General features: G+C 53.0%; 101 protein-coding genes (2 of these 101 cut by a window edge). 47 read left to right on the forward strand and 54 right to left on the reverse strand.

The window, feature by feature from the left end; all coding sequences use genetic code 11:
• A protein-coding gene (locus AACY82_RS11745) for a glycosyl hydrolase 115 family protein (RefSeq protein ID WP_339617012.1) crosses the window boundary here: on the reverse strand, nucleotides 1-1,696 show its 5' portion. Its footprint begins 1,181 nt before the window's first position; 1,696 of the gene's 2,877 nt are visible here — the first part of the coding sequence; its start codon is at nucleotides 1,694-1,696; its stop codon lies off the left edge, out of view.
• 399 nt (nucleotides 1,697-2,095) lie between these two features.
• On the reverse strand, nucleotides 2,096-2,824 hold the full coding sequence (locus AACY82_RS11750; protein ID WP_339617013.1) for an NUDIX domain-containing protein: 729 nt from the start codon (nucleotides 2,822-2,824) through the stop codon (nucleotides 2,096-2,098).
• A 270-nt stretch (nucleotides 2,825-3,094) separates the two neighbouring features.
• Between AACY82_RS11750 and AACY82_RS11755 the strand changes: the two genes are divergently transcribed.
• The 8 genes from AACY82_RS11755 (at nucleotide 3,095) to AACY82_RS11790 (ending at nucleotide 18,257) form a co-directional block, all read left to right on the forward strand.
• Entirely contained in the window at nucleotides 3,095-4,582 is a 1,488-nt protein-coding gene (locus AACY82_RS11755; protein WP_339617014.1) for an FGGY family carbohydrate kinase, read from the forward strand.
• A 6-nt stretch (nucleotides 4,583-4,588) separates the two neighbouring features.
• Nucleotides 4,589-5,515 carry an aldose epimerase gene (locus tag AACY82_RS11760; RefSeq protein WP_339617015.1) on the forward strand — a complete coding sequence of 309 codons (927 nt, stop codon included), beginning with the start codon at nucleotides 4,589-4,591 and terminating at the stop codon, nucleotides 5,513-5,515.
• Nucleotides 5,516-5,598: 83 nt separating this feature from the next.
• The gene (gene xylA, locus AACY82_RS11765; protein ID WP_339617016.1) at nucleotides 5,599-6,930 is read left to right on the forward strand and encodes a xylose isomerase; all 1,332 of its coding nucleotides are present in this window, start codon (nucleotides 5,599-5,601) and stop codon (nucleotides 6,928-6,930) included.
• Nucleotides 6,931-7,096: 166 nt separating this feature from the next.
• Nucleotides 7,097-9,553: a glycoside hydrolase family 3 N-terminal domain-containing protein gene (locus AACY82_RS11770; protein ID WP_339617017.1), complete on the forward strand. Its 2,457-nt coding sequence runs from the start codon at nucleotides 7,097-7,099 to the stop codon at nucleotides 9,551-9,553.
• A gap of 682 nt (nucleotides 9,554-10,235) precedes the next feature.
• Nucleotides 10,236-13,574, forward strand: a complete 3,339-nt coding sequence (locus AACY82_RS11775; protein ID WP_339617018.1) for a TonB-dependent receptor — start codon at nucleotides 10,236-10,238, stop codon at nucleotides 13,572-13,574.
• A 133-nt stretch (nucleotides 13,575-13,707) separates the two neighbouring features.
• Nucleotides 13,708-15,258, forward strand: coding sequence for a tryptophan halogenase family protein (locus AACY82_RS11780; protein WP_339617019.1), 1,551 nt, complete (start codon nucleotides 13,708-13,710; stop codon nucleotides 15,256-15,258).
• Nucleotides 15,258-16,703 carry a tryptophan 7-halogenase gene (locus AACY82_RS11785; RefSeq protein WP_339617020.1) on the forward strand — a complete coding sequence of 482 codons (1,446 nt, stop codon included), beginning with the start codon at nucleotides 15,258-15,260 and terminating at the stop codon, nucleotides 16,701-16,703. Before AACY82_RS11780 ends, AACY82_RS11785 begins: the two co-directional genes overlap by 1 nt.
• 45 nt (nucleotides 16,704-16,748) lie before the next feature.
• Nucleotides 16,749-18,257 carry a tryptophan halogenase family protein gene (locus AACY82_RS11790; protein ID WP_339617021.1) on the forward strand — a complete coding sequence of 503 codons (1,509 nt, stop codon included), beginning with the start codon at nucleotides 16,749-16,751 and terminating at the stop codon, nucleotides 18,255-18,257.
• On the opposite strand, the gene AACY82_RS11795 is transcribed toward AACY82_RS11790, so the two are convergent.
• Entirely contained in the window at nucleotides 18,244-20,379 is a 2,136-nt protein-coding gene (locus AACY82_RS11795; protein ID WP_339617022.1) for a response regulator, read from the reverse strand. The genes AACY82_RS11790 and AACY82_RS11795 overlap by 14 nt on opposite strands.
• A 267-nt stretch (nucleotides 20,380-20,646) precedes the next feature.
• A complete protein-coding gene (gene argH, locus AACY82_RS11800) occupies nucleotides 20,647-22,035 on the reverse strand; it encodes an argininosuccinate lyase (protein ID WP_339617023.1) in 1,389 nt (462 codons plus the stop codon).
• Nucleotides 22,036-22,214: 179 nt separating this feature from the next.
• Between argH and AACY82_RS11805 the strand changes: the two genes are divergently transcribed.
• The 7 genes from AACY82_RS11805 (at nucleotide 22,215) to AACY82_RS11835 (ending at nucleotide 28,918) form a co-directional block, all read left to right on the forward strand.
• Nucleotides 22,215-23,303 carry a sensor histidine kinase gene (locus AACY82_RS11805; protein ID WP_339617024.1) on the forward strand — a complete coding sequence of 363 codons (1,089 nt, stop codon included), beginning with the start codon at nucleotides 22,215-22,217 and terminating at the stop codon, nucleotides 23,301-23,303.
• A 13-nt stretch (nucleotides 23,304-23,316) separates the two neighbouring features.
• Nucleotides 23,317-24,042, forward strand: coding sequence for a LytTR family DNA-binding domain-containing protein (locus AACY82_RS11810; RefSeq protein ID WP_339617025.1), 726 nt, complete (start codon nucleotides 23,317-23,319; stop codon nucleotides 24,040-24,042).
• A gap of 130 nt (nucleotides 24,043-24,172) precedes the next feature.
• Nucleotides 24,173-25,117: a hydroxymethylbilane synthase gene (gene hemC / locus AACY82_RS11815; protein WP_339617026.1), complete on the forward strand. Its 945-nt coding sequence runs from the start codon at nucleotides 24,173-24,175 to the stop codon at nucleotides 25,115-25,117.
• Between the two features lie 10 nt (nucleotides 25,118-25,127).
• Nucleotides 25,128-25,919 carry a uroporphyrinogen-III synthase gene (locus tag AACY82_RS11820; RefSeq protein ID WP_339617027.1) on the forward strand — a complete coding sequence of 264 codons (792 nt, stop codon included), beginning with the start codon at nucleotides 25,128-25,130 and terminating at the stop codon, nucleotides 25,917-25,919.
• Nucleotides 25,920-26,020: 101 nt separating this feature from the next.
• Nucleotides 26,021-27,265 carry a uroporphyrinogen-III C-methyltransferase gene (locus AACY82_RS11825; protein ID WP_339617028.1) on the forward strand — a complete coding sequence of 415 codons (1,245 nt, stop codon included), beginning with the start codon at nucleotides 26,021-26,023 and terminating at the stop codon, nucleotides 27,263-27,265.
• A complete protein-coding gene (locus tag AACY82_RS11830) occupies nucleotides 27,262-28,554 on the forward strand; it encodes a heme biosynthesis HemY N-terminal domain-containing protein (RefSeq protein ID WP_339617029.1) in 1,293 nt (430 codons plus the stop codon). Before AACY82_RS11825 ends, AACY82_RS11830 begins: the two co-directional genes overlap by 4 nt.
• Before the next feature lie 4 nt (nucleotides 28,555-28,558).
• Nucleotides 28,559-28,918 (forward strand): cupin domain-containing protein, encoded by a 360-nt coding sequence (locus tag AACY82_RS11835; protein WP_339617030.1) that lies wholly within the window; start codon nucleotides 28,559-28,561, stop codon nucleotides 28,916-28,918.
• 82 nt (nucleotides 28,919-29,000) lie between these two features.
• On the opposite strand, the gene AACY82_RS11840 is transcribed toward AACY82_RS11835, so the two are convergent.
• Entirely contained in the window at nucleotides 29,001-29,594 is a 594-nt protein-coding gene (locus AACY82_RS11840; RefSeq protein ID WP_339617031.1) for a CPBP family intramembrane glutamic endopeptidase, read from the reverse strand.
• A 70-nt stretch (nucleotides 29,595-29,664) separates the two neighbouring features.
• Nucleotides 29,665-30,105 carry a hypothetical protein gene (locus tag AACY82_RS11845; protein ID WP_339617032.1) on the reverse strand — a complete coding sequence of 147 codons (441 nt, stop codon included), beginning with the start codon at nucleotides 30,103-30,105 and terminating at the stop codon, nucleotides 29,665-29,667.
• A gap of 40 nt (nucleotides 30,106-30,145) precedes the next feature.
• Here AACY82_RS11845 and AACY82_RS11850 point away from each other — a divergent pair, with 40 nt between their 5' ends.
• Together AACY82_RS11850 and AACY82_RS11855 are read left to right on the forward strand one after the other, a co-directional pair.
• Nucleotides 30,146-32,203 carry a PQQ-dependent sugar dehydrogenase gene (locus AACY82_RS11850; protein WP_339617033.1) on the forward strand — a complete coding sequence of 686 codons (2,058 nt, stop codon included), beginning with the start codon at nucleotides 30,146-30,148 and terminating at the stop codon, nucleotides 32,201-32,203.
• A 573-nt stretch (nucleotides 32,204-32,776) separates the two neighbouring features.
• The gene (locus AACY82_RS11855; RefSeq protein WP_339617133.1) at nucleotides 32,777-34,534 is read left to right on the forward strand and encodes a glycosyl hydrolase; all 1,758 of its coding nucleotides are present in this window, start codon (nucleotides 32,777-32,779) and stop codon (nucleotides 34,532-34,534) included.
• 76 nt (nucleotides 34,535-34,610) lie between these two features.
• Here the strand turns inward: AACY82_RS11855 and AACY82_RS11860 are convergent, their stop codons facing one another.
• From AACY82_RS11860 to AACY82_RS11880, 5 genes are all read right to left on the reverse strand, one after another.
• On the reverse strand, nucleotides 34,611-35,039 hold the full coding sequence (locus tag AACY82_RS11860; RefSeq protein ID WP_339617034.1) for a GFA family protein: 429 nt from the start codon (nucleotides 35,037-35,039) through the stop codon (nucleotides 34,611-34,613).
• 125 nt (nucleotides 35,040-35,164) lie between these two features.
• Nucleotides 35,165-36,001 carry a DUF1080 domain-containing protein gene (locus AACY82_RS11865; protein ID WP_339617035.1) on the reverse strand — a complete coding sequence of 279 codons (837 nt, stop codon included), beginning with the start codon at nucleotides 35,999-36,001 and terminating at the stop codon, nucleotides 35,165-35,167.
• A gap of 219 nt (nucleotides 36,002-36,220) precedes the next feature.
• On the reverse strand, nucleotides 36,221-36,847 hold the full coding sequence (locus tag AACY82_RS11870) for a DJ-1/PfpI family protein (RefSeq protein WP_339617036.1): 627 nt from the start codon (nucleotides 36,845-36,847) through the stop codon (nucleotides 36,221-36,223).
• 43 nt (nucleotides 36,848-36,890) lie between these two features.
• The gene (locus AACY82_RS11875; protein WP_339617037.1) at nucleotides 36,891-37,421 is read right to left on the reverse strand and encodes a GNAT family protein; all 531 of its coding nucleotides are present in this window, start codon (nucleotides 37,419-37,421) and stop codon (nucleotides 36,891-36,893) included.
• Between the two features lie 31 nt (nucleotides 37,422-37,452).
• Nucleotides 37,453-37,845, reverse strand: coding sequence for an SRPBCC family protein (locus tag AACY82_RS11880; protein WP_339617038.1), 393 nt, complete (start codon nucleotides 37,843-37,845; stop codon nucleotides 37,453-37,455).
• 246 nt (nucleotides 37,846-38,091) lie between these two features.
• Here AACY82_RS11880 and AACY82_RS11885 point away from each other — a divergent pair, with 246 nt between their 5' ends.
• Entirely contained in the window at nucleotides 38,092-38,481 is a 390-nt protein-coding gene (locus AACY82_RS11885; protein WP_339617039.1) for a septal ring lytic transglycosylase RlpA family protein, read from the forward strand.
• Nucleotides 38,482-38,663: 182 nt separating this feature from the next.
• Here AACY82_RS11885 and AACY82_RS11890 read toward each other — a convergent pair whose 3' ends face one another.
• The 7 genes from AACY82_RS11890 to pelA form a co-directional block, all read right to left on the reverse strand.
• A complete protein-coding gene (locus AACY82_RS11890) occupies nucleotides 38,664-39,431 on the reverse strand; it encodes a ThuA domain-containing protein (protein WP_339617040.1) in 768 nt (255 codons plus the stop codon).
• Between the two features lie 222 nt (nucleotides 39,432-39,653).
• Nucleotides 39,654-41,120: a 4-hydroxy-3-polyprenylbenzoate decarboxylase gene (gene ubiD, locus AACY82_RS11895; RefSeq protein ID WP_339617041.1), complete on the reverse strand. Its 1,467-nt coding sequence runs from the start codon at nucleotides 41,118-41,120 to the stop codon at nucleotides 39,654-39,656.
• A gap of 104 nt (nucleotides 41,121-41,224) precedes the next feature.
• Nucleotides 41,225-42,484, reverse strand: a complete 1,260-nt coding sequence (gene rho, locus AACY82_RS11900; protein WP_041522152.1) for a transcription termination factor Rho — start codon at nucleotides 42,482-42,484, stop codon at nucleotides 41,225-41,227.
• A 394-nt stretch (nucleotides 42,485-42,878) separates the two neighbouring features.
• Nucleotides 42,879-43,208, reverse strand: a complete 330-nt coding sequence (gene trxA, locus AACY82_RS11905; RefSeq protein WP_339617042.1) for a thioredoxin TrxA — start codon at nucleotides 43,206-43,208, stop codon at nucleotides 42,879-42,881.
• 221 nt (nucleotides 43,209-43,429) lie between these two features.
• Nucleotides 43,430-45,838: a response regulator gene (locus AACY82_RS11910; RefSeq protein ID WP_339617043.1), complete on the reverse strand. Its 2,409-nt coding sequence runs from the start codon at nucleotides 45,836-45,838 to the stop codon at nucleotides 43,430-43,432.
• A gap of 85 nt (nucleotides 45,839-45,923) precedes the next feature.
• Nucleotides 45,924-47,090, reverse strand: a complete 1,167-nt coding sequence (hemW, locus tag AACY82_RS11915; protein WP_339617044.1) for a radical SAM family heme chaperone HemW — start codon at nucleotides 47,088-47,090, stop codon at nucleotides 45,924-45,926.
• A 90-nt stretch (nucleotides 47,091-47,180) separates the two neighbouring features.
• Nucleotides 47,181-48,341: a pectate lyase gene (gene pelA / locus AACY82_RS11920; RefSeq protein WP_339617045.1), complete on the reverse strand. Its 1,161-nt coding sequence runs from the start codon at nucleotides 48,339-48,341 to the stop codon at nucleotides 47,181-47,183.
• Nucleotides 48,342-48,419: 78 nt separating this feature from the next.
• On the opposite strand from pelA, the gene AACY82_RS11925 reads away from it, so the two are divergent.
• From AACY82_RS11925 to AACY82_RS11935, 3 genes are all read left to right on the forward strand, one after another.
• Complete coding sequence (locus AACY82_RS11925) at nucleotides 48,420-48,884, forward strand: nuclear transport factor 2 family protein (protein ID WP_339617046.1); 465 nt, start codon at nucleotides 48,420-48,422, stop codon at nucleotides 48,882-48,884.
• Nucleotides 48,885-48,954: 70 nt separating this feature from the next.
• A complete protein-coding gene (locus AACY82_RS11930; protein ID WP_339617047.1) occupies nucleotides 48,955-49,359 on the forward strand; it encodes a helix-turn-helix domain-containing protein in 405 nt (134 codons plus the stop codon).
• 76 nt (nucleotides 49,360-49,435) lie between these two features.
• Nucleotides 49,436-50,104 carry an NAD(P)H-dependent oxidoreductase gene (locus tag AACY82_RS11935; RefSeq protein ID WP_339617048.1) on the forward strand — a complete coding sequence of 223 codons (669 nt, stop codon included), beginning with the start codon at nucleotides 49,436-49,438 and terminating at the stop codon, nucleotides 50,102-50,104.
• A 52-nt stretch (nucleotides 50,105-50,156) separates the two neighbouring features.
• Here the strand turns inward: AACY82_RS11935 and rdgB are convergent, their stop codons facing one another.
• The 8 genes from rdgB to AACY82_RS11975 form a co-directional block, all read right to left on the reverse strand.
• Nucleotides 50,157-50,771, reverse strand: a complete 615-nt coding sequence (rdgB, locus tag AACY82_RS11940) for an RdgB/HAM1 family non-canonical purine NTP pyrophosphatase (protein ID WP_339617049.1) — start codon at nucleotides 50,769-50,771, stop codon at nucleotides 50,157-50,159.
• 2 nt (nucleotides 50,772-50,773) lie between these two features.
• Entirely contained in the window at nucleotides 50,774-51,283 is a 510-nt protein-coding gene (locus AACY82_RS11945; RefSeq protein ID WP_339617050.1) for a DUF4426 domain-containing protein, read from the reverse strand.
• 20 nt (nucleotides 51,284-51,303) lie between these two features.
• On the reverse strand, nucleotides 51,304-51,891 hold the full coding sequence (metW, locus tag AACY82_RS11950) for a methionine biosynthesis protein MetW (RefSeq protein WP_339617051.1): 588 nt from the start codon (nucleotides 51,889-51,891) through the stop codon (nucleotides 51,304-51,306).
• A 2-nt stretch (nucleotides 51,892-51,893) separates the two neighbouring features.
• A complete protein-coding gene (locus tag AACY82_RS11955; RefSeq protein WP_339617052.1) occupies nucleotides 51,894-53,039 on the reverse strand; it encodes a homoserine O-acetyltransferase in 1,146 nt (381 codons plus the stop codon).
• A 77-nt stretch (nucleotides 53,040-53,116) separates the two neighbouring features.
• On the reverse strand, nucleotides 53,117-55,105 hold the full coding sequence (locus tag AACY82_RS11960; protein WP_339617053.1) for a dynamin family protein: 1,989 nt from the start codon (nucleotides 55,103-55,105) through the stop codon (nucleotides 53,117-53,119).
• 157 nt (nucleotides 55,106-55,262) lie between these two features.
• On the reverse strand, nucleotides 55,263-55,853 hold the full coding sequence (locus AACY82_RS11965; RefSeq protein ID WP_339617054.1) for a YggT family protein: 591 nt from the start codon (nucleotides 55,851-55,853) through the stop codon (nucleotides 55,263-55,265).
• Nucleotides 55,854-55,949: 96 nt separating this feature from the next.
• On the reverse strand, nucleotides 55,950-56,771 hold the full coding sequence (gene proC / locus AACY82_RS11970; RefSeq protein ID WP_339617055.1) for a pyrroline-5-carboxylate reductase: 822 nt from the start codon (nucleotides 56,769-56,771) through the stop codon (nucleotides 55,950-55,952).
• 16 nt (nucleotides 56,772-56,787) lie between these two features.
• A complete protein-coding gene (locus tag AACY82_RS11975; protein WP_339617056.1) occupies nucleotides 56,788-57,471 on the reverse strand; it encodes a YggS family pyridoxal phosphate-dependent enzyme in 684 nt (227 codons plus the stop codon).
• A 109-nt stretch (nucleotides 57,472-57,580) separates the two neighbouring features.
• Here AACY82_RS11975 and AACY82_RS11980 point away from each other — a divergent pair, with 109 nt between their 5' ends.
• The gene (locus tag AACY82_RS11980; RefSeq protein ID WP_339617057.1) at nucleotides 57,581-58,615 is read left to right on the forward strand and encodes a type IV pilus twitching motility protein PilT; all 1,035 of its coding nucleotides are present in this window, start codon (nucleotides 57,581-57,583) and stop codon (nucleotides 58,613-58,615) included.
• An 82-nt stretch (nucleotides 58,616-58,697) separates the two neighbouring features.
• The gene (locus AACY82_RS11985; protein WP_339617058.1) at nucleotides 58,698-59,843 is read left to right on the forward strand and encodes a PilT/PilU family type 4a pilus ATPase; all 1,146 of its coding nucleotides are present in this window, start codon (nucleotides 58,698-58,700) and stop codon (nucleotides 59,841-59,843) included.
• A gap of 69 nt (nucleotides 59,844-59,912) precedes the next feature.
• On the opposite strand, the gene ruvX is transcribed toward AACY82_RS11985, so the two are convergent.
• From ruvX to gshB, 4 genes are all read right to left on the reverse strand, one after another.
• The gene (gene ruvX, locus AACY82_RS11990) at nucleotides 59,913-60,359 is read right to left on the reverse strand and encodes a Holliday junction resolvase RuvX (protein WP_339617059.1); all 447 of its coding nucleotides are present in this window, start codon (nucleotides 60,357-60,359) and stop codon (nucleotides 59,913-59,915) included.
• Nucleotides 60,352-60,948: a YqgE/AlgH family protein gene (locus AACY82_RS11995; RefSeq protein WP_339617060.1), complete on the reverse strand. Its 597-nt coding sequence runs from the start codon at nucleotides 60,946-60,948 to the stop codon at nucleotides 60,352-60,354. Before AACY82_RS11995 ends, ruvX begins: the two co-directional genes overlap by 8 nt.
• 61 nt (nucleotides 60,949-61,009) lie before the next feature.
• Nucleotides 61,010-61,915, reverse strand: a complete 906-nt coding sequence (locus tag AACY82_RS12000; protein WP_339617061.1) for an energy transducer TonB — start codon at nucleotides 61,913-61,915, stop codon at nucleotides 61,010-61,012.
• A 2-nt stretch (nucleotides 61,916-61,917) separates the two neighbouring features.
• The gene (gene gshB, locus AACY82_RS12005; RefSeq protein ID WP_339617062.1) at nucleotides 61,918-62,880 is read right to left on the reverse strand and encodes a glutathione synthase; all 963 of its coding nucleotides are present in this window, start codon (nucleotides 62,878-62,880) and stop codon (nucleotides 61,918-61,920) included.
• A gap of 317 nt (nucleotides 62,881-63,197) precedes the next feature.
• Here gshB and pilG point away from each other — a divergent pair, with 317 nt between their 5' ends.
• The 9 genes from pilG to AACY82_RS12050 all read left to right on the forward strand — a co-directional run bounded on the left by pilG (nucleotide 63,198) and on the right by AACY82_RS12050 (nucleotide 76,462).
• A complete protein-coding gene (gene pilG / locus AACY82_RS12010) occupies nucleotides 63,198-63,593 on the forward strand; it encodes a twitching motility response regulator PilG (protein WP_339617064.1) in 396 nt (131 codons plus the stop codon).
• A gap of 58 nt (nucleotides 63,594-63,651) precedes the next feature.
• Entirely contained in the window at nucleotides 63,652-64,014 is a 363-nt protein-coding gene (pilH, locus tag AACY82_RS12015; protein WP_339617065.1) for a twitching motility response regulator PilH, read from the forward strand.
• 83 nt (nucleotides 64,015-64,097) lie between these two features.
• Complete coding sequence (locus AACY82_RS12020; protein ID WP_339617066.1) at nucleotides 64,098-64,643, forward strand: chemotaxis protein CheW; 546 nt, start codon at nucleotides 64,098-64,100, stop codon at nucleotides 64,641-64,643.
• Nucleotides 64,644-64,808: 165 nt separating this feature from the next.
• Nucleotides 64,809-67,040, forward strand: a complete 2,232-nt coding sequence (locus AACY82_RS12025) for a methyl-accepting chemotaxis protein (RefSeq protein ID WP_339617067.1) — start codon at nucleotides 64,809-64,811, stop codon at nucleotides 67,038-67,040.
• A gap of 36 nt (nucleotides 67,041-67,076) precedes the next feature.
• Nucleotides 67,077-67,940, forward strand: a complete 864-nt coding sequence (locus tag AACY82_RS12030) for a CheR family methyltransferase (RefSeq protein ID WP_339617068.1) — start codon at nucleotides 67,077-67,079, stop codon at nucleotides 67,938-67,940.
• A 12-nt stretch (nucleotides 67,941-67,952) separates the two neighbouring features.
• Nucleotides 67,953-74,279 carry an Hpt domain-containing protein gene (locus AACY82_RS12035; RefSeq protein WP_339617069.1) on the forward strand — a complete coding sequence of 2,109 codons (6,327 nt, stop codon included), beginning with the start codon at nucleotides 67,953-67,955 and terminating at the stop codon, nucleotides 74,277-74,279.
• A gap of 4 nt (nucleotides 74,280-74,283) precedes the next feature.
• Nucleotides 74,284-75,267 (forward strand): chemotaxis protein CheB, encoded by a 984-nt coding sequence (locus AACY82_RS12040; RefSeq protein ID WP_339617070.1) that lies wholly within the window; start codon nucleotides 74,284-74,286, stop codon nucleotides 75,265-75,267.
• Nucleotides 75,264-75,749, forward strand: a complete 486-nt coding sequence (locus tag AACY82_RS12045) for a chemotaxis protein CheW (RefSeq protein WP_339617071.1) — start codon at nucleotides 75,264-75,266, stop codon at nucleotides 75,747-75,749. Before AACY82_RS12040 ends, AACY82_RS12045 begins: the two co-directional genes overlap by 4 nt.
• Before the next feature lie 104 nt (nucleotides 75,750-75,853).
• The gene (locus AACY82_RS12050; protein ID WP_339617072.1) at nucleotides 75,854-76,462 is read left to right on the forward strand and encodes a GNAT family protein; all 609 of its coding nucleotides are present in this window, start codon (nucleotides 75,854-75,856) and stop codon (nucleotides 76,460-76,462) included.
• Here the strand turns inward: AACY82_RS12050 and AACY82_RS12055 are convergent.
• Nucleotides 76,422-77,153, reverse strand: coding sequence for a 16S rRNA (uracil(1498)-N(3))-methyltransferase (locus AACY82_RS12055; protein WP_339617073.1), 732 nt, complete (start codon nucleotides 77,151-77,153; stop codon nucleotides 76,422-76,424). The two genes, AACY82_RS12050 and AACY82_RS12055, sit on opposite strands and share 41 nt — an antisense overlap.
• Before the next feature lie 128 nt (nucleotides 77,154-77,281).
• Here AACY82_RS12055 and AACY82_RS12060 point away from each other — a divergent pair, with 128 nt between their 5' ends.
• Entirely contained in the window at nucleotides 77,282-77,824 is a 543-nt protein-coding gene (locus tag AACY82_RS12060) for a glutathione peroxidase (protein ID WP_339617074.1), read from the forward strand.
• Nucleotides 77,825-77,840: 16 nt separating this feature from the next.
• Here AACY82_RS12060 and AACY82_RS12065 read toward each other — a convergent pair whose 3' ends face one another.
• Genes AACY82_RS12065 through sugE form a run of 5 tightly spaced genes read right to left on the reverse strand, consistent with a single transcriptional unit; the run spans nucleotide 77,841 to nucleotide 79,634 of the window.
• Complete coding sequence (locus AACY82_RS12065) at nucleotides 77,841-78,026, reverse strand: CPXCG motif-containing cysteine-rich protein (RefSeq protein ID WP_339617075.1); 186 nt, start codon at nucleotides 78,024-78,026, stop codon at nucleotides 77,841-77,843.
• A gap of 18 nt (nucleotides 78,027-78,044) precedes the next feature.
• Nucleotides 78,045-78,587 (reverse strand): outer membrane beta-barrel protein, encoded by a 543-nt coding sequence (locus AACY82_RS12070; protein ID WP_339617076.1) that lies wholly within the window; start codon nucleotides 78,585-78,587, stop codon nucleotides 78,045-78,047.
• Nucleotides 78,588-78,625: 38 nt separating this feature from the next.
• The gene (locus AACY82_RS12075; RefSeq protein ID WP_339617077.1) at nucleotides 78,626-78,934 is read right to left on the reverse strand and encodes a hypothetical protein; all 309 of its coding nucleotides are present in this window, start codon (nucleotides 78,932-78,934) and stop codon (nucleotides 78,626-78,628) included.
• 11 nt (nucleotides 78,935-78,945) lie between these two features.
• On the reverse strand, nucleotides 78,946-79,314 hold the full coding sequence (locus tag AACY82_RS12080) for a PH domain-containing protein (protein ID WP_339617078.1): 369 nt from the start codon (nucleotides 79,312-79,314) through the stop codon (nucleotides 78,946-78,948).
• 8 nt (nucleotides 79,315-79,322) lie between these two features.
• Entirely contained in the window at nucleotides 79,323-79,634 is a 312-nt protein-coding gene (sugE, locus tag AACY82_RS12085; RefSeq protein WP_339617079.1) for a quaternary ammonium compound efflux SMR transporter SugE, read from the reverse strand.
• Between the two features lie 189 nt (nucleotides 79,635-79,823).
• Between sugE and AACY82_RS12090 the strand changes: the two genes are divergently transcribed.
• Nucleotides 79,824-81,374: a cation:proton antiporter gene (locus AACY82_RS12090; RefSeq protein ID WP_339617080.1), complete on the forward strand. Its 1,551-nt coding sequence runs from the start codon at nucleotides 79,824-79,826 to the stop codon at nucleotides 81,372-81,374.
• A gap of 58 nt (nucleotides 81,375-81,432) precedes the next feature.
• Here the strand turns inward: AACY82_RS12090 and AACY82_RS12095 are convergent, their stop codons facing one another.
• The 8 genes from AACY82_RS12095 to ftsY all read right to left on the reverse strand — a co-directional run bounded on the left by AACY82_RS12095 (nucleotide 81,433) and on the right by ftsY (nucleotide 88,631).
• A complete protein-coding gene (locus AACY82_RS12095; RefSeq protein WP_339617081.1) occupies nucleotides 81,433-82,308 on the reverse strand; it encodes a hypothetical protein in 876 nt (291 codons plus the stop codon).
• A 329-nt stretch (nucleotides 82,309-82,637) separates the two neighbouring features.
• A complete protein-coding gene (locus tag AACY82_RS12100) occupies nucleotides 82,638-83,486 on the reverse strand; it encodes a type II CAAX endopeptidase family protein (protein ID WP_339617082.1) in 849 nt (282 codons plus the stop codon).
• 29 nt (nucleotides 83,487-83,515) lie between these two features.
• Nucleotides 83,516-84,223, reverse strand: a complete 708-nt coding sequence (gene trmB / locus AACY82_RS12105) for a tRNA (guanosine(46)-N7)-methyltransferase TrmB (protein WP_339617083.1) — start codon at nucleotides 84,221-84,223, stop codon at nucleotides 83,516-83,518.
• Nucleotides 84,220-84,621 carry a DUF423 domain-containing protein gene (locus AACY82_RS12110; protein ID WP_339617084.1) on the reverse strand — a complete coding sequence of 134 codons (402 nt, stop codon included), beginning with the start codon at nucleotides 84,619-84,621 and terminating at the stop codon, nucleotides 84,220-84,222. Before AACY82_RS12110 ends, trmB begins: the two co-directional genes overlap by 4 nt.
• 99 nt (nucleotides 84,622-84,720) lie before the next feature.
• Nucleotides 84,721-85,581: an RNA polymerase sigma factor RpoH gene (gene rpoH, locus AACY82_RS12115; RefSeq protein WP_339617085.1), complete on the reverse strand. Its 861-nt coding sequence runs from the start codon at nucleotides 85,579-85,581 to the stop codon at nucleotides 84,721-84,723.
• 196 nt (nucleotides 85,582-85,777) lie between these two features.
• Complete coding sequence (gene ftsX / locus AACY82_RS12120; RefSeq protein WP_339617086.1) at nucleotides 85,778-86,791, reverse strand: permease-like cell division protein FtsX; 1,014 nt, start codon at nucleotides 86,789-86,791, stop codon at nucleotides 85,778-85,780.
• Nucleotides 86,788-87,456 carry a cell division ATP-binding protein FtsE gene (ftsE, locus tag AACY82_RS12125; RefSeq protein ID WP_339617087.1) on the reverse strand — a complete coding sequence of 223 codons (669 nt, stop codon included), beginning with the start codon at nucleotides 87,454-87,456 and terminating at the stop codon, nucleotides 86,788-86,790. The genes ftsX and ftsE overlap by 4 nt, the downstream gene beginning before the upstream one ends.
• Complete coding sequence (gene ftsY / locus AACY82_RS12130) at nucleotides 87,453-88,631, reverse strand: signal recognition particle-docking protein FtsY (RefSeq protein ID WP_339617088.1); 1,179 nt, start codon at nucleotides 88,629-88,631, stop codon at nucleotides 87,453-87,455. Before ftsY ends, ftsE begins: the two co-directional genes overlap by 4 nt.
• A gap of 75 nt (nucleotides 88,632-88,706) precedes the next feature.
• On the opposite strand from ftsY, the gene rsmD reads away from it, so the two are divergent.
• On the forward strand, nucleotides 88,707-89,315 hold the full coding sequence (gene rsmD, locus AACY82_RS12135; RefSeq protein ID WP_339617089.1) for a 16S rRNA (guanine(966)-N(2))-methyltransferase RsmD: 609 nt from the start codon (nucleotides 88,707-88,709) through the stop codon (nucleotides 89,313-89,315).
• Between the two features lie 51 nt (nucleotides 89,316-89,366).
• Nucleotides 89,367-89,849: a pantetheine-phosphate adenylyltransferase gene (gene coaD, locus AACY82_RS12140; RefSeq protein ID WP_339617090.1), complete on the forward strand. Its 483-nt coding sequence runs from the start codon at nucleotides 89,367-89,369 to the stop codon at nucleotides 89,847-89,849.
• Here the strand turns inward: coaD and AACY82_RS12145 are convergent.
• Entirely contained in the window at nucleotides 89,824-90,765 is a 942-nt protein-coding gene (locus AACY82_RS12145; protein WP_339617091.1) for a hypothetical protein, read from the reverse strand. The genes coaD and AACY82_RS12145 overlap by 26 nt on opposite strands.
• Before the next feature lie 181 nt (nucleotides 90,766-90,946).
• Here AACY82_RS12145 and AACY82_RS12150 point away from each other — a divergent pair, with 181 nt between their 5' ends.
• Nucleotides 90,947-92,122, forward strand: a complete 1,176-nt coding sequence (locus AACY82_RS12150; protein ID WP_339617092.1) for an AGE family epimerase/isomerase — start codon at nucleotides 90,947-90,949, stop codon at nucleotides 92,120-92,122.
• Nucleotides 92,123-92,171: 49 nt separating this feature from the next.
• On the opposite strand, the gene AACY82_RS12155 is transcribed toward AACY82_RS12150, so the two are convergent.
• Nucleotides 92,172-93,170 (reverse strand): LacI family DNA-binding transcriptional regulator, encoded by a 999-nt coding sequence (locus tag AACY82_RS12155; RefSeq protein ID WP_339617093.1) that lies wholly within the window; start codon nucleotides 93,168-93,170, stop codon nucleotides 92,172-92,174.
• A gap of 328 nt (nucleotides 93,171-93,498) precedes the next feature.
• Between AACY82_RS12155 and AACY82_RS12160 the strand changes: the two genes are divergently transcribed.
• The 5 genes from AACY82_RS12160 (at nucleotide 93,499) to AACY82_RS12180 (ending at nucleotide 100,750) form a co-directional block, all read left to right on the forward strand.
• On the forward strand, nucleotides 93,499-95,376 hold the full coding sequence (locus tag AACY82_RS12160; protein WP_339617094.1) for a sodium:solute symporter family protein: 1,878 nt from the start codon (nucleotides 93,499-93,501) through the stop codon (nucleotides 95,374-95,376).
• 128 nt (nucleotides 95,377-95,504) lie between these two features.
• On the forward strand, nucleotides 95,505-96,686 hold the full coding sequence (mgp130, locus tag AACY82_RS12165; RefSeq protein ID WP_339617095.1) for a 4-O-beta-d-mannosyl-d-glucose phosphorylase Mgp130: 1,182 nt from the start codon (nucleotides 95,505-95,507) through the stop codon (nucleotides 96,684-96,686).
• A complete protein-coding gene (locus tag AACY82_RS12170; RefSeq protein ID WP_339617096.1) occupies nucleotides 96,683-97,933 on the forward strand; it encodes an AGE family epimerase/isomerase in 1,251 nt (416 codons plus the stop codon). The genes mgp130 and AACY82_RS12170 overlap by 4 nt, the downstream gene beginning before the upstream one ends.
• A gap of 130 nt (nucleotides 97,934-98,063) precedes the next feature.
• Complete coding sequence (locus tag AACY82_RS12175) at nucleotides 98,064-99,389, forward strand: mannanase (RefSeq protein WP_339617097.1); 1,326 nt, start codon at nucleotides 98,064-98,066, stop codon at nucleotides 99,387-99,389.
• A 125-nt stretch (nucleotides 99,390-99,514) separates the two neighbouring features.
• Nucleotides 99,515-100,750 (forward strand): glycoside hydrolase family 27 protein, encoded by a 1,236-nt coding sequence (locus AACY82_RS12180; protein WP_339617098.1) that lies wholly within the window; start codon nucleotides 99,515-99,517, stop codon nucleotides 100,748-100,750.
• Between the two features lie 86 nt (nucleotides 100,751-100,836).
• On the opposite strand, the gene AACY82_RS12185 is transcribed toward AACY82_RS12180, so the two are convergent.
• From AACY82_RS12185 to AACY82_RS12195, 3 genes are all read right to left on the reverse strand, one after another.
• Nucleotides 100,837-102,339, reverse strand: a complete 1,503-nt coding sequence (locus AACY82_RS12185; RefSeq protein WP_339617099.1) for a hypothetical protein — start codon at nucleotides 102,337-102,339, stop codon at nucleotides 100,837-100,839.
• A gap of 459 nt (nucleotides 102,340-102,798) precedes the next feature.
• A complete protein-coding gene (locus AACY82_RS12190; RefSeq protein WP_339617134.1) occupies nucleotides 102,799-104,520 on the reverse strand; it encodes a bifunctional protein-serine/threonine kinase/phosphatase in 1,722 nt (573 codons plus the stop codon).
• A 107-nt stretch (nucleotides 104,521-104,627) separates the two neighbouring features.
• Entirely contained in the window at nucleotides 104,628-106,103 is a 1,476-nt protein-coding gene (locus AACY82_RS12195; RefSeq protein WP_339617100.1) for an MFS transporter, read from the reverse strand.
• A gap of 332 nt (nucleotides 106,104-106,435) precedes the next feature.
• Here AACY82_RS12195 and AACY82_RS12200 point away from each other — a divergent pair, with 332 nt between their 5' ends.
• The 4 genes from AACY82_RS12200 to AACY82_RS12215 all read left to right on the forward strand — a co-directional run bounded on the left by AACY82_RS12200 (nucleotide 106,436) and on the right by AACY82_RS12215 (nucleotide 111,678).
• On the forward strand, nucleotides 106,436-108,166 hold the full coding sequence (locus AACY82_RS12200; RefSeq protein WP_339617101.1) for a DUF1631 family protein: 1,731 nt from the start codon (nucleotides 106,436-106,438) through the stop codon (nucleotides 108,164-108,166).
• 32 nt (nucleotides 108,167-108,198) lie between these two features.
• Nucleotides 108,199-108,549 (forward strand): PilZ domain-containing protein, encoded by a 351-nt coding sequence (locus AACY82_RS12205; RefSeq protein WP_339617102.1) that lies wholly within the window; start codon nucleotides 108,199-108,201, stop codon nucleotides 108,547-108,549.
• A gap of 227 nt (nucleotides 108,550-108,776) precedes the next feature.
• Nucleotides 108,777-110,372: an MFS transporter gene (locus AACY82_RS12210; RefSeq protein ID WP_339617103.1), complete on the forward strand. Its 1,596-nt coding sequence runs from the start codon at nucleotides 108,777-108,779 to the stop codon at nucleotides 110,370-110,372.
• A 160-nt stretch (nucleotides 110,373-110,532) separates the two neighbouring features.
• Nucleotides 110,533-111,678 (forward strand): transporter substrate-binding domain-containing protein, encoded by a 1,146-nt coding sequence (locus AACY82_RS12215; RefSeq protein WP_339617104.1) that lies wholly within the window; start codon nucleotides 110,533-110,535, stop codon nucleotides 111,676-111,678.
• Between the two features lie 287 nt (nucleotides 111,679-111,965).
• Here AACY82_RS12215 and AACY82_RS12220 read toward each other — a convergent pair whose 3' ends face one another.
• The 4 genes from AACY82_RS12220 to AACY82_RS12235 form a co-directional block, all read right to left on the reverse strand.
• Nucleotides 111,966-112,493 (reverse strand): hypothetical protein, encoded by a 528-nt coding sequence (locus AACY82_RS12220; RefSeq protein ID WP_339617105.1) that lies wholly within the window; start codon nucleotides 112,491-112,493, stop codon nucleotides 111,966-111,968.
• A 265-nt stretch (nucleotides 112,494-112,758) separates the two neighbouring features.
• Nucleotides 112,759-113,244 carry a VOC family protein gene (locus tag AACY82_RS12225; protein ID WP_339617106.1) on the reverse strand — a complete coding sequence of 162 codons (486 nt, stop codon included), beginning with the start codon at nucleotides 113,242-113,244 and terminating at the stop codon, nucleotides 112,759-112,761.
• 59 nt (nucleotides 113,245-113,303) lie between these two features.
• A complete protein-coding gene (locus tag AACY82_RS12230; RefSeq protein WP_339617107.1) occupies nucleotides 113,304-113,657 on the reverse strand; it encodes a DUF1428 domain-containing protein in 354 nt (117 codons plus the stop codon).
• 262 nt (nucleotides 113,658-113,919) lie between these two features.
• A complete protein-coding gene (locus AACY82_RS12235) occupies nucleotides 113,920-114,159 on the reverse strand; it encodes a hypothetical protein (RefSeq protein ID WP_339617108.1) in 240 nt (79 codons plus the stop codon).
• 32 nt (nucleotides 114,160-114,191) lie between these two features.
• Between AACY82_RS12235 and AACY82_RS12240 the strand changes: the two genes are divergently transcribed.
• Nucleotides 114,192-114,338 (forward strand): hypothetical protein, encoded by a 147-nt coding sequence (locus AACY82_RS12240; protein ID WP_339617109.1) that lies wholly within the window; start codon nucleotides 114,192-114,194, stop codon nucleotides 114,336-114,338.
• A 29-nt stretch (nucleotides 114,339-114,367) separates the two neighbouring features.
• Here the strand turns inward: AACY82_RS12240 and AACY82_RS12245 are convergent, their stop codons facing one another.
• A protein-coding gene (locus AACY82_RS12245; RefSeq protein WP_339617110.1) for a serine hydrolase crosses the window boundary here: on the reverse strand, nucleotides 114,368-115,343 show its 3' portion. 890 nt of this gene lie beyond the right edge of the window; the window shows 976 of its 1,866 coding nt (coding positions 891-1,866); the start codon falls outside the window, past its right edge; its stop codon occupies nucleotides 114,368-114,370.

Below are 115,343 nucleotides of genomic sequence, written 5' to 3' on the forward strand. Positions count from 1 at the left end.
CGCGAGGAATATCGTCATAAATAGCCTCGGCTTTTTCGACGAGCTCGGTTAGCTCGGCACTGACTCGATCGGCCTCGTTGTAGTTAAGCTGGCTGTAGGTGTCGGGCGACATTAGCTCGGGTTTGCGGCGACCATTGTGGTGGCTGTAGCCCGTTACTAATTGTGCAATATCGGCCGCGTGTTCGGCGCCAAACTCGCGCTCCGCCCATAGCTGGCCAAACTCGGTAAGTCGCTCTTTAGGCCAATCTGATGGGTCCCACGCTAAGCGCAAAAAATACTCCATGGGGAATTCTTGCGGCTTTAAATCGCCCACATTAACAATCCAAATACGATCGGCTTGAAATGCATCCGCTAGATTCATTTGCTCCCAGATCTTGGCGATGGGGGTAACGTTCATCCAGCGGTAAGAGCGCGGCCCACCGACATAATCAAAGTGATAATAAACCCCGGCGCCACCGCTGCGCTCGCGCTCGGCAGGGGTGGGCAGGCGCCGAATATTGCCCCAGTTGTCGTCGGCCCAGAGCAAGGTGACATCGTCTGGTACGCGCATGCCATTTTCGTAGTAACCCTGTACCTCTTTGTACAGCGCCCACAGCTGCGGCACGTCGGTGATATCGCGATCGGAAAACACGTCCCTTAGAATTTTGCGCTGATCGCTAACGATTGTTTCGAGCAGCTCAATGTTTTGATCTTCGCTCATGGGGGTGTCTTCTTGGCCGCGCATGCCCATGGTAAAAATACTATCGTAGGGTTTGTTGCGCTCGGCGCCATCGCGCCAAAACTTGGCCAAGTTGTCGGGGTTGGTGGCGTAATCCCAATCGCCTTGGCCGTAGCGGTTCCACTCTTTGTCGGCGCGCATCATTGGCTCGTGGTGTGAGGTGCCCATAACAATGCCGTGCTCGTGGGCGCGTACCATATTTAACGGGTCGTCGTCATTAAACGCGTTGTTCCACATGGCCGGCCACATATAGTTGGCTTTTAAGCGCATGAGTAATTCAAAAACGTGCTCGTAAAATTCGTGATTGTAGTTGCCAAATTTTTCGGTCACCCAGCCCGTTAGCGCCGGTGCTTCGTCGTTTAAAAAGATACCGCGATACTTAACCTTAGGGGCATCGGTTATGCGGGTGTCGGCTTTAATGGTGAGATCGCTCGATTTTTTAACGGGAACATCGGCCCACCAATACCAGGGCGAGACGCCAATGTGTTCGCTAATGTTGTACAGGCCATAGGCGACACCGCGACGGTCGCTGCCGGCGACAACTAGTGCTTGTTCGACCCCGGCCAGTGGGTTTTGTACGACTTGAATTAAGTAACCTTCCCAGCGGTTGGCAATCTCGCTGACGTCAATTTTTTTCTGCGTAATTAACCGATCAATCAATTCGTTGCGGCCAATCTCGCCGGCGATGACCGCTTGTTTACCTAGTTTAGTGAGGTCGCTGGTGACGCTTGGGCTCTTGCCTGTCACACGTTTTATATCGTCTTTTAAATCATCCAGCGCTAACACAATGGCGCTATCGGCCGTGTTAGCGTGGTATAGGGTGGCGGTTTTGCGGCCGTCCACCAAGCGTAAATCGGTGGGCTCGGGGGTGTCGGTTAAATAGCTTGGTTCGCCTAGTGCTAGGGCGCTTTGGGTCGTAAAAATTAGCGCCGTGAGGGCGACCAGCTGAAGAATTTTTGTCGCTTTGTTTGATGGCATTGCAAATAGCTCTAATGTTTATGCTGGGCTCGCGTTAGCCGTGCCTGTTGTCGTCCGGCTGGCGTATACCCGCACGCTGCGACCTTGGCAAGGTGGCTTTGCCCCACAAGCTGTTTATCGAGAGAGCTTGTGCAGGCCGTTGGCGCGGTTGTATTTAGCGTTTTGGTTTGGGCGTTGCTTCGAGACCAGCTTTATTTTTTCAGTTTGTTGTCCGTCGTGCCAAGCTTGGGCGGTGCCTGACACGAAAATTGGGGTATTTTATGTGAACGCATCTTATGGTCACTAAAACCATAAGATAGACAGAAAAAGTGAAAAGCTCAAGGGGGAAAGAAAAATAAAATCATAACCGGTGCCAGGGCGGGGCGGGCAAGAGTGCGCCCCGCACGTTAGTTTGGCGGGTTATATCTCGAACGAAAAGCCTTTTTCGGTGAGCGCTTGGTAGGCCTGCTCATCAAAACGGTAGAGTTTGGCGGCTCGGTGAGCGACGCCTTGTTGTTTTTCGTCGCAGCTGGCAAGCAGGTTCATCTTCATTATTTTGCGACGAAAATTGGGCTTGTCGAGCTTGGTGCCTAAAATACCTTCGTACAGCTCTTGCAGTTGCAATAGGGTAAATTTCTCGGGCAGCAGGTTAAAACCAATGGGGCGACAGCGCACCTGCTGTTGCAAAAACTTAATGCCGTACTGCAGTATTTCTGCATGATCGTAGATCAGCTCGGGTAGCTCGTGGACGCTAAACCAACTTGCGTCTGCAGCATTGTCACCAGCGACTAAACTATAGTCTTCAGCGCTTACTAAAGCGTAGTAGGCGATGGTAACCACGCGTTCGCTGGGAAACCGGTCGACTCGACCAAAGGTTTTGAGCTGCTCTAAATACAGATTTTGCACCCCGGTAAGTTCGCTGAGGTGGCGTGTGGCGGCGTCGCGCAGGTTCTCATCGTAGCGAATCCAGCCGCCGGGCAGCCCCCAGCGGCCTTTGCTGATACCGTCGCGGTGCTTAATAAGCATGATATCCAGCGTGCCGTGGTCGAGTCCAAAGATGAGGTTGTCGATCGACAGCGCCTTGATAACGTTATCAGGCGTAAGTGCGGGCTCGACGTGATTGGTGTAAGGATGGTCGGTATCTGGCACTGTTTTATCCGGCTGGGGTGGTTGAGTAAATGTAAGTCAATAAACAAAATGATATTTTTCTATATGATATCATTTTTATATTCAAATATAACGTGCTTTTTAGCTGGCTGCAGATCAGCAGCCAGCTAATCTGGACGAAATTGGGGTAAAATTCAAGCAAAAACCTTGTGGTCAAAAGGACAATAAGGCATACTGCCCCAAATTTACGTGTTCTGACCGCTTCAGTAGGGTAGGTCAGCAATCAAGCATTAAGACAATAAGTGGAATGCCATGTTATTTCTCGGTCTCGATATCGGTAGTTCGTCTACCAAATTAGCAGTTATTGATGGTGCGTCAGGCCGCACTCTGGCGGCAGTCTCTTATCCAGACACAGAGTTGGACATCAGTAGCCCTCAAGCTGGCTTTGCCGAGCAAGATCCAGACACTTGGTGGGAGTGCGTTAAGCAAGGGCTGGCAAAAATTGCCGCCACCACCAGTGTCGATCTGAAGCAAATTGACGCGGTGGGCATTTCTTATCAGATGCACGGTTTGGTGTTGGTGGATGACCAACAGCAAGTGCTGCGTCCTTCTATTATTTGGTGTGACAGCCGGGCGGTGCCCTACGGTCAAGCAGCGCTAGAGGCGCTGGGCGACGATTATTGTTTTGATCACCTGCTCAACTCACCGGGTAACTTTACCGCGGCTAAATTGCGTTGGGTGCAAGAAAATGAACCAGAGTTGTTTGCCCGGGTGCACAAAGCAATGTTGCCGGGGGACTTTATCGCCATGCGGTTGTCGGGTGAGATAACCACAACACCTTCGGGTTTGTCAGAGGGTACTTTTTGGGATTACCTCGATCGTGCGCCGGCCAAGCGGCTGCTGGAGCACTGGGGTATGCCAGAGGCGTTACTGCCTACCGTAATGCCCAATATCGGCGAGCAAAGTAGTGTTAGCGATGCTGTTGCGGCTGAACTCGGTTTAAAAAGCGGAGTCAAGATCAGCTATCGCGCGGGCGATCAGCCCAACAACGCTTTTAGTTTAAATGTATTGCAGGCCGGTGAAGTGGCCGCTACGGCAGGTACCTCAGGGGTGATTTACGGTGTTACCGATAATAACGCGGCCGACCGTCAATCGCGGGTGAATACCTTTGTTCACGTCACCGACACAGAGGCCGAGCGCCGCAACGGTGTTTTGGTGTGCGTTAATGGTACTGGGCGTTTGTATAGCTGGTTGCGACAAATGCTCGCCACCGGTGGCGAGGTAAGCTACCCGTTACTGAATGACTTGGCCGCGAAGGTTGCTGTGGGCAGTGAGGGCTTAGTGTTCCATCCGTTTGGCAATGGCGCAGAGCGTATTTATCAAAATCAAAACCTCGGTGCGCATATTCGCAATATCGACTTTAACCGTCACGGCTTGGGGCACATGGTTCGGGCGGCGCAAGAGGGCATCGTTTTTGCCCTTAACCAAGGTTTTGATGTGTTAAAAAGTTTGGGCGGTAGTTGTGAGGTGATTAAAGTCGCCAAAGGCAATATGTTTTTAAGTGATGTGTTTGCTCAGACTTTTGCCAATACCACGCAGGCGGCGATCGAAGTCTATGACACAGATGGCGCCGCCGGCGCGGCGCGCGGCGCGGCATTGGGCAGTGGCTATTATGCCAGCGCCAGCGAGGCCTTTGCCGGTTTGGATTGCATCGATGTTATTACCCCGAACAGCGCCCAGGCCGGTGAATACCAAGCGGCTTATCAAGCCTGGCAGGAACAGCTGCCTCGTTTGGATTAATCGGCTATGACAGGGACTAAAGCAATTCAATTGCGGGCCGGGCAATCCAGCTTAACGCTCTACCCAGCATTGGGTGGCATGATCAATGCGCTGGAGTTTGCGACGCCGCAAGGAGTGCGCAATGTGGTTGACGGTGTCGCACCCGGCGAGTTGCCGCATAACCCAGGTTATCGCAGTGCGGTGCTGTTTCCGTTCCCAAACCGGTTGCGAGATGGACGCTATCAATTTGCCGGCAAGCGCTATCAATTTGCCGTGAACGAGGCGGCCACGCAAACCGCTTTACATGGATTTTTACATCGCACAGAAGCGCGTGTTGTCGAGCAAGAGCAAACCGCTGAGGCACATAGTATTACCTTGAGCTACGCTTGCAAGGCCGAGCCGGGTTACCCCTTTGCCGTCGATGTTGAGCTGAGCTATACCTTGCGTGCGGACGGTGCCCTAGACGTCGAGCTAACAGTCACCAACCGTGATGCTGAGCCCATTCCGCTGGGTACGGGCTGGCACCCTTACTACACGTTGGGCTGTGACTTGGCCGAGTGTCACTTGCAGACACCTGACATGCAGCGCTGCGCAATCGACGATCGTATGCTGCCTACCGGTGATTATGTCGCCGATCAACGTTTTAGTGCACCGACGTTACTGGGTGATACGGCGCTGGATAATTGTTTTGCCTTAGACGGTAGTGTTGAAGGTGAGCAGTGTGTTCGGTTTTTTAATAAAAGTGCAGGTTTTGGGTTGGCTTTATGGCAGCGAACCGGCGTGCACGGCATGAATTTTCTGCAGTTATACACGCCACCTGAGCGGCAATCGTTAGCGGTTGAGCCCATGAGTTGCGGTATCGATGCATTGAATACTGGTGAAGGGCTGCAAGTGCTTGAGCCCGGCCAGCAATATCAGGGCGCATTTGGTGTGCGTCTAATTAAGAGTGTCTAGAGGTTTTCTAGAGCCATAAGACGATTTAATAGACTAAGTAGCACCCGCGGGAAAGCTGCTAATTTTAGCAAAGGTGATGTGATATGAGTGTACTCATTGGTGATAAAGAATACTTTAAAGGCGTTGGCAAAATTGCCTACGAAGGTCCTGAATCGGATAACCCTTTAGCGTTTAAATGGTACGACGAAAACCGCGTGGTGGCCGGTAAGGCGTTAAAAGAGCATATGCGCTTTGCCACCTGCTACTGGCACACTTTTTGTGGCGCAGGTCACGATCCGTTTGGCCCCGGTCCGCTGCAATTTCCTTGGAACGAAGGCAAGGATGCAGAAACTCGCGCTCGTATGAAGCTTGATGCTGCGTTCGAATTTTTCACTAAGATTGGTACGCCTTTTTACTGCTTTCACGATGTCGATGTGATTGAAGAAGGTGGCAGCCGCGCTGAAACACAGCAGCGTTTGCAGCAGTGGACCGGCTGGGCCAAAGAGAAGCAAGACGCCTCTGGCATGAAACTGTTGTGGGGCACCTCCAACTTGTTTACGAATCCACGTTATATGAATGGCGCGTCTACTAACCCAGATTTTAACGTGGTTGCTTTTGCCGGTGCGCAGTTAAAAGATGCTATCGATGCGACCATCGCCCTGGGTGGTGAAAACTATGTGTTCTGGGGTGGCCGCGAAGGCTACATGAGCTTGCTCAACTCGGACATTGGTCGTGAGCAAGAGCACATGGCACGCTTCTTAACCATGGCTCGCGATTACGGTCGTGCCAATGGCTTTAAAGGTAACTTCCTGATCGAGCCAAAACCAATGGAGCCGTCTAAACACCAATACGATTTTGACAGCGAAACCGTTATCGGCTTTTTGCGTCATCACGGATTGGACAAAGACTTTAAACTGAATATCGAAACTAACCACGCGACGTTGGCGAGCCACACCATGGATCACGAGATGCAAGTGGCGGCGAACGCCGGCATGCTGGGCTCGATTGATGCCAACCGTGGCGATTACCAAAACCAGTGGGACACTGATCAGTTCCCTTACAACATTAATGAAACAGTCGAGATGATGCTGGTGTTGTTGCGCGCCGGCGGTTGGGCCGGTGGTGGTGTTAACTTCGATGCGAAGCGTCGTCGTAACTCGACTGATTTGGTTGATACTTTCCACGGTCATATTGGCGGGATGGACGTATTTGCTCGCTCGTTAATTATTGCCGATGACCTGCTGAAAAACTCTAAGCTGGAAGCCATGCGCAAAGAGCGTTACGCCACTTTTGATGGCGGTGACGGTGCTAAATTTGAAGCGGGTGATCTGAGCCTGGAAGCGCTAGCCGCTATCGGTAACGCCAATGGCGAGCCCGCGCAAACCAGTGGTCAGCAAGAGCTGTACGAAAACATTATTAACCGTTTTGTTCGTTAATGATTGCTTAAAGGTCATTTAGGTGCCCTTTGTCTAAAATGGGTTTGGTGTTCTCGGTGCGAGAGCAGCGAGCCCATTTTTTTATACAGATATTAAGGCTCCCTGCTGTTTATGCCCATGATGAGCAGTGTTGTGCTAGTTTTATAATAATATGGAGAGACGCAATATGATGATTCGCCGTGCGCAAATTTTATCGATGATGACCCTAATTGGGGCGAGTTTAATCGGCGCAGCGTCGGCTTCTGCTGCCGATGATCTCGCGTATAAAGATTCGAGCTTGTCCGTTGACGCTCGGGTCAAAGATTTATTGGGGCGCATGACCCTTGAGGAAAAGGTTGCTCAGTTGCAGGCGGTTTGGGCCGCCCGTCAAGATTTAGAGACGACCGATGGAGCATTTACTGACGCCAAAGCCAGCGCTATTTTGGGGCTTGGGGTTGGGCAAATTGCTCGTCCGGCGGAAAATAAAGAGCAAATCACTACCAATAAGACGCCTGAGCAAACCGTTGCGTTTGTGAATGATGCTCAGCGCTGGTTGCTTGAAAATACCCGCTTAGGTATCCCCGCCATTTTTCATGAAGAGGCGTTACACGGTCACGCCGCGCGCGATGCCACCAGCTTTCCCCAGGCGATAGGTTTAGCTAGTACCTGGAACCCTGCATTAATTGAACAGATGTACACCGTGACCGCCGCCGAAGTGCGTCGCCGTGGCGGGCAGCAAGCGTTAACCCCTATTTTGGATGTGGCGCGCGATCCGCGCTGGGGCCGCATTGAAGAAACCATGGGCGAAGACCCTTACTTGATTGCCGAAATGGGTGTTGCGGCTGTGCGTGGCTTTCAGGGCGAGGGCGATGTGATTGGCAAAGATCGGGTGATCGCCACACTAAAGCACTTGGCCGGTCACGGTGAGCCCTCCGGCGGTATGAATATCGCACCGACCCCCGTGGGTGAGCGTACCTTGCGCGAAATATTTTTGTTTCCGTTTGAGGCAGCGGTAAAACTTGCCGGTGCACGTAGTGTTATGGCCTCTTACAATGAGATTGACGGTGTGCCGTCGCATGCCAATGGTAAATTGCTGAACGATATTCTTCGTGGTGAGTGGGGCTTTGATGGTGTGTTGGTTAGTGACTATTACGCCATTACCGAGCTGATGACGAGGCATCAGATTGTCGCCACCAAGGCAGAGGCCGCCGTGGCCGCATTGCAAGCGGGCGTGGATATGGAGCTGCCCGACGGTGATACTTACCCCGCGCTGGTGGATTTAGTCGAGCAGGGCAAAGTGGATGAGTCGTTAATCGATACTGCTGTTGCTCGCGTGTTGCATGAAAAATTTATGCTCGGCTTGTTTGAAACGCCTTACGTTGATACTAACGGTGTTGCTGAGTTTATTGGCAATGACGAGCATAAAGCATTGGCGCAAACCGTTGCTGAGCAGGCCATTGTCTTGCTAAAAAATGATGGTGAACTATTGCCGATTGATGCAGCGCAATTGCAATCGGTTGCGGTGATCGGCCCACACGCCGATGAGGGAATGTTGGGGGGCTATAGCGATGTCCCGCGTCATACGGTGAGTATTCTCGAAGGTGTTGAGCGCTATCTCGAGGGCAAGGCTGAGGTGACGTTCGCCCGTGGTACTCGTCTTACTATTGACGCAGGTAAGGCCGGTGTTGATTCGGCCGCTGCCAATACTCGCTCCAAAGAGCGCTGGAATAGCGACGACATCGTATTAGCAACGGCCAAGGATAAGCGCGGCTTGATGGATGAGGCCGTTAAACTTGCCGCAGGCAGTGATTTGGCGTTGGTCGTGGTCGGGGGCAATGAGCAGACCTCTCGCGAAGGATGGGCGGAAAGCCATTTAGGGGATCGCACCGATTTACAGTTGTTGGGGGATCAGCGCGAGTTAGTAGAGAAGGTATTGGCTACCGGCACTCCTACGGTCGTTCTTTTGCAAAACGGGCGGCCCCTGGCGATACCGGTATTGGCCGAAAAAGCTCCCGCGATTATGGAACTGTGGTATTTAGGGCAAGAGGCCGGCCACGCTGTGGCGCGAACCGTATTTGGCGATGTGAATCCGAGCGGAAAACTGCCGGTCACGATTGCTCGCTCGGTAGGACAGCTTCCGGTGTATTACAACCATAAAAAAACCGCCAAACGAGGCTATGCCTTTAGCGACTCGTCGCCCCTGTACCCCTTTGGGCACGGCTTAAGCTATACCGACTTTGAATACGGCGATATTGCGGTTAAAGGCAGTCCCGTTAAAGCCGGTGGCAGTGTTACCCTCAGCGTTAAAGTGAGCAACACCGGTAAACGTGCCGGTACAGAGGTTGTTCAGCTGTATCTGCACGATAAAATCGCCACACTTACGCGCCCGGTGCAAGAGCTGAAAGGCTTTGCACGCGTAGAGCTTAAGCCGGGCGAGAGTCGTACGGTGAGCTTCCAAGTTGCGGCCAATCAGCTGGGTTTTTATGACCAAGAGCTGCAGTACATTTTAGAGCCCGGCGTTTTTGAGGTGATGATAGGTAGCTCGTCAGCCGATATCCGCGCCCGCAGTGAGTTTGCGGTTGCAGGACAAACAACGGTGATTGGCGAGCAAAAAGCTTACCTCACAAATGTTGTGGTAAATTAATGCGATAACCCACCCTATGCTCTCGCGTGGGTGGGTGCCTCCTTGCCCTGTGTTGTTCTAGTTCTGTAAAGCGTGAACCCCTTCAGCTGTTTAAGCTCGCAAATGTTAACGTTAACTATCTCTTCTGGGTGTTTTTTGTATAAAGCTACGTTTTTTTGTTCGGTTTTTGTCTTTCCTGTGTGTTAGCGATAACACAGCCTGCCTATCTTGGTGTTTTTTTGAGTTGGGGGTGGCTGTGTGTCTTGGGCCTGTTGTGCCGTTCCTGTGTGTGGTTTGTCTCGCGGTCGCCATTAGCGGTAGCGCTACTGTTTTTGTTGTTGTCGTTCGAGCGCTGGGTGTTATCAAAAATTGTGTTTTTCAGCCCTAACCCTTTGCTGGTGTGGAGTTTACAAAGTAATTAATTGTTAATGGTCATCTTGACTATTAAGAGATCCTGTCGTATAAATAGACTTAGCTCAAACCTAAAATTTGCAATAAAGCCGAAAATAATGCGTTAAATATGATTTTTTTGGGGTTTGACTATTAAGATTTAAACGAGCATTATTTAACGGTAATGGCCACGCTTAAGGTGTGACAGCGCTAACATGCCGTGCCCAGGCGCTAGCTGTCGTGCTGATATCAGCCTTGCTGGTCATGCCACATATAAAGCTCATGTATTAATAACTATAAAAGAGATCATGCTATGACTATTCGTACCCGTACCCCCGGTATGAAACCCGGGATTGTAACCCTCGCATCCTCCCTGCTCGTGCTAACCAGTGTTGTTGCTTCAGCCCAAGATAACGCTGCCGGAAACACGGAAATGCTAGAAGAGATCGTGGTGCAGGGCGCTCGTCAAAACCTACAAAATGCACAAGATATTAAGCGCGATGCAGATACCTTTGTCGATGCGATATCGGCAGAGGACATCGGCTCATTGCCCGATCGCAGTGTGCTTGAGGCCATGCAGCGTTTGCCCGGTGTATCCATTGAGCGCTTTGCCGGTCCCGATGACCCAGATCACTTCAGTGTGGAAGGCTCTGGTGCCATTATTCGCGGTATGACCGCGACTCGAAGTGAATTTAATGGTCGCGACTCTTTCACTGCAAACTCTGGTCGGGGCTTAAGTTTTCAGGATGTGTCGCCAGAGTTGATGGGCGGCGTGGATATCTACAAAAACCAAACGGCCGATATGATTGAAGGCGGTATTGGTGGCACAGTGAGCCTGCGCACTCGCAAACCGTTTGATTCTGACGGTCGAGTGATGTCACTGGGTGGTGATATCTCCTACGGTGATATGGCGGAGAAATCCAGTCCAACCGTATCGGGCCTGTACAGTGATCGCTGGGATACAGACGCCGGTGAATTTGGCTTCCTGGTGAACTTTGCTTACTCAAAGCTTTATGGCGAGTCTCACGGCATTCAGAGTGATGCTTACGTGCTATATGATGCCTCGGTTTTGCCGGGTGCAGAAGAGTTTGTGGGTGACGGTACGGGTACCGTCTTTATGCCCAATGGCTCAAATATCCTGATGAAAGAAGATGACCGCGAGCGGCAAGGCTATGCGGCTGCTTTTCAGTGGGCAAGCCCCGATGACACGATGGAAGCGACCGTCCAATTTATGCGCTCTGATGCGTCTTTGGCTTGGACCGAGACGGCCATGAAGTATCAAGGGGGATATTACGATCCAGATGCTGAAACCGATAAGCGTTTTACTCGTCCCGTGGCCGGTACCGAATTTAGCTTCGATGACGAAGGCTTGTTTGAATCTGGTTTTATGGGGGACTCAGAAGGGTGGCGCGCTGCTGACGACAATGCTGATCGTATTCCCCGTGCTTGGAATGACGGTGTCGGTGCAGATCAGGGGATTGCGTTATTTGGCCACAAATACCAATCTGAGCGTCGTTTTAAAGAAACCAATACCGTGGTTGACGACTTTGCGGTGAACTTTAAGTGGACGCCTACCGACCGCTTTGAGTTAGAAACTGACTTGCAGTATGTGCAAGCCGAGACGGTAGATAATGATCTGGTTGTGCATTTAGGTATTCACGCGCTGCAAGATTACGACACGACTGGCTCTACCCCGCACTTAACATTGGTTGATCCCTGGAACGGTGTACGTGATGCCGATCGGGAAAACGGCGGTGGTATTTATGATACTGGCTATCCGGGTTTCTCTAACGATGAGGCTGGCGATAGCAATTACTTCCAAGACCCAAACTCTTACTGGTGGCGTTCGGCGATGGATCACTACGAGCGCTCTGAGGGCGACTCTGTTGCGGGTCGCATTGATGGTACATATCACTTTGATGGTGACGCTGGTATGCTGCGCTCGGTTAAGGCTGGCGTCCGCTATGCTGAGCGCCAACAAACTGTGCGCAATACCGATTGGAACTGGGGTAGCGTAGGCCCTGAGTTTTCTGGTGGTAACCCAGCCTTGTTCTTGCCCAACGTTGATGAGCAATCTGAGGATTATGAGGTTGTCGATTGGAGTGACTTCCACGGTGGTGGTGTCGTTGACATTCCGGGCGGTGGGTTGATTCATCCAACGGAAGATTTTGTTAAAGACCTGCTCTATTTGCGTCGAGACATTGTTAAAAATGGCGCTGGTGATTGGGTTCCCTATCCTGATCGGACAGATGTCCAGTTAGATAATGAGTATGGGCTTTTTAGTCCAGGTCAGATATTCGATACGACCGAGACCAATCATGCGGCGTACGTACGGTTAGACTTCGGTTCGGATGAGCATGCGATTCGCTTTAGCGGTAACGTCGGCTTACGGTATGTGAAGTTTGAGCGTGAAGCGATAGGTTCTGTGACATTCCCTGATTTGGTGCCAGAAGATGCGGCTCCGTCGGATATAGGTTTGCCTTTAACTAGCGACTCGGTAGAAGCTTATTTGCAAGGGCAGGTTGATAATGGCGAGTATGCCACTATCAAAGAAGCCGCCGATGCTGAAGAAAATAATTGGGCGGGCGACCGCTTTAATTACTTGTCAGATGAGGAGCGAAGCTTTGGTAACAACGCTGAAAGCCTTCTCAGGGCAGTATCAGACTACGATACCTTTTTGCCTAGCTTTAACTTAAAGGTTGAGTTGACTGATGATTTAATCATGCGCTTTGCCGCCGCTCAGGCCATAGCATTACCAGATATGGGGGAAGTGAAAAACCAGGCAGACTTGGGCACATTGTCTGTTGAGGTGGACCAGCCTCAGGTTGACCCGGACAACCCGCCACCTGATACTGAGTACTCAGGCATTGAAGGTGCCTATGTCAGTGGTTGGACCGGCGATGGGGGTAACCCGTACCTAGATCCAATGGAGTCAACTCAATATGATTTGTCGCTGGAGTGGTACTTCTCTCCTGTTGGCTCGTTGACAGCTACGTTGTTCCATAAAGATTTAGATAACTTCTTTATTTATGGGGCGTTCCCGCAGACTTACACCAATCCGACCACGGGTGTGACTGAAACCGCCGATGTGACCGGAACCCGTAATGGCGGTGAAGGTACAATGGACGGTGTTGAGTTGGCATATCAGCAGTTCTTTGACATGCTGCCAGAGCCGTTTGATGGGTTTGGTGTTCAAGCTAACTACACCTACATTGATGCCAGTGGGGTGCCAAATAACGAAGTTCCGGCCGACGATGCTGATTATGTTGGTGGCGATGGCGATACCGGGGCGCGGGTTAGTTTGGACAGCGTGCCGCTACAAGGTCAGTCAGAGCACACTGCTAACTTGGTGCTAATGTATGAAAAGTACGACTGGAGTGCTCGCGTTGCTTATAACTGGCGCTCTAAGTACTTGTTAACCACACGGGATGTGATTAGTACTTACCCGCTTTGGAATGATGATGCAGGCTATATGGATGCATCTGTGTTCTATAATGTGACAGATAACGTCCAGGTGGGGATGCAGTTTAGTAATATTCTGGATACGCAAACCGAAACTCTCATGATTTTAGATGATGAAGGGACGGAGGCTGGTCGGACTTGGTTTAAGCAAGACCGTAGGGCTGCGTTTGTGGTACGAGCAAACTTTTAAGCCACAGCTAAAGCTGTGAAAAATGCGCACTTTCGAGTGCGCATTTTTTTTGCCCGTATGATAAGTTGAGGCTAGGCGTGATTAATGCCCCGAATGGTAAATAGCACTGAGATATTAAAATATAAGAGGCCTCATGCAGTACGAGAATAAACGAGATGTTCTTATAGTGGGGGGCGGGACGGCTGGTTGGATGACGGCCGCCGCGCTGTCACGGTTTCTTGATCCAGAGCATTTCCGTATTAGGCTGGTCGAATCTGACGCGATTGGCACGGTCGGTGTGGGCGAGGCTACGATTCCTCACATTCGACAATTTAACGACATGCTCGGCATTGATGAGAACGAGTTTATGCGGGCGACTAATGCCACTTATAAGCTTGGTATCCAGTTTCACGGTTGGGGCGATAAAGACTCGTCATATGTTCACCCGTTTGGTTTATGTGGACACGATATAAATGGCGTAGACTTTCATCACTATTGGCTCAGGCTTCATGCGGAGGGAAAAGCTCGATCGTTTGGTGACTACTCCTTTGCTGTGCAGGCCGCCCTTGCGGGTAAATTTGATTACCCTGTATCTACGTCCGACGGGCCTCGTGGTGAATACGGTTATGCCTTTCATCTTGATGCAACGCTATACGCAAAATTTTTACGAGATTATGCACTTGCCCGCGACGTTCAGCGAATCGAAGGTAAGGTTGTCGATACCGAACTCAATACTAGCTCAGGCTCTATCGCGGCAATAAAGCTGGACAGCGGCGAGCGATTGATGGCTGAGATTTTTGTCGACTGTTCCGGGTTTCGGTCGTTGTTACTTGGACAAACATTAAACGTCAGCTATGAGTCCTGGCGTCATTGGCTGCCGTGCGATCGCGCCGTTGCGGTGGCCTGTGAAAAAGTATCCGCTCCCCATCCTTACACCCAAGCGTTTGCCCACGAGTGCGGTTGGCGTTGGCGTATCCCGCTGACAACTCGTACCGGCAATGGCTTAGTCTATCAATCACAGGGCATGTCCGATGATGAGGCTGCCAGTCGCCTACTGGCTGAGTTGGATGGGCCCGCGCTAGGTGACCCGCGTGTTATCAGGTTTGAGACAGGTAAGCGCGATCAGTGCTGGGCGCACAACTGTATCGCGATTGGGTTGTCGTCTGGTTTTCTAGAGCCGTTAGAGTCTACCAGTATCTATTTAATCCAGGTGGCTATTCAGAAGCTACTGGAGTTTTTCCCCGGTCATGAGGGTGTCGGTGTCGAGAGAGAGGTTTATAACAGTCAAATGAATCTCGAATATGACCGGGTGCGCGACTTTTTAATCCTTCACTACTGGCTTAACCGCCGCGCTGATAATGCCTTTTGGCGGGCGTGTTCGGCCATGGAGTTGCCAGAATCTTTGACCGAAAAAGTGAACCTTTTTCGAACATGCGGGCATGTAGAGCAGTACCGCCAAGGATTATTTATGCCCGCCAGTTGGCTGGCCGTGTATCTCGGCCAGGGTTTGATCCCCGAACGTTACGATTCGCGAGTCAATGTGCCTGCATTGGCTGATGTTGAACGCTATCTAGAGCGTGTCCATAAAGGCTGTGTTGCCGAGTTACGACATTTGCCATCCCATGCCGAGGCGCTCACTAAAATAAAAATGGGTGCGGCGGCTTACCCTCCTTCGTCGTTAAGCTTGTATGGGACGAAACTGTAATGTCAGAACAACCTCTTAAGCATATTGCGATAGTGGGCCAAGGTGTCGAGTTATGGTTTTCGACGGTATTTTTAACGGCTGCGCTTAAGCCCTTTAATGTGGCGGTAACGTGCATTGAACTTGGTGGCTGCGCTAACGTTAATACTGCGCCTCTGGAAGCACTTAGCCCGCAAGTTTTGCGCTTGCTCAAGTTGATGCAAATCGGTGAGCTGGATCTTATCAGACAATGCCGGGGAGGTTACTCGCTAGGGCTTGATTGTCGCAGTGTTCATAACCGCTTTTTTGTTCCTCACGGTGAGTTGGGGCTGGAGCCTAACGACAGTGTTTTGGTAGGGGCAGCGTATTCGAATTATGCAAAGCGAGGTATTCATAATCTCGACGCATTGAGTGTGGCGGCTACCGCTGCGCAGCAGGGCAAGTTTGCGGTGGTGGGCACGGATCGGCCAGACTTACAAGCGCTGTTGCGGTATGGAGTTCATCTAGAGACAGATAGGCTCGTTAATTTTTTAAAGCATCAACTAACACGGCTGGGGGCAACACATGTATCCGCCGTTAATGAGCCCCCCGTTATCTCACTAAACCGTGGTCAAATAGCGTCGCTTTTGTGTTCGTCTGGCAAGAAGATTTGCGCTGATTTTTGGATCGACTTGAGTGCCAATGGCGTGTTACAAGAAGCGAGCAAAAATGTCGCAATGCACTCGTTGTTGTCAGGCTGCTCAGCGGTTCAGGTTGCGCAGTCTTGGCGAGAGGCACCACCAAATTCAGCCGCTCGCCAGCTAAGCACGGCTGAAAATGTTCTGCACGATACCCTTAACAGTGCCCGAATAGAGCAAAGCAGTTTGTACAGCGATAGTGAGAAAGCGTTAGCTGATCTCTGTGCTAGTAAACCTCTTGCGCGCTTTGATTGGCAGTTTTCTAAGAAATCTTATTGCGCTTTAGCATCAATATGGGATGAAAACTGTTTGCGCTTGGGCGAGCGAGCGCTACAAATACCAGGTCCAGCGTTTTCACGTTTAAGCTTAATAATGGCGGCGTTGGTACAGTTTGTTGATCAGCTGCCTGATGCTGGAGTGAAGCCGGCTCTTATTCAGTCGTATAATCGGAATATGTCTGCCTATATAAATGAAGCATTTAGCTTTAACGCCACTATGTTTACATTGGTGAACAAAAGCTACAGAGCTGCCGGTGATGTACCGTCTCAAAGTGAGGTTTTTTCACGTACTGGACGGTTGTTGCCCGCTGCGACAGATGCGGTAGAGCCTCAGCAGTGGAAAAGTTTATTGTATGGCTTAATGGGCGCACCAGCGCTAACGGATATAACCTTAGACCGTATTGCCTCTGGTGATGTGAATAAGGCGTTAAATGAGCTTGAGAAAAAAATTCACGGTATTGCTTCTAGTATGCCGAACTATGCCGACTTTTTGGTGAGATTATTGGGTCGTTAAGAGTAACGGCCGTGATTTTGATATTTTGTTCCAGAGGTAACGTTAATGTCCAATGCATCCTTAGAGAAAATAATCATCGTTGGCGGCGGCACGGCTGGTTGGATGGCTGCGGCGTCAATGGCCAAGTTGCTTCGTCCCGGTACATGCGAAATTCTACTGGTAGAATCGGAGGATATAGGAACTGTAGGTGTGGGTGAGGCAACTATTCCGCAAATTTTACTGTTTAACAAGCTTCTTGACATTGATGAAGACGATTTTATTAAAAAAACACAAGGAACCTTTAAGTTAGGTATCGAGTTTGTCGATTGGGGTGCATTGAATAGCTCGTATTTTCATGCCTTTGGCAGTGTTGGTAAAGATATGAGTGGCGTACAGTTTTATCACTATTGGTTGAAAATGCGCGCTCAAGGAAAAGCCGCCGGGATAGACGATTATACCTTGTCGTCGCAAGCGTGCTTGCAGAAAAAATTTATGAGATCGATCGAAGCGGGGAATTCACCACTGTCGAACGTGGCCTATGCTTATCATTTTGATGCGGGTCTATATGCTGCTTATTTACGCGAGTACGCACAATCTCGTGGCGTTACCCGGGTGGAGGGGAAAGTTGTCGATACTCATCTTCGACAGAACGGGTTTATTCACTCGGTTCAGTTAGAGAGTGGCGCGGTTTATGACGCGGACTTTTTTATCGATTGCTCGGGATTTCGTGGCTTGTTAATCGAACAGGCGCTTAACACTGGTTACGATGACTGGTCTCACTGGCTGCCTTGCGATCGCGCTGTGGCAGTGGGCTGTGAAAGTGTTGCGGAGCCTTGGCCTTATACTCGCTCTACTGCGCAAAAAGCGGGTTGGCAGTGGCGTATACCACTTCAACATCGAACCGGTAACGGTTATGTCTACGCCAGTAAGTTTATCAGTGACGATGAGGCGCGTCAGACTTTGCTCGATAATCTGGATGGCGCCCCCGTTGGTGAGCCAAAATTACTCAAATTTGTGACCGGTAAGCGCAAGAAATTTTGGAATAAAAACTGTTTAGCTCTCGGTTTGGCCAGTGGCTTTATGGAGCCTTTAGAGTCTACCAGTATTCATTTGGTTCAGGCAGGGCTGGCCAAGTTTATGAGCTTTTTTCCCAATAAAAATTGCGATGAATCGGATGTGGATGAGTATAACCGTCAGACAACGTTTGATTATGAGCGAATTCGTGATTTTCTAATCCTGCACTATTGTGTTACGGATCGAGATGATTCGGAGTTTTGGAACTATTGCCGAAACATGACCATACCAGACTCGTTAACGCAAAAAATTGATCAGTTTAAGGCTAATGGGCGTGTGTTTCGCCATAATGGTGAAATGTTTAATGACCTGAGTTGGTTTGAAGTAATGTACGGTCAGGGGATTACACCGAAAGGTTACCATGCATTGGTGGATAATATGCCGGAAGAAGAGTTACATAAGCGTTTGGAAGGGATTAAATCAGTGATACGGCGCTCTGTTGATCATATGCCAACCCATCAGGAGTTTATCAACCAGCACTGTCGTGCTAAGCCGATGTGATCAGGCTCGCGCTTAAAGTTTGATATAACTGCACAGGTTTAATAGGTTTACTGATGTAATCATCCATCCCGGCCGCCAAACAGCGGTCGCGGTCTTCGTGCATGGCCTGAGCGGTTAAGGCGATGATGGGGACATTATGAAAACGCTCATCGGCACGAATAAGAGTGGTGGCTTCGATGCCGTTCATTAGCGGCATCTCGATGTCCATTAGTATCGCGTCAAAGTGTTCGCCGCTGTGTAGTTTGTCCAGCGCCTCTTGGCCGTTATTGGCCGTTGTGGTTTGTACGCCTTTTTTGCGCAGCATGCCGATGGCGACTTGTTGATTTACGATATTGTCTTCGACCAATAAGATATGCCGCCCTTGCAGTTGCTCGAATGCTTCGGGTTCGGTTTTTTGATTAGGCTGTAAACATTCTGGTAGCGCTTTACAAATGGCGTCAAACAGACGTGACTCACTGACGGGTTTGCTCAAAAAATCATCGATAAGTCGCGCGTCTTTCTGGTTTGCACTGTGTGGCTGGGAGAAAATCTCGTCGCGACTTAATGATGATACTAAAAATATTCGTGGTTTTTTATTTAAGTCACAGGCGGTTTTAATGTCGCGAGCAGCGGCTAGGCCGTTTTTAATAGGCATTTTATAATCGATTAAGACCAAATCATAAGGTCGATTATCTTGTTCTGCACGATGAATTTTCTCGCACGCTACGTGGGCATCGCTGGCGGTGTCGACATGGTCGACGAGCTTGCCCGCTGACTGGCTGAGAATATCTAGCGCGAGTTGGTTGTCATCCACCACTAATAAACGCAATGCGCGGCAGTTGTATTCGCTGTCGTTAATGCGCCTTGCGCCGATATGACTTTTTTCAAAATCGGCGGTAAATGAAAATGTAGTGACTTTGTCGGGCAAGCTGGTTAGCTCTAGTGAGCCATTCATTAACTTAACCAGCAGTTTACAAATTTGCAGACCGAAGCCACTTTTCTCGCCGATGGTGCGGTGCGGTGGTCGCTGTAAATCCCGGCGCAATCGATCGAGGGTGGAGGGTGATATGCCACGGCCGTAATCGGTAATGGCAATCCGCAGGCGTATGGTGTCCCCATCACTGTGGACCAGCTCGGCTTTAATTAAAATCTCACGGCTGTAGGAGTATTGCAGGGCATTGCTGACCAAGTGGCTGATAATGTGATTAAGGCGGGTGGCGTCACCACGCATAAAAAGAGGCACGTCGTCATCAATTGCGAAGTTGATATCAACCGGTTTGGTGTCGGTATCTTGATTAAGGCCGCGACTTTCAAACTGATGGGATAAACGCTCAAACACTCGCTCTAAATCGAAATGGCTGTGCTCTAAAGTAATGTTGCCGGTTTCGAGTTTGGCGTAATCGAATACTTGATTGACGGTTTGCAGCAGAGCATCGGCGGCGATTCCCATACTGTGGAGGTAGCCGCGTTGCACTTCGTCGAGCGGGGTGTCTTGCAATAGATGTCCAAGCCCGATGATGGCATTCATCGGCGTGCGGATCTCGTGGCTCATACTGGCTAAAAACTGGCTTTTGGTTTTGCTGGCCTGCTCGGCTTCGGCTTTGGCACTCACCAGCTCAGCATTGGTGTTTACTTCGTTGCTGATGTCGCTGATTGTCCCGACGCAGCGGGTGGCATAGCCGTTTTCGTCTGGCTCAACCAAGACGCAGCGGCTGTCGACCCAGACGGTCTGGCCCAGCGCATTTAACATGCGGTGCTCTAGGCGCAAGCTGCTTCGGCGGTTGGCAATGGCAGAGCGCAGCTCGGTGAGCACGGCATCGCGATCCTCTGGGTGCAGCAGTTGCTGTTCAACGGTGGCAAAGTCGGCAAAGTTTGGTGGTTTAGTATGGCCTAAGAGCAGCCAGTAGCCGTGGCTGAAATAGCAGGTGCCGCTGTTGATGTTCCAGTCCCACAAGCCATCGCGAGAGGCGGCTAAAGCGTAGCGAAAACGCCGGTCGCGCTCTGCCAGCTCGTTGGGCGATTGGACGGAATCGGGCGTTACCGCAGGCGAGGTTTGCGTCATAGCGCGCTGCTCGCTAAGCGTTTGCTCGAGTTCGCGAATACGTGCTTTTAGCGCGTTAATATCGTCGCCTTCACTGGCCAAGCTTAGCTACCTCGTCAGGTGGGTCGAGTTGCCACGATTGAGCTCACCGGGCGCGCAATCGTGACGTCGAGTTTATTTTTAATGCACAGGCAAAGCCGACTCTCCGCCGGTGCAGATTATTCCTTAGCATAGATGAATTGGGTGCCGAGTCCAGTGCTTTTGCGCAAAAAACGTGCATTAAATGATGTTTTGGTCGGTTTGAAAGGCTAACGGCAGGTACGAGGGGCGAGGTCGGCCTAGGATAGGCCGACCTCTTGGGGTACTTGCTTAGAGCTGCTTGCGGGCCTGGGCAATAGCGGCTCTTACCTGTGCCGGGGCGGTGCCGCCAATGTGATCGCGGGCGGCGACGGAGCCCTCTAGGGTTAGCACCTCAAATACGTCGTCGCCGATGGTATCGGAGAACTGTTGCAGCTCGTCTAAGCTCATCTCTGATAGGTCTTTGCTGGTTTCTATGCCGTAGGCGACGGACTTACCTACCACCTCGTGAGCATCGCGAAACGGCATGCCTTTGCGCACCAAGTAGTCGGCCAAATCGGTGGCGGTCGAGAAGCCGCGGCGCGCGGCTTCGTACATGCTGTCTTTGCGCGAGCGAATGGCCGGCACCATGTCGGCAAAGGCGCGCAGGCAGTCTTTAACGGTGTCCACGGCATCAAACAGCGGTTCTTTGTCTTCTTGGTTGTCCTTGTTGTAGGCCAACGGTTGCGACTTCATCAGGGTGAGCAAGGCGACTAAATGGCCGTTGACCCGGCCGGTTTTACCGCGTACCAGCTCGGGTACGTCGGGATTTTTCTTTTGCGGCATAATCGATGAGCCGGTGCAAAAGCGATCGGGCATATCGATAAAGTTAAACTGCGCGCTGGTCCAGAGCACTAACTCCTCGCTGGCGCGGGATAAATGCGTCAGCAAAATACTGGCAAACGCGCAAAATTCGATGGCAAAGTCGCGGTCGGAGACCGAGTCCAGCGAGTTGGCGGTGGGTTTATCAAAGCCCAGCAGCTCGGCTGTTAAGACGCGGTCGATGGGGTAAGTGGTACCCGCCAGCGCGGCGGCGCCGAGGGGCGACTGGTTTAAGCGTGCGCGGCAATCGGCCAACCGGCTGGCATCGCGCACCAGCATTTCGTACCAAGCCAACAGATGGTGGCCAAAAGTTACGGGCTGTGCGGTTTGCAGGTGGGTAAAGCCCGGCATGATGGTGTCGGCTTCGCGCTCGGCCAGCTCTAAAATGCCGCTTTGCAGACGTTTGAGTTCGCTGGCAATCAAGTCAATCTGGTCGCGAACATACAAGCGAATGTCAGTGGCGACCTGGTCGTTGCGCGAGCGGCCAGTGTGCAGTTTCTTACCGGTAATGCCGATTTTTTGCGTCAGTGCCGCCTCAATGTTCATATGTACATCTTCAAGCTTAACTGACCACTCAAAGTTACCGGCGCTAATATCGGCGCGAATTTCCTCGAGCCCCTCAATGATTTGCGTTTTTTCGTCGGCGGTGAGTACGCCGACCTTCTCGAGCATGGTAGCGTGGGCGATAGAACCGTTAATGTCCTGCTGGTAGAGGCGCCAGTCAAAGCCGACCGAGGCGGTAAAACGCTCGACAAAGGCATCGGTGGGTTCGGTAAAACGGCCGCCCCAGGATTGGTTGGTCTGTTCGTTATCGCTCATAGTCTGTCTCGCGGTTAAATTTGGTATTTTGCGCCAGCCGGACCGGCGGCGCGATGGCGCGCCCGACGGGCCTGTCTGTGCTGAGGTACACTAAGGCAAAATAACACTGGCGCTGCATCTTAGTGGCGGCATTATAGCCTATGGAAAAATTGGCAGTAAGGTGGCAGTAGGGGATTGCTATGGGGAAACCGGCGAGACAAGCGCACACAGAGCTTAACCAGGACGATTTAAAGCTGCTACCTAACCTGTGCAGTATAGAAGCACTGTTTATGCTGGTGGTGGCGGCCGAGCTGTTGGCGGTGCTACTTAGTGTGGCCAGCCAAGGGTTGGCGAATTTAAGCTGGGCGCATTTAGGGCTGGTCTCGGCACTGGTGCTCTGGATAACCTTGGGCAGCGCTGCGTTGGTCTGTGCCGCTCGCGCCATGCTGGAGCGTTTGCCGCCAATCGTTTCATGGTTGTTGGTGTACACCGTTACTTTGCTGTGTACTGGCTTCTTTTCTGCTTTTGGGCAGTGGGTACTTAAAGGCCTTGGCCGCGGCTTTATCGACTGGTGGCAAGTGGCGTCCCACGTGTTAATCGCGGCGATTATCGCGGGTATGCTGTTGCGTTACTTGTTTTTGCTACAGCGTTTGCGGGCACAGCAGCAGGCGGAGTTGCGCGCGCGTATTCAGGCGCTGCAATCGCGGATTGAGCCACACTTTTTGTTTAACAGCATGAACAGTATTGCCAGCTTAATCGCCACTGATCCCGATTTGGCCGAGCGTCTGGTGGAGGATCTGGCCGATTTATTTCGCGCCGCCTTAGCGCAAACCAGTATGGTCAGTGCCGAGCGCGAGTTGGCGTTAACCCGCGCGTACCTGCGTATTGAGCAGTTGCGCTTAGGCGAGCGGCTACAGCTAAACTGGGATGTACAAACGCCACCGGCGGACCTAGAGTTACCCAATTTGTTGCTGCAACCGCTGGTTGAAAACGCCATTTATCACGGTGCCGAAAATAATCGCAGCGGTGGTGAGGTGCGAGTTCGCTTTGTGTGTGATGATACCGGCGCGCACTTAATGGTCCGCAATAGCATCGCGCCCGAGTCTGCCGCGAGTCTCCGCCCTGGGCATAAAATGGGGCTCGATAATGTGCGCCACCGCTTGCAGGCATTTTATGGCACAAGCGCGCACTTGACGGTAGAAGAGCTGGCGGGCGAGTTTTCTGTGTGTATTCACATTGCCGCTGCCCAGCGTCGTTCCGCTTTAGGCAATACGAATAAAAAAGTTTAGTGATGGTGCCTCTATGTTAGACGTGTTAATTGTCGATGATGAGCCGTTAGCCCGAGCGCGGCTAGAGCGAATGATCGATCAGCTGAGCGGTTACCAAGTGAGCGCCGCGGCGGCCGACGGTGAATTGGCATTGGCGGCGGTGGTCCAATACGACCCCGATATAGTGCTGATGGACATTCACATGCCCGGTAGCGACGGTTTGAGTGCTGCGCGGGCAATTAGTGAGCTGGACGACCCTCCCGCCATTATTTTTTGTACCGCCTTTGGCGAGCACGCACTGGAAGCTTTTGCGACGACGGCGGTGGGTTACTTGCTCAAGCCGGTACGTCGCGAGCAGCTTGAGGCGGCGCTGGCGAAGGTAACCCAGCTAAACAAAATGCAGCGTGCCGCGGCGCGGGGGGCGAGTACACGCACCAGCATTACCGCCAAAACTCACCGTGGCATAGAGCGCATTGCGCTAAATGACATTCGCTATTTTTTGGCCGATCAAAAATACGTTACGGTCTACCACACGGGTGGTGAGCACCTGTTAGATACCACGCTGAAAGAGCTAGAGCAGGAGCTGGGCGACCAGCTGTTAAGGGTGCACCGCAATGCGCTGGTGTCGGTGCGTCATATTCAGGCGTTAGAGCGTTGCCCGGATGGCGGTTTACAGGTGCGTTTGGCCGATACCAAAACGGCACCAGCCGTTAGCCGACGCCACGCCAGCGATGTTAAGGCGGTATTGCAGCAGTTGTAGCGCCGGTTTAGCCGGAGTTGGCGTTGTTCCGGGTGCCTAATAGGCACGGTCGGCGCGCTAAATAGTTATGTGGCAGTTTGATTTGCTATCATGGTGGCCGCGTTAAATTCCAGCCAATACTGAGAGTGATATGAGTCCAAGCTCCCGCACCATTAAAATTGCCACACGCAAAAGCTTGCTTGCCCTGTGGCAAGCGGAGTATGTCAAAGCCGAATTGTTGCGCCACCACCCAACCATTAAGGTCGAGTTGCTACCCATAAAAAGCCGCGGCGATAAAATTTTAGATGTCCCGTTGGCCAAAGTCGGCGGCAAAGGGTTGTTTGTGAAAGAGCTAGAGCAAGCTATGCTGGACGGCTCGGCCGATATTGCCGTGCACTCGATGAAAGATGTCCCGATGGAGTTTCCAGACGGCTTGGGCCTGCCGGTTATTTGCCCGCGTGAAGACCCTCGCGACGCCTTTGTCAGTAACGACTACCGCGATTTAGACTCGCTGCCCGCCGGCAGTATTGTCGGCACCTCAAGCCTGCGTCGTCAGTGTCAGTTATTGGCGCAACGACCCGATCTAACCGTAAATTTCTTGCGTGGCAATGTACAAACTCGTTTGGCTAAGCTCGATGCCGGTGAGTTTGATGCGATTATTTTGGCCAGCGCTGGCTTGTTGCGCCTCGAGCTAAAAGAGCGCATTACCAGCTATTTAAGCCCCGAACAGTGCTTGCCGGCGGGCGGCCAAGGGGCCGTGGGGATCGAGTGCCGCAGCGATGATGCCGAGCTAATTGAGCTGCTGGCGCCCCTGCACGACTCACTCACGGCCGAGCGTGTGAATGCGGAGCGCGCCATGAACCGTCGTTTAGAGGGCGGGTGCCAAGTGCCTATTGGCTGCTACGCCGAGCACCAAGGCGACCAGCTGTGGCTGCGTGGGCTCGTGGGTGCGGTGGATGGCAGCACGATGTTGCACGATGAGATCACCGGCCCCGTGGCCGAGGCCGAGGCCATGGGCATCACGTTGGCCGAGCGCTTATTGGCTGCAGGCGCCGACCGTATTTTGGCTGAGGTTTACGGCCGCGACATTAAATGAGCATTAACCTGTGAGTGAATGGCGCGTACTTATTACCCGGCCCGAGCCGCAGGCGAGTTTGTGGCAAGCGCGCTTGGGCGAGGCCGGTTTGGCCAGCGTTGTGGTACCGGTAATGGTTATCGCGGCGGTTAGCGACCCGACGAGGCGCGAGCGCGTAAAACAGCTTATTCTTAATGTTGATCACTATCAAAAGGCCATTTTCGTCAGCCGCAATGCGGTGACGCACGCCTGTGAGTGGCTCGATGCCTATTGGCCTCAGCTTCCGGTCGGTATTGAGTATTTTGCTGTTGGCAGCGCCACCGCCAGGCAGCTCGCCCACGTCGATATTAAGGTAACGGCCCTCGGCGGCGAAGATTCCGCCATGAACAGTGAAGCGCTGCTGGCCGATCCGGCCCTGCAGCAGGTGGCCGGTGAAAAAGTCGTGATTTTTCGCGGTGTGGGTGGTCGCGATGTGCTGGCGGCCACCTTGCGCGAGCGCGGTGCTCGTGTCGATTACTGCGAGCTGTACCATCGCGAGTTGCCCGCTGAGGCCGAAAAACAGTTATTACAGGCCTTGGCGCCGGCTGCGCGAGCGCACGATATTGTGACGGTGCATAGTGGCGAAAGCCTGCAAAATTTAACCGCGTTGCTTGAGCCACACGCCGCGCTGGCCGATTATGCCCGCACCCGACCTCTACTGGTGCCCGGCGAGCGGGTGGCTGGGCTTGCCCGCAAGGCGGGGTTTAATCACTTGTTAGTGGCCCACAATGCCAGCGACAATGCTATGTTAGAGACGTTACAACGCTATATTGATACCCACTGAGGGGTGAGATACCGCTGAGCGAGCCTCGGCGACTAAATACCAACGGCTGAGGGCTGAGTGCGTCACCCCTTAGAGAGTGCGAGTTATTTCAGGAGAAGTTCATGGCGCAAGATGATTCGCAAGACAACGAGAAACTCCCCGTAGTCGGTGCTAGCGATAGCGGGCCGGAAACGTCCGAGCCCGATGCGGCGGCGAAAAGTGCCGCCACTGACAAACCCAGCGATAAAAATGCGTCAACTGGCAAGGCCAACACCACACCGCCCCCCAAGGCTAAAGTGAAGCCTGCCGCAAAAGCGCCGCGCCGTTCGGCACTGGCGGTATTTTGTCTGTTACTGATTGTAATCCTCGCCGCCACGGGCGGTTGGTTTGGTTGGCAAATGTGGCGACAATTGACACTTCTTGAGGCCGAATTGGCGGCCAGCGAGCCCGCTGTAACTAAGGCGTTTGACCCCTCGGCGATTAATCGCGAGGTGAATACGGTTAAGCGCCAATTGGGGCAACAAAATGAGCGACTAAAGCAGTTGCAAGCCGAGCGCAGTGACACCTCAAAAATAAACAACTTAGCCACTCAGCTGGCGGCGATGGAGCGTCGCCTACAAGCCTTTAGTGACACCTCGCGGGATGACTGGAAGCTGGCTGAGGCGGCGTTTTTGTTGCGCTTGGCAAGTCAGCGGATGCTGATTGAACACAACAGCTCTGAGGCTATCGCCTTAACCCAGGCGGCGGATAATATTCTGCGCGACCAACAAGATCCCGATTTATTTGGTGTGCGGCAAACCTTGGCGCGCGAGCTAACCGAATTAAAAATGGTGCAGCCAGTCGATCGCGAAGGCTTGTACTCGCGGCTGCAGGCGCTAACGGAGCAAGTTGATACCTTGAACCAACTGCAGGGGTATCAGCGCGAATCTATTGGTCCCGATGCGGCTATTACCGCGGAGTCAGAGTCACAGGGCGTTTGGCAAAAAGTAAAAGCAAGCTTTAGCCGCGCCTTTAGCACTCTGGGTAGTTATATTCGGGTGCGCGATCGCGAGCAAAAAGTCGCCCCTTTACTGCCGCCCGAGCAACGCTACTTTTTAACGCAAAATTTGCGCTTGATGTTAGAGCAGGCGCAGCTTGGTTTGCTGCGCGAACAGCCGCGGGTTTATCACCAGAGCCTTGAAAAATCGCAACAGTGGGTCAAAGAGTATTTTGAGCAAGACAACCGCTCGAAAGTTATGATCGATGAGCTTGCGCAATTGCAGCAAGAGCCCATTGTGGTCGAGCTGCCCGACATTAACCAGGCACTGGGTCAGTTGCAGGCTTATATCCAAAAGCTGCATAAAATAGAGGCGGGTGGTACGCCATGAAAAGACGCTTAATTATACTGCTGCTGGTTATGGTTGCCGGCGCGTTGCTGTTTCAGCTTATGCGTCACGATGGTGGCTATGTCTTGATTGCCTACGGCCATAAAACCATTGAGATGAGCGCCTGGACCGGCCTGGTTATTTTGGCGCTGTGTTTTTGGGTGTTCTGGCTGTTGTTGCGTTTGCTTAGTGCCGGTCGTCGCGCGGGAAAGTTGTTTACGCGTAATAATAAATTCTCGAGCCGGGCGCAATCAAAAACCATGGCGGCATTGGTGGACTTTATTGAAGGGGACTGGACGGCAGCGCGAAAAAAATTACTGCGCAGCGCGAGTAAGTCAGTCAGCCCGCAAGTGAACTATTTGGCGGCGGCACGTTGCGCTTACGAGTTAAAAGACTTCTCTGGGGCACTTGATTTGTTGCATAAAGCCGAGCGCTCGCGCGGTAGCAGTGAACTGGCGGTGGCGCTAACCCAGGCGCGTATGCAGTTGGGCAGTCAACGTTACGAGCAATGTTTAGCGACGCTTAATCGAATTAAGCGCACCGCCCCAGAGCATCCGGTGGTACTCGATTTATTGGCGGATGTTTACTTGGCGCTAGATGATATCGACGCGCTGGAGCAGTTGTTGCCGAGTTTACGGCAATTAAAAATTCGCCTGCCAGAGTCGATGCGCAAGCTGGAAGTCGTGGTCTACGCTCGGCAGCTGGCTCTTAGCAGTCGTGCCGCCCGGCAGTTGGCGACGGCGCCCGACGCCAGTAAGACCGAGTTGGATGCCGTGTGGCAGCGTATGGGTAAAAGTTTACAGAAAGAGCCCGACTTAATCGCCGTGTATGCGTTTGAGTTGCACCGTTTAGGGTTTGACCAAGAGGCGGAACCGCGCTTAGTGACGGCACTAAAAGGCGAGTGGCGCAGCGAATGGGTGGCACTTTACGGCGAACTTGACGGCGCTAACGTCGAGGCGCAAATTAAAATGGCCAGCACCTGGTTGCCCCAGCATGATGCCGATGCGGTATTGCTTTGCACCCTGGGTAAGCTGAGTTTACGCAACAGCTTGTGGGGCCAGGCACGGGATTATTTTAAAGCCAGCCTCGATATTGCCCCAACTGCCGAAGTTTACGAGTTACAGGCGCGCCTGTTGCAACAGCTGGGTGAGGTTGAGGCGAGCAACGCTTTGTATCGCGAAGGGCTGGAGTTTAGTGCCCGGCGTGCGTCGCTGCTCGCTCTGCCTGGCAATAAGCCGTGCCTAGAGGGCGGAAATAAAGACAACAGTAAAAAAAGCCTTGGTAAGTTGTGAGTGTATGGTGAGCCCTGATGAGCAAGCCGGTCACAACCCGGTGCCGTTTAACTTGATGGGGGATATCCCCGCAGAACTTACCGATGAGTTAACGCAAACCTTGTGCAACAGTGCGTCGCTGCGAATCGAGCGTATCGTCTCTAAAGGGCATGCTAGCGAGTCGGAGTTTTGGTACGAGCAAGATGAACATGAATGGGTGGTGTTGCTCAGTGGCGGCGCGGTGTTGCAGTGGAGCGATGGAAGCTTTCAGAGTTTAGCGCCGGGCGATTATGTGCTGATTCCCGCTGGCACCCGCCATCGGTTAGAGGGCACTTTGGCTGATGAGCTAAGCATTTGGCTCGCGGTATTTTTTACTGACTGCTAAGCCGACGCCACGTCTTTGGGTGCAAAGTGAGGAGCCGAGGAGGTTTTGCCCACCTGTGGCGTAATACGGACTGCGGCCGCTGTTATCTTGCCAAAGGCTTTGCTGGTAAGCCCAAAAGCTGCGGTGCGTGCACCAGTACCCAGAGGGCGAGCAAATCGTACACGCCGTGCCAAACCATCACCAATACGAGGCTTTGGCTTAGCTGATAAGCGGCTCCCAGCAGTAGCCCCATGGCGAGCGCCAAAACAAAATAAATCCATGACATAAAGTGCAGTAGCGCAAAGATCAGCGATGCGGCTATTAGGCCGACCCACATATTGCTGTAGCTGCTAATAAATGGCTGCAAAAAAGCCCGAAAAACTAACTCCTCGCCAATCCCCGCCAGAGCCGAGATCAATACCAGCTGCCACAACGCTAACCGAGCGAACAATGGTTGTAAGCGGCCAAGGGTAGTCAGTGTATTACGCTGCATAACTTTGCTGTAACGGTTTATGCCTGCGAGAAGAGCATAGGTCACAAGAGCCGCGATTAAGCCCCAAAACCAGGCAGCCGGGCCCAGCTTGCCGAGCTGAGATGTTGGTTGGGGCAGTTGTTTTAGCAGTATGAATCCCAGACCTAGAAGCCCAGCTTGCAGGCCGACAATGGTTTGAAAGGGCGGCATATCTGGGTGCTTCATAGGGCTTTCCTTTGTTTGGCTCGCTTAAAGGGCGATTGGCTAACATCTTTGCGTATACGTCAGCGTTATTCTACCTTACAAGAGTTGCCACATATTGGAGGTAACGGCTTATACAGCACGGGAGATTACGAGAAATGCGCACTGGAATAACCGCTTTAATCGTTATATTCGTCTTTGCCACATCGGCCTGCGGGGGCGGTGGCTCTGACGCCGGACCCGGTGATAGCACTAGCAGCCAGCGCTCATCCAGTAGTAAAGCCAGCGCTACCAGCAGTTCGTCCAGCTCGGCGGATGCCACCAGTTCGTCGAGTTTATCCAGCTCCGTCAGTTCTTCGATTGCTTCCAGCTTGTCGAGTTCGTCTAGCTCAATCAGCTCGTCTATCTCCTCCAGTTTGTCGAGCTCTTCTAGCTCATCGGTGGCGACTAGTTCGTCGAGTTCATCAAGCAGTGTTGCCAGTTCTAGCTCTAGTGCGGGATCGATCAGCGGCCTGGACGTGCGGCCCGCTAACAACCAATGTCTTGCCGGTCCGGCACCGACACAAAGTGCCGAGGTGGAGTTAACACGCGCTTACCCCTCCCTCAGCTTTGACCGTCCGGTTGCCATGGTGCAAAAACCCAGCGACAGCAGTGAGTGGTACTTACTAGAGCAGGCCGGCCGTATTATGCGTTTTGCCAACAACAGTGACACTGGCAGTGCTGAGGTGTTTGCCGATCTGCGCGAGCGCGTTAATGATAGTGCGAATGAGTCGGGCATGTTGTCTATGGCATTCCATCCAGATTATGCCGACAACGGTGAGGTTTTTTTATATTACCAAACTGATGAGCCAGGCAGTGACGACTGCTGTGTCAGTCAGTTGGTGCGCTATACCGTCAATGCCAATGGCGATCAATTAGATACCAGTTCTGCCGAGGTTTTGTTGAGTTTTACCGCGCCTTACAACGCCAAAAATCATTTTGGGGGCCATTTAGGTTTTGATGCCGCCGGACTTTTGTATCTAAGTATTGGCGATGGCGGTTCGTCGGGCGACCCGGATAACCGCGCGCAAAATACCGCCAATATCTGGGGCAGTATGATCCGTATCGATGTGGATGGTAGTGCGCCTTATGCGATACCGGCCGACAACCCGTTTGCCGAACAGTCTGATTTTTTATGCAACACTGATGCGCAAATGCAAAGCAAGCAAGCCGCCGACGGCGCGTGTCCCGAATTGTACGCATGGGGTTTGCGCAACCCTTGGCGCTGGTCATTTGACCGCGCTAACGGCGAGATTTGGTTGGCCGATGTCGGGCAGGGCAGCTGGGAGGAGGTAAACCGTATTCAGCGTGGTGGCAATTATGGCTGGCGCATTCGCGAGGGCGCACACTGTTATAACCCGTCCAGCGGTTGCGATACGACCGGGCTGATTGACCCGGTCGCTGAAGTGCCGCAACCGGAGTTTCAGTCTATTACTGGCGGCTATCGTTATCGCGGCAGTGATATTCCGGGGCTTACCGGGCGCTATGTGTTTAGTGACTTTGTTACTGGGCCGCTTTACTCTTTGGTCAATAACGGTCAAGGCGGTTGGTCCGTCGATCCACTTATTGCCGATACTGGGCAGAGCATCGCGGCGTTTGCCGAAGATCAACAGGGCGAGCTTTATGCGCTCAGTTTTGCCGGCGGTATTTATCGGCTTGCTCCCGGTGATCAACAAAGCAATAATGCCCCCGAGCAATATTTATCGGCCACCGGCTGTGTCGAGCCGACCGATCCGCAAACACCTGCCAGCGGTTTGGTCCCCTATCAAGTGCGCGCACCTTTTTGGTCTGACGGGGCCGCCAAACAGCGTTGGCTAGCCTTGCCCAACAATACGCAGATAAGCGCCGATGCCGAACAAGATTGGCAGTTACCGGTGGGCTCGGTACTGGTTAAGAATTTTTATTTGGCCGATGCTCTTATTGAGACGCGCCTGTTTAAGCACCACGACAATGGCGAGTGGGCCGGTTACAGCTACGCTTGGAATGAGGCTGGCACCGATGCCGAGTTGATCGTCGGTGGTGCCGAGCAATCTCGTGCTGGCCAATCGTGGATTTACCCCAGCGCCAGCCAGTGTTTGCAGTGCCATACCGAGGCGGCGGGTTTTAGTCTAGGGTTGCAGACCGCGCAGCTAAATTTTGCCATTACTTACCCAAGCACCGGGCGCAGTGCCAATCAGATCGAAACACTACAAGCGGTTGGTATGCTTGGCGCGACCGACGATAGCGCGCCCTTGGCTGACCCTCTGAATCAAACCTTACCGGTTAATGATCGAGCGCGGGCTTATTTGCATACCAACTGCGCGCAGTGCCATCAGCCGGGAGGCAACACCAATGTCGCTATGGATTTAAGGGCCGCCCGAGCATTGCCAGATATGGGTGTCTGTAATGTTCCGGCGCAAAATGGTGATGTAGGTATTAGTGATGCGCGCTTGGTTTTGCCGGGAGATGCCGACCGGTCCGTTTTATTGGCTCGTATTGCGCTGCGTGATCACGCCCAGCAAATGCCGCCAATCGGTAGCAATCTGGTGGATGTCGAAGGCGAGGCATTGCTGCGCGAGTGGATTAACGGTTTGGCGCTTAGTGATTGTGAATAACCTGTTGCGATAGCTTTTATCAAGCCGGTTACACGTAGATAATGATTCAATAACAGCCTTCGGCTTGCTCACAGGTTTCAGCAACGAGTGAACAAGCCCTCCGCATGTATTTAGCACCAACACTTGAAAACTCTTATTAGTACACACGAATAAATTCTCCTCTCTTTTGATATCGATACCAAATTTTAGGGTTAACGACTTTTGTCGTTTGAATCTTTCTTTACGTATTTTAGTGCGCCATGTTTAGCCAATGAAGTTCATAAGTGTGATTTGTATCTCTGACTGGGGGTGTTAGGAGCGGGATGATGGCGCTCGAAATGAAAACGGTTTCATTGGTGAGAGGCCGTTTTGTTTCGGTAGTGGAGAGCATGGCATAGGCCGACGTGGTCATTGCAAATTTGAATAATAGAGCTGCTCTTTATTCACGACAATTGTCGCATTGTGGGAGTTTCCCCACCTACGTTTTGTGCCAATTCGCTTTCCGATAATATTAATAACGCTCTCTCATTGGAGGAGACTATGATAAATATCCTGATAAGGCCCCGCTGGAAAATAGCGCTAGCGGCAACGCTGATGCTGACCGGCGCCGCTACGGCACACGCCAACACCGTTAGTGGTAATAACAGCACAACGGCCGCTCTTACGATTCAAAACGACTGGGGTAGCGGTTATTGCGCTGCGGTTACCGTTAATAATGCCGGCAGCACCGCGGTAAACTCGTGGCAAGTGACGCTGAACGCTAATGACTCGGACATCGGCAATTTGTGGAACGGCAACCTAAGTGGTAACAACGTGACCGCGATGCCGTACAACGCTCAAATTGCGGCTGGCAGCAGCACCTCTTTTGGTTTTTGCGCTAACGCAACGGGGAGCAACTATTTACCTGAACTGACGGGTTTAAGTGTTGCAGGCGGTAGCTCCAGCAGTTCGAGCTCGGTATCCAGTTCCAGTAGCTCGTTGAGCTCTAGCAGCTCATCTGAGTCTTCAAATAGTTCGTCCTCGTCTAGCTCAACCTCCACGTCGAGCTCGTCGTCTTCCAGTTCAAGCACGGGTGGCGTGATTCCCAATGCAGCCAGTAACGGTTGGCCCTATTGTCGTACAGCGGACTCCGATCCGGACGACGATGGTTGGGGCTGGGAGAACAATTACTCGTGTATTGTATTTGGTTCGGCTGCCGATCCAGGCGCTGGCGACTTCCCGTATTGCCAAATTGGTGAGGCGCAAACGACATTGTGTAACACCGATAACGGTAGTTGGGGTGCTGAAGGCGGGGAGGTTTGCTTATCGCAAAGTATGTGTCCGGGTATGAGCGATAATACCCAAAGTGCCATGCGCGATGAGCCGGTCAACCCCAGTGCCGATCTACCGACTCGTGCGGTTTACAGTTACCTGCAATCAATTTGGGGTAACCATATGCTTTCGGGGCAAATGGACCAAACGTGGCAAGATGCCATCGATCAATTTGACCGTGTGCAAAACGATACCGGTCGCGCTCCCGCGATGATGGGTTACGACTTTATGAACTACGGTTTGTACTGGAACGGTATTTCGGGGCTGACGCAAACCGAAGAGGCGATCGAGCACTGGAACTTAGGTGGGCTGGTTAGCTTTACGTGGCACTGGCGCGATCCGAATGCGGCCGAAGGGGTAATCGGTGAGTTTTATACAGAAGACACCGACTTTACTATCCCTATTAATAATGGCGAGCTTGATACCAGTAGCGCGAGCTTTGCTAACATTGAAGCGGATGTGGCAATGATTGCCGCCGAGCTGCAAACGTTAGAAGACGCTGGCGTTTCTGTGTTGTGGCGTCCGCTGCACGAGGCATCGGGTGGTTGGTTTTGGTGGGGCCGCACCGATCGCACCGACGGCATTCCTCCAGCCTATGCGCAAGTTGTGCTGTGGCGTTACTTGTACGATCGCCTGACTAATCACTATGGTTTGGATAATTTGATTTGGGTGTGGAACGGTCAAAGCGGCGCTTGGTACCCTGGTGACAATTACGTTGATATTGTCAGTGTTGATATTTACGACGGTAGTCAAAACTACGAGTCGCAAGCCGGTGCCTATGAGCTAACCAAAAACTACCCGCACGAATCTAAAATGGTGGCATTGAGTGAAAACAGTAACATTCCCGACCCGGATGCAATGGCTGCTGACAATGCGTGGTGGTTATTCTTTATGGTGTGGAACGACAGTGACACGGCTGAGGGGGTGACCAGCTCATCGAACTTTTGGACCGGTGAGTATTTCAATACCAACGCCCATAAAAATCATGTATACAATCACGACCTTGTGATTACGTTGGATGAGTTGCCCGAGTTTCCATAGTGGTGATTTTTTAGAGTGATTAAGCCCGCCTAGTGCGGGCTTTTTTATGGTCACCTCTATTCTTTAACGATAAGGTTTATGCATCTGAAAATAACGCAAAAACTTCTGCGCCGGTCATATCGTGGGTTTTGTTGGCAAAAGTATAATAGCTGGGCTTTTCATCAATAAACACCTGATGATCAAAAACCAAGTTATCGATGGGCTCGAAGATGCCTGCTGATACTAAATGTAAGTTGTTGGGCTTTAGGCGATAAAATAAATGGCTGCCGCAGTTTTTGCAAAAGGCGCGCTCGGCCCACTCGGATGAATTAAACCGGGTAAGGTTATCTTCTCCATTAATAGTTAACGCTGCGCCGCATTCAACTACCATGAGTGGTCCGCCGGCCCACTTTCGGCACATGCTGCAATGGCAGGCGCCGACACTGGTTTTTACCGTGTTGGCGTGGATAGTTACCGCGCCGCAAAGGCAGCTACCGGTTGCTTCTGTTGTATTGGACGTGTTCATTGCTGGCTCCCGTGAGGTTATTAACAGGAGTAAATATAGCAGTAAATGATGTGAGGGGAGGTATATGTATCATCGGGAGAAAAGCAGAGGCAGGCGAATTAACACTGCCTCTGCATTGCGGTCGTTTAGTACTGGCAGGAGTCCGGTGTATTAGCAACAAAGTACGACTTATAGTTTTTGGCTGTTTTATCCATACAGCCTTTCAGGTTTAGTAGCTTAACCGAGCGAAACTCGATAGGCGCGCTCTCGGCTTGCAGAGCGAGATAACCATTACTTAAAAGTGTTCCGTCGTCTAATTGCATGCCAGAGTAGCGAATCACTTCTTCGCCCTCGACCCGGTGAATCGCCAATTCATTGCCGTGCACTTCAAGTTCGGCGCTTACCCAGCGGTCGCCATGGTAGGTTTTACTAGTGGACTCAATAATATGGTCGGTGCGCAGCTCGCCATTGTAAACCGCATTGGTGCCTGGTGTGACTAAGTTTGAGGTGTGGCGCTCATCAGTGCCGTTGCCCCCGAGTAACTGAACTTCCATACACGCGGGGTAGCCCTGCTCGCGAGCCATGCTTTGGGGCGACTGCGCGTGGTACATAATGCCGTTGTTGCGCCAAGCCCAGTCGGGTGCGCCCTCGGCTTGCTCGCCAACAAAACGGTACTCCACTTTAACTTTATAATAAGAGAGTGGCTCGTTATAAAAGATATGGCCGTTGCGGCCTTCAAAGGTGTCGTACTCATCGTAGCTAACCACCAACTTTCCGTCTTTTACTTGAAATGTGTTTAGCGCGTTTTCACCCATTGGGTAGCCGGCTATTTTAATCGTCCAGTTGTCTAAATCCTTGCCGTTGAATAGGTCTTGCCACTGTTCAGTATTGGCTGTGTTTACTGGTGTCGTGTTCGTATGAGAGCAGCCAGCGGTGACTGCGGCGGCACTGATGAAAATAGCTAGGGCGGTAAGCTTGGGCATGTTGTTCTCCGTTATGGTTGTTATTGGGATGCCTTTAAGAAGGTCGCTTTCATTTTTTGGTGAGAAAATTTTATAGTATAACCGCTGTAGGCGCGAGTGCAGCGACGTGATGCTCGGCACTATTGGCGCGGTTTTACAGATACTTACACTCTGTGTGTGCTTTTGCGTGAAATGGCGGCGATGGTTCGGTGGTGCAGAGCCGTAAATGCGGCTTGCCGTTCAATATAAGTGTTTTATATACGCTGGAATATCGGGTATATGGTGAGCTTTACCGTACAGTTTAAGGGCGGGGTAGTACTCTGCTTTTAGCTGAATAGTTGCGGCGACCTCCTCACCAAAATAGTCGGCGATAAACGCCAGAGTCATATCCATGCCTGCCGATACGCCCGCCGAAGACCAAATATTACCATCCTTGACGAAGCGCTCTTCGACTACCTCGACGCTAGTGTCTTGCTTTAAGTGCTCCATAAATGCCCAGTGCGTGGTGGCTTTTTTACCTTGCAATAAGCCCGCCTGCTGCATTAAGTACATTCCCGTGCATATCGATAGCACCGAGTGGCAGCGCGTACCAGCGCTACGTATAAAGGCGATGGCGGCGTCATCCTGAGCTGCTGTGCGGGCGCCACTGCCACCTGGCACAATCAATATGTCCGGTAGCTCTGCTGCGCTTATGTGCATGTCAGCACTAAAACGCATACCGTGCTCGCCGCTGGGTGTCATGCTGTTAAGCGATATCAGCTTGGGCGATTCGCATAAGCCCATTTCCGCCAGCAGCCCAACCAACTCCCACGATCCGACTAAGTCCAGCTCTTCGACTTTGTCGTAGATAATAAAGTGTATTTTCATGGTTGCAGCCCTCGAGCCAATTTGTTCTATTTGGGATTGCCGTTTACAGGTTTTCTGGCAGTGGGTTGGGGCGGTACTCAGATGATAGTAGGGTATAAACGGCATGATCCTCATATCGATCATAAAGCCACTCGCAGTCGCGCAGCGTGGCTTCGTGTAAAAAGCCTAATCGCTCTGGGATGGCGCGGCTTTTATGGTTGTGCTCGGCACAGTGTATTTCTATTTTATGCAGGTTGCGCTCGTAAAACCCGATGTTTAATAGCGTGCTAACACATTGAGTCATTATGCCATTGCCGGTAAAAGGCGCTATAAGCCAATAGCCAATGGTGCCAATCTTATTCTTTGTGTCCAACTTATTAAAACCACATACGCCGCACAGTTGACCTTCAGAAAATATTGCAAAATGTTGGCTTAGGCCTTTTGCAAATTGCTGTGTTATGCACTGCAAAAATATCTCGCTATCGGCCGGTGTGGTAGTGTCCTCGACCCACGACATCCAGGTTCTGAGGTAGTGCCGGTTGGTGTCCACCACCGTGAAAAGTACTTGAGCGTCTGAGTCTTGTAGCGGCTTCATGGTGAGGGAAGCGCTAAGGCTGATATCCACCCTAAGCCTCAATTAATTGGCGTATGGTTTTTAAGTCTTTTTCGACCAGTCGAACATCCTCGTTAAACTGTGCCTCTGACATATTGTTGATTTGAAATAGGGTAAACATCAATACGCAGCCATTGCCATTTTTTATCACCCGCATTGGGTTGCTAAGTATAGCGCCAGATGAAAAGCGAATGCGGTGATCCAGAACGCCAAACGAATTGCTCGGCGCAAACTGAATTTCGGTAGGGCCGTCAGGGGTTTGTGCCTGCCACGTGTCGGCATCAGCGGTGGCCGTGACAGAGGTAAAAAAAGGTACCCAGCGGGGCAGGTTGTGGGCATCGCGCACAAAGTGATAAACCGTGTCGGCGGGCGCATCAATGACCACCGAGAGTGTCTCTATTTTCATAGTCAACATCCTGTAGTTTGGCTTGCGTACGTTATAATGCCTCGTCCGCTTTGCGTAAATCAAGGGTAGTCTGGTTTCTGCCGTTATTAAAGAAAACTGTCAGAGGATGCCAGCCTCTTTCATGTGGAGCTTGGTTTATGATCGGATCGACTGATTGCTAAGATTATGGCATCTGCGAGCTAGGCCTCAGAACAATCGTGGCTAAGTCGGTAAGCTGGCGCCCAAACCAGTAGGGCTTATAGCGCAATGACTCAAATCGTTAAATTAATACCGATGGCTCTCCTGCTGGCTGTGATCGGCGCCTGCAGCAGTGTCGAGTCCAAAAGCCCCGAGCATTTAATCGGCTATGTGGAGCGTGGTAAAGCCTCGTTTTACGCCGCTAAATTTCAGTTGCGAAAAACTGCCAGCGGCGAGCGTTTTAACCAACTGGCAAAAACTGCCGCTCATAAAACTCTGCCATTTGGCACCAAGGTTAAAGTGACCAATCTTGCCAATGGTGATTCCGTTCTGGTTAAAATCAATGATCGCGGGCCTTTTATTAAAGGTCGCATTATTGATTTATCGCGCTCGGCGTTTACCGCTATTGCGGATGCCCATGTGGGCGTGGTCGATATTAAGCTTGAGGTTGTTCGGTGAGTGTGTAAGCTGCTAGGTGATGGCATTAATCTTGAGTAATAAAAATATCCAATTGTTAGCTGTGGTGGCCAGATAGAGTTTTTTATGGCCAATGAGGCGCCACAGCTAGCAATTAAATCCCCACAAAAAAGCCCGCAAAAAGCGGGCTCTTACACAATCCTAGCGTTGCAAAAATCCGTGCGTTATTTGCGCATGCCCTTGCCCGTAGCGGCCCAGTACAAACCACCATAAATATGCTCTAAAAACATTTTATCGCTGAAGGTTGAAGGCAGGTGACCGAGGCCGGTGTAAAAGGCGCGGCCGCCGTCGTATTCGTGGTACCAAGCGATAGGGTGAAAGTCGCCCATACCTTTACCCGCTACGCGACCCCAGTCGGCGACCGGATTGTAGGTGCTTTCGTCCAACGAGAGAATATAGTTTAAGCCGTCGATGCGCTCGGCGCCAAACTCGTAGAATTCGTCGGTCCAGAGGAAGGTGTCGGGCATGCGTTCAACACCTGGGAACTTACGGTCGATAACGTCCACTTCAGCGGTTTGAATGGTAGGGTGAATATGGAAGGTGCGACCTACCATTTTTGTGTACCAGTCCCAGTCGTATTCGGTATCGGAGGCGCTGTGAATACCGACAAAGCCTTTGCCCGATTGAATAAAGCGCTCCATGGCGGCTTGCTGTTCATCGTTAAGGATGTCGGCCGTGGTGTTTAAAAATACGATGGCATCAAAGTTCTTGAGCTTGTCGTCGGCAAAAACGTCGGCCATTTCTTGCCAATCAAGGGTAAAGTGGTGGCGCTCGGCCATGTCGTACATAGCATCCACACCGGCGTTGATGGACTTGTGGTGCCAGCCGGCGGTTTTGGTAAACAGTAGTACGTTGAACTGTTCGGCGAGTGCCGGCAACGCGGCGAAGGTAAGGCTGGCGAGTAATGCCAACCGAGCTGTGAGCTTATGCATAGTCTGTTCCGCTATTGTTATTGGTTGGTGTTGATCGTTGTTATAGGCACTGGAATAACCCCAGAGCAACCGTGTGGCTTGTGTGTGTAATACTTGATAATCGGCTTTAATACCGTTGGTATAGCCTGCTAGTAACCTTAAACGCCGCTGCTGTGACTGACAAGCGCCAGCCACAAGCTTAGCAATTTTTTACCTGATTGGCGGGTGGTTGGGCTAGCGGCTTTACTCGATACCGAGAGAATCCCACAGTTGGTCGACCCGGGCTTTGACGTTCTCGTCCATCACAATAGGCTCGCCCCATTCGCGATCAGTTTCGCCGGGCCATTTGTTGGTGGCATCCATCCCCATTTTAGAGCCAAGGCCAGAAACCGGTGAGGCAAAATCGAGGTAATCGATCGGGGTGTTTTCAATCAAGGTGGTGTCGCGCGCCGGGTCCATGCGGGTGGTGATTGCCCAGATGACGTCTTTCCAATCGCGGGCGTTAACGTCATCGTCGGTGACGATAACAAATTTGGTGTACATAAACTGCCGCAAAAAAGACCAGACACCCATCATCACGCGCTTGGCGTGGCCTGGGTACTGCTTCTTCATGGTGACCACAGCCATCCGGTAAGAGCAGCCCTCGGGTGGCAGGTAAAAATCCACAATCTCGGGAAACTGTTTTTGCAGCAGCGGAATAAACACTTCGTTGAGTGCCAGCCCTAATACGGCGGGCTCATCCGGTGGGCGGCCGGTATAGGTGCTGTGGTAGATCGGGTCTTTGCGGTGGGTGATGCGGGTAACGGTAAACACCGGAAAGGTGTCCACCTCGTTGTAGTAGCCGGTGTGGTCGCCGTAGGGCCCCTCTGGCGCCATGTCGTCCGGGGCGATATGGCCCTCTAAAATAAACTCGGCCGAGGCGGGCACTTGCAGCTCGTTGCTGCCGGCTTTGACGACCTCGGTTTTGCTGCCGCGCAGCAGCCCGGCAAACGCGTACTCGCTTAAGCTGTCTGGCACCGGGGTAACTGCGCCTAAAATAGTGGCGGGATCGGCGCCGAGGGCGACGGCCACGGGGAAGGGCTCGCCTGGGTGTTCTTGCTGCCACTCGCGAAAATCCAGCGCGCCACCGCGGTGGCTTAACCAACGCATAATCAGCCGGTTTTTAGCGATCTTTTGCATGCGGTAGATGCCAAGGTTTTGCCGCTCTTTCAGCGGGCCCCGGGTAATAACCAGTGGCCAGGTAATGAGGGGCGCGGCGTCGCCGGGCCAACAGGTTTGTATCGGCAGTAGGTCTAAGTCGATAGCGTCGCCCTCAAGCACCACCTCTTGGCAAGGCGCTTTTTTGAGTACCTTGGGGGCCATATTAAGCACTTGCTTAAAAATCGGCAGCGATTGCCACGCCTCTTTTAAACCTTTGGGGGGCTCGGGCTCTTTTAAAAAGGCCAGCAATTTACCCACCTCGCGCAGCGCGGCTACCGAGTCTTCCCCCATGCCCAGCGCTACTCGCTCGGGGGTGCCAAACAAATTGCCCAGTACCGGAATCGTGTAGCCTTTAGGGTTTTCAAACAGTAGCGCCGGGCCACCGGCGCGCAGGGTGCGGTCGCAAATTTCGGTCATCTCGAGGTTGGGGTCCACTTCGACGCTGATGCGTTTTAGTTCGCCACGCGCTTCGAGCTGTTGAATAAAATCGCGAAGGTCGCTGTACTTCATGGTAAATCCGGGGTGCGGTTGACGGGATACGGTGAGCAGAAAGTATAACGAAAAACGGGGAACATTCTACGTCCCCCGTTTCCCGTCAACCGTTCACCGATTAATTACTTTCTCTTCATCGAGAGGAAGAATTCATCGTTGGTTTTAAAGTCTTTTAACTTGTCGACCAAAAACTCGGTGGCGGCAACGTCTTCCATGTCGTTGAGCAGGCGGCGCAAAATCCACGCGCGTTGCAGCTCATCTTCTTTCATCAGCAGCTCTTCGCGGCGGGTGCCCGAGCGGCGTACGTTGATGGCAGGGTAAATACGCTTCTCGGCGATTTTACGATCCAGGTGCAACTCGAGGTTACCGGTGCCTTTAAACTCTTCGTAGATGACTTCATCCATTTTAGAGCCGGTATCCACCAGAGCGGTGGCGATGATCGACAGGCTGCCGCCTTCTTCGATGTTACGCGCGGCACCAAAGAAACGCTTCGGGCGCTCCAGGGCGTGAGCGTCAACACCACCGGTGAGTACTTTACCGGACGATGGAATAACGGTGTTATAAGCGCGGGCCAAACGAGTGATGGAGTCGAGCAGGATGATCACGTCTTTTTTGTGCTCAACCAAGCGCTTGGCGCGCTCGATGACCATATCGGCCACTTGCACGTGACGCGCCGGTGGCTCATCAAAGGTCGAGGCCACCACTTCGCCGCGCACGGAGCGCTGCATTTCGGTAACTTCTTCCGGGCGCTCATCGATCAGCAATACAATCAGGTGACACTCGGGGTTGTTGCGGGTGATCGCCTGAGCGATGCACTGCATCATGATGGTCTTACCGGCTTTAGGCGGTGCGACAATCAGGCCGCGTTGGCCTTTACCGATAGGGGACGTCAAATCGATGATACGACCGGTTAAATCTTCGGTCGAGCCGTTGCCGGCTTCTAGTACCAAACGCTCATCTGGAAACAGCGGCGTGAGGTTTTCAAATAAAATCTTGTTGCGCGAGCTCTCGGGTTTATCGAAATTAATTTCGTTAACCTTGAGCAGGGCAAAGTAGCGCTCGCCCTCTTTAGGCGGGCGAATCTTACCGGCAATGGTATCGCCGGTGCGCAGGTTAAAGCGGCGTATTTGGCTGGGCGATACGTAGATGTCGTCGGGACCTGCCAGGTAAGAACTGTCGGCCGAACGTAAAAAGCCAAAGCCGTCTTGCAGTATCTCCAGTACCCCGTCGCCGTATATGTCTTCGCCGCTTTTGGCGTGGCGCTTAAGGATATTAAAAATAATATCCTGCTTGCGTGACCGCGCGAGGTTTTCCTGGCCCGTTTCACGGGCGATATCAATCAACTCTTCGATGGGTTTTGCTTTTAAATCGGTAAGGTTCATACAGTTGGACTTAGTTAGTAGGTTTGTTGTCTGCAGGGGTTTCGTGCCGAATGGCATTGAATACAAGCGGCAGACTGCGTTGCTTATCGACGGCACTTGAATCTTGTGCGTCGGCCAGTGTGGTGCGCTGTTGTTGTTGTATCGCACACGCTGTCAGTCAAATAATACTGTTACACATCATCCGGTCTGGCGGATAACCTACAGAGCTATCGTCTGAAAGTAGGAGAAAGTCGCAGGGAATCTGTGTTTTGCCCAAGATCTTACGGAAAATGAAAGTTGATGCCGGGCGGGACCTACAATGAGCTGTAACAGGTGATCTGGAGTATAGCGGTAAAAAACGGCAAGTGCAAAAATTAAATTTGGCCGCAGCGAGAGCTGCGGCCAAAGCTGAGGTTTACACCACAGATTCGATAAATTCTACCAGCTGCGAGCGTGACAGGGCGCCCACTTTGGTGGATTCGGCATTGCCGCCTTTAAAGACGATCAAGGTTGGAATGCCGCGAATGCCGAACTTGGCCGGAGTTTCTTTGTTGGCATCGACATCCATTTTGGCAATTTTCAGCTTGCCTGCGTATTGGTCGGCCAGCTCATCGAGCACTGGGGCGATCATTTTACAGGGGCCGCACCAAGCTGCCCAAAAATCGACCAGCACTGGCACGTCTGCTTGCAGAACGTCGGCGTCAAAAGAATCGTCGGTAACGTGAATAATGGCGTCGTTACTCATAGTCAAATAGTCTCCAAACCCGGTTTAGGGTATTAATTTAGCCATACTGTGGGGATGCACTGTATGGCTATATGGGGGCACCAGCAGTAATTTAAAGGCCGTTGATTGGGATAAACAGCCCCGCGCTGTGCGTTGTGGACGACAAGCATAATAAGGATTGGTTAACGCCTGATCAAGGAGAAAAAATCTATGGCGGTTATTGTCGCTCGCAATCGGCGCGGTTACGACTTAAGCGTGGTGCGCGCGATAGGGGCATCGGGCGCTAAGCCGAGCTTATCGAGCGCTTGGGTCAGGCTTTTAAACGAGATAGGTTTGCATAAAAAGTGATCCATGCCGCAGGCAAATACGGCCTCGCGGTGCTCCTCAAGGGCGTGGGCGGTCAGTGCGACAATGGTGGTGGCGGTGTGGGCCTCGGCCTGTTCATAGCTGCGAATTGCACGGGTGGCCTCAAAGCCATCCATATCGGGCATTTCGCAGTCCATTAAAATCAAATCAAAGGGGGTGGCGGCCCGTTGCACGGCGCGCAGCGCTTCGCGGCCGTTATCGGTAATGGTGGGTTCGACCCCGAGCTTACCCAATAAGCCTTTAATAACCATGCGGTTGACGGCGTTATCTTCGGCCACCAATACCTTTAAGTGTACCAGCGAATGGTGAGTAACCGACATGCTGAGTTCGGCGTTATTGCTGGGGGGCGTTAGGCCGCAGGCGGTAAAGAGTGTGCGGTATAACTGCCGGGGCAATAGTGGTTTGCGCAGTGCGGCATGAATTTTAAGCCGATCTAGAGCGTCGGGAGCAAGGGGCTCATCTGAGCCGGTCAGTAATACCAGTGGTACCTCGGTTAATTCGGCTTCGCGCCGAATCCAGTCGGCCAAGTGCAGGCCGCTCATTACCGGTAACTGTTGGCACAAAATAATAACGTCAAACGGCTCGCCGGCTTTAATCACATCGATAGCGCCACTGGCACTGGGGGTGCGAATCAGCTGTACCTGCCATGCTGCGCAGAGCTTGGCGACCAGCTCGCCCAGTGGCTCGCTGTGGTCGGCCAGCAATAGGCGCTTGCCGGCTAGCGGAATAGGGTCGCTGGCGCTTTTGGCGATGGCGATTTTGACCGAAGGGGCAAAGCAGGCGGTAAACCAGAAAGTGGAGCCCTGACCGACTTTGCTGTCGACCCCTAAATCGCCGTGCATCAGTTCGGTTAGGCTTTTGCATATGGCGAGCCCCAAACCGGTGCCGCCGTAATGGCGGGTGGTGCTACTGTCGGCCTGACGGAAAGCGTCAAACAGGCTCGCCTGGGCATTTTTGCTAATACCGATGCCGGTATCGGCGATGGCAAACTTGAGTTTGGGGGTAGCGGCACTGCTGTCGGCAGCCGTGCTAACGTGCAGGGTGATTGAGCCGGTGCTGGTAAACTTAAACGCGTTGCCGATCAGGTTGATTAGAATTTGTCGCAGCCGAGTCGGGTCGCCTCTGAGGTAGGTTTGTACATCGGGCTCTATGTAACCGTACAGCTCGATATGACGTTTATTGGCGGTGGCACCAAACAGCGCAATGGCATCGTCGACAATCATCCCCAGGTCAAACTCGGCGGTTTCTAGCTGCATTTTGCCCGCTTCGATTTTGGAGTAATCGAGGATGTCGTTAATAATATCCAGCAGGTTTTCGCCGGAGCGGTGAATGACATCGACATAGTGGCGTTGGTTGTCGTCGAGGCGGGTGTCTCGCAGCATATCGAGCATGCCGATGACGCCGTTCATGGGGGTTCGGATCTCGTGGCTCATGGTGGCCAGAAACTGACTTTTGGCGCGACTGGCTTCTTCGGCGGCGAGCTTTTGGCGCCGGGTTTCGAGTTTTTCTTCTTTCTCGCTTAAAAGCGCTAGCTCGATATTGTGGCGCTGCTCGATATCCTCTTGCAACGTCTCACGCATATGGTTGATGGCGTTAATGACGTTATCCAGCTCATCGGGTGTGTCGGTGGTTTTTTTGTGTTTAAGTACCAGCGGCGTTGCGAGTTTGTCGAGGTTTAGCTGCCGGGCGTAGCGCGCGATAGTATCGATATGGCGGGTTAATAAGGTGTGTATCAGCCATAAAATAAGCAGTGATACCAGCAGTGTTTTGGTGCCTTGAATTAAAGCGATAAACAGCGCGCGCTCCCACAGTTTATCGTAAATGGTGGTGAGGGTGGCGGTGACGGTAAGTTGCCCTAAGTGTTGCGCGGCGGTGGATTCGTCGCGATAGATTAAGTCGTATTGCTTGACTAAAAAGCGCGCGGGGCTTTCGATAATGGTGGCGTCGTTTACGCTGGGTTTACGTGCGATCAGGGTTTGCGGCTGGTTGTTCCAGTCGCGCCAGTCGACCTGCACTTTAACCACATCGGCCACGTCCAGCACGCTGTTGATTTGAATTTGCAGTTGCTCTTGGTCAAACCCCCAAAGGCTTTTGGTCATGCTGGCGAGGGTGCTGACGCGCACTTGATCGAGGCGTTTTTCGAGAGATGAAACGTCGTCATTAAAGTTGGAGTATAGCTGTAAGGCTATGGCGACGAGCGTGATGATTGAGCTGCATAGAATGATGAGCCCAAGCAAGCGCGTGGCGATAGGGTTGTCGCGGGCGTAGCGGGTGAATGGCAGCATCTAACCGTTTCTGATTTAGTTATTAAAGTCGCGTTATCTTTAGTGTAGCAGCTGGCGCACAAAACGCTGTACATGATGCAAAATATTAATCGCTGTAGGTGCCCAGTACATCGTTTAAAAACCGTTGTCCGAGGGCGGTGGCGGCAATGCACTGGTGACTTGGGGTAACCAGCTCGCGCTCGCGCAATTGTTGCCACTCGGGCTCGAGTGCGCTTAAGGGCAGACCGGTACGGCTGGCAAAATAGTCGCTCGGGCAGCCGTCGCTAAGGCGCAGTGCATTAAGTAAAAATTCCAGTGGGAGCATACCCTTGGTTAGCTCCTCGCGGCCTGCGGCGTAAGGGTTGGCTAGCCGCGCGGGAGCGCTGGGCGCCGCCAAGTAGCGCTCGGGTTGACGAGTCTTCCACTGACGAAAAATAAGCCTTTGCTCGGGCTGGGTAATTTTGCCGTGGGCCCCGGCGCCGATGCCTAAGTAGTCGCCAAACTGCCAGTAGTTTAGGTTATGGCGCGCTTGTGGCCCGCGCGCGTAAGCCGATACTTCATAGCGGCTAAAACCGGCAGCGGTTAAGCGCTCGTGGCCGGCGTCTTGAATATCCGCCAGAGTATCTTCTATCGGTAGGGTGGGCGGCTTGTTGTAAAACACGGTGTTGGGCTCAATGGTGAGCTGGTACCAGCTTACGTGCTCGGGGCTAAAGCTAAGAGCGGTGTCGATATCCGCCATGGCTGCGTCCAAGCTCTGCCCAGGCAGGCCGTGCATTAAATCTAAATTAAGGTTATTAAACCCGGCGCGGCGGGCGGTATCAACGGCTTTTAACGCGGCTTGGCTGTCGTGAATACGCCCTAATGCCGCGAGCTGATCGTCGGCAAAGCTTTGGATGCCGATGGACAAACGGTTAACGCCCGTGCGGCGATAATCGGTAAAGCGCGCTTGCTCAAAGGTGCCAGGGTTGGCTTCAAGGGTGATCTCGATATCGGGCTCAAAGCCGATACGCCGCTCGGCGTGGTCGAGTATCCGGCCAATGGCGTGGGCCGAAAATAAACTGGGGGTGCCGCCGCCAAAAAATATACTGGTGAGTTTGCGTCCCTGGGCGAGTGCGGCGTCGGCGTTTAAATCTTGGATCAGCGCGTCGATGTATTCGGTTTCGGGCAGCTCGGTGTCGCTCTGGTGGGAGTTAAAGTCGCAATAGGGGCACTTGCGCACGCACCAGGGGATGTGGATATAAAGCGACAGTGGCGGCAGCGTTAGGAGGGACACAGTATTACCAGTGGTGAAATAGCGCCGCCATTATCGCACGGCGCAAGATTACGAAAAAGCCGTGTGGGTGTTGTCGTCCCACATTAGCCGTCACTGCAAATGTTGCTCCCGCCACTCGGGGAAATCTTTTAAGACTTCTTTCGGGTTATTGGTGTACCAGGCATAGCCGTCGCGGCGCTCTTGGGATATTTCCATGACATCGTAATGCACCGAACCGTCGCGATCGCCCACCACGGGTTTATTGCTGCCTATTTCGTAAAACCTGCTCCAAAGAGGGCCCGCGCCCTCCTTACTGATCAGGACATTGTGGCCGTCTTGGTCTTTTTCCCACGAGTAGCCGTAGATGCGATTGGCGGTAAACCAGTCGTGAGCGGCGACAATGGCCTGTTTTAAGGCTTCACTGGGGTTTTCCAGTTGCATTAAAAGCTCCACCAAGTCAGCGCTTTCGGCGGTGGCCAGAGCGGTGGGCTCAAATTTGCGCGCGTTGATGGGGGCTAGGGTGCTGGCATCGTGCTGGGCGCCCCAGATGGTGCGTTTGCCGTCAACCATAACCTGAGTATCCAGCACGGCCTGAATCCCCTGCTCAAAACTCTGTTGCGCCTGACTGGCCTGCTCGGGAGAAACAAACTGCAAGGGCGCGCGACGAACGGCGGCTGATTCAATCACCTCCAGCAATTTGCCCATCGCTTTATCGTTGTAGGTGATGTAGTCGTGGTAACCGCCGGTTAAGGGAAAGTTCTGCGGCCAGCCGCCATTGGGGTACTGGGCTTTGATAATCAGGTCTATTGCTTGTTCTACCGCGCGGGCGTAGCGGGGCTCTTGGCTGGCGTTGTAGGTACGCGCTAAAAACCAGATCTGCGTGGTAGTGGCGCCGTTATCGAAGGTAGGAATGTAGTGCTTTTCTACCCCCAACATTTGTCCCGGCAGGCGCGGTGCCACGCTCATATCGGTGCGCTTAGACCAACCGCCGGATGGGGTTTGGTAGCTAATAATAATATCCGCTATGCGTCGTGCTTCGGCGGTTTGGAAGAATTCGTCGGGGGCGTCAGGGTCAAACCCAAACCTCTTGGCGTGGGGCGCGGCTAAGGGCTGCTTGCGACCGCTGGATTTTAGTTCTTGCGCAAAAGCGCGCTTATCGGTTTGCGCTAACGATTGCGACAAAGCGCGATATTCTGGCAACGATTGCTCGGTAGCGGCGAGCGCTGGCAGGGCGCCACACAGCAGTAAAGAAAGGGCGATAAGACGGTACATAGCAAACTCCGGGTGACCTTATTGTGCCGACAGTATAATATGGTCAGACCAATTATCAATAATGGTCAGGCAGATAATATGTTTGTATTCGTAAAGCGGGCCGCTCTGTTCAGTTGCGCCCTGTTAATAACTCCGTCGCTCGCGGCGGCGGATTGCCTTGATTCCGAGCCCTTGCAGGGGCTGGATTATCAGTACGAGCAGGCCTTGCGCATCGGCGATCGGGGGTTTTTAAAGCAGTTGCTGCTGCCAGATTTTGTCTGGGTGCACAATCATGCCGTCGCCCACGAGAGCAAAGCGGATTTACTAGCCCGTTTGGGGCCGGATTATCAACCCCTTAAATCCCGCGAGCCCAGTGAGGTGGTGGTCATTCGCGCGCTTGATACCGCTGTGATTCACGGCTTATCGACGGTGGACAAATTTACCGATGGCCCGCGCCACGCTAATAGCTATCGCTTTATGCGTACCTATGTGTTGCGCGATGGCCGTTGTCGGTTGTTGGCCGGGCAGACGATGAAGGTTTGGAGTACCGAGTCTGAACCGTAAGCGCACCTAAATTGTCCCGCACGTTTGCGGGGGATATGATGGAGGCCACGCAACGTCACGGACTTTTGTTATGAATGAATCACCGGTCTCGGGCACTTCTCCGGAGGTGTTGGAAAGCCATCGAAAATACATTGGTCAGCTGGAAAAAGAGTGCCCAGTACGCGCGGCTATCAATGTGCTGCGCGGGCGCTGGAAGCCATCCATACTCTGCGAGATTGCCAAGGGGCCCAAGCGATATTCGGAGATGCGCAAGGCTTTGCCTCAAGTCTCAGCGCAAACCATGACGGTTCAGCTGCGCGAGCTAGAAGCCGATGGGCTAATAACCCGTGAAGTTTATGCCGAGGTTCCCTCTCGGGTGGAGTATCAACTGACGCCGTTGGCTGAATCTTTATCAGAAGTCATGGTTGAGTTGGAGGCTTGGGGCGAGCGCTACCTAACTGAGCGCGCCCAAAGCCCGTCAGAAAAACCTGACTAACCCCAAAAACTGGTTCTGGATGGGTTTAAAACACCTGTGACACAGTGCGCACACACTGACCTCACAGGAGATACCCGTGCCCAATTTACTTATTCTTCACTCCAGCGGACGCACCAACCGATCTGTCACCCGAGCACTTACGGCGCAGTTTCGCGATCAGTGGCAGGCATCGTTTCCCGATGGAGGTATCACCGAGCGCGATTTGGTGGCCGAAGCTTGCGAGTGTGTTAATGAAGCTTGGATCGCGGCGGCTTTTACCGAGGAGCCAAACCGAACGGTCCGAATGCAGCAAGTGTTGCAGGTAAGTGACGGATTAGTGGACGAGTTAATGGCCGCCGATCATGTGGTTATTGGTGCGCCTTTGTATAATTTTGCTATGCCTGCCGCGCTTAAAGCTTACTTTGATCAAATCGTGCGTGTCGGCCGAACGTTTGCGTTTGATGCCGAGCAAGAAAACCCTTATACGCCGCTATTGCCGAATACACCGCTGACGGTGATTACCAGTGCGGGCGATGGTGCATTGTTGCCCGGCGGTGCGCTTTACGAGCTCAATTGCCTAGAGCCACACTTAAAAATATTGGCCTCGTTTATCGGTCTGGCCGAGCCGGTTTTTATCCGTGTGGGGTACGATGAGTATCAGGATGAGCGCCACGTAAATTCAAAAGCGCGCGCGGCTGAGGCTTTAGCAAAACATTTTACCCACTTGCTGGAACGCGCAACTCAGCCGGGTTGTGCTGTGTGTTGACGGGGCGAGGTTAGCAATCCCATCAAAGTTTATGAGGCTAGCGGGAGTCTCGTTATGATGCCGAGAGCTGTGTCAGGAGTGCGCGCAAAGCAAGGGCGCGATGGCTGATGCGGCCTTTTTCATCTTTGCTCAGTTCGGCGGCAGCGCAGTTGTGCGTCGGTACGTAAAACAATGGGTCGTAACCAAAGCCGCCATCACCTGCTGGGGCAGTTAAGATCCGCCCCTCCCAGCTGCCCTGACAAATCAGTGGGGTTGGGTCTGCCCCGTGGCGCATATACACCAGTACGCATTGGTAGCGGGCGGTGCGCTGGGCCTCGGGCGTGCCGTCCAGCTCGTCCAGCAGTTTTTGGTTGTTACTGGCATTGCTGGCGCCTGCGCCGGAAAACCGTGCCGAGTAAATACCGGGGGCGCCGTTTAGGGCGTCTACCTCAATGCCCGAGTCGTCGGCAAGCGCCGGTAGGCCTGTGGCCTCGCAGGCGTTGCGCGCCTTTAGGATGGCGTTCTCGACAAAACTGAGTCCGGTTTCGTCGGCGTCAGCCACGTCATATTCTGATTGCGCTCGCACATCGAGGCCAACGCCGGCTAACAGTTGTTGAAATTCTTTCAGTTTGCCTGGGTTGGAGCTGGCAAGTACGATTTTAGCGGACGATGGGTGATTGGCAGACACAGTTACTCGGCCTCTTCGACATAGAGTTTACGGCTGAATTTTACCGTCATCGGCGCGGCGTCTTCGTGGTTAGTGCCGGTGGGAGTAACGGTGATCGAGAAGTTATACACTTCTTCATTGGTATGTTTAAGCGGGGCCAAATAATAAGTCGCATTGCCCTCGTTGATCTCGGCAAAATCTAACACACGCTGTTGCTGCAATAGGTTGCTGGCGGTGCCGTTTATGGTGGCGCCAAGGCCAAGGCTTGTTTTACCAGCGTCGGTTTGGGTGACGCTAACATTCACTAAGATTTGATTGCGGGCGCGGGTAATGCCGTAAACCTCGGCGACCTCTGGCGTGATAAAAGCGCTGCTAAAGGTGCTGAAGTGCACAGTGTAGTCGCCAAAGGTTTTTTCGCGAAAGCCCGGCTCCAACACATTAGCATCGGGAACGTCGACGGCCACGCTGGTGATACTTACCAGCAGCAAGCCTGTGGTTAGTAGCGGACGCAAAAAGCACGTTAATAAAGACATAAACACAGCTCCGGGGGCGATTATTTACTTAAGTGGTAAATGGCCGTTTCGCCAAATAAGTTGGGGTTTAGATCGCCCAGAGTTTGGCTGGTACGCTCGTTAACCACTTGGCGGTTGAGCACGTTAATGTGCTTTTCGTGGCACAGCACTTCAAAATCTTTAAAAGTGCAAAAGTGAATATTGGGGGTGTTGTACCACTCGTAGGGCAGTAGGTCAGACACGGGCATGCGACCGCGAAACGCTAGATGTAGGCGCGCTTTGTAGTGGCCAAAGTTGGGGAAGGTGATAATGCACTCTTTACCCACGCGCAGCATTTCGTCGAGTACTTTATGGGGGAAGTACATGGTTTGCAGCGCTTGGGTCATCAGTACCGTATCAAAGCTTTTATCGGCAAAGTTGCCCAAGCCCCGGTCGAGGTTTTGATTGATCACATTGACGCCGCGGCCGATACACGCCTCGATTTGCTCCGGGTCGATCTCAAGCCCGTAACCTTTAACGTGTTTTAAGTCGGTTAGATACTTAAGCAAAGTGCCGTCGCCGCAGCCTAAATCGAGTACCCGGCTGCCCTCGCCAATCCACTGCTGTAGGTGGTTAAAGTCGATGCGCATGATTACTCCGTGGGTATCCGCGCCATAAACTGGCGAAAGGTTTGCTCGTAGTGCTGGTTGGGCAGCAAGAAGGCGTCGTGACCGTAGGGCGAGTCGATTTCGGTATAACTCACGGATTTGTCGGCGGCAATAAGTGCGTCGACAATCTCCCGCGAGCGCTCCATCGGAAAGCGCCAGTCGGTGTTAAAAGAGGCTACATAAAAACTGCACTGAGCGCGTCTAAAGGCCACGGCCGGGTCGTCGTCGTACTCGCGGGCCAAATCAAAATAATCCAGTGCCCGGGTCATTAAAATATAGGTGTTGGCGTCGAACTTATCCGAAAAAGTATCGCCCTGATAGCGCAGATAACTCTCCACCTGAAACTCCACTAGGTCATCTAAACCCTGCTCAAAGCTGCCGCTTCTGAGCTCGCGGCCAAATTTTTCACCCATGACATGATCGGATAAATAAGTAATGTGGCCGATCATACGCGCCACCGCTAAACCGCTTTTGGGGTAGGTGTCGTGGGCCAGATAGTCGCCAGCGCAGTAATTGGGGTCGCTCATAATCGCCTGGCGCGCGGTCTCGTTAAAGGCAATGTTTTGCGCGCTCAACTTCATGGCCGAGGCAATCACGGCGCAGTGGCGAACGCGGTCGGGGTACTCCAGCGCCCAGCGCATAGCTTGCATGCCACCTAGGCTGCCGCCGACCACGGCGGCCCACTGGGTAATACCGAGATAGTCGGCGAGGCGCGCCTGGGAGTGTACCCAATCGCGCACCCGCAAAGTGGGGAAGCGCGCCCCCCAGGGTTTGCCAGTTTCCGGTTCAATCGAGCGGGGTCCGGTGGAGCCACTGCAGCCGCCTAAATTATTCAGGCTTACCACGTAAAAACGGTTGGTATCGATGGCTTTGCCTGGGCCGATGTAGTGATTCCACCAGCCGGGTTTGCGGTCGGATTCGCTGTGGTAACCGGCCGCGTGGTGATCGCCCGATAGCGCGTGGCAGATAAGCACGGCGTTGCTGCCCTCGGCATTTAAGGTGCCGTAGGTTTCGTAGACCAGCTCGTAATTATCCAGAGTGCGCCCACTGGCCAGCGTTAAAGGTTCTTGTAATAACGCGGTGCGGGGCGCAACCAGGCCCACCGAATCCGGTGGCAAAGGTGTTGTCATGACGCTTGTTGTCTCACAGAGCCGGCTTTTAGCGGCAAAAGCGCAAGTCTAAAGTCGTGCCGGCATGCCTGCAAGGGTCAGATGATCTGAGCCTCGCGGGCCGATTGCAAAGAGACAATATCTGCACTCTCGTGTTTTGCCGGGCTAGGGGTGGTGGTGATCTCGGTAAACAGCGGCGCCAAGTCGTCGCGCGCGCTGTTAAGTTGGGCCACGCTGGCTTCCAGGGTCTGTAGTTTTTCGTGACGGCTGTGGTTTTTATTGCGCAACTCGCCAAGGCGCAGCATGTGGTGCTCCAGTAGCTGCTTTTGGTACTGGTTGTGATGCGTCAGTGGCGCTAGGGCCTCGGCCAGCCAGTGATCAATACTTTGGTTAAGTTCGTCAAAAAGGCTTTTCACCTCTTTTACCAGGGTGCCGACAAAGCGTTTAATCAGCACGGTTTTACTGGTTAGCACGCTGTTGAGCGAGCGCCGAAAGCGGTCGGCGTTTTGCTGCAGGTTGCGCAGCTGGCGGCGCTGACGGGTGATGTTGAGCTGGTGCTGGCCGGCGATGGAGCTGGCATCCAAGCTGTACTCGGGGCGCTCGTAAATCGAGCCCATGACTTGATTGGCGCGCTCAATCTCGCGTAGCAGGTGGTTAATGCTGGTGTCGACGTCGTCAAAAAAACCGCCAATGGCGCGCGATAATCCTACGGTGGTCCAGCTTTGCTCCATGGCTTCATGGGTCTCTTCGGTAAGTCGTTGCAGGCTGGCCGGCGCGATAGGGGCGATCAGCGCGGTACGCTGGTTGTCGAGCATGCGCTGGCTGGTGCGCAGCGACAGCGACTGCTTATGGTAGCGATGGTGCGAAGCGCGAATTTTTTCGCGCTGTTTATTCAGTGCTTGTTCCAATTCATGGTCATCGGCGGCGTGCAGGGTGTGCAGCTCTTGTTCGGCTTCGTCGATACGGCGGCTCAGGCTGTTATAAGTGCTGACCACCATATCTAAACTATTGCTGACCACCCGGTGGCCGATGATTTGCTGTTGCGAGCGGATAATACACTCGGCCAAACGTTGCTCTAACTGCGGGAAGTTACTGCGCAGCAGAGCGCTGCTGCGCTTGCAGGTTTTGGCGACTAGCGCCTGCTTGGCCGATAGCGGCAGTACGTGTTCGGGGGCTAGCTGCAGCTGGCGTGCGGTTTGGTTGCGCACGGCCTCAATGTTAGCCGCTACCTGGCCCGGCGGGGTAAGCTCATCCCACAGAGTGTCGATTTTATTAAGGAGCGCGAGCACCGCGGTGCAGTTTTCATCGCGCAAACCGGCAATGTGGTCGCGCCAAATGGTCATATCACTGGCGCTTACGCCGCTGTCGGCGGCCAGTAAAAATAAAATGGCCTGAGCTTCGGGTAGGGTTTTTAGGGTTAGCTCGGGCTCGTTGCCTAGGGCGTTTAACCCAGGGGTGTCGACGATGCGTAGGCCTTCTTGCAACAGCGGGTGTTTTAGGTTGATTAATGCGTGGCGCCAGGTTGGAACCTGCACTAATCCGGTGTCTTCATCGGGCTCGAGGTCGGCGGCATTAAAGCCGAGTTTCACCGCTTCGGCGCGGCTGACGAGCTTGTTGGCTGAAACCTGGGAAATAGCCTCGGCGACAGACTCGCTATCGTTGCTGTCGAACTGAATAGTAAACCAGTTTTGCGGAATCCGTTTAAAGCTTTGCAAGCTGGCCGCGCTGCGGCGGGTTTCGATGGGCAGCAGGCGGACGCAGTTGGCCGGTTGCGCATTGTCATAGAAAATCTCGGTGGGGCACATAGTGGTGCGCCCCGCTTGCGAGGGCAGCAACCGTGGTTGGCCATCGGTGTAGAGCAAGGCGTTGATCAGCTCGGTCTTGCCCCGGGAGAATTCGCCAACACAGGCAAGCGTAAAATGCTCGCCCTTGAGTAAGGTGCGAGCGCGCTCCAGTGAGCGTAGGGCGTCGCGGGTGACCAGCTGATGCTTGTCACTCCACTGCGTAAATGCCCCAAGGCGGCGGTCTAATTGCTGCTTCCATGCGTTGTATTGCGCCATTTGGCGGTGGAGTGCTTTTATGTCCATAGTGAGCCTACCGTGTCCCGTCCGTTTTGCCTGTTAGTATTCGTTATACGTAAAGTTTAGTTATAAAAAGGCAAGCTTATTAAAGCGCAAAACCCCCGTTATCGCCAGCGGTTGCTGATCTTCGGCGATAATCGGGGGCTTTGAGGGTATTGACGGTTTAAAAACCGATCATCAAACCTCGCGGAGCGCCCAGCAGCTCGGCGATCGCGGGAATCACAAACTGATTGATCAGGTTGAGGGCCAACATTAAAAATATGGGCGAAATATCGATGGGCCCAAGCGGCGGGATAATTTTGCGAAACGGCGCCATTACCGGCTCAATTAGCTGGCGTAACAGCACAAGAGCTGGGTTATGGCTGAATGGCGCAACCCAGCTGGCGATAATGTAGGCGATCATCCCCCAAAAATAAATGCTGGCGAGCATGGCTAAAATGCCCACCACAGACCAGGCTAAAAGCATGAGCGGATTAACAAAACCGTAGCCGGCAATCAGTAACATCAGTTGCACCACCAACCACTGCACCGCCAGTGCCAATACCAGACACGCGAGGTCGATACCAAATAGCCCGGGAATTACACGGCGCAGCGGCAGTAGTAGCGGGTTGGTCGCTTTGCTAATGCCCTGTGATATTTGGTTGTAAAAGTCGGCGCGCGACAGTTGCAGTAAAAACCGCAACAGAACAATCAGCAGGTACAGTGAGCCGAGCGTTTTAATTAGGTAGATGGCCATTTGTGCCATAGTTTGCATGGGGTGTCCTCGTAACGTGCTCAATAAGGGTAGATGCCGATGGTCATTATGCCTGATCGACTCCGGCAAATGTTGTCAGATGGGCCGCTGGCACTGTTAGCGGCCCGCCAGTTCGCGGGCTAGGGTTTCAGAGCGCGCCGCGCAATCGGCCATGGCGTTGCTCACTTGCTCGCGCAGGCCGCCTTGCTCAAAGCTTTGGATGGCCCGCTCGGTTGTTCCGCCCGGTGACATAACGCGTCGTTTTAACTCATCCACAGGCACCTCGGCTTTGCCCGCTAAGGTGGCCGCGCCGAGTGCCGTTTGTAGGGTGAGGGTGCGGGCAGACTCCGGCGCTAGCCCGAGCTTAACGCCGGCTTCGATCATCGCCTCCATAAACAAAAAGTAGTAGGCCGGGCCCGAGCCCGAGACGGCCGTCACGGCGTGCATAAGCGCTTCATCTTCTACCCAAATAAAAAGCCCGGTGGCGCCCGCCAGCTGCTCGGCAAACGCTCGCTCGGCGGGGCTGACGTTAGCGTTGGCGTATAAGCCGCTGGCACCGGCCCCCACTTGAGAGGGCGTGTTGGGCATGCTGCGGACAATGGCTTTGTCGCCGCCGAGCCACTGATTGATGCTGTCGGCACTGATGCCGGCGGCGACCGATACGATCAGTTGCTGCTCTAGGGTGGGTTTGATGTCGTTGCAAAGATCTTGCAACATTTGTGGTTTAACAGCCAAGACGACGACGTCGGCCCAGCGGATGGCCTCGTCGTTATCGTCGCTTACGGCAATACCGAGGCGTTCGCTGGCGCTTGCCGCCGATTCTTTAGACCGTGTCGTGGCACGCACGGCCTGTGCCGGATAGCCCTGCTCTAGCAGGCCACTAATAATAGCGCCGGCCATGTTGCCGGCGCCGATAAAGACGATGTTTTTGCGGATCATGAGATCTCCTTAGGGGCTAGGCGCGCGGGCCAAAAATATCGGTGCCGATGCGGACAATGGTTGCGCCCTCGGCGATGGCATCTTCTAAGTCGCCTGACATACCCATCGACAGTGTGTCCAATGGGCAGGTAGGTTCGGCTTGTTGTAGTTGTGCCAGTGCGGCCGCGAGGCGGGCAAAGCTGGCGCGCGGGGGTTTATCGGGTGCGGGAATCGCCATCAGGCCGCGCAAGGCGATGTTGGGCAGTTGCGCCACCTGATGGGCCAGGGCGTTCAGCTCGGTTAAGTGAGCGCCGGATTTACTCGGCTCTTCGTCAATGTTCACCTGCAGACAAATATGCAGTGGCCCAAGTTGAGGGGGGCGCTGGTCATTTAAACGCTGGGCAACCTTTAACCGGTCGACACTGTGTACCCAACTAAAGCGCTCGGCAATGGCGCGGGTTTTGTTCGATTGTATCGGGCCGATAAAGTGCCATTCTAGCTCGTCGAGGTCGGCCAGCTGGTCTTGTTTGTCGAGCGCCTCTTGCAGGTAGTTCTCGCCAAAGCGTCGCGCCCCGGCTTGATACGCCCTGCGCAGTTGATCGGCCGGCTGGGTTTTGCTGACCGCTAGCAGGGCAACGTCAGAGGCGGAGCGGCCGTTGATTTCGGCGGCGCGCGCAATGCGGGCGGTGACATTGGCGAGCTTCTCGTCTATCTTGTGCATCTGGGCCTCGGGTCTGTGCCATCATGCCAATTGCGAATTTAGCCTTTGACGGCGCCCTCGCAGCACAATAGCATGACTAAAAACTGACAAAAATTAAGGGTTTTGCTGTATGGATATCACGGAGCTTCTCGCCTTTAGCGCCAAGCAGGGCGCTTCGGATTTGCACCTCTCGGCGGGCCTGCCGCCAATGATTCGCGTCGACGGCGACGTGCGTCGAATCAACCTGCCGCCGATGGAGCACAAGCAGGTGCACAGTTTGATCTACGAGATCATGAATGACAAGCAACGCAAGGATTTTGAAGAGTTTTTAGAAACTGACTTCTCGTTTGAGGTGCCTGGCGTTGCGCGCTTTCGGGTTAATGCGTTTAATCAAAACCGCGGCGCGGGTGCGGTATTTCGGACCATTCCCTCAAAAGTTTTAACCATGGAAGAGCTGGGTATGGGGCAGGTATTTCGCGATATTTGCGCGGTGCCCCGTGGCTTGGTGTTGGTTACCGGGCCTACGGGTTCGGGTAAGTCCACCACCCTGGCAGCGATGATGGATTATATTAACGACAATAAATACGAACACATTCTGACCATTGAAGACCCTATCGAGTTTGTGCACGAGAGTAAAAAGTGTCTGGTTAACCAGCGCGAAGTGCACCGTGATACCCACGGCTTTTCTGAGGCATTGCGCTCGGCCCTGCGGGAAGACCCGGACATTATTCTGGTGGGTGAGCTGCGGGATTTGGAAACCATTCGCTTGGCGCTGACGGCGGCTGAGACCGGTCACTTAGTGTTTGGTACTTTGCACACCACCAGTGCGGCAAAAACCATTGACCGGGTGGTGGACGTGTTTCCCGCGAACGAGAAGTCCATGGTGCGCTCGATGTTGTCGGAGTCGCTGCAAGCGGTGGTGTCGCAAACACTACTCAAGAAAAACGGCGGCGGCCGGGTGGCGGCGCACGAAATTATGCGCGGTACCTCGGCGATCCGTAACTTGATTCGCGAAGATAAAGTCGCCCAGATGTACTCGGCGATTCAGACCGGCGCTTCAGTGGGCATGCAGACGATGGATCAGTGCTTGGAAGATATGGTGGCCCGTCGGGTGATTAACCGTGACGTCGCCCGTGAAAAGGCCAAGATGCCAGAGAACTTTTAAGCGCTCACTGGCAGGTTGTATAAGGCAAGCGCCGCTTGCATGGCTATAGTGTAAGAATTTTAAAAATACGTAGGCACAGACTATGGATTTCGATCGATTACTGCAGCTGATGGTAGATAAAGGTGCATCGGATTTATTTATTACCGCCGGTGTTCCCCCTTCCATTAAATTGCATGGCAAGGTGGTGCCGGCCACCGCGACGGCGTTAACGCCGGAAAAAGTGCGCGAGCTGGTGTTGTCGGTGATGAACGAAAAACAACGCCGCGAGTTTTTGGATAATAAAGAGCTCAACTTTGCCATTAGTGCACGGGGTATTGGCCGGTTTCGGGCCAGTGCATTTTATCAGCGCAACTTGGCGGGCATGGTGCTGCGGCGTATCGAAACCACCATTCCCCGTATTGACGATTTGAACTTGCCAGATGTGATTAAAGATTTGGCGATGACCAAACGTGGTTTGGTCATGTTTGTGGGGGCAACGGGTACCGGTAAATCTACCTCGCTCGCCTCGATGATTGGCCACCGCAACCGCAACTCGAAAGGGCATATTATTTCCATCGAAGACCCAATTGAATTTATCCACCAGCACGAGGGCTGCATTATTACCCAGCGCGAGGTGGGTATTGATACCGACTCGTTTGAGATTGCGCTAAAAAATACGTTGCGTCAGGCGCCCGATGTTATTTTGATTGGTGAGGTCCGTTCGCGCGAAACGATGGAGCACGCCATCGCTTTTGCCGAGACTGGCCACTTGTGTCTGTGTACGCTGCACGCTAACAACTCTAACCAAGCGCTGGATCGGATTATTCACTTCTTTCCCGCCGATCGTCACCGCCAGTTGTGGATGGACTTGTCGCTTAACTTAAGAGGCATTGTGGCACAGCAGTTGATACCCACCCCCGACGGTCAAGGTCGGCGCGCCTGTTTGGAGGTGTTGCTGAATACGCCTCTGGCGTCTGACATGATTCGTAAAGGCGAGGTGAGCGACCTTAAAGAGCTGATGAAAAAATCCACTGAGCTGGGGATGCAGACGTTCGATCAGGCGCTGTACGCGCTCTATGATAATGGTGAAATTACCTACGAAGACGCTTTGTCTCACGCCGACTCGCCTAACGATTTGCGCTTGATGATTAAGCTTGGCTCCGAGACCGATGCGGCTTATCTATCGAACGCGGCCGATGGCTTGTCGATCGAGGAAGAGGACACGGGTCGCGGCGGACGGATGTTTTAAGCTTTAAAGAACGGAGAACGGAGAACGGAGAACGGAGAACGGAGAACGGAGAACGGAGAGCCGAAACCGTTACCCGTTCTCTTGGGGTTGGCCGTTTAACCAATCCTGCAAAATTATCCTCGCGGCGATCGCATCGACCGGATCGCTTTTGTAGTGGCGCGAACCGCCCTGCGCTAAATGTTCGCCTTTCGCTTCAAAGCTGCTCAGGCGTTCATCCACCATTTGAGTTTGCACGCCAAAGCGGCCGTGAAGACGGTTGGCAAATTTGCGCGCTCTGGGGCAAAGCTCGCTGTCACTGCCGTCCATGTTTAGCGGCAGCCCAACCAGTACTAAGTGTGGCTGCCATTCTTTCAGTAGCTTGCTGATCTCAACCCAGTTGGGAATACCGTCGCGCGCTTTTAATTGGGTTAGTGCGCGGGCGCTGTGGGTGAGCGTTTGGCCAATGGCCACACCGATATTTTTGGTGCCATAGTCAAAGCACAGTAACGTTTGTGATTTTGCGGATGGATCAGGCATGGCCGACGCTGTTAGAGATGAGGTTTAGGTCGATGCCTAAGTGTCGTGCCGCTGCGGCCCACCGTTGCTCGGTTGGGGTGTGAAATAAAATCTGCGGGTCGGCCGGCACCGTAAGCCATGCGTTGTCGGCAATTTCTTGTTCCAGTTGATCGTTGTCCCAGCCGGCGTAACCCAAAGTCACCAGGTAGTGTTCTGGCCCCTCGCCGTCGGCGAGTGATTTGAGAATATCGCTGGAGGCGGTCAGGCAGGTTTCGGGGCCAATCTCAATGGTCGATTGCCACTGTTTGCCTGTGTTTGGGTGAAGTATAAAGCCGCGTTCGGGGCTGACTGGGCCGCCGGCCAGTACTTGTGACTGTGCTGACGGGTCATCTTCGTTTAGCGATAGCTGCTGAAATATATCGCTCAGGGTTAAGGCGGAAGGGTGGTTGATCACCAGCCCCATGGCGCCATCGGCGTTGTGTTCACAAATATAGGTGACGCTGTGGGCGAAGGCAGGGTCGCTCATGCCGGGCATGGCGATCAAAAACTGGTTGCGCAGTGAGCCTAGCTCAAAGGCGTTAAGGTCGGGTCGAGCGTTGGGTGTATTCATGTTTCCAGTATTGGGGTGGCGAGGCCGAAACTCAAGCGTTGATTGCTGGCACCGGGTGTGATTAGCGATCAAGGTTGCGGGTGGATAGTCCGTCGATCTCAAACGACCAGGTGCGAATAATCACAAGCTGGTCGGTATCTTTACGAATCCCGGCGGGAAACGGCGCAAACGGTGCGGCCAATCGCACAATTTGCAGTGCCGCTTCATCCAGTAGCGAGACGCCGGATGACTCCAGTAGCGATAGATCGCGAATGGTGCCATTGGGGTTTAGGGTGACTGACAGCCGTAAATCGCCGGTTATCCGCTGGCGCAATGCTTGCTCGGGGTAGTTGTCATTGCCCACCTGCTCGATTTTGGCGCTCCAGTTGTGCAGATACTCGGCACCGGCGGAGCTGAGAGTGGCGACCGACGTAAGTCGTCTAATGCGCGGTCGCTTGGCGTACTCTTGCCGCTGGCGGTCGAGCTTTGCCTGTAGGCTGGCAATTTCGGGGGTGATAATCGGTTGTTCTTCAGGTAGACCTTGGCGCTCAATTTCCTCCTGTTGGCTCTCCTCGTCGGGGCGTCGAAGTTGTTGCCGCTTGGCTTCGGCGCTGGTAGTGATTACCTGGGTTTGTTGTTGGTTGCTGGGAGTGGCGGCTTGGGGCATCGGCGCCGGATTGACCTCGCGCACATCGGGGGCGGCAAAGTCGGCGTGGCGTTCGGTGGTGAGCTCGCGGCTTTGCTCCTCGGTGCCGCTCGCCTGTTGGTTGTGCTGGGCGAGAAACTCGGCGTCCTCCGGGGCTTGGTCGGATTTGTGGTTGGCCAAGGTGATCTCAAGGGTCGGTGCCAGCTTGTCCGGATCGGGCAGCTTAAACGTCAGGCCAAAAATAATCAGTGCGTGAGCAATAATCGCGATAAAAATCGTGAAACTTAAGCGATCGGTTGATTTAACGGAGGTATCGACCCCAACAGCAACATTGGACGCCATGATTAGCTTTGCTTCCGCCGCTTCAGTTCGGCCTCTAGGGCCAGCATCAGGCGCTCGCCAATGCGGGTATCGTAAGCTTTGTCGATCTCGCGCACGCACGTGGGGCTAGTGACATTGATCTCGGTTAAGTAGTCGCCGATGACGTCTAGTCCGACAAAATACAAGCCGCGCGCTTGGAGTTGCTCACTCACTTGGGCGACGATCCAATAGTCGCGCTCGGTGAGTGGTTGCGCTACGCCGCGACCACCGGCGGCCAGGTTGCCGCGGGTTTCGCCCTCGGCGGGAATACGCGCTAAAGCGTAGGGCACGGGCTCGCCTGCGACCACTAAAATACGTTTGTCGCCGTTGCTAATTTCGGGGATAAACTTCTGTGCCATCGTCAGTTGCTTGCCGTGTCCGGTTAGGGTCTCAAGGATCACGCCAACATTGGGATCGTCTTGTTTGCAGCGAAAGATACTGCTGCCGCCCATGCCGTCAAGCGGCTTAAAAATAACGTCGCGGTGCTCTTTGTGAAAGTTTTTCAGCTGATCCATATGGGCGCTGACGATCATCGGCGGGCAGCATTGGGGAAACTGCGTGGCGAACATCTTTTCGTTGCAGTCGCGCAGTGACCGGGGGTTGTTGGCCACCAAGGCGCCCTGACGCTCGGCCGCTTCTAGGATATAGGTGCTGTAGATGTAGTTGGTGTCAAACGGCGGATCTTTGCGCATCAAAATGACATCCAGCTCGCCAAGCGCGATATCGCTGGGTGGCTCTAGCTCGTACCAATGTTCCGCGTCGTCGTACACCTTGAGGCTGCGGGTGCGGCCGCGGGCGGTTTCGCGCTCTAAGTAGAGATCCTCGGGCTCCATATAAACCAGCTTCCAGCCACGCTCCTGGGCGGCCAGTAGTAGGGCCAAAGTGGTATCTTTGTAGTAGGTAATGTTCGCAATGGGGTCCATTACGACGCCAAGGGTTAGACTCATAGTGTCGGGCTCAATCTAGGGCAGCAATCTTGGGGTGCGGGGCTATACGCCGCGTCGCTAAGTTAACGGCTTGGCGTAGTTGGCGCAAGTGCTCGTTAACCATAATTGTAAGGAATATGAAACGCGGAAAAAGTAAAATTTTTGTATATATTCAGTGATTTATAGATAAACCTTAAAAACTATGTTAAAAATCTTGTCAGATAAATAAATCCGTAGAGCGGTTGCGGTCAGATTCAATGCGTACTATTGTGCCGTTGAAGTGTGAGCTGCGTCGCAATTTAGTCTTCTCTACAATAACAGCGCAAAGGTCAGCACCTATGGACGTGAGTTTAGAAAGTCTGAAAGTAATGGTGATCGACGACAGTAAAACGATTCGTCGCACCGCAGAGACGTTACTTAAAAAAGCCGGCTGTACTGTGATAACAGCAACGGATGGTTTTGACGCGCTCGCAAAAATCGCCGATTCACGGCCAGATATCATTTTTGTCGATATTATGATGCCGCGCCTCGATGGCTATCAGACCTGTGCGTTGATCAAGAATAATACCGAGTTCAAATCCACCCCCGTCATTATGTTGTCCAGTAAAGATGGATTGTTCGATAAGGCCAAGGGCCGAATCGTCGGGTCGGATCAGTATTTGACTAAGCCGTTTAGCAAAAGTGAGTTGCTTGGGGCGATAGAAGAGCACGTAAAACAGGCGCAGGCGTCGTAACGTCAGCCGCTAATAAAAAGTAATTATCTAAACAGCTAACTGCACAATTGGGGATCCTATGGCCAGAGTACTTATTATCGACGACTCGCCCACTGAAACTTATAAGCTGACCACCATGCTGGAGAAAAACGGCCATGCCGTGTTGACGGCACCCAATGGTGAAGAGGGTGTGGCACTGGCTAAAAAAGAGCTGCCAGATGTTGTCTTGATGGATATTGTGATGCCGGGCTTGAACGGCTTTCAGGCAACTCGCCAGCTGACCAAAGCTCCAGAGACCGCGAATATTCCCGTCATTATCGTTACCACCAAAGATCAGCAGACCGATCGTGTTTGGGGGATGCGTCAAGGTGCGCGCGCTTATTTGGCCAAGCCAATAACCGCAGAAGTCTTGATGGATTCGATCAGTGAGGTTATGGCCTGATCAATTGGGGTAGCAGCGCGCGCTAGGGCCTCCCTTGCTGTGCGCTGGAGTCGGACACAATAGATAAAACACGGACTCGGATCATGTCAGAGCAATCGAGCGCATTCACGGCACTGGCCAGCTTGGCCAGTAGTTGTCGGGCGGCAGCCAAAGGCTTGCCGGCCCAGATTGATGCGCGTCCACAGTGGAGCGGTATTGGTTTTACCTTGCTCGGCAGTCACTTTGTGGCGCCGATGGACGAGGTGTCCGAGATGCTCGAAGTTCCCAATTACACGCATTTGCCCGGTGTGCAATCCTGGGTGCGCGGTGTGGCGAACGTCCGTGGTCGGTTGCTTCCGCTGTTTGACTTGGCCGCCTTTTGCGGCGGCCGTTTAGTCGGGGGGCGCAAGCGCCGCCGCGTTTTGGTGCTCGAGACAGAAGCGTTGTACACAGGCCTGATCGTCGATCAGGTGTATGGCATGCAGCACTTTCCCGCCGATGAATTTTTGCCCAGCAATTCGGATTTAGTGGAGGGGTTGCTGCCCTATGCGCGCGGTAGTTATATCGCAGAGGACAATACGTGGAATGTATTTCGCCTCTCGATACTCGCGCAAGACCAGCGTTTTACAGATGCTGCAAAGGATATCTGAGGCGCTGGGCGTAATAAAATAAGCGGCGTTGCGCTGCGTAAAGATGCTTGTCATAGATTTATGTAATACCAGAAGAGGGACTTTTGGGGGTGGGCTCACAGAGTCGGTCCGAGTTTCTCAGCTAACAACGAACAACAATGATGCAGAGTCGGTCAGGAGTATGTAATGAAAACTGAGTCCAGAACTATTGCTGCGACGCTTAAGGGCAATCCTGCGATTGTCTTTGTAGGCGTCTTGCTAGTGGCGCTTATTATTGCCATGGCGGTGATCTTTACCATTGTCAATCGCGACAGTGATCGAGATGGCCTCTACGAGCAGCAGGCGGCGGAACTGCGGGCTCAGGCCTACCGGCTGACGTCGCTGGCGCGGGATGCCACCTCGGGCAATGAAGAGGCGTTTGACGAGCTGGCCACCGTGGTGGATACCATGAGCGCCACGTGGGATACGCTGCGCACCGCTGACCCCCGAACGCAAAAAGAGCTGAGCGATGAATTTGGCGCCTTTGGCTCGGTGTGGAAAGACATTAAAAGCAATGCCGAGTCGATCCTGGAAAACCAAGAGGCCATTGTTTTTATTAATCGCGTTGGTAACGATCTAAACAACAACCTGCCTACACTGCAGGCGCAGCACAGCAACATTGTAGAGATTCTACTAGAGGCAGGCGCACCTGCCGAGCAGGTATCACAAGCGCAGATGCAATCTTGGCGCGCCGAGCGTATCGGTCGAAACGTGGATAAAATGCTCCGTGGTGACGCCGACGCCGATAAGGCAGCCGATCAGTTCAACCTAGATGCTAACCTCTACGGACGTATGCTGGCGGCGATGCTCAACGGTGATGAGATGCTGGGCATTTCGCGGGTATCGGACCCAGATGCTCGCGCGAGCCTGGATGAAATTTCCCAGTTGTTTGATGGCGTTGGTAACTCGATTCGCGACATCTTTGAAGGTGCTCCGGCACTGTTCTCTGCGCGGCAGGCCGAAGAGGCAATTATCACCCAGACCCCAGCACTGCTGCAGGCGCTGAGTGATATCGCCGATAAAATCTCGATTCAGGCGACCGAGCGGCCACTGAACAATACCCTGTTGTTGATTATTGCCGGCTTAATTCTCGCCTGTTTGGCCTTTATCGGTATTTTGTTGTATCGCGGTACACGCCGTCGCTTGGCGGTAACCGCCGAGGCGAACGAGCGTAACCAAACGGCTATTTTGCGACTACTGGATGAACTTGCCGACCTGGCCGATGGTGACCTGACCACCACCGCTACGGTAACCGAGGATTTCACCGGGGCGATTGCTGACTCTATTAACTACACCATTGACCAGTTGCGGATTCTGGTAGCGCGAATCAACGAAACGGCCGTAAATGTATCGGCCGCCGCGCAAGAAACCCAGCAAACGGCACTGCACTTGGCCGAGGCCTCTGAACACCAGGCGCAAGAAATTGCCGGCGCATCGGCGGCGGTAAATGAAATGGCGGTGACCATTGACCAAGTATCGGCCAACGCCTCTGAATCGGCCGCGGTGGCAGAGCGCGCGGTATCGATCGCGAGCAACGGCGCCAAAGTGGTACAAAACACTATCCACGGGATGGACACCATTCGCGAGCAGATTCAAGACACCTCGAAGCGGATTAAGCGACTGGGTGAATCGTCACAGGAAATTGGTGACATCGTATCCTTGATTAACGACATTGCTGACCAAACGAACATCCTCGCACTTAACGCTGCGATTCAGGCCTCGATGGCCGGTGACGCAGGTCGAGGCTTTGCGGTGGTAGCGGATGAGGTACAGCGTCTTGCGGAACGTTCTGCGGCGGCAACCAAGCAGATTGAGGCGCTGGTTAAAACGATTCAGAACGATACCAACGAGGCGGTGATCTCGATGGAACAAACCACCTCTGAGGTGGTTCGCGGTGCTCGCTTGGCGCAAGACGCCGGTGTGGCACTGGAAGAGATCGAAGGCGTATCGACCTCGCTGGCGGAATTGATTCAAAACATTTCGAACGCCGCGCGCCAGCAGGCATCGTCTGCTGGTCACATTTCTAACACGATGAACGTGATTCAAGAGATCACCACGCAAACGTCAGCGGGTACCAGTGCCACGGCGCAGTCGATTGGTAATCTTGCGTCTATGGCGCTCGATCTGCGTGAATCGGTGGCGGGCTTTAAACTGCCGGAAGAAGATACCAGTGAGAGCGCAAGCTTTGATCACAGTGCCGAGTTTGCCAGCCTAGAGGCGGAGTCGGCCGATGTGCATACGCAGCCTCCCAGCGAGCTAAGTGATTACGAAGAGGTGGTTGATTTGGGTGAGGCGGATGTTGTCGACTTAAGTGATGAAGTAGACCTCGACATTGATATCGACGCTGATGACGATGACACCAATCGTCATCATGTGTAAGTCATATCGTTAACTAGCCTTGATGCGTCGTTAACTATGGGGTGGTCGCTACGGACTATAGTCGATCTCAGCGATAGCGAGTTCGAACAGTGGAGCAAGTTGCTGGAAGAACGCGCGGGCATTCAGCTAACGCTGGGGCAAAAGTCGCTGCTGCAGTCGCAACTTTCGATTCGTATGCGCGAGCTGGGTTACGAGCATTACAGCGATTATTATTCGCTGGTGACTGATGGCTTACAGGGGCGGTTAGAGTGGTCGATTTTAATCGACCGGGTGGCGGTAAAAGAAACGAGCTTTTTTCGCCACCGCCAGTCGTTTGAATATGTACGCCACTACTTGCAAGATAAAATTAATAATCGCCAGCTCAACGATAGTTTTGATGTCTGGAGCGTAGGTTGCTCTACCGGTGAAGAGCCTTATTCGCTGGCCATGGTCATCAACGATTGCTTTGAGTTGGCACAGCTCGAACCCTATTACGGCATTACGTCGTTGGACATTAGCTCCACAGCATTAGCCAAAGCGCGTTTAGGGCGCTACTTGCCACGTGCTATAGAGCAAATGACCACCGAAGAGGCGCGACGCTATTGCACCTTATGTAACGATGGCAACTACGAGATTGTGCGCAAGTTGCGAGATCGGATTTGTTTTACCCACGGCAATATTTTGCAGGTGAGTGAAATCCCTAATGTGCCCATGGATGTGGTGTTTTGCCAGAATCTATTGGTTTATTTTCGTCGCTGGTTGCGGCGCGATATTCTCAATAGTCTTGCTGGTCGGCTTAAGCCGGGTGGTCTGCTGGTGGTAGGTCTTGGCGAGGTAATGGATTGGGAGCACCCTGAAATGAAACGGGTAGCAGACGATAAAATCCAGGCTTACATTCGGGTCGAGCAAAAACAACAATGAGGAAGGCGCTAGATGGCTGACAATCGCAACTTTGCGGCTCTCGACTGGGTTATTCATGAAATAGCCGAGACCTTGAAGCAAGCGCGACAATCGCTCGAGTCTTACGTACAAGATACCAACGATAAGGCGCGTCTGCGCTTTTGCTTGACGCATATCCATCAAGTGCGCGGCAGTTTGCAGATGGTGGAGTTTCACGGTGCAGCAATGCTCGCCGAAGAGATGGAGCAGCTCACCCAGGCACTGATTAATGGCGCTGTGGCCAATACCGGCGAAGGCCAAGAAGTGCTAATGCGCGCTATCTTGCAGTTTCCGGTCTACCTCAACCAAGTAAAAGTAAGCCGCAACGACAACCCCTTAGTGGTGTTGCCACTGTTAAACGATCTGCGCACCGTGCGCGGCGAAAGCCTGTTGTCGGATACCAATTTATTTATGCCCGACATGACGCCTGTGCGCCAAGTATCGGGCGAGCGTATGCCGCTCACGGCGGACGATGCGCAATTTATCGCGACTGCAAAAAAGTTGCGGCAAATGTATCAATACGCCGCCGCAGGGTTTATTAAATCCGTTAATCCGGATGAGAATCTTGCCTACCTTAGTAAAGTGTTTTCCCGCCTCTACCGCCTTACCTCAGGCACAGCGCGGCAGCCATTGTGGTTGATCGCTCAGGCATTGGCCGAAGCGCTGGAGATGGACGCAATTGAATCCAGCGTTTCGATTAAAAACTTGCTGCGTAAGCTCGATCGCGAAATCAAAATATTAGTGCTCCAGGGCGTTTCGGCACTGGACAGCTTCAGCGACGAAGAGCTGATTAAAAACCTGCTTTATTATGTCGCCCGCTCGGGTAAACACACGCCCAGTTTTGCCGCCGGCTCTAAGCTCAAACAAGTGTATGAGCTGTATCAACTAGACCGGGCACTGCTTGAGGGTAAAGAGCAAGGTGACAGTCAGGATATATTATCAAGCCCCGACCCAGAGGCTATGCGCTCGGTGGTTACAGCCCTAAAAGTAGAGCTGGAAGGCGTTAAGCGTGCGTTGGATACTTGTTTATCGGGCGCGGATTCTCAGCAGCCGCTTGCCGATGCCGTTGGTATACTTAAACGCGTTGGCGACACCATGGCCGTGCTGGGTATCGGTGATTTGCGCCGCTCGGTTATTGAACAAAGCGCCGCCCTTGAGCTGGCCATGACTTCATCTACCGGCTTGTCCGACGAGCAGTTGATTGGCGTTGCAAATCGCGTTATCGATATTGAGGGCGAACTGGACGTGTTGGCCTCTAACGCGGGTAAAAGCGTTGCGAAACAGGTAAAAGATCAAGCGGGCATGACCTTGTCAGACGCTAAGGCGTCGGTGATGCGTGAGTCGCGCAACGGGCTTGAGCACGCTAAAGATGCCATCGTCGAGTACATTGCCTCGCAGTGGAATCGCGACCATTTAAATAATGTACCGCAAATGCTGCGCGATATTCGCGGTAGCCTAGAAATGATTCCGCTGCCTCGTCCAGCGAGAATTTTGGGCGCGTGTGCGCGCTATATTGAAGAGCAATTACAACAGCAAGAACAAAAGCCCGAGTGGACGACGCTAGACACCTTAGCTGATGCCATTACCAGCGTGGAATATTATTTAGAACGCTTAGGTGGCGAAAGCAGCGAAGAAGAGAACGAGCTGCTGTTAATGGTTGCCGAGGAAAGCGTGGAGCAACTGGGATACGCTGTGACCCAATACTCTGGCCGATCTCAGACGCCTAATGCCAGTGTAGACGATGCGGAACCGGAATCGTTGCCTGTCGCTGAGTCCCCACAAGCGCATACCGACGATGCCGACTCGTTATTGCTTCAAAGTGCTTATGCACAAGCTCTGGATAGCAACGCTGGTACGGCTGATGAGCCCGATGTAAACATCGATTACGTGGAGTCAGACAGTGAGCAGGCAGAAGAAAGCGCCGCTGATGAGGCCACTGTCGATCTCGAACCGGTTATTGTCGAGCATGAGAGCGAAATACCTGCGGCTGCAGAAGAAGACATTACGATTGACGACGAGGTCGTTGACGACGAAATTCTTGAAATATTTATCGAAGAGGCGGGTGAAGTAAGCGAGGCCATCGCGGAATTCTTCCCACAGTGGGCGCAGAATTTTGAAGACACCGATTCGCTAACAGAGTTTCGGCGTGCCTTTCACACCTTAAAAGGTAGCGGCCGTATGGTGGGCGCCAGTGATATTGGTGAGCTCGCTTGGTCGGTTGAAAATATGCTCAACCGGGTGATCGACGACACGATCGTACCGGCCCAGCCTCACGTTATTTTTATTGAAAACGTGCGACTTAAACTGCCGGCTATGATTGATGCTTTTGCGGCGCGCGAACCGACCCCGGATCGTGATGGTGTTCATCATCTGCGCGAACAAGGTGAAGCTTTGGCTCGGGGCGAAGTGCCTTACGATTTAAAGCCGCTTGAGGAAGAGATCGAGCTAGCCGCAACAGTTGAGGTAGAGACAGAGGCGGCAGAGGGCGATGTAACCCCCGAAGAACTGACTACTGCGGGCAGTGTTTCGGGCGCCCAGAACCTCGATGATGACGATTCGGCCGATACCGATGACGGCCAGTTATGGCATATATTTGGTGCCGAAGCACTGGCACACTTGGAAATTGTCGAGCAGTACATCGAGCGTATGGAGCAGGCGCGCCCGCTGTTTGAACCCCCCAGCGACGATATGCAGCGTGCGTTGCACACCTTAAAAGGCAGCGCGCATATGGCGGAAGTGACGCCAATTGCAGAGCTTGCCACGCCGCTGGAAAAGTTTGTTAAAGAGTTGCGCAGTTACCAAGTTAATATCAATGACGACATTTTACAGTTGCTGCGCGATGGCGTGAGTTATACCCGCTCTGCCTTAGAGGATATTGATCGGCAACGCGAACTCATGATCCCGCGCTTAGATCAATACCTCGCTCGGGTACATGAATTACGGGAACTATACGTTGCGCCATTGGCGCAATTACAGCAGGCCGATGCTGGCGGTAAGCACCCGGTTGACCCGGAGTTGTTAGAAATATTTATGGCTGAGGAGATGAATTTACTCCTGGATGCCGATCAACTTATTGATGCCTGGCAACAAAGCCCCGAAGATATTGCACAGTTGCAGCCGATTATTAACGAGTTAAAAAATCTTACGCGTGGCGCGGCGCACGCTAATTTACCCCCGATGGCGAGCTTGGGCGATAAATTGCACCAAGTATATCAACGTATTGTGGCGGGTGAACTCAATTGCGAGCCGCTCCTGTGCGAGGAGCTTATAAGAGTGCACACCGCGCTACTGGACATGGTTGACGCCATTGCCGCGGGGCAAAATTTACAGCCAATTCCTCCCGATGTAGATGCTGTATTGTCAGGGCTACTTGACGGTGCGGCGCCAAGAGATAGCTTGTTGGCCGAAGCCGAAGCCGAAGCCGAAGCCGAAGCCGAAGCCGAAGCCGAAGCCGAGCCCGAAACGGAAGTGATGGATAGCCAGGCAACGCTGGCCGCCAGTGATGATGTGGATGTCGCCCTCACCACTGATGGTGACGTTACCGATGACGTAGAGCTGGCGGCCGACGCCGTCGATAATCAGGCAAATGAGAATATTGCCGGCGCGGATGAGCCGGCGTTCGATGCATCACTTGAATTCGATGCCGAGGTACCCGATACAACTATCGTCGATGAGGTTGACGATACCGCTTACGCCTTGCCCGAGGATATTGACGAGCAAGAGCCAGCTGAGTCGCTTAATGAGAACCTGGATGCCGATGTCGTCGAGGAGCCTGAATCAACGCTGCCAGGTGACGCTGATGAGGCTGAAGAATCAGAGCCGCTAGCGTCAGGGTTAGCGAATACCGACTATGCCGCCGAGATTGAGATTGAAGATGAGCTCGATCAGGAGATTCTCGAAATCTTTATGGAGGAGGCCGGCGAGCTGAGCGAAGACATCGAACGTTCAATGCACGACTGGCAAGATGACTGGGGAAACACCGAGTGCGTTGAAGAGTTAAAACGCAGCCTACATACCCTTAAAGGCGGTGCACGCTTGGCCGGCCTTAATGAGCTCGGGGATTTAACCCACGACTTTGAAACCTTGGTCATTGATTTAAATATCGATGCTATGGATCAGGCAACATTTACTAAGTTGGTGCATTACCAAGATCAAATCCACCACTGTATTCAAGTGGTGCAAGCCAAGCTTCACGGCACGGCTGTTCCTGAGAAGCCTGCCGCTCCTGTTGCTGAGGTTGAGGAGCCTACGCAGGCTGCGACGGATCAGCAAGACTCTGCGCCAGAGCATGATGCGAGCTCTGCGGAAGATGCCGCCCCAGACCCATCGCAAACGAGCGAGCCGGCAAACATCTTACCGTTTGCGCCAAAAGTTAAGCCTCCGGTCAAATCGGGATCGACCGGCCCGGCGCCAATAGGTGGCGGTGGGCCAGTGGCCACACCCGGCGCGCAAGCGCAGCATTTGGCGGCCAAGCGCAGTGGTCCACAAGAGGTTGTTAAAGTCTCGGCGGAGCTTCTGGAGGAGCTGGTAAACCTTGCTGGTGAAACTTCGATTGCCCGCGCGCGTATCGAAGAACAAGTGGGTGACACCGGTGTCGCGCTGGACGAAATGGACGCGACCATTGAGCGTCTGCAAGAGCAGCTGCGCCGCCTCGATATCGAAACCGAAGCCCAGATTTTATTCCGTCAAGAGCAGATGGCTGCCCATGACGAGTTTGACCCGCTAGAAATGGACCGTTACTCGGCCCTGCAACAGCTTTCGCGTTCACTGGTAGAGTCCGCCTCGGACTTGCTGGATTTGCGCATGACCCTCGTGGATAAAAACCGCGATACAGAAACGCTACTGTTGCAGCAGTCGCGTATTAACACTGACTTGCAAGAAGGCTTAATGCGCTCGCGCATGGTGCCTTTTGCGCGGTTGGTGCCAAGGTTGCGCCGGATTGTGCGGCAAGCGGCTAACGAGCTGGGTAAAGAGGTCAGTTTCGAGCTCGATAATGTAGAGGGCGAATTGGACCGCTCGGTACTGGAGCGAATGATTGCGCCGCTGGAGCACATGCTGCGCAACGCTGTCGATCACGGTATTGAGCCTATCGAAGAGCGCCGCGATAGCGGCAAAAGTGATGTCGGTGTTATCTCGCTCAATTTATCCCGTGAAGGTGGCGATGTAGTGCTGCGGCTAGTGGACGACGGGCGCGGTATTAACTTAGATAAAGTGCGAGCCAAAGCAGTCGAACGGGGTTTGATGACCGAAGGCGCGCAGCTATCCGACCAAGACGTCATGCAATTTATTTTGCATGCGGGCTTCAGTACGGCGGATAAGGTGACGCAAATTTCCGGTCGTGGTGTTGGGATGGACGTGGTTCACTCCGAGATCAAGCAGCTGGGCGGCTCCATGTTTATCAACTCTCACTGGGGGCAGGGCACAGAGTTTACGGTACGCCTACCGTTTACTGTGTCGGTAAACCGCGCCTTGATGGTACAGATTGGCGATGACCTTTACGCTATTCCGCTGAATACTATTGAGGGTATTGTGCGGGTTAGCCCGTTTGAGTTAGAGCATTACTATCAGGATGAGCAAGCGCGCTTTGAGTACGCCGGCGAGAATTATCTCGTGCGCTACTTGGGTTCGCTGCTCGATAGCGACTCGCTGCCTAAGTTGGATGGTCAGGCACTGCCGTTGCCTATTGTGTTGGTGCGCAGCGCCGAAAACACCATGGCTCTGCAGGTTGATAAGCTGTTGGGTAGCCGCGAGATCGTGGTAAAAACCTTGGGTGCACAGTTTAGTAAAGTGCGCGGCGTGTCGGGCGCGACGGTGATGGGGGATGGCTCTGTTGTGGTTATTCTCGACTTGCACGCGCTGATTCGTGAGCAAATGGCACTGGGCTTGGCTGAGTCAACTTTGCTAGAGCCGTTTGCGCAGTCGGTAGCCGCTGACAGAGAAGACGACGAAAAAACCGTTATGGTGGTGGATGACTCGGTTACCGTGCGCAAGGTTACAGGGCGCTTTTTGGAGCGCGAAGGCTACCGGGTCGTGACCGCAAAAGATGGTGCCGAAGCCATCTTGTTACTGCAAGACAGCATTCCCGATGTGATGTTGCTGGATATCGAAATGCCGCGTATGGATGGCTTTGAGGTGGCTAAGAACATTCGCACTAGCTCGCGCCTAAAGCACTTGCCGATTATTATGATTACCTCGCGTACCGGCGATAAGCACCGCGAGCGGGCCCTGGATTTGGGCGTTAACCGCTACATGGGTAAGCCTTACCAAGAAGATATTTTGCTCAATAATATTCAAGAACTGATCGAAGAGCAGGACGCGTAGTCGCGTGAAACCCCTAGGGTTAGGCCTGTTGGTCGATAGTGAGCAAAAGCTGCGACAGTTGAGCTTGTTGGTGGCACAAACGGGGCAGCGGGTTGAGTACAGTGCGGTGTTGCCACAGTATGGGCACTCCGTAGTGCCCGACTTGGACTTGGAAGATTTAGAACGTATTGCCGACCTGGATGCCTGGTTGGTTGATATTACCCATGTTGAAGAGGAACTCAGCGCCACCGGTGAGGTGTTGAGTGTTTTATTGGCTACCTCTGAGATTCCGGTGCTGCTTAGCGATAGTAGCGAGGTAGACGCTAGTAGTGCGGCCCAACTGCAATGGTCCAATCGCTTGCGCGCGCGTTTGCAGCGTCTCGTCGGCGAGGTAAATCTGGCAACCTGTACTGCGGCGCAGGCCGTTTGGGTATTGGCGGCATCAACGGGCGGGCCGCAACCGGTGCGCGAGTTTTTGCAAGCGCTTCCCGCCGGTCTTGGCACGGGCTTTTTGTACGCGCAACATATTGATCGGGAGTACTGCGGATCGTTGGTGACCATGCTCGGTAAAAGTGGCGCCTACCGCGGCGTTATTCCCGAGCAAGGCGCGGTAATCCAGCCGGATACCGTTACTATTATGGACCCGGCACGGCGCGTTAATGTACTGGATAATAGTACCTTAGTGGTTTACGACGAGCCCTGGGGTGGGCGCTACCAGCCATCGATTGACCAGCTACTGGCAAATCTTGCCAGCGCGAAAAAAGAACACAGTGGTGTTATTATTTTTTCTGGTATGGGTACTGATGGTGCTGCCAGCTGTCGGTTTATCAAGCAGCAGCGAGGCCAGGTTTGGGTGCAAGAGCCCAGCAGTTGCGTGGTCGACTCAATGCCGCTAGCGGCACTGGCCACTGATTGCGTCGATTTTACCGGCACGCCAGCGCAGCTAGCGGCCAATTTTGTACAATACATGAATCACACAAACGCGATGAAAGGGGCAGTCAGCTCATGAGAGCGGAACATCAAATAGAATCCGATAGCTATCAAGAAGTAGCCAGTTTGTTGGTGCCTCTTGGTGAGTCTCTTTTGCTGCTGCCTAACGTGACCGTCGCCGAGATTGTCCCTGTGGGCGAGATCCAATCGGTCGATAATGCGCCGCAATGGTTGTTGGGGGATATCAACTGGCGTGAACTGGATATTCCTATCGTCTCGTTGGAGTTACTTAATGGCCAGGCGCGCCCAAGTATAAATAGCCGTTGTCGGGTGGCGGTGCTTAATACTACGGGCATCAGTGATTCTTTGAGCTTTATTGCCATTTTGACCCAAGGCTTGCCGCGCTTGGCACGGGTTACCGCCTCAGAGATAGCCGAGCGAGAAAACGTTGTAAAAGCTCCTTATGACCAGCTTATTGTAACGTGGGCCGGTGAACAGGCGGTTATTCCCGCGCTGGCAAAGATTGAGCAAACCTACTTAGAGTTTTCCAGCCAGCGTTAGCCACACAGGTTGGTGGTGTTTGTGATCTTAAAAACCCGCCGCACCGAGGCGGGTTTTTTGTACCCGCTTGGTTGGCGCTATCGAGAAATTGTAAGGGATTATTTATGGAGTTTATACAGCAACCGCTTGCTTTAAATGGCGTGGCGCTTGTGCCGTTAACGCAGCAGCATTTGCCTGGGTTGGCCGCTGCCATTGCCGATGGCGATTTGTCGCAATTGTTTCTGACCATTGTGCCCGCGCCCGAGCGGCTTGAGTCGTTTTATGAAAAAGCGATGGCCGATTATGCCGCAGGGTTAGGGCTAACCTATGCCATTGTGTGCCAAAGTGATAATAGGGTGATTGGCTCGACACGATTTATGCGTGCGGTACCCGAGCATCGTCGGGTCGAAATCGGCTTCACTTTTATTGCCCAGCGTTTTCAGCGCACGGGTGTGAATACGGTGTGTAAATACTTGCTGTTGTGCCATGCATTTGAGGCATTGAACTGTTTGCGCGTGGAGTTTTTAACCGACTGTCTTAATCGTCGCTCGCGGACTGCGCTTGAGCGCATCGGCGCAAAGTACGAGGGGTTATTGCGCAAGCATATGCAAATGCGCGACGGGCGTATTCGCGACTCGGTGATTTACAGTATTACCGGTGACGAATGGCCGGGCATAAAACAACACCTAGCGTTTATGATGCAAAATCGCCCCACTGATATTGCAGCACGCTAATAGCCGCGATCGGAGCGGTTTCGGTGCGCATGACGCGCGGGCCAAGTGTCAGTGGGTTAAAGCCCGCCTCTTGTGCGGCATGAATTTCGCTGTCACTCAGGCCGCCTTCGGGACCCACCAAAAGTGCTGCGCTGCTGGGGTTGTGTGCGGCGGGTAGGCCTTGGCTGTCGCGGTGGTGCAGAACAAGCTTTTGTTCGGCCTTAGCCTCGTTTAAATAATCGGCGAGGGGTGTCACTGAGGCAAGCTCGGGGATTCGGTTGCGCTGGCATTGTTCGCAGGCGCTGACGGTAATCTGGCGCCAGTGCTGCCACTTTTTTTCCAGACGTTCACCTTTTAGCTTTACCTCCGTGCGCTCGGTCGCAAGCGGCACGATCCTGGTTACCCCCAGTTCAGTGGCTTTTTGCAACACAAAGTCCCAGCGCTCACCGCGGGATAGGCCGACGGCTAGCTCAATGGCGAAGGACGATTCGCGCTCGGTATCATCAAAGCTGTCGAGTGTGACCTGCATGCGCTTTTTACCCGCCTCGCTAATGGTGCCGGCAAATTCGCCTCCTTCGCCGTTAAACACTACCACCGGTCGCCCCGCGCCCATGCGTAGCACCTTGCCAAGATAGTGAGCGGCATTGTCGTCGAGGCTGATAGGTGTGTTAAGCGTTAGGTCAATGGGGCAGTAAACTCGGGGGATGCGCATGGGTCGTTTGGTCTTGGCGGAATGTCAGAGTAAGATCATAGCAGGACTCAGGTGGCTGGTTGAAGACATCCAGCGGACTGTTTATTGCGTATGGTTAATACGCCAACCCCAAACAACAGGATCCAAACATGAAAACTTCAATTGCTCTGGCAGTACTACTCGGACTGAGCGTGTCGGCGGTACAAGCGGCCGATTGCCCAGCGTATCTGGAGGGCGAGTATCGTAAGCTGCACGCCAGTGATAATGCTAATCTGTGTGACCTTTTGGCGGGCAAAGACGCGCTAATTGTGAATACCGCCAGCCACTGTGGTTACACGCCACAATTTAAAGCGCTAGAGGCGCTGCATAAGCAATACGCCGACCAAGGTTTGGTGGTCGTGGGGTTTGCCAGTGATGATTTTAAGCAGGCCGCTAAGTCGGAAGAAGAGGCGGCGACGATTTGCTATACCAACTACGGGGTGACCTTTACCATGCTGGCTCCGACTGCTGTGACTGGTGATAAGGCCAATGATTTGTTTGCGTATTTGGGCGCACAGAGTGAGCAGCCGGGCTGGAATTTTAATAAGTACTTACTGGATGGGGAAACAGGCAACGTGCAGCACTTTGACAGTAAGGTGAAGCCTGATAGCGAAGCGTTAAACGAGGCCATTGAGGCCTTGCTACAGCCTTAAGTGAAGAGGTTGTTTGCTACTCTTGCTCGACGGTGACGCTTACGTCACCGTCGCTATCGACCCACACATTTACGTCTATCGGCTGGCAGCAGACATGGCAATCTTCAGTGTAGCGCTGGCTGCCAGCCGAGTCGTCAACAAGTAGGGTAAGCGGGGCATCGCAAAACGGGCAATGCACCGGTTTTTCTAACAAGTCAGCCATAAATTAATATTACGCCTCTTAAAAGCGGTAATCTAAGTTGGCACTGATGGCAGTAAAGTCTTGGTTGTCGACATCGGCCAAATTTTTGTATTCAAAGTTTAAGTTCCATTTTGGCGCGATGTACCAGCCAAAGCCCAAGCCCCAAGAAAACCCGTCGGTGCTTAAGCCGGTGTCTTCTAAGCGGTAGTCGAGATCGGAGTAGCCCAGTAAGGCGTAAAAGCGGCCATGTTGGTTGGTGGCCTCGGCGCGATAGTAAATGGCCTGATAGTGGTTAATGTCCATATCCGCTTCAATGGTGTCGTCGCCGTCTAAATACACGGTATCGGCACCTAAGCCTGTGCCGTAACGCACTTCGGCGCCTAGTAAGCTGTTGTACTTGTAACCGGCAAACAGCTCGGCTGTCCATAAATCAGCGCCGTCGTAGCTTTTTTCATCGTCGGCGTTTACTGCCGAGGCGCCAACACCGGCAAAAAAACCACGCTCGTTATCGGCCAGGCTAGCGTTGCTGGCCAGTAGTGTGGCGGGGAGGGCAAGTGCGAGTAAGGTGCGAGTCAATTTCATAAAGTTACACTGTGTTGGGGGCGATGTGTTGAGCGCGGTTAAAAAATCCACGCAATCATCAGCCAGATGATAATAAAAAAGGTAAAAAAACCGCCGAGTACAAATTGTATCTCACCGATAAGCCCGTCGCCCGAGGTAATGGCAAAGACTACTAGCAGCGCGGTGGTAACAAAAAAGGAGATAACAGCGGCTTCTTTAAGGCCTAAGCCCTGAGAGAAAACGCCATCGGTAATGCCGCCTAGCATGGGCAATAGCAAAGCGGTGGCGATCACCGCCAACAGCAAAACGGCCACGATGCCAATAAGTGTGGCTCGTGCTTGACGCTTATCCTTTTCGTCGCTGCCCATAGGTGCCTCGGTTAATCGTTAGCTTTAATAATATCCCGCACACGGTTTGGGTCGGGCATTCCAACGGCGATAATCTCGGCCGAGTCGCCAGCGGTGTATAGCTCAATAGTGCCGGTACCAAATATGCGATTCCAGAACGACTGCTTTACTTTAACGGTGCGGATACTGGTGATGTTTAGCTCAGAGCGCTCTTTACTGAGCAGTCCTTTCTCATACAAAACATCCGATTTTGTGACCATTAAGCGGGACGATTTGTTGTTGAGGTGCCATACCAATAGGATGATGATACCAATACCCACGAGACACAAAATCAGGGCGAGGATAAACCCCAAAGGGTTGTTTTTAAACATCACGGGATGTTCGTCGTACAGTGCTTCCATGGTGCGTCCTAGGTCAATTTTAGTCCGGCAATGCCCGTGAGTATAAGGGCAATACAGACTAGGCGCAAAGCCGACACGCTCTCGCCAAACAGGAATATGCCCAGGATCACAGTCCCCACGGCGCCGATACCACTCCAAATCGCGTAAGCGGTGCTAATGGGGAGTTCTTTGAGCGACAGCCCCAATAGTGACAGGCTGATAGCGATGGCCACCAGTGTGGTAACGCTGGGCCATAGACGCGTAAAGCCATCGGAATATTTCAGGCCCACGGCCCACACGACCTCGAATAAGCCGGCTAAAAGTAAGTAAAACCAAGACATGTTTGGTAATCTCGTCGGGGCGGGGTCGTCCCCGGTTAGAGATAATCAGATTGCTCTGCAGCGCGGGTCGTCCCGCACGGGCTTCGGTTGGCGTATTCACCGATAGCATGGGCTAAAATAGGGATAATCGCGATTATTTTCAAGGTTTGGCGGCCGTCGTCCACAGTTAAAGGCAAATAAGGCACAGGAATGTTAGAAGCGGTATGGATTGCGTGCGCGTTCACGCTAGGTTTGTTGGTGCGCTCGGTGGGCTTGCCCCCGTTAGTTGGTTATTTGGCCGCAGGTTTTGCCATCAGTGGTGTGGGGCGCTTTGTCGAGTTGCCCGAAAACGGCCATGAGGTCATTGCACATTTAGCGCACATAGGCGTGTTGTTGTTGCTGTTTACCGTGGGGCTCAAGCTTCGCGTGCGCAACCTCGTGCAGCCAGAGGTAATTGGCGGCGGCATTGTGCACTTTGCCCTGGCGGTTGCGCTGCTGACCCCCGGTATGTACGTACTGCTCGAGGTGACATGGTACGAGGCGATGTTGCTCGCCATTGCCCTGTCGTTCTCTAGCACCGTGTTGGCCGCCAAAGTGCTCGATGGCAAACGAGAGTTGCGGGCGTTTCATGGACGCGTAGCGATCGGCATCTTGGTTGTGCAAGACCTTATCGCGCTGCTGGTTATCTCGCTTGCGGGTGGCAGCGTGCCCTCCGTTTGGGCGCCTTTGGTGCTGGGCCTGCCGCTACTGCGCCCATTGTTGTTTAAGCTGCTGGATGTCTGTGGTCACGACGAGCTTATGGTTTTACTCGGCCTCTTGCTGGCGCTTGTTGTGGGCGGGATGGGCTTTGAGGCACTGGGGCTCAGCTCCGAGCTGGGGGCTTTGGCGTTCGGTGTGTTGTTAGCTCAGCATCGGCGTGCCACCGAGCTGTCAAATTCACTCTGGAGTATCAAAGAAGTGTTCTTGGTGGGATTCTTCCTGCAAATTGGCATGAGTGGGTTGCCGGGGATGGATGCGTTGATCCTAGCGGCGGTCGCGTCGTTACTGTTGCCGCTCAAAGCGATTGGCTTCTTTTTGCTGCTAGTGTTGTTTAAATTGCGCGCCCGCAGTGCATTTTTGAGTGGTCTAGCGCTGACTAACTACAGTGAATTTGGCTTGATTGTCGCCGCGGCAGTGCTGCCCGAGTGGCTTGTGCCGCTGGCACTCACCGTGGCTGTGTCGTTTGTGATATCGGCGCCGCTTAACCGTATCGCCCACCCATTTTACGAGAAACTCTCAAGTCGTCTGTTGCCGCTTGAGCGCAATATCCACCATCCCGACCAGCAGCCTATCTCGCTGGGCGATGCCGAGGTACTGATTTTTGGTATGGGCCGCACCGGCACTGCCGCTTACGATCAGCTCAGCGGCAAAATTGGCAAGCTTATCGCGCTCGACTCCGACCCGGGCAAAGTCGACCGCCACCGCAAGGCTGGCCGTTCAGTGATGTTCGCCGACGCCGAAGACCAGGTGTTTTGGCAAGGCGTGGAGATGAGTAATATCCGTGCGGTGATTTTAAGTATGAGCGATCTAGAGGCGAAGATAATCGCGGCCCGTCAGTTGCGCCAGCGCGGTTACAACGGCTTTATCGCCTCCCACAGTTTGTTTCAGGATGAGGCGGATAAAATCAACTTGGCCGGCGCCAATGAAACCTACTTGACGATGTCTGAAGCTGGCGTGGGGCTGGCTGAGCACGTGCAAGAAAAAATGGTAGAGGGCGCTTGAGCACCTTACCTTTTGGGCATTAACCGAGGCGCATAAGTCGCGATATTATTGCTCGGCTTCACTCTTCGGGGCGCGCCAACAGGGCGGGTGGTAGGTTGTAAGTGGGTGGCAAGTTGGGGTTGCGCAGCATGATCAAGGTTGGGTTGGTCGCTTTTATTGTTGCCACAGTATCGCCTTTATAGCGCATAAATAACCGCTGCAAGCTACCGTCTTCGGTCATCATTTTAAGCCCTGCATTTAGCCGCGCCGCCAGCGTCGGGTGTCGGGCGCTTACCACCAAAAAAACGGGCATGGGGTAGTAAATCATAAGCCCTGGGACTTTTGTCATTCCCGGGTACTTATCGCCATACCGCGTCAGCGTGGGTTCTATTTCGTCAATGCCCAATGGAATATAGTCGATACGCTCACTTAGTAATACGGGTAGTAATTGCTCAAACGTGAGAATTTCCTCTACGTTAAAATGATTGGCTCTATACACATCAACGTCTGGCCAGCCCCGCCCTTGACCCGCTATCAGTTTTTGGAGCTGCTGGGGGCGAGTAATATTGGCAAATTCGGGCAAACGCTCGGCTTTAATCAGCAATTGCCGATAACCCAATAGCCCGCCCTCAATGGGGTGGCGCACCACAATAAGCTGGCGTGGATCATAGTCTTGCCTAGTGGTAGCCACAAAGTGAATATCATCGCCCTTAATAAGCGCCATACGGCCGCGCACAGAGGGCATTTCCCGCTGATCGAGCGTTAAATGATAGGGGCCATAGGCCGCTACGCTACGCTTTAGTGCGGCATCTACTACCGCCAGCTCGTAGTCTAAGCGTCCTGGGGTTGCGGCACCCGTCCAGTAAACATACTCCGGCGTGCTGCTGTCGTTGGCCTCGCAAACGCCAACAAGCAACAAAACCGGGAGTGCGACCGATAAGAGACGTATTGACAACCTTGGTACCCATAGCAATATTCGCATTATCTTATGAGTTTAGCAGTTGCCCAGTGAGTGGGCGGGAATCAGCTGGTATCGCAACGTTAAAACGTAAAGCTCAAAACCTGAACCGGCCGATTGTCTCTGGCGAAGGTGAGGTATTTGAAGGTCTAGGGGGGCTGCCGGGTAGGCTAAGGCGCTGCGGTTGACAGCTCTGGTGTCTTTATTGGCCTTAGAGAATTCATTTAAAGTGTAAAGCGGCATAGTGATCGGGTGAACCTGTGGCAGAAAAGGTTTATGCCCCATTGCGGCGGCTGGCGTTTTGTATGTTTGTGGCTAACGGTTGCTTAAAGTACCAACGGGTATTGCAGCAATAAGAAGTGAAACACATTAACCCCGAAGTGTGTGGCTATCGCAACCGACAAACGGCCGGTTAGCTGGTAGGCCAAGGCGTAGATGCCTCCGGCGCACAAAAATAATAAAAACGTGGGGTGAGTGATGGGCGCGTGGGCGAGGGCAAATATAAAAGCCGACGCGCCAGCGGCTAGCCATAAAGCCGCTTGTGGTGTTGCTCGCAGTTTTTTAGGCAAAAGTTTGTGCAATCCGTCTTGAATCAATAGCCGGAAAAAGGCTTCTTCGGCCGTTACGGTAATGACTAAATTGATAAGAGCAAACCATATTACGCCCGACGGCAGCTTAGGATGCCAGCCGATATTGAACCCTAAAACCGCGACGATAAGAACTGATATTACTCCGGCACTAACAGCCAATGTCGAGCGCAGAGGACTTAAACGGTTGTGTATGGGAGCGGATGAGTAAAGCCAAATGACGATTAAATAACCCGCAAGGCCTTTGGCAAGGTTGGCGTAAAGGGAAAAATCTGGTGTGGTAAACGTGTATATCAGTGGGTAGTTAAAGCTGGCGGGTCGGTACAGGGCAATGGCAAAACCTATGAGCAAGGTGAGGCACCACACACCGGCGCCGAGCAAAGCGATTATTCGCGTTTGTTTGTGGCAAATACCGTTACCCGTGACGCGCAGCCGTTTATTGGCCGCCAGTAGCAGAGCAAAAACCGGAAGAGCCACTGCGCAGGCGAACGGCAGAGCGTCCATTGCGTAAAACGCAAAACCTAGCGCGAGTAGTGTGGCGGTGAGCGCAATCGATTTGGTACCCGCGTTGTGCCGCGCTAAATACACTGCCAGGCTCCTGTGCGGTTCTTCGCCGTTTACTGGCTGCGCTGATACACCAAATCCCATACGCCGTGGCCTAAGCGCTCACCGCGCTTTTCAAACTTAGTGATGGGGCGGTATTCTGGTCGCGGTGAATAATCGCCATTGGCTTGAGTGTTGGTGTAGCCTGCGGCGGCGTCCATCACCTCTTTCATATGTTCGGCGTAGTTTTCCCAGTCGGTGGCGAAGTGCAGCAGACCACCGATTTTAAGTTTGCCGCGAATACGCTGAACAAATTCAGACTGAATGATGCGGCGCTTATGATGCTTTTTTTTGTGCCAGGGGTCGGGAAAGTACACTTGCACCCGATCGAGGCTGGCGTCGCTAATACAGTCTTCCAGTACGTCAGTGGCATCGGCCATATAAACTTTTAAGTTAGCCACGCCGGCTTCACCGGCGGTGTGAATTAACCGGCCCACCCCCGGTGGATGTACTTCGATACCGATAAAATCTTTGTCCGGCTCGTTAGTGGCCATTTCACGTAATGAGTCTCCCATGCCAAAACCGATTTCGAGCACTACCGGTGCCTCTCGGCCAAATTGCTGCTCGGCATCAAAAACGCCGGAAAATAAGCTGGCGCCGTATTTGGGCCAGTATTGCTCAAACGCTTTTTTTTGCCCATCGGTCATGCGGCCGGCACGAATCACAAAGCTGCGGATGGATTTGTTTTTAAACTCGGGGCGAAATTCGGGGATGTCGGTCATGTTGAGGTGCTGCAGTCCTTAGAAGATGTTAAAGCGGCCATGAGTAAGCAGAGCCAGCCCAGCAATAAGCAAATGCCACCTAGCGGAGTAATAGGGCCAAAGAAGCCGATACCCGTTAAGGTTAAAGCGTAAAGGCTGCCGCTAAATAACACCGTGCCGAGCATAAACAGCCCGCTAGCGCTGTTGAGCCAAACTGTGTTGTGTCGCGTTGCTTGCTTTAACCACAAGCCCACTACGAGCAGGGCCAGGGCGTGGTACATCTGATACTGCACGCCGGTTTGAAATGCCCCAAGCAATTCGGGCGCCAGTTTACCTTTAAGTCCGTGGGCGGCAAAGGCGCCAAGCGCCACGGCGATAAAGCCGTAAGTGGCGGCAATGCTGAGTATTAGCTTGGGCATGGTTTCGTCCGTGTGCAAGTGGCGAATAGCGTAATGACAGTGACATAAAAAAAGCCGCGCAGTGCGCGGCTTGGGGTGACTTGTACGTCTACTTTTACTCTAGGCCGCTTCCGTCATCATGTTTTTAACTTTTTTCATAGCGTTCTTTTCCAGCTGGCGAATACGCTCGGCAGAAACGCCATACTCGGCGGCCAAATCGTGCAGAGTCGATTTGTCATCGCTTAACCAGCGGCGCTGCAAAATGGTGCGGCTGCGATCGTCCAGTTGCTCCATAGCATTCTCTAGACTGCTGACGTTGGTCTCTTCCCAGTTGGCTGCTTCGAGCTGCATGGCTGGGTCTTGACGTTTGTCTTGCAGGTAGTGTGCAGGTGCCACAAAGTGGCTGTCTTCGTCTTCGTTTTCCGGCGCGTCAAAGGCGGCGTCGTAAGAGGAGAGTCGGCTCTCCATCTCGCGCACGTGTTTTACCTCAACGTTTAAGTCTTCGGCAACGGCTTTGGCTTCATCGTTAGTGAGCCAGGCCAAACGCTTTTTGGCGCCGCGCAGGTTAAAAAACAATTTGCGCTGAGCCTTAGTGGTGGCCACCTTAACAATGCGCCAGTTCTTTAAGATAAACTCGTGTATTTCGGCTTTAATCCAGTGCACGGCAAAAGACACCAAGCGTACACCTTTTTCGGGGTTGAAGCGCTTAACCGCCTTCATTAGGCCGACATTGCCCTCTTGGATTAAATCTCCCAGCGGCAGGCCGTAGCCGTTGTACGAACGGGCGATATGCACAACAAAGCGCAGATGCGCCATAACCAGCCGGCGAGCGGCTTCGAGGCTGTCGTTGTAGTAAAGGTCTTCAGCGAGGGTCTGTTCTTCATTTGCAGTAAGAACAGAAAAGCCGCTGACAGCCTGCACATAGGCATTGAGGTTACCACCTGGTGCGAGGTTCCCCATTGGCTGTAGGCTTGTGCCCATAATCGTGACTCCCAATATAAACGCGATTAAAACCGAATAAGCTCCTGCAGTAATTTACAGGGCCAGTTAGTCTAGCATTGATTCTTGGAGCCTGCCAATATCGCAAAGTTCCGCTGGTAAGTTTAAAAACCTATATAAAACAAGGCATTAACCAAACTTAACCTGTGTGAGTTCACGCTGTGGCTAAATAATTGTTTTAACGCGGTGCGATTTGCGCCAAATGCCGTCCCACCGCCAGCCAAGCGCCGGCTAGGCCGATCAAGCCTGCGGCCAATATCAGCTGTAAGCTGTGGGTCAAACTCAGGCCACTGAGACTAAATTCGCTCTGATAAAGTTCCGCTAGCGAGGCGACCGGCGCCTCAAGCCAAGCGAGCCCTAGGGCGAGCAGCAGTAAGGCGATTAGGCCGCCGCCCAAGCCGTACCAGAGGCCGGTGTATAAAAAGGGACGGCGCACGTAGGCGTCGGTACCGCCCACCAGCTTAACCACTAAAATCTCGTCGCGGCGGCTTTCGATGGCCAGCCGTATGGTATTGCCCACCACCAGCAGTAAGCCCAGCGCCAAAAGGGCGGCGAGAAAAAACACGCCACGGCTGGCCAGCTCCACCAGCTGCTCCAGGCGTTTGACCCACATCATGTCGAGCCGGGCGTCGTCGCTCAAACCGTTGCTGGCCAGTTCAGTCAAGAGTGACTCCAGCGCTGCGCCCGTGGTGGCAGTGCTGGGTTGCACGAGCAGCACCGGGGGCAGAGGGTTTTCGGTTAAGTCGTCCAGCACGGCGCCAAGGCCAGAGTAGGTTTTGAACTCCACCAGCGCCTGATCGGGGCTGACGTAAACTACGTCGCTGATGTCAGAGCGAGCGCGCAAGGTGTCGGCCCACTTATCGATGGCATTGGTCTTGGCGGCGGGTTTAATAAACACGGAGATTTGGCTGGAGTCCTGCCAGTGGTAACCGAGCGATTCAATATTGAGCAGTGCCACGTACAAAGTGGCGGGCAGCGCGGTGGCGATGGCCACCACCAGCCAGGTGAGCGTGCTTTGCAGTGGTGTGCGCAGTAGGCGCAGTAAGCTCTCTAGGGCGCAATTGCTGTGATGTGCTTGCCAGGCTTCCAGCCGGTGGCGCCAAGCGGCTTTGCTCTGGATGGCGCCCTGGGGGCGCGGCGGCGGTTTGCGCGGTGTGGGTGCCGGCTTGCGTTTGGGGTGAAAGCGGTTCATTGCGGCACACCACCGGCGATGACCCGGCCCTCAGCCAGTTGCAGTACCCGTTTGTTCATCCGCTCGATGAGGTCGATATCGTGGGTGGCGATCATTAGGGTGACGCCCAGTTCGTTAAACTGGCGAAATAGCGTCATGATCTCGGCCGAGAGTTCCGGGTCGAGGTTGCCGGTAGGTTCATCGGCCAGCACCAGCGCGGGCTTGTTAACCACGGCGCGGGCGATACCGACGCGCTGTTGTTCACCGCCCGACAGGGTGACTGGGTTGACCCGCTCTTTGTGTAGTAGCCCGACTTTGTCTAGCGCGGCGCGCACTCGGCGGCCGATATCTGAGTGCTGGTAACCGGCCACTTGCAGCGGTAGCGCGACGTTGTCGAAGACGCTGCGATCAAACAAAAGCTGGTGGTTTTGGAATACGACGCCGATATCGCGCCGGTAGTGGGCGATACCGCTGCGCCGGATGGCGCTGGTATCGCGCCCGCCGATTTCGATGTGGCCATTACTGGGCCGCTCCATCAGCATAATGAGCTTCATTAAGGTGCTTTTACCGGCGCCCGAGTGACCGGTTAAAAACACCATCTCGCCGCGGTCGATTTGTATGTCGACCCGGCTAAGTGCTTCTTGCCCGGTGGCGTAGCGTTTGGTGACGTTTTGGAAGCGAATCACCGCTCGAACAGAGCCTCGATAAAGGGTTTGGCGACAAACGGCTGTAAATCGTCGATACCCTCGCCAATGCCGATAAACCGCACCGGTAAGCCAAACTGTTTGGTAAGCGCAAAAATGACCCCGCCCTTGGCGGTGCCGTCTAGCTTAGTCAGAGCGATACCGGTCACACCGGAGGATTTAATAAAGTGCTCGGCCTGGCTGACAGCGTTTTGTCCGGTGCCGGCATCCAGTACCAGCAAGGTCTCGTGGGGGGCGCTGTCATCAAGTTTGCCCATCACCCGACGCACCTTGGATAACTCTTCCATTAGATGGTCTTTGTTGTGCAAACGCCCGGCGGTGTCGGCGATCAGCACATCAATGCCGCGGGATTTGGCGGCCTGTACCGCGTCAAAGATGACCGAGGCGCTGTCGGCGCCCGTGTGTTGGGCAATCACCGGTACGCTGTTGCGTTCGCCCCACACTTGCAGCTGCTCGACTGCCGCGGCGCGGAAGGTGTCGCCCGCGGCCAACATGACCGACTTGCCCTCGCTTTGTAAGCGCTTGGCCAGCTTGCCGATGGTGGTGGTTTTACCCACGCCGTTTACCCCGACAATTAAAATAACGTAGGGCTTTTTACTGGTGTCGATAATCAGCGGTTGCTCGGAGCCGGCGACTAACTCGGCCAGTGATGCTTTAAGGGCATCGTACAGCGCATCTGGGTTTGCCAGTTGTTTGCGCGCCACGCGGGCGGTTAGATCGTCGATAATATCGGTGGTGGCCTCGATGCCAACGTCGGCCACTAATAGCTGCGACTCCAGATCCTCCAGCAGCTCATCGTCAATTTCTTTTTTCCCCAAAAAGATATTGCCGAGCCCCTCCGAGAAGTTGCTGCTGGTGCGCGATAGGCCGCGTTTAATGCGGCCAAACAAGCCTTCTTTCGCCGGCGGCGCTTTGGCTGGTTCGGGGGCCGCTGGGGCGACTTCCGCGGTAGGCTCGGCCGCGGGCGCCGCGACCTCGGGCTCAGTCGGGACGGGCTCGGGGGCAATAACGGCGGCTTCCGGTGCTTCTGGCTCAAGCGGGACAAACTCGGCCTCAGGGGGCTCGCTGGGTTGCGCTTGCTCGTCTGATTCGGGCTGCGGTTGTTCGACTTTTGGGTCGTCTTTGGGGGCGGACTTTCTAAACCGTTTAAAGAACATGTGGGTAGGCGGCTCTTATCGCTGCTAAACAAAGGCGCTATCCTACCACTTCTGGCAAACAGTGGAGAGTGACAGGTGGCAAAACAACAACGGCGACAGCCGGCAGGGGATTCATTGCGTCAGCCGTTGCGGCTGATTGGCGGTCAGTGGCGCGGGCGAAAGTTGCACTTTCCGCTGTGTGACGGCTTGCGCCCCACCGGCGATCGCATTCGCGAAACCCTGTTTAATTGGCTGGCTCCTTACGTACCAGAGGCGGTAGGCGCCGACTTGTATGCCGGCTCCGGTGCGCTGGGGCTAGAGGCGCTGTCCCGTGGGGCGGCTCGCATGACCTTTTGCGAGCGTGATCCAGCGGCGGCAAAAGCTTTGGCTGATAATTTAAAGCGGCTCGATGCCAGCGGGGGACAGCTGCTGCATATTGATGCATTGCACTGGCTCAGCACGGGTGACATTACTGCGCCGCTGGCGTTGGTGTTTCTCGACCCGCCTTTTGCCGCTGATTTGTGGCAACCGAGCATTGATGCCTTGGTGGCGCGCGAGTGGCTGGCCGATGGTGCGGCGATCTATATCGAGTCGGGGCTTGATAGTGTGTTTCAGGTGCCCGATAACTGGCAGCTACACCGCGAAAAGCGCACCGGCGGCGTGTGTTATCGATTGTATTTTTACCGTGCGACTAGCAAGGACTAGGCTATTTTTGTAGTATCCCGCCCACACCGCACGCCACACAGAGAATAATCTATGCGCAAGGTTGTATACCCAGGCACGTTTGACCCGATTACCAATGGCCATAAAGATCTTGTGGAGCGCGCCTGCCGCCTATTTGATCACGTGATCGTGGGCGTCGCGGCCAGTAACCGCAAAGCTCCGATGTTTGATTTAGAGCAGCGGGTCGATTTGGCTCAGCGCACACTGTCACATCTCGATAATGTCGAGGTGTGCGGGTTTGATAATTTGTTGGTGGACTTCGTTCGCGACTGTGGCGCCCAAGGTGTGGTGCGTGGCTTAAGAGCGGTGTCCGATTTCGAGTACGAGTTTCAGTTGGCCAATATGAACCGCGCATTGGCGCCGGATATGGAAAGCTTGTTTCTGACGCCTGCCGAACACTTGTCTTATATATCGTCGTCGATTGTGCGAGAAATTGCGGTGCTAGGGGGCGATGTGAGCAAGTTTGTCGCCCCCGAGGTCGAGCTGGCGCTCAAGGCGAAGTTTGCTTCGCGCTAAGGGCGGCGGATGGTGAGTGATCGGATAACTCGATGATAACCACGTCTGCACCGACCGCGTTAAACTCGCCATAGTACTGATCAAAAAGCGCCTCTAAGCTGCCGTCTTCACGGGCCAGCTCCAGGCCAAACGTTAAGCGTTTGGCGATCTCGGGGTGGTTGTGACTTACCTGAGCGTACACTGGCAGTGGGTAGTGAATAATGAGGTTGTCGACGATGACCAGTTGCGCCGCGTGCTCAGATGCCGCCAGCGCTTTCTCTGCCTCTAAAATGCCCAAAGGCAAATAATCAAACCGGCCGTGAGCAAGCATATTAAATAGCTGGTTGATGCTGGAGCCCACGGTAAACGGTAGCTTTGCATCGCGAAAGTAATCCTGATCAATCCAGTCAAAGCCCAGCCCGGCGTTAAATTGTCGCAGTTGTTCAAGGTTTTTAACTTCTGTGAAATCCGCCTCTCGGTCGCGCCGGACGATTGCCTGACGCCGGCCCAGCAAGCCCTGCAGCAGTGGGATTGGAATAGCCTTTAGCGGTTGCTCGTCCGAGTCGACACGGTAGGCGAGTGCGGGCGCGGTAACTACCTGCGCCATACTGCCTTCGCTAAAATTGCGGATCGTTCTTGGCCGTGAGAGCGAGCGGTTGGTTATCTTTAGCTCAAAGGGGCCATAGCGCTCGCGGCTTTTTTCTAAGGCTAGCTTGATTACCGCTGTCTCGTGAGCTTTGCGCGACTCGCTCACCTCGCCAATCCAGAGGGTTACCTCTGTCGCGGTAGAGTTGTCGCCAGGCTCGGAGGCGCTTTGCGTGGCCGCTTGTGGGCCAGCGGCGCTTACTGCGTGGCAGAGTAAAAGTGTTGCCGCTGTAAGGTACAGACGTATCATCGTATCAACGCTTGTCGGTAAAGCCGGTGCGGTCAGCATCATAATCTAGATTACTTAATCATTTATTTCTGGAGTTATGCAATATAGTTTAGCGTATTTGTCGGGAGCTGCATCAAGTGGGTTTAGTAGATGCTTGAAACCGGTTACATTGTGCGGCATTATTTGCGCCCCTATGCCGTTTGCGGTATTCATCGTGCAAAAAGACACAGTAAAAAGGTAATCCATGTCCAGTGATATTAAAAACCAGACACAGCGTTTGGTGCAGTGGTTTGAGCGCGATGCGCTGCCGCTATGGAGTGTGCGGGGCATCCACCCTGCGCTAGGCGCCAGCTTTGAGCGCTTGCGAGCCGATGGCGAGGTGGATACCGGGGCCAATGTGCGAGTGCGTGTACAGGCGCGGCAGGCATTCTTTTTTGCGGCGGCTAAGAGTCTTGGTTGGTGTGACAGCGGCGCCGATATCGCGCGCGGGTTGCTGGGGTTTGTCGAGTCGAATGCGGCGCACCCCAGTGCCGGAGGAGGCTTTACCCACCTGCTTAGCCCCGAATTTGAGGTGATTGATAGCAAGCAAGATTTGTACGATCACGCCTTTTTCTTGCTGGCCTACGCCTGGCTATACCGGGTGAGCGGCGAGCGCGCGGCGCTGGATAAAGCCGAGGCGTTGGTCTTGCATTTGGATAACTGCTTTGGGGCTGAGTACGGCGGTTGGGCCGAGGGCGATTACGATCACACGGTGCGCCGCCAAAATCCGCATATGCACTTGTTTGAAGCCTGCATGGCATTATATGAGGCGAGCGGCGAGGCACCTTGGTTGGCGCGTGCCGGTGAGTTGTTTAGTTTGTTTGAGTCACGCTTTTTTTGCCCTAAGCAGGGTGTGCTATTTGAATTTTTTAATGCTGACTGGACGCTAGCTGACGGCGCCACCGGGCAGGTGGTTGAGCCGGGCCATATGATGGAGTGGGTGTGGCTGTTGGATTGGTACGCGCGGCTTACCGGGCAATCGGTGGCGCGTTATACCGGCGTTTTGTACCGTCGTGCGCTAGACATTGGCTTAAAAGCCGACTCTGGCTTGCTGTACGACTCGGTAACCCCAGAGGGTAACGTGCTGCAGCACACCAAGCGCTGCTGGGGGCTGACCGAGTTGATTAAGGCCAGCTTGGTGATGGCCCGCGAGGGCGAGCCTGATGCCGAGGCGCGCGCCGCTAGCGCGGTGGATGCTTTGTTTCGCTATTATCTGTGTGGCACCACGCCCGGTAGCTACGTGGACCAGCGCGGCAAAAACGATGAGGTGGTGGCGGCCGAGGCGCCAGCCAGTACTTTGTATCACCTGATCGTATTGGCCCAAGAATTGATGCGTTACTGCGACGGGGTGTCGGATCGAGCCGAAAAAGTCAGCGCTTAGCTGGCTGGTGAGCTCTTGCCTCGCGCAGGCAAGGTAAGAGCTTAAAGTATTAATCTTTGCGCGGTATCGCCGTGCTTTTGCGGATAACAAACTCAGCCGGTAGTACGTTTTCCTCTTGGGCGAGATCTTCGCCCTCAATGAGTCGCAGCAGCATATCCATGGCCAGTTTGCCCATTTCCTCGGCGGGCTGGGTTACTGTGGTCAGGCTCGGGTCGCAGTAGCGGGCGTAGCTAATATCGTCAAATCCGGTAACGGAAATGTCCTCTGGGACTCGTATGCCGTGTTGTTTGAGCGTTTGGATTGCGCCAATGGCCATTTCGTCATTCATGCAAAATATGGCTGTTGGCTTGTCCGGCATAGCGCAAAATTGCTTGGCACTGTTTAGGCCCGACCAAGTGGTAAAGTCACCTTCGGCCACCAGCGATTTATCAAACTCAATTCCCGCCGCTTCCAGACTTTCGAGGTAACCGGCCAGCCGGTCAACCGTGTGGGGGTTGTCTTTTAAGCCTGAGATCACCCCGATACGGCGATGCCCGAGAGAAATTAGATAATCGACCACTGACCGCGCCGAGCCCCGGTTGTCGATCCGCACTCGAGGGCCGCTGGTGGATTCGCAGCCGCAGACATTCACGCAGGCAATGTCGGCGGGCATTTCAAAGCGTCGGTTGGGGTCGTCGGGGCGCAACTGAATAACGCCGTCGGCCAGGCGGGTCTCAACCCGGCGAATGTACTCTTTTTCTCGCTCCGGCACGCCGCGAGTGTCGCCCAGTAGCACGGCGTAACCTTTTTGCTGGGCGCGATCTTCAATGCTGCGAATGACTTGCGAGAAGAACGGATTGGTAATGTCCGGTACCAGTACAACAACCGCGTAGCTTTTGGCCGAGCGAAAGCTGCGCGCCAGCATGTTGGGGCGATAGCCGACTTTATCGATGGCGCTATGAACCTTGTTAAGGCTTGTTTGCGAGACTTTATCTGGGTCGCTCAGGGCGCGTGATACGGTGGCAACGGACACGCCGGCCTCGCGCGCTACATCTCTGATATTGGACATAAAGTATTGCTTTTATAAAGAGGAGAAAGTTTTTGTGGATAATAGCATACCGCCGGGAGCGGCTTAAGGGCAGCCCTAAAGTAACGTAAAGTGCTGGCATTATAGATTGTAATCGGTTACATTTGCTATCGCTTTACGACGAAGTGCTTGCTTATACTAAAGTTGTGGCTGCTGGGACTTTCGGCTGTCGTGCTAATGACGCAGCGATAAGATCGAATCCGAGGTTAACGTCACCTCTCAGCGCTTGGGGCTGCACATTTGTCGGGCCGTACACTTTGAACTACACCGCGCGGACGCGTGTCCGGCGCTATAATAATTGGACGCACACATGCAGTTAGCAATGTTAGATGTGGTGATTATCGCGGCATACCTGCTCACCACAGTGTTTATCGGGTTTTGGATCTCCAAACGCGCCTCTAAAAATTTGCGTAGCTACTTTTTAGGTGGCAACAAACTCAAGTGGTATACCTTAGGTCTTTCCAATGCTTCGGGTATGTTCGATATCAGCGGCACTATGTGGATGGTGTACTTGTTGTTTGTGTACGGCTTAACCAGTATTTATATTCCCTGGCTGTGGCCGGTCTTTAATCAAATCTTCTTGATGGTGTTTTTATCCGTATGGCTGCGTCGCTCGGGCGTGCTAACGGGGGCCGAGTGGATTACCTTTCGCTTTGGCGACAGCACCGGTGCGCGGCTATCACACTTAATCGTCGTGTTGTTTGCACTGGTTAATGTAGTGGGCTTTTTGGCCTATGGCTTTATTGGTATCGGCAAATTTGCCTCGGTGTTTTTACCTTGGCAGTTAGCGGCCGACCCCGACACCAACGATATTTATTACGGTTTAATTATTACCGCACTAACCACGGTCTATGTGGTGAAGGGCGGTATGTTTAGTGTGGTATTCACCGAGGTTTTACAGTTTTTTATTATGACGGTCGCCTGCGTTGCGGTGGGTATTATTGCTATGCAGCAAGTATCTCCCGAAATGTTGGCAGCAGTGGTGCCGGATAACTGGGACAAGGTTACCTTTGGCTGGAACCTTGATATGGATTGGTCGGGCACCCTAGAGGCCGCCAATACCAAAATTGCCGCCGATGGTTACGAACCTTTTACGATCTTTTTTATGTTGATGCTGTTGTCGGGCATTGCCAAAAGCATGATGGGCCCGCCGCCCAATTACGATATGCAGCGTGTCTTGTCCGCGCGCTCACCGACTGAAGCGGCCAAAATGAGTGGCTTCGTCAATGTCGTGTTGTTGTTTCCTCGTTATATGCTGATTGCCGGCTTAACCATTTTAGCGCTGGTGTTCTTTATGGACGAGTTGCAAGCGATGGGGCCCGATGTCGACTTTGAGCAAATTCTGCCATTTGCTATGAAGGAGTTTGTCCCCCCGGGCTTGCTTGGGCTTTTGATTGCCGGTTTGCTCGCCGCGTTTATGTCGACCTTTGCTGCCACCACCAATGCGGCACCGGCCTATGTGGTTAACGACATTTATAAGCGCTATTTTAACCCCAATGCCGATGACAAAAACTACGTCAAAGCGAGCTATGTCGTATCCGTTTTGTTTGTTGCTCTTGGGGTTGTGATCGGGTTGTTCGTGCCATCGCTTAACTCCATTATCTTGTGGATTGTCAGCGCCTTTTATGGTGCCTATACCGCATCGAATTTACTTAAGTGGTTTTGGTGGCGCTTTAACGGTGTCGGCTACTTTTGTGGCATGGCGATGGGCTTGGTAATCTTGCTGATTATTAAGGTGCTGCAGTGGACGCTCGACTGGGAAATTATGCAGGTATACGCCTTCCCGTTTATTTTTGGTGGCTGTTTTATTGCTTGCGTCGTCGGCTCGCTGCTTAGCAAGGCCGATGATATCGAAGTGCTTAAAACCTTTTATATCAAGGTTCGCCCGTGGGGTGTTTGGGGGCCTGTGTATCGCGAGGCACTTAAAGATTACCCCGAGTTAAAACGCAACACCGATTTGAGCCGCGATCTGGGTAACTTGGTTGTCGGCGTGATTTGGCAAACCTCTATGGTGGCTGCATCAATCTTTATGGTGATTCAGCACTGGCCCGAATTTATCACTTCTGTGGCCGTGTTTGTGGCGACCAGTTTGTGGTTGTGGCGCTTTTGGTGGTGTCGTCTCGAGGATTACCCGGCAGACACCCCGGCGCAGTACGTTGATCGATTAGCGACTGACGGTGCTGATTAAGCGTTTCCATTAAACGTTATCTGTAGCGTGCAACACTTGCACGCTATTTTTAGGTAAATATTGTAACCGGTTGCGCGAGTCGCGACCGGTTGTAAGAATAAACAGCTTGAATTTTTAGGACGAATATTATGAGTGATTTTCGCGTTCGCGCCCAACAACTGCTGCAAAAGCATGAAACGCTAATTACCCGAGAAAACCGCGCATTAGAGTCGGGTAACGGGGTGTACACTCGTTACCAACATCCGATTTTAACCGCCGAGCACACCCCTGTTTTTTGGCGTTACGATCTTAATGAATCGAGCAATCCACACTTGATGGAGCGCTTAGGTGTTAACGCGGCGTTTAACTCAGGTGCGCTGTTTTGGAACGGTAAATACATCTTGGCCGTTCGGGTTGAAGGCGATGACCGGAAAAGTTTTTTCGCTATCGCCGAGAGCGACAATGGCGTGGATAACTTCCGCTTTTGGGATTACCCCATTAGCATGCCCGAGACCGACAGACCCGACACCAACGTCTATGATATGCGCTTGACGCAACACGAAGACGGTTATATTTACGGTCTGTTCTGCACCGAACGAAAAGACGAAAATCAGCCCAATGATTTGTCGGCCGCCGAGGCCCAGTGTGGTATCGCACGCACGAAAGATTTGGTCACCTGGGAGCGTTTGCCCGATTTAATTACCTACTCGGGCCAGCAGCGCAACGTTGTGTTGCACCCAGAGTTTGTCGACGGCAAGTACGCTATGTATACCCGTCCGCAAGATGGCTTTATCAGTGTGGGTGCCGGTGGTGGTATCGGTTGGGGTTTAAGCGAGTCGATGGACGGCGCCGAAATCAAAGACGAGGTCATCGTCGACGGTAAGGAATATCACACCATTAAAGAGGTTAAAAATGGTCAGGGCCCAGCGCCCATAAAAACCGATCACGGTTGGCTGCATATGGCCCATGGTGTACGCAATACCGCGGCGGGTCTGCGCTATGTGCTGTATATGTTTATGACTGAGCTTGAGCGCCCCTGGGTAGTTACACACCGCCCCGGCGGTCACTTTATTGCCCCTAAAGGCAGCGAGCGAGTGGGCGATGTGTCTAATGTGGCTTTCGCCAATGGCTGGATCGTAAACGAGCAGAGCGAAGTGTTTATCTACTACGCCTCATCCGATACCCGTATGCACGTGGCCACTTCAAGTATCGATAAATTGGTCGACTACTGTGTGAATACGCCGCAAGACGGTTTGCGCTCGGCCGCTTCAGTCAATACCCGCAACGCCTTAATTGCCGCTAACTTGGATATTTTGGAAACGTTGAAATGAGTCAGAGCGTGGGCATGCCTCCAATGATGAAAGAGCCAGCGGCGCCTAACGGCGTTGCGGCTGCATTACCGACTGCCGAAACCTTTACCAAGCAGCTGCATTGTATTGCCGAGTGGTGGTTAAGTTACGCGCAAGACCAAGCCCATGGTGGCTTTTACGGTGAGGTAGGCGACAATAATGTCGCTCGCGTTGATGCCGAGAAAGGTATTGTGCTGAACACTCGTATTCTCTGGTTCTTCTCTGAGGCTGCCGTGTTTACCGGTAACGCCGATTACCGCGCGGCGGCCGAGCGATCGTATCATTACTTGCGAGATTACTTTTTTGACAGTAAGCACGGTGGGTTTTTCTGGTCGTTGTCGCCCAGCGGTGACGTTGAGCAAAGCAAAAAGCAGGTTTATGCGCAGGCGTTTGCGGTTTATGCGCTGGCAGCTTATTACGAGCTGAGCCAAGACGCCGACGCACTTGCGATGGCGCTTGAGTGTTTTGACTTGATTGAAGCCAACTGTGTCGACCGCGATGGCGAAGGCTACTACGAAGCTTACACCCGTGAGTGGGGCAAGATTGATGATGTTCGCCTGAGCGAAAAAGACCTAAACTATCCCAAAACGATGAACACCCACTTGCATGTGCTTGAGGCTTACACCAAGCTTTACCAAGTACATAAAGCCGATAAAGTCGCTCAGGCGCTAGCTTACGGGATTGATCTGTTTGACAAATACATGATCGACCACGACAACTACCACTTGCGGATGTTTTTGTCTGATGACTGGCAAGATCACTCGCCGGGGTTGACGTACGGTCACGATATTGAGTGCAGCTGGCTGCTGTACAAAGCGCTTGATACGCTGGGTGATGCCGAGCGCAATGCGCGTTTGGTTCCGGTCGTCATCGAGCTTGCCAAAACCTGTCAGCGCGAGGCGATTCGCGAGCGCGGTGATGTGGTTGACGCCTATGACCGCGCCAGCAATAGCTACCACAGTGAGCGGATTTGGTGGGTTCAGGCTGAAGCACTAGTGGGCTTTTTGGTGGCGTATAAGCTAAGCGACGATAAAAGCTTTTTAACAACGGCCAATAACTTATGGACGTTTATTGACACTTATCAGATCGACCATAATAAAGGCGAATGGCGTTGGCACTCGACGCTTGATGTGCCAGATGGATCGCGCGATTACAAAGCGGGTTTTTGGAAAGGTCCCTATCATAACGGGAGAGCCATGATAGAAGCAGCCAAGCTGCTTGGGGTTTGACCCCAAGTGGCTGGAGCCGCTCACGGTTAAGCTTTATCGGTTTTTTAGGCACCCTTACGGAAGGTATAACGCCCTCCCATTAAGGTGAGCCACCGGTATTGACTACTAGGTTTTTATAAAGGTAAAGACTATGAAAAAAATGATAGTTCGATGCTTTGTGGTAATAGCCGCTCTATGTGTGGTGAGTTGTACTCAATCCACGAGCACTCATAATAGCCAAGAGTTTGTCCGTGTAGACGGGCAGCACTTTTACGTGGGTGATAAGCCGTATCGGTATGTCGGTGCCAATATGTGGTATGGCGCATACTTAGGCTCGCCTGGGGCTACCGGCGATCGCGAACGATTAATTCGCGAGTTGGACGTATTGGCCGAACATGGCATTACCAACCTGCGCGTGCTGGCCGCATCCGAATCCAGCGATTTAATGCGTGCGGTTCGCCCAGCGATGGTGAACAATATTCAGGGTGAACTCGATAACGATTTATTGCTGGGTATGGACTTCTTGCTGGCTGAAATGGCTAAGCGCGATATGAAAGCGGTGCTTTACCTAAATAACTTTTGGCAGTGGTCGGGTGGAATGTCGCAATATGTGGCGTGGTTTACCGGCACTGAAGTACTCGACCCGGATGTCACAGGCAAATGGAATCCGTTTATGGATAACTCTGCTCGGTTTTACCGGATCGAGCGGGCGCAGCAGCTGTACCGCAAAGTGATTCGTACCATAGTTACGCGGACCAACAGTATTACTGGCCAAGCCTATAACGACGACCCCACTATTATGTCCTGGCAGCTGGCAAATGAGCCGCGCCCAGGCAGTGATGCCGACGGCCGGGTACACTTTGATGACTTTGTCCGTTGGATAGATGACACGGCCGGCTACATTAAGACGCTCGCGCCGAAGCAGTTGGTTAGTACCGGTAATGAAGGCGCGATGGGCACCTTGGGCGATGCGGAGTTGTTTGAAACCTCCCACGCGAGCCCAAATGTGGATTATCTAACGTTCCATATGTGGATTAAAAACTGGAGCTGGTTTGATATCACTAAGCCCGAACAAACCTACGATTCGGCAGTGACTACCGCAAAGCGTTATTTGAGCGAGCATGTTGCAATCGCCGAGCGTCTCAACAAGCCTATTGTGTTAGAAGAGTTTGGTGTCGAACGCGATAACGGCGCTTATGATCACGGCACGCCAGTCAGCTATCGCGATCGTTTTTATGACATGGTCTACGATGTCATCGAAGATAACGTGGCAGCAGGTGGCCCTTTTGTTGGTTCTAATTTTTGGGCCTGGGGTGGGTTTGGTGAAACTGACCGAGCCGATTACATGTGGCAAAAAGGTGATGACTTTTTTGGTGATCCACCGCAAGAGGCACAAGGCTTAAACTCGGTATTTGCCGATGATAAATCGACGCTAGACGTGATTGCCGATCACGCTAAAAGGTTGCCAGAATTGTAAGGCTCCGGCCCAAAAGAAAACATTAAGCCGCGCAAGCGGCTTTTTAAGGCAATAAACAAATTATCTTATATATATACGTTTAGCTACGTGCAGCTTAGCGATTTTAATAAAAATTGGAGAGAACCATGACGGTAAAAATAATGCATAAAGTAACGTTAATGTTCGGTGTTTTTTGCCTGACACTATTGAGCGCGATAGCCAGCGCTGAAAAGTCTAGTGGGGTTGGGCAAATGCCAGCCATGGGCTGGAACAGCTGGAATACCTTTGACTGTGACGTAGATGAAACAACCATTCGGGAGATGGCCGATGCCATGGTTGAATCGGGTATGAAGGAGGCCGGTTATGAGTACATCAATATCGACGATTGCTGGCATGGCGAGCGTGACACAAATGGCAATATTCAGGTTAGCAAAGAACATTTTCCGTCGGGCATGAAGGCGCTGGCCGATTACGTCCACTCGAAAGGGTTAAAGCTTGGCATATACTCCGATGCGGGCAACACCACTTGTGCCGGTCGCCCTGGATCGCGCGGGCACGAGTACCAAGATGCAAAAACCTACGCAGACTGGGGTATCGATTACTTAAAGTACGATTGGTGCGATACCGAAAACCTCAACCCAGAGGGGGCTTACACCACAATGCGCGACGCGCTGCACGCAGCGGAGCGACCTATCCTGTTTAGTATTTGTGAGTGGGGCGACAATCAGCCATGGGAGTGGGCGACGGACATTGGTCATAGTTGGCGTATCTCGGGTGATATTTATCCGTGTTGGGATTGCGGCTACGGCTGGGGCAGCTGGTCATCGTGGGGCGTACTTAAAATTCTAGATATGCGTAAAGATCTAAATTTGCGTCAATACGCAGGTCCGGGACGGTGGAACGATATGGATATGATGGAGGTGGGCAACGGCATGACCGAGGCAGAAGATCGCTCGCACTTTTCTTTGTGGGCCATGTTGAACTCGCCTCTAATCGCCGGTAATGATTTGCGCACTATGTCGAAGCAGACCCGCGAGATTTTGACCAATCAAGATATTATCGCACTCAATCAAGACCCTGCTGGCGTGCAGGCGATGCGTTATATTGATGCCGGTGACTTGAATGTGTTTGTCAAACCCCTAAGCAACGGTGAATGGGCATTTTTGTTTTTAAATCGCGGTGACGATATTTTAACGGTAAATCACGATTGGCAATTTAATGTGGTTAAAGATGATCTTACTGGTCGCTCTATCGACTTTAACAAAGCGACTTTTACCTACCGGGGCTTATGGAAAAACTTGAAAGGCAATACGCAAAAGCCACTACAGTTAAGTATTCCTGCCCATGACGTGGTGGTGTTGAGGTTAAAGCCTGCGGCTTGATGTTAAACACTTGCCGCTATTTTAGGGCTACTAATTGATGTCAGGCACGACCCACCGTGAGAGTCGTGCCTGCCGGAGCGTTATTGTTAATAAGCTCTAATTTTTACATACTCGCAGCCATTGTTGCTGTTGATGCTGAGTGAGCTTCCAGAAAAACCGCTGGCCGATGTATAGTTTGACGTAACCGTCGCATTGCCAGAGCCATCAATGGCGCTGATTGTGCCGCGAAAATCGCATTGCGTGTTCTCGTCACTGTCCCATAGCTGTAGCGTCTTTCCTTGTAGTGGCTGGTCGAATGTCACACAGTGGTTGCTGCCAAGCGTGATTTCAGTTCGAACTTTATAGGTGACGGCGACACAGTTATCACCGCTACCGGTTGAGCTTGATGAGTTGGAGCTTGACGATGAAGAGCTGCTGGAACTGGATGAATAATGGCTGCTCGAACTGGACGCCGTAGCGCTAGATGAACTGCTGCTCGATGATGTTGGGGTGGTTCCACAGCCACCGCTGAGCTCATCAAAACAAGCGTACGGCCCTTCGTTGGGTTGCTCGATAGATTGATTCAGCGAATAGTCGATGTTGCGGCTTTGGTATTCTTTCCAGACTAAGTTGCTTCCTCCGTCGGCTCGGTAGTTGTTTGAGATATTAATCATGGGCTCCTGAGCGCGAAAGGTTCCGGCATCGACAGGTAGATTAAAGGTGTTGTCGTAAACATTCGACTGACGATGCTCGCGAAAGCTATAAATAGCGTGGGTCACATTGTTGTCGCCGCGATAGTCCATCTCGTTATTGCGGATAATAACGTCCGTGCCTTTCAAATCAACAAAACTGTCCGCTTGGGGGAACGCGGTTGTCCCGACAATACCTCGCGCATCGACGTAGTTGTATTCGATAACAGTCCCTACCGTGCCGGCTTTAATATCAAAGGCCTCGGCGGTAACTTGTGGCCCAATACTGCACCCGCCGATGCGGTTGTAGTTACTGTAATCTGGCGGGCTCGCTTCGTTGCCTTTGTTGGTGCCGATATAGACCCCTTCGCCGGTACCTTCTTTACCTTCGCGCTTACCGGTATTGTGGATATAGCAATTGCTTAACCGATTGTAAGAACTGCTGATCCGAAAATGCACGGCCTCTTGGCCGACATTGTGTACCTCTACGTTATCGATCGTATTGTGGTTGGCCGTTTCCAGCACGATACCTTTTTGCGAGTCAGTAAATTTTAAATCTTTAATGATCCAGTAATCACCTTCTAGCAAAAAGACATAACCGTTGTTGATGTCATCGCCTTTTAACACTTGTTTATTGCTGCTGCTGGCACTGCGCAGCGTAATCGGGTTGTTGGCGGTGCCGCTATTACCGCTGTAAAAATGGGCGCGACTCTCGCCGCTGGTGTTGCGGTTGCCGGTATAGTTGCCGGGATGAACCACAATGTCGTCGCCCTGGCTGGCGGTTTTAAGGGCATTTTGTAAGTCGGTGGCGTTATACACCGGCACGGTGGCCGCGTGCGAAAAGCTTGCGCTAACAAGGCAAAGCCCCGCAGCTGATATCAAGCTCGTGGGAATGACACGTCGTACTCTTGAGAAAGGCATAAACTGACTCCTTCGTAGTGTTTTGGGCATAAAGGTGAGCCCCGGTAGCCGGGTGGGCATCTGGGTATACGTCAGGCGCGAGTGCGCCTGAAAGGATCACCTATTGTTATTGTGATTCAACAACGTGCTCGTGATTTCGGTAAGGCCACACGACCAGTTGTGACTTGATAGTAGTCAATTTATTAACAAATGTAAGTTTTTGGTAAGGTAGAAAGGCCAAAATGCGGCGCTTTTGGGGATTAACGCTTAAAAATGTGAACTGGGTCCGGTGCCAAAGGTAGCGCTTGCGCAGATGAGGTGCTGTCGTGTCGGAGTGCTCTTGCGCCGTTTAAGTGGCTTGTAGCGCGGCGCCAGCATGAGCGAGAGATATTTTACTTACTTTGACGGCGCGGCAATGTGGGTCAGCCCATATTGCCGCGTTTTTAGGCCTTGCGTGGGCGGTTTGCGGGTGAGTATCGGCTATCGAACCATAAGGGTAGCCGCCAGCCCTGCGACGCATAACCAACCGACGATTGCGGCGGCTTTCCACACTCGCTCGGGGTGACGCTCTATGAGTGGTTTGTGTTTTGCCGTTAACCAGTCGGGGTTGGGGCGTTGTAAATCCTTTAGCCATTCGGACAATGCATCGTAGCGTTGCGCCGGCTGTATGTGCAGGGCTTTTTCCAGTGCTCGGTCTAGCCATATTGGCACCAGAGGGTTGTATTGTAGCGCCGAACGGTAACTAAGTTTTTGAAATTGATTGAGCGACATGGCTTTGCCGTAAGCCTCGCCGTAAGGGCGCTTGCCAGTGAGCATCTCGTACACCAATACCGCTAGCGAAAACTGGTCAGAGCGCGGCCCGGTACGGCCACCGTAACGATACTCCGGCGCCGAGTAATCCAGCGTGCCGAGAATGTGATCGGGGGTGATGGCTGAGCCCATTTCTTGTATCCCCGCAACCCAGCAAGAGCCAAAATCCACTAGGCAGGCGCCCTGGGTGCCGAGCACGACATTGTCGGGTTTTAAATCTTGGTGCAGCGTGTCCTTGCGGTGCAGGGCGCGAATACCGGTCACCAATTGCTCGGCGAGCTCGACGGCGTCCGATACGGACAGTGGCGCCCGCTCCCTAATGACTTGCGAGAGCGTCGGGCCGGGAATATATTCGGTTAAATAGTACAGACACGAACGCGGTTGTGGTGGCTCTATTACCCGCACCACATGGCGATTGCCAATCCGTGCTCCTATCCAGCTCTCTTGCACAAAGCGCTCGATGTACGCCGGATCGTCCTCGTAATTAACCGAGGGGGTTTTCATGACCAGGCTTTTGCCATCGGGTGCTTTCACCAAATACACCTGGCTGCGTTCGGACTCGTGCATAATTTTTTCGACGGTTAGGCCGTCGATGGTTTGTCCGGTATTTAATAAAGGCGCAAAAGGCAGACGCGATAATACCGTCACCGTGTCGGCTTGGCTGGCGGTACCGAGTTGCTTAACTCGCGCTAACTGCACACTGATGTTGTCGTCACAACCTGCGTTTAGCGCGGCTTGTTGTAAACTGTGGCAAAGCGCATTTAAATCGCTTTGCTCATTTAATTGTGCTTGCAGGGTGCGGTGATCTACCCAATCGTGCAGACCATCGGTGCTGAGCATAAACACATCGCCCAACTCTACCTCATGAGTTTCCATGTCCACTTCTAAGCTCAAATCGGCGCCCATGGCGCGGCTTAAATAAGTGGTGCGACGATCAATTTTTTGCGTGTGATCGCGGGTGAGTAACTCCAGTTGGCCGCCCCGCAAGCGATAAATGCGGCTATCGCCGACATGAAACGTAAACAGCTTGTCACCTTTAATGACGATGATGCTTAAGGTGGTGAGGTAGCCCTCTTGGCGTACGCTGTTTTGGCTTTGGCTCCACAAATAGCGATTGAGCGACTGAATGACGCGATTGGCCGATTGGCCGGTGCGCCAAGTATCGGGGGTGGCATAATAGTCGGTTAAAAAGCCGGTAATCGCCGTTTGGCTGGCTTGGCGGGCGGCCTCACTGCTGCTAACGCCATCAGCAATGGCGATGGCGACCCCTTTGGTGGTAAGTGCGGCGCCCTCGGGAAAGCGCGCGCCAACGGTGTCTTGATTTTCGCTCTTGCGGCCGGCATCGCTCAGTTGAGCAAAGTCGAGCTGCAACGATGATTGGATGTGATCCATTGGGTCGGTGCCTGCTTGTTCTTGTTGTGGCGACATCATAGCGCTTCCTGAGGATGAAAAAAAAGCGGATCCGAAGATCCGCTACAGACACGGGGAAAAAGAATTTATTAGGTAAGCTCGATCTGCGCCAGCGAGCCGTCTTCATTGGTTTCGGTCATATGACCTTTAGGCTCTTCTAAAAATTGGACGATACCAAAAATGATTAAGGCGCAGCCTCCAATTACCATAAAAAAGGTGCCGGCATCGACAAAACTGTAAATGGTTAAAAAGGTCACTGCGCCGACATTGCCATAGGCACCTGCCATACCGGCAATTTGCCCGGTCATACGACGCTTAACGAGTGGCACCATGGCAAATACCGCGCCTTCACCGGCTTGAACGAAAAACGAGCAGCACATCACCGCGACTACCGCAAAAGCAATGGGCCAGCTGCCGTCGACTTGCGACAAAGTGAAGTAACCAATGGTTAGGCCGATGATGAAAATTGAAATAGACAGGCGGCGGCCGCATTTATCACTGATGTAACCGCCGCCGGGGCGGGCGACTAAGTTCATAAAGGCGTAGGCGGCACCCAGAGCGCCGGCCATGGCGAGGCTCATCCCCTCAAAGGTTTCTAGGAAGAACGCGGGTAACATAGACACCACTGCCAGCTCTGAGCCGAAGGTGACAAAGTAAGCCCAATCGAGAATTGCCACTTGCTTGAATTTGTATTTGTCGTGCTCGGATACTACGGCACCTTGCAGCATTTCTTTATTTACACGATAAATCTGCGAGAACTGATAAACGCACAGCATCACCAATACTAAGTACATTAAATAGGTGGTGCCCTGAGTAAGAAGCCCAACGCCTGCGGGTGACAGCTTCCAGGCCAGTACCGCCAAAATAATGTACATTGGCAAGTTCATGGCCAAATAAAAGTAAAAATCTTTTTTGCTGGTAACTTCTAAACCACCGCTTTTTTTCGGTTTAAAGTAAGTCGAGCCTTGCGGGGTATTGCGCGCGCGCAGATAAAACACCACCGAGTAAGCCATGGCCATTAAGCCGGTAATGCCAATGGCGTAGCGCCAGCCGTTTTCACCGCCAAACATTAGGGCAACGGTCGGTAAGGTAAACGCGGCCGCCGCTGAGCCAAAGTTGCCCCAGCCGCCGTATACACCCTCGGCCAGGCCAACTTGACGGGCGGGAAACCACTCGCCAACCATGCGAATACCAATCACAAACCCAGCGCCGACAAAGCCCAATAAAAAGCGAGTTAGAGCCAATTGCTCGTAAGTTTGCGCCGAAGCGAATGCGAGGCACATTAAGCCGCCCGAGGCGAGCAGTAAGCTATACACAATACGCGGGCCAAATTTATCGACCAGTATGCCGACTACAATTCGCGCTGGGATGGTCAACGCCACGTTTAAAATCAGCAGCGCTTTCCACTGGCCGAGATCCATGTTGAAGGTTTCCATGATTAACGGCTTTAGCGGTGCATGAGAAAACCACACCACAAAGGTTAAGAAGAAGGCAAACCAAGTGAGGTGTAGTAACCTAATATTGGCTCTCGAAACATCCAGGAGGTTCATTTTTTCTGAGCTCATCGCATTGCTTCCGTCTAGAATGGTTAGGACACAGGTTATAAAAGTTTGCTTCGCCCGATAGCTACCCAGGCGATATATAAGTGGTGATAGCAAGCGCTATGCCACAAACTATTGAGATGTTTTGGTGCAGCCAGAATGCCGCGGGCAGCTCGCCAATTGCGGGTAACGGGTTATAATTTGGTGCGCGTGCACGCCGTTACGACGTGGGTGGGCGATAGTTGTGCGTGCTTTTGGGAGTGTCGCGGTGCGCATTGTGTGTACGTTGCACGTATTTGGTTCGCACAAGAGGTGTTTATGGCGCGAGATCGCAATGGGTGGTAAAGGTGGATAACATGGCTCAATACCAAGACGTCAGAGAGTTGCTGGGGGTGGGCCCGCTGACGGCGCCGGCCAAACTTGGCGATATCAGCGAGCTTGAGGCAACCTTTTATCAAGCCGACGATCCATGGGCCGCTTACCGTGAACTGCCTTTTGCCCGTCAGGCCGGACTGCCGGGGCTGTATGCGGCTTGGCTGTGGCACGCGCTGCAAGACAATGTTCAGTGCGATCACGCGCTTGACGCCAGTCGCAGCGCTATGATCGGGGCGATTGTCGCGTATGTGGCGAGTGATGAACCGCTAACGGTTGCGCACGTTAAGCAGAACCGGCAACTGTTTGATCAGTGTTTTTTTCATTTGCGCACCTGGTATTCAGGCTTAGGGCCCACTGGGCGCAGGTTTACCGAGCGACTCACGGCGCTATCTGAGGCGTTAACGAAGGGGCCAGAGCAGTGGGCTGCCGCGCTTACCAGTTTTAATCAAGCGTGTGATAAAGAGCTTGACCGCGCGGCGATGCTCGCCGAGAGAATGCAAACCTCTGAGCTGGGGCATATCAAAATCGCCCATGCGCAGCAGCGTGTCACAGGTATCTATAACGATGTGGTGGCGCTGCACCAACTGCCTGAGGCCACGTTAGATTTTATTGATCACATTGTCTTGCCCAGTTTGCAGTACCTACTGATTAACGAGTCCGAGCAGGCCCCCGACTGGAGCTTTTGGATGCGCATCCTGCGGTTGATTGTCTGGTCGGTGAACCCAGAAAAATCCCCCGAGGATCGCCAAGCTTTTTTTAATAAAGGCCCGGTGCTACTTTCCCAGTTAGAAAATCAATCGGTCAGTAAAGCCTTCTCCGGTAATGTCTATCGGGATTATGTCGATGAGTTTTCCGCACAAATTATCACCTTGTTAAAAGGGCAAACCATCGAAACCGTGACCGCACCCAAGCGGCAAGTGTCAGCCGAGGTCGAGTCGCTCAGTCAGTTGCAAAATGGCGGCGCAGAGCATCACTTTTCGGCCGGTGATTGGCTGGAGTTTGATAGCGGTGAGACGTTGATTCGCTGCCAGTTTTTAATGCAAGCGCCGGGCACTGATACTTTGTTATTTGTGAATCGCTCCGGTCACAAAGTGCTGCAAAAAACCGTCGAGCAAATGTCGGCCTGCTTTGACGCCGGGATCGCTCAAGAGATTCCCAAGATACCCTCTTTGTCAGCCGCGTTGGCGGCGGTTAATGCGCGGATGGAAAACCTGCACGAGCGGTTGACCACACAGGCTTTGGCGGAACAACAGGAGCGCGAAAAGCTTGAGCGCCAGAAGCAGGCGTTAATTCAAGCTAAAAAGCGTCAGTTGCTTGTAAAAAAAGAGGCCGAAGTTAAGGCCCGCGCCGAGGCGGAGCGCCTTGCACTTGAGCGCGCCGCCCGCGAACAAGCAATAAAGGCGCGTCAATTAAGTGAAGCGCGCGAGGCCCGTGAGCAGCAACTGCGCGATACGCTGGATAACCTCACGCTGGGCACGTGGGCCGACCTGCCTTTAGACGACGGCAAAGCCGTGCGCTGCAAGTTAGCCGTCAGTATGCGCTCAACCAACAAGTATATATTTGTCGACCGAGTAGGGCGCAAAGTAGCCGAGCTACTTTACGACGACCTATTGGGTTATTTGCTCCGCGATGAAGCTGTGTTTTACAAGCCGGAGCAAGGGTTTGAAAACCGTCTCGAAACAATCGTCCGTGGTTTGCGGCGCACTGAGTAATTAACCCGTGGAATTCCAACATGGTTACTGACATGCAAAATAATGAGCAGCGTCAAGAGTATCGCCTTAGTGTCTCCGAGGCTGTCTATATCGAGCTTGAGGCTGAGCAAGGGGACGATGCCGCGCGAATTTTGTTGAGCCGCTCTACCGATTTGTCGGCCAATGGTTTACAGGTGGAGCTCGACCGTTCGTTGCCTGTGGGCAACATTTACCCGCTGTGTATACAGCTGTATTCGCCCAAGGTTCGCTACGTGCTGACCGGCGAAATCAAGTGGTGCCGGCCCAGCAATGGCCGCTACCTTATTGGTATCGCCCTATTTGAGTCCGATGATACAGCGATTGTCAGCTGGAAGGAGGAAATCGCACGCCGGCTGCAAGATTAGGGTGGCAGGCACGTACATTAGACGCTTGTTACGGTCTTGTTGATGGGCGTTGGTCGGTGCCGCTCAGCGGGTTTTTACGGTCTGTTCCGACAGCCGAGGGTAGCGCGCGCGATGTCGCTGTTCTCGGTATCGTTAACGGTGTTTTAGCGCTGTACATTTGCCCGGTGGCCTCTTATGCTTTCGGTCAAAATGCCCTGACATATAATGACAAGACCCTGAGGTGAACTGTGGCGACAAACCCTTCTCATAAGCTCTCAATTCTCGAAAAAAGCGGCTACGCCATGGGCGATGCAGCGGCCAACCTTGTTTGGCGCGGTGCGCTGGCTTACCTAGCGGTTTTTTATACCGATACCCTCGGCATTACCGCCGCCGCTGCGGCTGCACTTTTGTTGCTGGTGCGTGTATCCGACGGTATTACCGACATTATTATGGGTATGATCGCCGATCGTACCCACACCAAATACGGTAAATTTCGCCCCTGGATACTGTGGTCCGCGCCGATTTTGGGTTTGTTTATGGTGTTGTCGTTTACCGCGCCGGATATCAGCCCTCAAATGAAGCTGGTATGGGCTTATTTTACCTATATCGGCCTGACACTCGCCTACACAGTGAATAACGTTCCTTACTCGGCCCTGATGGGGGTCATGACTCCCAGCCACGAAGAGCGCAGTGTGCTCTCGGGTTATCGCTTTGCCGGGGCGTTTTTAGGTGGCGCTTTGGTGATGGGCGGCACGCCTTATCTGGTGGAGTATTTTGGCCAAACGGGGGTTGCCGGAGAAATCGACGAAGCCAAGGGGTATCAGCAAACCATGTATGTGTTTGCGGTGCTCTTGGTTGCGCTATGTGTCGTGACCTTTATGGCGACCAAAGAGCGTATTGTGCCCACCACCAATACGGGCTCATTTAAAAAAGAGTTTAAAGATTTACTTTATAACCTGCCGTTTATCGTGATTCCGCTGTTGTCGATCTCACTGTTCTTTTTTAGTTTGACTCAGACCGAAGACGCTACCTATAAATTTAACCCCTGGTATATGGGGATCACTTGTGCCGTAGTGCTGGCAGTCACCGGGCATTTCATACGCAAGCTCATCAACCGCCCGGATACGGACACTACCCCCTCACAGCGTGATTTAATCGATTTGCTGACCAACAAACCTTGGCTGATGATTCTTGGCTTAGGCTTTTTAACCATGTTGTTTAACGGCATTAAGTACGTGGTGATTGCCTATTACTTTAAGCACTATTTGCAAGAGCCAACCATGACCGGCCTGTACTTCTTAGCGTTGCTGATTACCTCGATTGTGGCGGCATTTGCCTGTGGTTACTTTACTCGCTTGGTGGGCAAGAAAACCCTGTTTGCGGTCTCATTGATTGTCAGCGGGCTACTTACCGGTTGTATCTCCCTGTTAGGTAAAGATGACTTAACCGGCTTGTTTGTACTGGGTTGCGCCGCTGAGTTTTTTGCCGCTTTTATGCCGGTACTCACCTTTAGCATGCTGGGCGATGCTGCCGACTACTCGGAGTGGAAGCACACCCGCCGCGCCACCGGTTTGTTTTATTCGGCCGGTAGCTTTATTCAGAAAACCGGTGGCGGTTTTGCCGGCGCCCTAGTACTAATGGTGTTGGGCGCCTACGGTTATGTAGGAACCGACGAAAGCACGATCGCCCAGGCAACCGATGGCATGGTGCTGCTGATGAGCTGGGTACCTGCCGTGTTTGCATTTGTATCGGTGCTGTTGCTGGTTGTCTATCCGCTTAACACTAAACGTATGGAAGAGATCGAGGCAGATCTCAATGAGCGGCGGGCACAGGCCGGCGTTTAGCGCATTACGGGAGGCTATCGCAAGCGGTGCCTCCCGTACATCGAATACCGACAGACTCCCCCCTTTCGTTTTATTTCCGGCTCAGGCCTCGCTAGCGGTCGCGTTCATCGCGAGCGGGGGGCGAGGGCAGGTTTAGTTTGCTCGTCTGCGGCGTCGCTCAATGGCTTTATGGTCTGATTATTTGAAAGCGCTGGTAAACTGTGCCAACGTTAAAATATCAGACACCTTCGAGGGAAAGCCTGTGCGTATTTATATTCTTGCTCTAGTCGCCTGCCTTGCTGCACCACAGCTGGGTATGGCTCAGCCTTCCGATCAAGTTCTTACGGTGGGCGTTAAAGTCGCGCCGCCTTTTGTCATCAAGCAACCCGATGGCAGTTACACTGGTCTGAGCATCAATTTATGGCAGCGCACGGCAGAAAAGCTCGGTAGAGACTACCGTTTTCAAGAGACGGACCTAAATGGTTTGCTGGCAGGTTTGCAAGACGGTAGCTTAGATGTCTCGGTGGCGGCAACCACCGTGACTGCCGAGCGCGAGTCGCTTGTTGACTTTACCCATCCATTTCACACCACTGGCCTCACCATTGCGGTGCGCTCGCAAAGCAGTGGACTCTGGAGCACGATTAAGCGCTTTATGTCTTGGGAGTTTTTTGCCGCGTGCGGTGCGCTGGTGGGTTTGTTGTTATTAGTGGGTTTTTTGTTGTGGCTGGCGGAGCGACATAAAAATAAAGAGATGTTTGGCGGCACTAAAGCCCAAGGCATAGGCGCCAGCTTTTGGTGGGCGGCGGTAACCATGACCACGGTAGGTTATGGCGATAAAGCTCCAACCACCTTGGCCGGTCGGCTGATTGGCTTGGTGTGGATGTTTACCGCCATTATTATTATCTCCAGCTTTACCGCGGCCATTGCCACTAGCTTAACTGTGGGGCAATTATCATCGTCGGTACGCAGCGTCGCTGATCTTTCTAGTGTGCGAGTGGCCACGGTAAGTGGGTCGGCCAGTGCGACCAGCTTGCGCGAGCGGGGCATCGGCTTTCACGCCACGCAATCGTTAGATGACGCGCTTGATAAGCTTGAGAGCGATCAGGTTGATGCGGTGGTTTACGATCAGCCTATTGTGAAATACCACATTATTCGCGATTATCCCGGCGACCTACGAGTGCTGCCTAACACCTTCGAGCGCCAAGACTACGCGATTGCCCTGCCCGAGGGCAGTACCCTGCGCGAGCCGATTAACCACGCGTTATTGGAGATTATTGCCAGCGACTCTTGGCGGGCGACGCTTTCCAAGTATCTGGGAGAGCCCTAGCGGTTTATACCTAAAGTGCTTTGGCGCGCTATAAGGCCTGAATGCTGGTTGAAGGATAGGGCTTATAGGTTTTAATCATGGGGTGCAGGTAATGCCAGCACTAGGTCTACATTGCTGTTCGGGTGTACTTGTGTTGTATCGCGCGAGCGGAGCTTTTGTCTATCACGCTGCAGGCCGTGCAGCGTGATAGACAAAGGTTAAACAAAACAGGGCATGAGCGCCGCTATGCTTTTTGTTTTGGCCTATGCGCGAATTGGATTTTCATGCTCAGTTCGCATTCTTTAAGACTAATGCTGCCACTCGTCTGACAAAAGTGTGGCTGAGTCGTTCTCTAGCTTGATTTCGTGCTTCGAAGTTTGACTGTCGGCACCCACAAAATAAAACTCATAGACGATAACATCGCTCATCTGTTTGCTTTCGATAATACGCTGGGGTTTTTTCTGGCCAAAGGTGTCGCTGTACAGTTCGCGTACCGGGGTTGGGCAGTCTGCCAGCGTTAGGTCGCGTTGAATCTCAACAACCTCCCATAGGTTTTGCTCGTTGAGTAACATGTCGAACTCAATTTCGGCGCCGTCGGCGGTTACGCCTTCAAGGTCAAGATACTGGTTGCCGTGCTTGGATTCTTGTTCAGCCTCTTTTAGCACAAAGCCTGGCTGTAATTTTTGTACAGCCTCTAGCGCCTGGGTCGGTACTTTGTCGCCGGATATTTCCTCTTTTTGGTATAAGTCAGATCCAATATCCGACTGCGCGGCTTGAACTGAGCAACAAATGCTAAATGTGGCCGCTAAAAGAGTTTGCGAGAAACGAGTATTCATAGTGGTGTCCTATTGTGGAGAATGTAAGTGGTTGCGGTTCTCGCACTGGAGGCTCTTTGTTTCTCAGACATAGTAAAAGCCTAGTGTGTATATTCGGCTTTTCTCGTCCTTATTGTTTTAACAAAACCAAAATTCGCCCGGTAACCCGAGCCGCTATGTTGGCTTTTGTCAGTGTGTCAGATAACCCCAAAAATTGCTACGTAGCGATGTGGGCATGCCCCCAGAACAACCTATTGGCGGGGTGGATCTGGAGCATAATATTCGATCAACCCCGGACGGCCGCTACTATTGTTCCGACGTCGATTTTTGTCATGGTTAACATGGCATCGAAAGCGCGCTTGGCAACGGCAGCATTTGAGCTGGTTATCGCTTGGGTTAGCGCCACTGGTGTTATTTGCCACGAAATCCCCCATTGGTCTTTGCACCAGCCGCAGGCACTCGCCTCACCGCCGTTGGAAATAATGGCGTTCCAGTAGCGATCGGTTTCGGCCTGATCATTGGTTGCTACCTGAAACGAAAACGATTCATTGTGGCTAAATGCTGGGCCGCCGTTAAGTCCCATGCAGGGAATGCCCATAACGGTAAAGTCTACGGTTAGTGCATCACCTTGCTTGCCGGCTGGATAATCACTCGGTGCGCGATGTACGGCATCGACCGAAGAGTCGGAAAAAGTGCTCGCATAGAATTTGGCGGCCGCTTCAGCGTCGCCATCAAACCACAGGCACACTCTGTTCTTGGCTATTGTCGTCATAGGATCGCTCCAGATGTAGAGTTGCCCACCTGAGCCTTGCGGTCGAGGCGGGCTACTTGTTACTGATTAAAAATAACTTGGAAGCCGCCGTATATAAGCCGTTTTCCGTCAAATGGCATGGGGTTATTTTCGGCGCTCATGCGCTCGTCTTCCATTACTTTTTGCATGCCTCTGTCCCGAACGGCCTTAGAGGGCCACTCAACCAAACCAAACACCACGGTTTCATTGTCTTTGCGCTTCACCGCCATGGGAAAGGAGGTTGTCTCTCCGTCTGGAACATCATCGCCCCAGCACTCTGTTAACCTAAGGGCGCCGTGTTCTTTAAAGCACTCGGCGGCCAACTTAACATGTGCAATATATTGATCTTTATTTGCTGTTGGTACTGCGGCCACAAAACCGTCTATATAGCTCATCGCATTGCTCCTGTTGTTTAACGCACCGATGATAGTGCGAGTACTAGCTAACTGATGTAGTAATTCGTGCCAACACGCACGAAACAACCGTGACTGACTTCAAAATCGCCTCAGAGGGTTGTTACAGGATAGTCGAAGAGGGCGCTGGTATTTCGACAAGGTGTTACGAAAATAAAATCAATGTAGGGGTGGAGCTTTGACTCGCTCATGTTGATCTGTGACGAGGAAGAGGGGGAGCTGTCATCAATACCGCAGAGCTTGGCTAATTTCCAAGAATGCTTAGCACTAACAATGTAAAGATAAGCGCCGCTGCTAGTGCAAAATACTGCCCTAGCTTAGAGCTGGCCTCAGCTTGGCCTTGGTGGCGCTTAAGGTAATCTTTCAGCTCCGCATCGGATAGGCCTGCGCAGTGAGTACACTCGCTCGTTTTTTCGGGTGACTGTAAGTTGCAGCGCTGGCACGTTTTCAGTGCCTCTGGAGGCGGTGCTGGTATAAATCTCATAACGATTCCTTGTTTCTAGCGGTAAGGCATTTATGCTCGTACAGGATGAGGCGCTTGTGGTTCTTAGCCTGATTGTCTGGCTCATTTCTGAGCTGTCGATTCGCCAAGCCTTAGTGACAAGCTCTGAAGAAGCAGAGCGCTGCCAGCAGAGCCTGGCTGCTGATAAAAACGTCGAGTAAAAACCTACGCCCCAGTATATCGATATGAACTATTGATCACCAAGCACAACCTGAACAATCTTCTCTGCCGTTCGAGCTTTATACTTCAGCTCCCATCGGTTTGTATTCGCAAGAAAAACAAAAGTGATCTTTTCATTCGGTAGCCACAGCAACTCTGCGTGGAATCCCGGTGCCTCTCCAGCGTGTCCTAGGGCGGTAAAACCGGCGATACGTTCAACGGCTATGCCGAAGCCGTATTCTACTGGCGGTTTAAACCCCTTGGGGAGTACCGTTGCAGTGATTGTTTCGCTGTAAGCTTTATCGCTAAGAACGTTACCGCTGTGTAAAGCCTCATTCCAGATAAAAAGATCATCGACTGTGGATATTAAACCGGTGGCTCCATTCCAGTTTCCGTGCAAGCTCGATACGCCCGGGTCTAGAGCCTTAACGGTCTTCTCGTCGACTACTGCGTAGCCTGTCGCTGCATGGGTTAAGGGTCGATTATTGTTATAAATTGCTGAGTCTTTCATTCCCAGAGGCGAAAAGATATTCGTTTTTAAGTATTGATCAAAAGAAAGGCCGGATACTTTTTCTATAATCAATGCCAAAACGACATAAGCAGAGTTGCTGTAACGCCACTTTTCGCCCGGTTTAAAGTACAAGTCTTGGTTTTCTAGTGCTTTAATAAAGTCGTGCGACTCAAGATGTTGGCTAAATAGCGCTTTAGATGCGTCCGGTTCGAATAAGCCCGAGGTATGGTTCATCATATGCTTAAGCGTCACGGGTTTGGTTTTTGATAAGCTGGGGAAGTACTTGGTTAACGGGTCGTTAATGGACAACAAGTTCTTCTCTTGCAGTTGCAAAATAGATGCTGCGGTAAATTGCTTGGTGATCGACCCCACATGAAACTTGGTTTGGGTGTCGTTTGATGTGTTTGCTGCGACGTTGGCCAGGCCCCTGCCACCTTTGGCCAGTACTTTGCCATTTTGGGCAATTAAGTAGGAAAATCCCGACGAGCCCTTATAG

It is taken from the genome of uncultured Gilvimarinus sp., assembly GCF_963972205.1.
Lineage (GTDB): Bacteria > Pseudomonadota > Gammaproteobacteria > Pseudomonadales > Cellvibrionaceae > Gilvimarinus > Gilvimarinus japonicus.

Bases quoted from the DNA above. Each gene is read 5' to 3' on its own strand.
- AACY82_RS12180 (WP_339617098.1), top strand. From the start codon at position 99,515: ATGACGGTAAAAATAATGCATAAAGTAACGTTAATGTTCGGTGTTTTT.
- AACY82_RS11955 (WP_339617052.1), bottom strand. From the start codon at position 53,039: ATGACAACACCTTTGCCACCGGATTCGGTGGGCCTGGTTGCGCCCCGC.
- AACY82_RS12050 (WP_339617072.1), top strand. From the start codon at position 75,854: ATGGAGTTTATACAGCAACCGCTTGCTTTAAATGGCGTGGCGCTTGTG.
- AACY82_RS11755 (WP_339617014.1), top strand. From the start codon at position 3,095: ATGTTATTTCTCGGTCTCGATATCGGTAGTTCGTCTACCAAATTAGCA.
- AACY82_RS12070 (WP_339617076.1), bottom strand. From the start codon at position 78,587: ATGAAATTGACTCGCACCTTACTCGCACTTGCCCTCCCCGCCACACTA.
- AACY82_RS11780 (WP_339617019.1), top strand. From the start codon at position 13,708: ATGCAGTACGAGAATAAACGAGATGTTCTTATAGTGGGGGGCGGGACG.
- AACY82_RS12000 (WP_339617061.1), bottom strand. From the start codon at position 61,915: ATGGCGTCCAATGTTGCTGTTGGGGTCGATACCTCCGTTAAATCAACC.
- hemC (WP_339617026.1), top strand. From the start codon at position 24,173: ATGAGTCCAAGCTCCCGCACCATTAAAATTGCCACACGCAAAAGCTTG.
- pilH (WP_339617065.1), top strand. From the start codon at position 63,652: ATGGCCAGAGTACTTATTATCGACGACTCGCCCACTGAAACTTATAAG.
- AACY82_RS11880 (WP_339617038.1), bottom strand. From the start codon at position 37,845: ATGAAAATAGAGACACTCTCGGTGGTCATTGATGCGCCCGCCGACACG.
- AACY82_RS11865 (WP_339617035.1), bottom strand. From the start codon at position 36,001: ATGCCCAAGCTTACCGCCCTAGCTATTTTCATCAGTGCCGCCGCAGTC.
- rho (WP_041522152.1), bottom strand. From the start codon at position 42,484: ATGAACCTTACCGATTTAAAAGCAAAACCCATCGAAGAGTTGATTGAT.
- AACY82_RS12200 (WP_339617101.1), top strand. From the start codon at position 106,436: ATGGCTCAATACCAAGACGTCAGAGAGTTGCTGGGGGTGGGCCCGCTG.
- proC (WP_339617055.1), bottom strand. From the start codon at position 56,771: ATGATCCGCAAAAACATCGTCTTTATCGGCGCCGGCAACATGGCCGGC.
- mgp130 (WP_339617095.1), top strand. From the start codon at position 95,505: ATGAGTGATTTTCGCGTTCGCGCCCAACAACTGCTGCAAAAGCATGAA.
- AACY82_RS11870 (WP_339617036.1), bottom strand. From the start codon at position 36,847: ATGAAAATACACTTTATTATCTACGACAAAGTCGAAGAGCTGGACTTA.
- pelA (WP_339617045.1), bottom strand. From the start codon at position 48,341: ATGTACCGTCTTATCGCCCTTTCTTTACTGCTGTGTGGCGCCCTGCCA.
- AACY82_RS12195 (WP_339617100.1), bottom strand. From the start codon at position 106,103: ATGAGCTCAGAAAAAATGAACCTCCTGGATGTTTCGAGAGCCAATATT.
- AACY82_RS11825 (WP_339617028.1), top strand. From the start codon at position 26,021: ATGGCGCAAGATGATTCGCAAGACAACGAGAAACTCCCCGTAGTCGGT.
- AACY82_RS12060 (WP_339617074.1), top strand. From the start codon at position 77,282: ATGAAAACTTCAATTGCTCTGGCAGTACTACTCGGACTGAGCGTGTCG.
- AACY82_RS11855 (WP_339617133.1), top strand. From the start codon at position 32,777: ATGCTGACCGGCGCCGCTACGGCACACGCCAACACCGTTAGTGGTAAT.
- AACY82_RS12035 (WP_339617069.1), top strand. From the start codon at position 67,953: ATGGCTGACAATCGCAACTTTGCGGCTCTCGACTGGGTTATTCATGAA.
- AACY82_RS12215 (WP_339617104.1), top strand. From the start codon at position 110,533: ATGGCTTTATGGTCTGATTATTTGAAAGCGCTGGTAAACTGTGCCAAC.
- AACY82_RS11975 (WP_339617056.1), bottom strand. From the start codon at position 57,471: ATGCACAAGATAGACGAGAAGCTCGCCAATGTCACCGCCCGCATTGCG.
- AACY82_RS12155 (WP_339617093.1), bottom strand. From the start codon at position 93,170: ATGTCCAATATCAGAGATGTAGCGCGCGAGGCCGGCGTGTCCGTTGCC.
- AACY82_RS12160 (WP_339617094.1), top strand. From the start codon at position 93,499: ATGCAGTTAGCAATGTTAGATGTGGTGATTATCGCGGCATACCTGCTC.
- AACY82_RS11775 (WP_339617018.1), top strand. From the start codon at position 10,236: ATGACTATTCGTACCCGTACCCCCGGTATGAAACCCGGGATTGTAACC.
- AACY82_RS12045 (WP_339617071.1), top strand. From the start codon at position 75,264: ATGAGAGCGGAACATCAAATAGAATCCGATAGCTATCAAGAAGTAGCC.
- AACY82_RS11960 (WP_339617053.1), bottom strand. From the start codon at position 55,105: ATGGACATAAAAGCACTCCACCGCCAAATGGCGCAATACAACGCATGG.
- AACY82_RS12110 (WP_339617084.1), bottom strand. From the start codon at position 84,621: ATGCCCAAGCTAATACTCAGCATTGCCGCCACTTACGGCTTTATCGCC.
- sugE (WP_339617079.1), bottom strand. From the start codon at position 79,634: ATGTCTTGGTTTTACTTACTTTTAGCCGGCTTATTCGAGGTCGTGTGG.
- AACY82_RS11910 (WP_339617043.1), bottom strand. From the start codon at position 45,838: ATGCTGCCATTCACCCGCTACGCCCGCGACAACCCTATCGCCACGCGC.
- AACY82_RS12175 (WP_339617097.1), top strand. From the start codon at position 98,064: ATGAAAAAAATGATAGTTCGATGCTTTGTGGTAATAGCCGCTCTATGT.
- ubiD (WP_339617041.1), bottom strand. From the start codon at position 41,120: ATGAAGTACAGCGACCTTCGCGATTTTATTCAACAGCTCGAAGCGCGT.
- AACY82_RS12020 (WP_339617066.1), top strand. From the start codon at position 64,098: ATGTCAGAGCAATCGAGCGCATTCACGGCACTGGCCAGCTTGGCCAGT.
- gshB (WP_339617062.1), bottom strand. From the start codon at position 62,880: ATGAGTCTAACCCTTGGCGTCGTAATGGACCCCATTGCGAACATTACC.
- AACY82_RS11885 (WP_339617039.1), top strand. From the start codon at position 38,092: ATGACTCAAATCGTTAAATTAATACCGATGGCTCTCCTGCTGGCTGTG.
- trmB (WP_339617083.1), bottom strand. From the start codon at position 84,223: ATGACCGACATCCCCGAATTTCGCCCCGAGTTTAAAAACAAATCCATC.
- AACY82_RS11760 (WP_339617015.1), top strand. From the start codon at position 4,589: ATGACAGGGACTAAAGCAATTCAATTGCGGGCCGGGCAATCCAGCTTA.
- AACY82_RS12090 (WP_339617080.1), top strand. From the start codon at position 79,824: ATGTTAGAAGCGGTATGGATTGCGTGCGCGTTCACGCTAGGTTTGTTG.
- AACY82_RS12220 (WP_339617105.1), bottom strand. From the start codon at position 112,493: ATGAATACTCGTTTCTCGCAAACTCTTTTAGCGGCCACATTTAGCATT.
- xylA (WP_339617016.1), top strand. From the start codon at position 5,599: ATGAGTGTACTCATTGGTGATAAAGAATACTTTAAAGGCGTTGGCAAA.
- AACY82_RS12240 (WP_339617109.1), top strand. From the start codon at position 114,192: ATGCTCGTACAGGATGAGGCGCTTGTGGTTCTTAGCCTGATTGTCTGG.
- AACY82_RS11995 (WP_339617060.1), bottom strand. From the start codon at position 60,948: ATGAATACACCCAACGCTCGACCCGACCTTAACGCCTTTGAGCTAGGC.
- AACY82_RS12080 (WP_339617078.1), bottom strand. From the start codon at position 79,314: ATGGAAGCACTGTACGACGAACATCCCGTGATGTTTAAAAACAACCCT.
- AACY82_RS12025 (WP_339617067.1), top strand. From the start codon at position 64,809: ATGAAAACTGAGTCCAGAACTATTGCTGCGACGCTTAAGGGCAATCCT.
- AACY82_RS12230 (WP_339617107.1), bottom strand. From the start codon at position 113,657: ATGAGCTATATAGACGGTTTTGTGGCCGCAGTACCAACAGCAAATAAA.
- AACY82_RS11840 (WP_339617031.1), bottom strand. From the start codon at position 29,594: ATGAAGCACCCAGATATGCCGCCCTTTCAAACCATTGTCGGCCTGCAA.
- AACY82_RS12075 (WP_339617077.1), bottom strand. From the start codon at position 78,934: ATGGGCAGCGACGAAAAGGATAAGCGTCAAGCACGAGCCACACTTATT.
- AACY82_RS12205 (WP_339617102.1), top strand. From the start codon at position 108,199: ATGCAAAATAATGAGCAGCGTCAAGAGTATCGCCTTAGTGTCTCCGAG.
- coaD (WP_339617090.1), top strand. From the start codon at position 89,367: ATGCGCAAGGTTGTATACCCAGGCACGTTTGACCCGATTACCAATGGC.
- metW (WP_339617051.1), bottom strand. From the start codon at position 51,891: ATGCGCATCGACTTTAACCACCTACAGCAGTGGATTGGCGAGGGCAGC.
- AACY82_RS11980 (WP_339617057.1), top strand. From the start codon at position 57,581: ATGGATATCACGGAGCTTCTCGCCTTTAGCGCCAAGCAGGGCGCTTCG.
- AACY82_RS12055 (WP_339617073.1), bottom strand. From the start codon at position 77,153: ATGCGCATCCCCCGAGTTTACTGCCCCATTGACCTAACGCTTAACACA.
- AACY82_RS12150 (WP_339617092.1), top strand. From the start codon at position 90,947: ATGTCCAGTGATATTAAAAACCAGACACAGCGTTTGGTGCAGTGGTTT.
- AACY82_RS11945 (WP_339617050.1), bottom strand. From the start codon at position 51,283: ATGTCTTTATTAACGTGCTTTTTGCGTCCGCTACTAACCACAGGCTTG.
- AACY82_RS11875 (WP_339617037.1), bottom strand. From the start codon at position 37,421: ATGAAGCCGCTACAAGACTCAGACGCTCAAGTACTTTTCACGGTGGTG.
- pilG (WP_339617064.1), top strand. From the start codon at position 63,198: ATGGACGTGAGTTTAGAAAGTCTGAAAGTAATGGTGATCGACGACAGT.
- AACY82_RS11830 (WP_339617029.1), top strand. From the start codon at position 27,262: ATGAAAAGACGCTTAATTATACTGCTGCTGGTTATGGTTGCCGGCGCG.
- ruvX (WP_339617059.1), bottom strand. From the start codon at position 60,359: ATGCCTGATCCATCCGCAAAATCACAAACGTTACTGTGCTTTGACTAT.
- AACY82_RS12030 (WP_339617068.1), top strand. From the start codon at position 67,077: ATGGGGTGGTCGCTACGGACTATAGTCGATCTCAGCGATAGCGAGTTC.
- AACY82_RS11965 (WP_339617054.1), bottom strand. From the start codon at position 55,853: ATGCAAACTATGGCACAAATGGCCATCTACCTAATTAAAACGCTCGGC.
- argH (WP_339617023.1), bottom strand. From the start codon at position 22,035: ATGAGCGATAACGAACAGACCAACCAATCCTGGGGCGGCCGTTTTACC.
- AACY82_RS12185 (WP_339617099.1), bottom strand. From the start codon at position 102,339: ATGCCTTTCTCAAGAGTACGACGTGTCATTCCCACGAGCTTGATATCA.
- AACY82_RS11860 (WP_339617034.1), bottom strand. From the start codon at position 35,039: ATGAACACGTCCAATACAACAGAAGCAACCGGTAGCTGCCTTTGCGGC.
- ftsX (WP_339617086.1), bottom strand. From the start codon at position 86,791: ATGAACCGCTTTCACCCCAAACGCAAGCCGGCACCCACACCGCGCAAA.
- ftsY (WP_339617088.1), bottom strand. From the start codon at position 88,631: ATGTTCTTTAAACGGTTTAGAAAGTCCGCCCCCAAAGACGACCCAAAA.
- AACY82_RS12065 (WP_339617075.1), bottom strand. From the start codon at position 78,026: ATGGCTGACTTGTTAGAAAAACCGGTGCATTGCCCGTTTTGCGATGCC.
- AACY82_RS12170 (WP_339617096.1), top strand. From the start codon at position 96,683: ATGAGTCAGAGCGTGGGCATGCCTCCAATGATGAAAGAGCCAGCGGCG.
- AACY82_RS11835 (WP_339617030.1), top strand. From the start codon at position 28,559: ATGGTGAGCCCTGATGAGCAAGCCGGTCACAACCCGGTGCCGTTTAAC.
- AACY82_RS11810 (WP_339617025.1), top strand. From the start codon at position 23,317: ATGTTAGACGTGTTAATTGTCGATGATGAGCCGTTAGCCCGAGCGCGG.
- AACY82_RS11770 (WP_339617017.1), top strand. From the start codon at position 7,097: ATGATGATTCGCCGTGCGCAAATTTTATCGATGATGACCCTAATTGGG.
- AACY82_RS11790 (WP_339617021.1), top strand. From the start codon at position 16,749: ATGTCCAATGCATCCTTAGAGAAAATAATCATCGTTGGCGGCGGCACG.
- AACY82_RS11785 (WP_339617020.1), top strand. From the start codon at position 15,258: ATGTCAGAACAACCTCTTAAGCATATTGCGATAGTGGGCCAAGGTGTC.
- AACY82_RS11890 (WP_339617040.1), bottom strand. From the start codon at position 39,431: ATGCATAAGCTCACAGCTCGGTTGGCATTACTCGCCAGCCTTACCTTC.
- AACY82_RS12225 (WP_339617106.1), bottom strand. From the start codon at position 113,244: ATGACGACAATAGCCAAGAACAGAGTGTGCCTGTGGTTTGATGGCGAC.
- AACY82_RS11985 (WP_339617058.1), top strand. From the start codon at position 58,698: ATGGATTTCGATCGATTACTGCAGCTGATGGTAGATAAAGGTGCATCG.
- AACY82_RS11805 (WP_339617024.1), top strand. From the start codon at position 22,215: ATGGGGAAACCGGCGAGACAAGCGCACACAGAGCTTAACCAGGACGAT.
- AACY82_RS12145 (WP_339617091.1), bottom strand. From the start codon at position 90,765: ATGATGCTGACCGCACCGGCTTTACCGACAAGCGTTGATACGATGATA.
- AACY82_RS11925 (WP_339617046.1), top strand. From the start codon at position 48,420: ATGTTTGTATTCGTAAAGCGGGCCGCTCTGTTCAGTTGCGCCCTGTTA.
- AACY82_RS12190 (WP_339617134.1), bottom strand. From the start codon at position 104,520: ATGGATCACATCCAATCATCGTTGCAGCTCGACTTTGCTCAACTGAGC.
- trxA (WP_339617042.1), bottom strand. From the start codon at position 43,208: ATGAGTAACGACGCCATTATTCACGTTACCGACGATTCTTTTGACGCC.
- AACY82_RS12235 (WP_339617108.1), bottom strand. From the start codon at position 114,159: ATGAGATTTATACCAGCACCGCCTCCAGAGGCACTGAAAACGTGCCAG.
- AACY82_RS11930 (WP_339617047.1), top strand. From the start codon at position 48,955: ATGAATGAATCACCGGTCTCGGGCACTTCTCCGGAGGTGTTGGAAAGC.
- rpoH (WP_339617085.1), bottom strand. From the start codon at position 85,581: ATGGGCACAAGCCTACAGCCAATGGGGAACCTCGCACCAGGTGGTAAC.